The sequence below is a fragment of the Hydrogenophaga sp. RWCD_12 genome (genome assembly GCF_046604225.1).
In the GTDB taxonomy this organism is placed as follows: domain Bacteria; phylum Pseudomonadota; class Gammaproteobacteria; order Burkholderiales; family Burkholderiaceae_C; genus Hydrogenophaga.
The window spans coordinates 336286-427500 of the sequence record NZ_JBKIXC010000003.1; the positions used below are offsets into that span (position 1 = coordinate 336286).

The following is a 91215-nucleotide window of genomic DNA, read 5'->3' on the forward strand; positions in this document are numbered from 1 at the left end:
AAGGCTCGTGGCTATTCAACAATGGTGTCAATGCTGGAAAAGGCTGGGGCTCGGTAAGCCTCTCGCTCTCCAGCATTGCCTCAAGGATCGAGCGCCAGCGCGGACCGGCGCAGCCGGTCCGGGGGACACGAACGGAACAGAGCGCGCTGGCGCCCCGATCCCGCACACACACAGGCGCGAAAAATCAGGACAGCGTGACCCGAGCAAACTTCCGCTTGCCCACCTGCACGACATAAACCCCGGCGCCCAGCTTCAACCCCTTGTCGCTGACCACCGAAGAATCGATGCGCACACCGCCGCCGTCGATGAGCCGGTTACCTTCCCCGTTGGACGCCACCAGGCCGGCTGCGTTGAGCAGTGCAGCCACACCCATGGGCGCACCCGACAGCGAGACTTCGGGAATCTCATCCGGCACGCCGCCCTTGCTGCGGTTGATGAAATCCTGCTCTGCCGCATCGGCCGCGGCCACGCTGTGGAAACGTGCGGTGATCTCCTTGGCCAGCATCACCTTCGCGTCCTTCGGGTTGCGGCCGCCTTCGACTTCCTTCTTCAGCGCCTCGATCTCGGCCATCGACCTGAACGAAAGCAGCGTATACCAGCGCCACATCAGCGTGTCCGAAATCGACAGCACCTTGGCGAACATGGTGTTGGGCTCTTCGGCGATGCCGATGTAATTGTTCTTGGACTTGGACATCTTCTCGACGCCGTCCAGGCCTTCGAGCAGCGGCATGGTCAGGATGCACTGCGGCTCCTGGCCGTATTCCTGCTGCAGGTGGCGCCCCATCAGCAGGTTGAACTTCTGGTCCGTGCCACCCAGCTCCAGGTCGGCCTTGAGTGCCACCGAGTCGTAGCCCTGCATCAGCGGATACAGGAACTCGTGCACGCTGATCGGCGTGCCGGCTTTGAACCGGTCGTGGAAATCGTTGCGCTCCATCATGCGCGCCACCGTGTACTTGGCGGCCAGCTGGATCATGCCCATCGAGCCCAGCGGTAGCGACCACTCACTGTTGTACCGGATCTCGGTTTTCGCGGGGTCCAGCACCAGGCTGGCCTGCTTGTAGTAGGTCTCTGCGTTGGCCTTGATCTGTTCTGACGTCAGTGGCGGGCGGGTGGTGTTTCGGCCCGAAGGGTCGCCGATCAGGCTGGTGAAGTCGCCGATCAGGAAGATCACCTGGTGCCCCAGGTCCTGCAGCTGGCGCATCTTGTTGAGCACCACTGTGTGGCCGATGTGGATGTCCGGCGCGGTCGGATCCAGGCCCAGCTTGATCCGCAGAGGCACACCCGTCTGTTCCGATTTCGTGAGTTTCTTCACCCAGTCGTCTTGCGGAATCAACTCGTCGCAGCCCCGCAGCGTGACAGCCAGCGCCTCACGCACACCGTCCGTCGGAGACACACCTGAAACATCGGTATCGCTGTGATTCATAAGGGTTTTTTCAGAGGCGCCAGCCCCCGGTGGAGGCTATACTTTTGGGTTTGGTGAGCCCCGGATTCTAGTGGGCCGCCCTCCTGCCCACCAATGCAGGCGCTTGCAGGCGCCATCGCATCCAACGCCTCGCAGGCCCGGAATCCGATTTTGAAGTTTTCTTCCCGCCAGAACCCGCTGCCCACCCTGGCCCGGTCGTCCGGTCGCTCACTGCTCGAAAGCCTTTCCCGCCACCCGCGCCGTGTGATGGCGGGCGTGGGTGCGCTGCTGCTGGGCACCGGCGTGACCGCCTTCGGCATTGCCCCACTGGCACCTGATGCCTCCCTGCTGCCCGTGCAGCAGGTGGTGGAAGAGCTGTCGATCTCTCCGCTGACCGACGCCGGCATGCCCCTGAACACGGGCATGACCCTGTACCGCAGCGACACCATCCGCCGCGACGACACACCCCAGAGCCTGCTGCAACGCCTTGGCGTACGCGACTCCGAAGCGCAGGCGCTGATGCGCAACGACGCTGCCGTGCGCCAGCTGTTCGAAGGCCGCGCCGGCAAGCTGGTGACGGTCGAAGCCAACGCCGAGCAACAGCTGCTGAAGCTGTCAGCCCGCTGGCTGCCCGACGACGAACGCATGTTCCAGCGGCTCGTGATCGAACGCGGCGCCCAGGGCCTGCAATCGCGGATTGAGTCTGCAGAACTGACGGTCACGCCACGCCTGGCCAGCGGTGTCATCCGCTCCTCGCTGTTTGCCGCCACCGACGCAGCCGACCTGCCCGATGCCGTGGCCGTGCAGCTGGCCGAAATGTTCTCCGGCGACATCGATTTCCGCCGCGACCTGCGCGAAGGCGACCGTTTTGCCGTGGTGTACGAGAGCCTGGAAGCCGATGGCGAACCGATGCGTGCCGGTCGGGTGCTGAGCGCCGAGTTCGTCAACAACGGCCATGCACACCAGGCGGTGTGGTTCGAGGAGCCCGGACTCAAGGGCGCCTTCTACGGCTTCGACGGCTCCAGCTCGCGCAAGTCGTTCCTGGCCTCGCCGCTGGAGTTCTCCCGCGTGAGCAGCGGCTACGGCATGCGCTTCCATCCGATCTCCGGTCAACAGAAGGCCCACCTGGGTGTGGACTACGCTGCTCCGACTGGCACGCCGGTGCGCACCATCGGCGACGGCGTGGTCAGCTTTGCCGGCTGGCAAAACGGCTACGGCAACATCATCGAGATCCAGCACAAGGACAACCAGCTGACCAAGTTCGCCCACCTCAGCCGCATCGACGTCCGCACCGGACAGAAGGTGGCGCAAGGCGAATTCATTGGTGCTGTCGGCTCCACCGGCGCGTCGACCGGTCCGCACCTGCACTTTGAGTTCCGGGTCAAGGGCGAGCCGCTGGACCCGCTGGAAGTGGCCCGCCACAGCGAGAACATTCCGGTCAATCAGGCAGCCCGCGCCCGCTTCGATGCGGTGGCCAAGCTCATGCGCCAGCAGCTCGACGCCGCGGCCACCGTGCAGCAGGCCAAGGCGGAATAAGAACGGCTCACCCCCGTCGTCAAGCGGCCAACAAAAAAGGAGCGCCTCGCGCTCCTTTTTTCATTCCCGGATCGATGTCCTGATCAGACGCTGAAGCTCGAACCGCAACCACAGGTGGTGGAGGCGTTGGGGTTCTTGATCACGAACTGGGCACCTTCAAGGTCTTCCTTGTAGTCAATTTCGGCGCCGACCAAGTACTGGTAGCTCATCGCATCAATCAGCAGCGACACGCCGTTCTTGGTCATCTGTGTGTCGTCCTCATTGACGATCTCGTCGAAGGTGAAGCCGTACTGGAAACCGGAGCAGCCACCACCCTGCACGAATACGCGCAGCTTCAGGTCAGGGTTGCCCTCTTCGGCCACCAGTTCGGCCACCTTGGAGGCGGCGCTGTCGGTGAAGATCAGCGGGGCGGGCATTTCGGTCTGGATGTTCTCGGCAACGGCGCTCATGGTGTTCCTCGTTACGGCGGTTCGGTCAACGTGCGAGCCAACTCACACAGACAATTCCCGAATGCTATAGCAAATCAGTCGGGATTGTGCTCAGGCGTTGTTTGCCGCCAGTTTCAGTGTGGGTTTGTCTTCGGCACCGCCGGTCATGGGCTTGAGCTGGCCGGAGATGGTGGCGCCCTGGTGCATTTCGAGTGCCTTGTAGGACACGTCGCCTTCGATGCGCGCCTTGGGCTGCAACTCCAGCAGGTCGAACGCCAGCACCGGGCCCTTGACGGTGCCGTTGATGATCACGTGGTCGGCGTGGATCTGCCCGGTCACGCTGGCGGTCTCGCTGATCACCAGGATGCTCGACTGGTCTTCGCTGGCCCGGATGTCACCGACCACATCACCGTCCACGCGCAGGCCGTCGTGGAACACCACGTTGCCGTCGATGCGGGTGCCCTGGGCGATCAGGCTCTTGATGGGGGGCTGCTTTTTCTTGTTGAACATGGAGACTCCTGCAACGACGGCGGTCAGAGTTTGATGGTGTGCAGGACCTTCACGGCCCCACCCTGGATGATTTTGGCGGTCACGGTTTTTACCACGGCCTGCGCTGGCACGTCCACCAGTCCCTCCTGGCGAAGATAGCCCTTGATCAGCACTGGCTGGGGTGCTGGCGATTGCAGCGCGGTCCAGGGTTTGCCGTCGAGCGTTCCGGTGAAGCTGACCTCCAGCTGGCCCTTGAATTCGGGCGCGTTCTTCTCCGCCTGGATCATGAGCACCTGCCACTTCAGCTGTGTCTCACCGACCTTTTCAATCTGCAGGCCGCGGATGCTCAACGCGTCGCTGCCGGTGCCAGGAATCAGCCGCTCAAAGAACCCCAGGTCGGTGCGCAGCGTCTGGTTGTCGGTCTGCAACTGCTTGATCTGCAGCGACAGCTGTTCCTGCGCGGCCTTTTCCGCCGTGAGCAGGCTTTCGGAGGTATTGGCGATCGACTGCGCCCGTCCCAGGTCTGCGCGCAGCTGCTGCACTTCACTGCGCAAGGTTTCCAGTTCCTGCTTGGCGTTGCGGTCCAGGCCAGCAATGTCCTTGCCGAACTCAAACGCCCAGAGGGCCAGCGCTCCCGAAAAGCCCAGCACAACCGCGGCCAGCAACCAGCGAAGCGGCCAGGGTGTGTGGCTGCGGATCGCCATGCGCGGGGCGCTGACGGTCATTCTTCGGCGCAACAGGCGCAACCTCATCGGACAGTTCCTCTTCGCAAGTGAAGGCCCACAGAAAACAAAAACCGCCCCAAGACAAGCCTGAAGGCGGTTTTTGCGGCAGTGAACAGCGAATTAACGCTTGCTGAACTGCTTGGCGCGGCGTGCAGAACGCAGACCGACCTTCTTACGTTCGACTTCGCGGGCGTCACGGGTCACGTAACCGGCCTGCGACAGACCCGACTTCAGGGTCGCGTCGTAGTCGATCAGGGCGCGGGTGATGCCGTGGCGGACAGCGCCGGCCTGGCCGGATTCACCGCCGCCGTGCACGTTCACCTGGATGTCGAAGGTCTCGGCATGGTTCGTCAGCAGCAGGGGCTGCTTGGCGATCATGATGGAAGTCTCGCGGCCGAAGTAGGCTTGGATGTCCTTGCCATTGACCGTGATCTTGCCGGTGCCTTTTTTCAGAAACACGCGGGCGACGCTGGATTTGCGACGGCCGGTTCCATTGTTCCATTCACCAATCATCTCAAGGCTCCTTTAGATGTCCAGCACTTGCGGCTGTTGGGCGGTGTGCGGGTGCTCGGCGCCGCCGTACACCTTGAGCTTCTTGATCATGGCGTAGCCCAGAGGACCCTTGGGCAGCATGCCCTTGACGGCCTTCTCGAGCGCGCGGCCGGGGTGCTTGGCCTGCATGTCGCGGAAGTTGGTGGCATAGATGCCGCCCGGGTAACCCGAGTGACGGTAGTACACCTTGTCGGTGGACTTGGTACCGGTCACGCGAATCTTGGATGCGTTGATGATGACGATGAAGTCACCGGTATCGACGTGAGGCGTGTAGATGGCCTTGTGCTTGCCGCGCAGACGGAGGGCCACTTCACTGGCGACCCGTCCGAGAACCTTGTCGGTTGCGTCAATCACAAACCACTCGTGCTTCACGTCAGCGGGTTTGGCGCTGAACGTTTTGGTCATGAGTTTTCTCTTGCGAGTTGGTTTGGCGGGTCCTTTTCCACGGTCGGTTCTTCTCTGTCGGAAGACTCTTAGGTGGGTGTAGATGCTCCGCCGCGGGACCACAAAATCGCTGCGAAGCCCTCCATTGTACGAAATTCGGCCGTGGGCTGGCAAGTTTCCACCGGCCAGGGTGTTCGGGCGCTACCATCCCGGCATGTTCAGTTACCGCCACGCCTTCCACGCCGGCAACCATGCCGACGTGCTCAAGCACACCACCCTCATCGCGACGCTGCGCCACCTGATGCTCAAGGAGCCGTCGATCACGCTGGTCGACACCCACGCCGGTGCGGGCCTGTACCGGCTGGATGGCGACTACGCCGAAAAAGGCGGTGAAGCGGTCGACGGCATCGTCAAGCTCATGGGGGCACTGCGCCCGGCAACGGGCACCCCGCCCGCATCGACGCCGGCGCTGGACGACTACCTGGACCTGATCGCCGGCTTCAATCCCGACGGCAGCCTGCGGGTCTACCCCGGCTCGCCGTTCGTCATGCAGTCGCTGATGCGCACCGAATCGCGCGACCGGCTCAAGCTTTTCGAGCTTCACCCGACCGACAGCCGCACCCTGAGCGCCAACATCGCCCAGCTTGAAGCCGGGCGCCAGATCGCCGTCGCGCTGCAGGACGGTTTTGAAGGTCTCACGCCGCTCCTGCCCCCGCCGCCGTCGTCGACCGGGTCCAAGCGCGCCCTGGTGCTGATCGACCCGAGCTACGAGATCAAGAACGATTACGCCAAAGTGAGCGCCTGCATCCAAGAGTGCCTCAAGCGCTTCCCAACCGGCACGTACCTGGTCTGGTACCCGATCATCCCGCGCCCCGAGGCCCACGACCTGCCGCGCCGCCTCAAGACGATGTGCAACCAGGCCAAGAAGTCCTGGCTGCACGCCACGCTGAACATCGGTCAGAAAGACCTGGAGCCCGGCGAACGCCCTGGCCTCACCGCCAGCGGCATGTTCGTGGTCAATCCGCCGCACACGCTCAAGACGGAACTGCAGGCAGCCCTGCCAGTGATGCTGAAGGTGCTCGGACGCGGCAGAGGCAAGTCACAGACGCTGGAAACCGGCGGAGCCTGACCGCTCCGGCGCTCAGGGCCGGGTCAGCACCATGGTCCAGTAGCGGCCGTATCGGCTGCCCGGCCGCTCGACGCAGGCCACGCCAACCAGCCGAAACGCTGGGCCCATGATGTTGGCGCAATGGCCCGGGCTGGATAGCCAGTCCGCCATCACTTCCGCCACTGAAGACGGCCCGCCCGCGATGTTTTCGGCGGCAGCGCTCCAGCCCGCCCCGGCCGCATGCACCCGTTGCCCGACCTCACTGCCGTTGCTGCCGACGTGCGAGAAAAAGTTGCGTGTCGCCATGTCGCTCGAATGTTCCCGCGCGGCACCTTCCAGGACCGAGCTCCAGCCAAGCGGAGGCGCTGCGGCCATGAACGTCGCGCCGCACTGGCGAGGCTGTGCACGGGCGGCATTGACAGCCGTCAACAGCGCGGATGCCCCCAAGGCGTCGCAGGCCGCCGGAAGCGCAGCCCCCTGCGCGGCCGCCCAGGCCAGCAGCCACAGCGTACCGGAGAGGGCCAAGAAGCGCACCAGCCGCCGGCGCGCCCGAAAGGCGCCAATGAAATTCGCAGACATGCCCCGACTGTAGGGCGCAGTCCGCTCCTCGCGAGCGACCCCGTGCCCGCCCCGTAAAAACCCTGATGAGGGATTCCCGAATTAACCAACCGGTCGGTCGGTTAATTCCCTATACTGCGCATCCACCCGGCATAACCCGGTTTTGGAGACGCGCATGTACACCCAATCTTTTTCCGTCGCCGACGGAGACGCCAAGGGCGGCCCCAAGCCAGCCGCGAGACCGATCCGCGCTGAAGACGCCGCGCTGCAGACCCATTTCGACACCGTCATCGACGCCGACGGCAAGGTTGAGCCGCGCGACTGGATGCCCGAGGCCTACCGCAAGACGCTGGTGCGCCAGATCAGCCAGCACGCGCACAGCGAGATCGTCGGCATGCTGCCCGAGGGCAACTGGATCAGCCGCGCACCCAGCCTCAAGCGCAAGGCGATCCTGATCGCCAAGGTACAGGATGAAGGCGGCCACGGTCTCTACCTGTATTCCGCCGCCGAAACCCTGGGCACTAGCCGCGACCAGATGCTCGACGCGCTGCATGCGGGCAAGGCCAAGTACAGCTCGATCTTCAACTACCCGACCCTCAACTGGGCCGACGTTGGCGTGATCGGCTGGCTGGTGGACGGCGCGGCGATCATGAACCAGATCCCGCTGTGCCGCTGCTCGTACGGCCCCTATGCGCGCGCCATGATCCGCGTCTGCAAGGAAGAGAGCTTTCACCAGCGCCAGGGCTACGAAGCCTTACTGGTGATGATGCAGGGCACGGCCGAGCAGAAGGCCATGGTGCAGGACGCGGTGAACCGCTACTGGTGGAAGTGCCTGGCCATGTTCGGCCCGCCGGACGCCGACAGCCCCAACAGCATGCAGGGCATGCGCTGGGGCATCAAGCGCATCAGCAACAACGACCTGCGCCAGAAGTTCGTGGACGCCACCGTGCCGCAGGCCGAGGTGCTGGGCGTGACCCTGCCCGACCCCGACCTGAAGTGGAACGAGGCGCGCGGCCACTGGGACTACGGCCAGATCGACTGGGACGAGTTCTGGGCCACGGTGAACGGCAATGGGCCGATGAACAAGGAGCGCCTGGCCACCCGCGTCAAGGCGCACGAACAGGGCGCCTGGGTGCGCGAAGCCGCCCTCGCCCACGCCCGCAAGCAACAGCAACGTCAGCAGAAGGAGGCCGCATGAACGCGCCCGCATTGAAGGAATGGCCCCTGTGGGAAATCTTCGTCCGCAGCAAGCAGGGCCTGGAGCACAAGCACTGCGGCAGCCTGCATGCCAGCGACGCGCGCCATGCGCTGCAGATGGCGCGCGACGTCTACACGCGGCGCCAGGAAGGAGTGAGCATCTGGGTCGTGCCGTCGACCGCCATCACCGCCAGCGAACCCGACAGCAAGGACAGCTTCTTCGACCCGGCGGCCGACAAGGTCTACCGCCACCCGACCTTCTACGAGATCCCGGAGAAAGTGGGGCACATGTGATGGCCGCGCACGCTCCCGTCGACTACCTGCTGCACCTGGCCGACAATGCTCTGGTGCTGGGCCAGCGCAACGCCGAGTGGTGCGGGCATGGCCCCATCCTCGAAGAAGACCTGGCGCTGGCCAACAACAGCCTGGACCTCATCGGTCAGGCAAGGCTGCTCTACCAGCACGCCGCCGACCTGATCCACCGCGACAGCGCCCTTGAACAGCGCTTTGCGCATCTGCACGGTGCGCGGCAGAACGGCCGCATCACCGAGGACACCCTCGCCTACTTTCGCGACACCGCCGAGTTCCGCAACCACACCATCGCGGAGCTGCCGCACCACGGTCCGCTGGTGGGCTACGCGGTCAGCGAGCGCGACTATGCCGTGACGATCGCCCGCAACTTCCTGGTCAGCGCGCTGATGGTGCTGGTGTGGGACCGGCTGCAATCGTCGAGCGACGCCCAGCTGGCCGGCATCGCGGCCAAGTCGCTCAAGGAAGTGCGCTACCACTTGCAGCATGCCAGCGATTGGCTGGTGCGGTTCGGCGACGGCACCGAAGAATCGCACCGCCGCGCGCAGGCGGCCATCGACCACCTGCTGCCCTATTGCGAAGCCTTCTGGCAACCCGGCCTCGCCGAGCAGGCCGCCGCACGCGACGGCACCGGTGTGGACATCACTGCACTGCGCGACCACTGGAACGCACTGGTCAATGAAACCCTCGCGGACGCCACGCTCACGCGCCACGACCAGCCGCACGAAGGCTATGTGGCACAGGGCCATGTGGGCGTGCATTCCGAGCACCTGGGCTTCCTGCTCGCGGAGATGCAGAGCCTGGCCCGCGCGCATCCGACCGCCGTCTGGTGAACACCATGGGCCTGGCCACCGAGGCTTCGCTGCAGGCCGTCGCACAGGCGCTGGCGCACCTGGCCGACCCGGAGATTCCGGTGATCTCGCTGGCCGAGCTGGGCATCCTGCGTGAGATTCGCGAAGGCGCCGATGGCGTGCCCGAAGTGGTCATCACGCCGACCTACAGCGGCTGCCCCGCCATGGGCCAGATCGAGGACGACATCGTGTCCACCTTGCGCGACGCGGGCCTGCCGGGCCGCGTGGTCACGCAGCTGTCGCCGGCATGGACCACCGACTGGATGAGCGAGGCCGCGCGCGAGAAGCTGCGCGCCTATGGCATCGCGCCACCGCAATGTGGCAGCACCCGTGCGGCGCCATCGGGCGTGCTCCAGTTCAGCCGCCACGTGGCCCGCGCCGTGGACGTTCCCTGCCCGCAATGCGGCTCCACCAACACCACCGCGACCTCGCCGTTTGGCTCGACCGCCTGCAAGGCGCTCTACAAATGCCTGGACTGCCAGGAACCCTTCGACTACTTCAAACCCTACTGACGAAGCCATGAGCACCGCCGCCCCCCGCTTCCACGACCTCACCGTCTCGCGCGTCAGCCCCGAGGCGGCTGGCGCCGTCGCCATCTCCCTGTCGGTTCCCGAGCCGCTGCGCGAGGCCTTTGCCTTCGAGCCCGGCCAGTTCCTCACCCTGCGCGCCGACATCGGCGGCCAGGACGTGCGCCGCAGCTACTCGATCAGCAGCGCCCGCAGCCAGCTGGTGAAACACGGCGAGGTGACGCTGGGCATCCGGCCGGTCGAAGGCGGTGTGTTCTCCAACTGGGCCGCCACCGCGCTCAAGGCCGGCGACACCTTGCGCGCGATGCCGCCCGACGGCCGCTTCACCATCCACAAGCCGCGCGCGCTGCACCGCGTCGGTTTCGCGGCCGGCTCGGGCATCACGCCCATCCTGTCGATCATGACCAGCACGCTGGAAGAGTCGCCCGACGCCAAGTTCACCCTGGTCTACGGCAACCGCCGTATGGCCAGCGTGATGTTCAACGAGGCGCTGCAGGATCTGAAGGACCAGTACCCGGGCCGCCTCACACTGATCCACGTGCTCTCGCGCCAGGCGCAGGAAGTGCCGTTGCTCGAAGGCCGTATCGACGGCGACAAGGTGCGCGAAATCATCGGCGCGCTGCTGCCGGTGGGCAGCATGGACGAGGTCTTCGTCTGCGGCCCCGAGGCCATGATCGAGGCGACCGAAAAGGCCTTGCTGGACGCCGGCGTGCGACCGGACCGCGTGCACACCGAGCGCTTCACTTCGCCGACGCTCGATGCCCTGCCGGCCGATCAGCGCAAGTCCGCCGTGCTCGGCCACCCCGCCCTGCGCACCGACGGCGAGGTCGCGCTGACGGTGGTGGTGGACGGCAAGCCGCACCAGCTGCGCATGGGCAAGGACGAGAAGGTGCTCGACGTCGCGCTCAACGCCGGGCTGGACCTGCCCTGGTCGTGCAAGGGCGGCGTCTGCTGCACCTGCCGCGCCAAGGTGATGGAAGGCGCGGTGACCATGGACAAGAACTTCACGCTCGAGCCCTGGGAAACCGAGAAGGGCTTCGTGCTCTCCTGCCAGGCGCGGCCGACCACCAACACGCTGGTGGTCAGCTACGACGAGCGCTGAAAGGGCTCAGACCTTTCCCAGCGCCTGTTCCAGATCGGCGAGCAGGTCGTCAATGTGCTCGATGCCGACCGACAGGCGGACCATGTCGGTGCTCACGCCGGCCTTTTTCAGCTCTTCGGGGTTGAGCTGGCGGTGCGTGGTCGAGGCCGGATGGCAGGCAAGCGACTTGGCGTCGCCGATGTTCACCAGGCGGGTGAAGAGTTGCAGCGCGTCCTGGAAACGGGCGCCGGCGGCGATGGCGTCGTCCGCCTTCAGGCCGAAGCTGATGATCCCCGAGGCGCGGCCGCCCATGTACTGCTGCACCAGGCCATGGTCCTTGTGGTCGGGCAGGCCGGCGTAGTTGACCCAGCCCACCTTGGGGTGGTTCTTCAGCTGGGTCGCCACCTTGACCGCGTTCTCGCAGATGCGGTCCATGCGCAGCGCCAGCGTCTCGATGCCTTGCAGGATCTGGAAGGCGTTCATGGGCGAGAGCGCCGCACCCATGTTGCGCAGCGGCACCACGCGGGCGCGGGCGATGTAGGCGGCCGGGCCGAGGGCTTCGGTGTAGACCACGCCGTGGTAGCTCACGTCCGGCTCGTTCAGGCGCTTGAAGCGCGCCTTGTGTTCAGCCCACGGGAACTTGCCGGAATCGACGATGGCGCCGCCGATGGTGGTGCCGTGGCCACCAAGGTACTTGGTCAGTGAATGCACCACGATGTCGGCGCCATGCTCGAACGGGCGGCACAGGTAGGGACTGGGCACGGTGTTGTCGACGATCAGTGGCACCCCGGCGGCGTGGGCGACCTTGGCCAGTGCGCCGATGTCGGTCACGTTGCCCAGCGGGTTGCCCACCGACTCGCAATAGACCGCCTTGGTGCGATCGTCGATCAACGCAGCGAACGCCGCCGGGTCGCGCGGGTCGGCAAAGCGCACCGTGATGCCCTGCTGCGGAAAGGTGTGGGCGAACAGGTTGTAGGTGCCGCCGTAGAGAGTGGAGGCGGAGACGATGTTGTCGCCGGCTTCGGCGATGGTCTGGATCGCATAGGTGATCGCTGCCATGCCCGAGGCCACGGCCAGTGCGCCGATGCCGCCTTCGAGCGCCGCGATGCGGGCTTCGAGCACCCCGTTGGTGGGGTTCATGATGCGGCTGTAGATGTTGCCCGCGACCTTCAGGTCAAACAGGTCGGCGCCATGCTGCGTATCGTCGAACGCATAGGCCACCGTCTGGTAGATCGGGACTGCGACCGCCTTGGTGGTGGGGTCTGGCGTGTAGCCGCCATGCACGGCAATGGTTTCGAGTTTCATCGGTGTCTCCTGGTGGGATGGGGGCGGGAATCAACCCCCATTGTCGCCAACTCAGGAAACCCGACTTCGATCCTGCCGGATCACTCCCGCAACAGCTCCACCGTGGTCACCCCGCGGTTCTTCAGGCCCAGCGACGCGATGGCCGCCTGGCTCAGATCGATGATGCGCTGGTGCCGGTAAGGCCCGCGGTCGTTGATGCGCACCACGACTTCCTTGCCGGTTGCGACGGCGCGCACACGGACCTTGGTGCCGAACGGCAGGGTCTTGTGGGCGGCGGTCATGGCGTTCATGTCGTAGCGCTCGCCGCTGGCGGTGCGACGGCCATGGAACTTCCTGCCGTACCAGGACGCGACACCCCGGTCGACCAGACCATCGACCGCAGCCGACGAGGCTTCCCCAAACGACGCGGACGATGCATGGGTGTCGGACGGATTGTTGGGCACAGCTGCCGCTGGTTCGACAGGTTTCGCGGCCACTTCGCTGCGTGCCGCTGGTGCCGATGGCACAGCAACTGAGGCCTGCGTCGGCGCCGAGCGGGGAGCACTTGCGGGCGTGAGCGACGGTGCGGGTGCGGTGGCACAGGCGGCCAGGCCGGCCAGCAGCGCCATGCAGGCCAGGCGGCGTGCAATGTTGTTCATGGTCTGACTCCCTGATATGTCACCGATCGGACCTTACCCGAGCTGCAGCCGCTTCACGAGCTCCAGCGTCGCGGCGCTCTGGTTCATCGTGTAGAAGTGCAGCGCGGGCACACCGGCCTTGCGCAGTTGTTCACACAGGCTGGTGACCACGTCCAGGCCGAAGGCCTTGATGGACTCGATGTCATCGCCGTAGCCCTGCAGGCGCAGCCGCACCCAGCGCGGGATTTCGGCACCACAGGCGTCCGAGAAGCGCAGCAGCTGCGACGAACTGGTGATGGGCATGATGCCCGGCACCACCGGCACGTCGGCTCCCAGCTTGTGTGCGTCGTCCACGAAGCGGCTGTAGGCGTCGGCGCTGTAAAAGTACTGCGTGATGGCTGAGTCGGCGCCGGCCTTCACCTTGGTGGCATAGGCCTTCAGGTCGGCCTCGGGGGACCTGGCCTGCGGATGGACCTCGGGGTAGGCAGCCACTTCGATGTGGAAGTCGCGCCCGGTCTCTTCGCGGATGAAGGCCACCAGGTCGCTGGCGTAATGGAACTCGCCGCCCAGGCCATAGCCGCTGGGCAGGTCGCCGCGCAACGCCACCAGGCGCCGGACGCCCATGGCCTTGAGCATGGCCAGCTGCTCTCGCACGCTGGCCTTGGTGGCGCCGATGCACGAGAAGTGCGAGGCCGCCTGGACACCTTCGGCCAGGATTTCACCGACCGTGTCGAAGGTGCCCTGTTGCGTGGAACCGCCGGCACCATAGGTCACCGAGCAGAACTCGGGCTTGGCCGCGTAAAGCTTCTGGCGCACCACGCGCAGCTTCTCGGCGCCTTCGGGCGTCTTGGGCGGAAAGAACTCAAAACTCAGGGGCAGGCCCATACGAAGAACTCCCGGTTGCCATCACCGCCGGTGATGGCACTCTCAAAATAGTCCCGCAGCTGCAGGCCGTTGTCGGAGCAGGCCTGCGCGATGCGTTGTTGCACGAGCGCATAACTCGTGGTGTCTTTCACCAGACCGCCCTTGCCGATGTGCTCGGGCTGCAGTTCGAACTGCGGCTTGACCAGCATCAGCAGATGACCCGAAGGTTTCAGCAGCGGCACGATGGCCGGCCAGACCAGCGTCTGCGAGATGAACGACAGGTCGCCGACGATCAAGTCGAACGGCGCGGCGGCCACTTCGCCACCGGCTTCCTCCAGCTGCTGCGCCGTCAGCTCGCGTGCATTGCATTTTTCAATGCAGACCACGCGCGGATCGCTGCGCAGCTGCGGATGCAGCTGGCCCTGTCCCACGTCCACGCCCACGACCTTCATGGCGCCGCGCTGCAGAAGGCAGTCGGTAAAGCCACCGCTGCTCTGCCCCACATCGAGGCAGAGCAGGCCGGTCACGTCCAGGCCGCAACGCAGAAGCGCGCCGTCCAGCTTGAGACCGCCGCGCGAAACGAAGCGCGACTCGGCCGTGTCCTGCAGCTGCAGTTCCACTGTCACGCGCAACGCCTCACCGTTCTTGGCCACGGCTTTCCAGTCGCCCCCAGACAGACGCCAGCGCACCCCCGCAGCAATCAGCCGCTGGGCCTGCGAGCGCGACGCGGCCAACCCTCGCTCAACGAGCAACTGGTCAGCACGCATCGGTAATCAATACCGATACGTGTCGGGCTTGTACGGGCCGTTCTTCGGCACGCCGATGTAGGCGGCCTGCTCGTCGCTCAGCTCGGTCAGCATCGCGCCGACCTTCTTCAGGTGCAGGCGCGCGACCTTCTCGTCCAGGTGCTTGGGCAGCACGTAGACCTTGCCCACGTCGTAGCCTTCGGGATGGCAGAACAGCTCGATCTGCGCAATCGTCTGGTTGGCGAACGACGAAGACATCACGAAGCTCGGGTGGCCCGTGCCGCAGCCCAGGTTCACCAGCCGGCCCTTGGCCAGCAGGATGATCTTCTTGCCGTCCGGGAAGATCACGTGATCGACCTGGGGCTTGATCTCTTCCCACTTGCAATGGGCTTCCAGCTTGGCGACCTGGATCTCGTTGTCGAAGTGGCCGATATTGCAGACGATGGCCTGATCCTTCATGGCGGCCATGTGCTCGTACGTGATCACGTCGCGGTTGCCGGTGGTGGTCACGAAGATGTCGCACTTGTCGGCGGCGTATTCCATGGTCACGACCTTGTAGCCTTCCATGGCAGCCTGCAGGGCGTTGATGGGGTCGATCTCGGTCACCCACACCTGGGCGCTCAGGGCGCGCAGAGCCTGGGCGGAGCCCTTGCCCACGTCGCCGTAGCCGGCCACGCAGGCGACCTTGCCGGCAATCATCACGTCGGTGGCGCGCTTGATACCGTCCACCAGCGACTCGCGGCAGCCGTACAGGTTGTCGAACTTGGACTTGGTCACCGAGTCGTTGACGTTGATGGCACGGAACATCAGCGTGCCCTTGGCCGACATTTCCTTGAGGCGGTGCACGCCCGTGGTGGTCTCTTCGGTCACGCCCAGGATCTGGGCGCTCTTGCGGCTGTACCAGGTGTTGTCTTCGGCCAACTTGGCCTTGATCGCGGCGAACAGAATGCGCTCTTCGTCGCTGCCCGGATTGGCCAGCACGCTCTGGTCTTTCTCGGCCTGCTTGCCCAGGTGCATCAGCAGCGTGGCATCGCCGCCGTCGTCCAGGATCATGTTCGGACCTTCGCCCTCGGTGCCCTTGGCGCCGAAGTCGAAGATGCGGTGGGTGTAGTCCCAGTAGTCGACCAGGGTCTCGCCCTTGACGGCGAACACCGGCGTGCCGGCGGCAGCGATCGCGGCGGCAGCGTGGTCCTGCGTCGAGAAGATGTTGCAGGACGCCCAGCGCACCTGCGCACCGAGGGCTTGCAGGGTCTCGATCAGCACGGCTGTCTGGATGGTCATGTGCAGCGAGCCGGTGATGCGTGCGCCCTTCAGGGGCTGCTTGGCCGCGAACTCTTCGCGGATGGCCATCAGGCCGGGCATCTCGGTCTCGGCGATCTTGATCTCTTTGCGGCCCCAGTCGGCCAGACCGATGTCGGTGATGACGCAGTCGGCGTTGACGGCGTTGGGAATGCGTGCGTTCATGGTTCGCTCCATTGAAGGTTGAATGAACCACTCCACGGGCGACACGGGGGCAAAAAAAAGCCCATCGCACGGAAGTGGATGAGCGTCGTTGCATGGTTGTCCGAGCCTCACGCTCCGCGCCGACCGGTGGTCGGGGGTGCGCTGCAACGCTCCTCGGATGGCCGTGATTCTACCGCAGCCCCTGTTTTTGCGCATCTGCGAAACTGCGCAACCTTTATGCCTCACTTCACCCTTTCCGACTGGCCTCTGGCCGCGCGATTGACCATCCGCGGCGTGCTGACCGACATCGACGACACGCTGACCACCGACGGCGCGATCACGCCCGACGCTCTCGAAGCGCTGCGCGCGCTGCGCGCCGCGGGCCTGCCCGTGTTCGCCATCACCGGGCGCCCGGCGGGCTGGAGCGAACCCTTCGCATTGGACTGGCCGGTCCACGCCATCGTGGCCGAGAACGGCGCGGTGGCGCTCTGGCGCGGCGAGGACGGTGCACTGCAGAAGGCGTACCTGCAGGACGCGGCCACACGCCGCAAGAACTTCGCACAGCTGCAGGCGGTGGCGCAGCGCGTGCTGGCCGAACTGCCGCACGCCCGCCTGTCGCAGGACAGCCCCGGCCGCGAAACCGACATCGCCATCGACCACAGCGAATTCGCGGAGCTGGACGAACAGGACATCCACCGCGTGGTGCGGCTCATGCACGAGGGCGGGCTGAACGCCACCGTCAGCTCCATCCACATCAACGGCTGGATCGGTGACCATCACAAGCTGGCCGGCGCGCGCTGGATCGTGCGCGGACACCTGCAGCGCGATCTGGACGCGGAGCGCGAGCACTGGGTGTACGTCGGCGACTCGACCAACGATGCCACGATGTTCGGGCACTTCCCGCACAGCGTCGGCGTGGCCAATGTGGCGCGGTTCTGGGGCCAGCTGGCGCACAGACCACGCTACGTGACGCAGGGCGAGCGCGGCGCGGGTTTTGCCGAAGTCGCACACGCCGTGCTGGCAGCCCGCCAAACCGGAGCCCCCGCATGACCGGCCCGCTGCACCCGCCGCCGCCAACCGATGCCGCCCCACCACCGCCACCACCCGCGCTGGCGCGGCGTGGCCTCTGGGCCATTTTCGGCGCCACGTTCTTCGAGCTGGTGGGTTACTTCATGCTCATGCCGTTGCTGCTGTTGCGGCTCAAGGACGGTGGTGTCTCGACCTCGATGGCCGGCCTGTTCGCGGCGGTGGGCTGGGTGGGGGTGTTCGTCATCACACCGTTCGCCTCGGCCGTGACGCAGCGGCTCGGACGCAGGCCCACACTGTGGCTGTCGGCGGCGGTGCCGGTGGTGTCGACCACCGGCTTCCTGCTCACGGACGCGCTGCCGGTGTGGTTCGCCTGCGAGTTCATTGCGGGCGCAGCCTCGGGCCTGCGCTGGGTGCTGGCCGAGGCGGTGGTGGCCGAGTTCGCGCCACCGCTGCAGCGTGGCCGATTCGTGGGCCTGTTCGAAACCATGGTCGGCACCACCTTTGTCATCGGCCCGGCCCTGCTGGCCTTGGTCGGTCCGACCAACCCGATTGCGCTGTGGCTGGTGCTGGGCTTCCTGGTCCTTGGTCTGATCGGCAGCTTGTGGATTCCGCGCCTGCCGCCCGCGCACGACGCACACGAAGCCCGCGTGGGCCTGCACGGCGTGTGGCACGCCCTCCGCGCGCACCCGCTGATCATGACGGTGGGGTTTGTCGGCGGCTTCTTCGAGAGCGGGCTCACGTCGATCCTGCCGCTGTACGGGCTGGCGCTGGGCATGGGCGCCACGGCCGCTGCTCTGCTGGTGTCGGCCAGCGGCCTGGGCAGCGCACTGATGATGTTGCCCGCCGGCATGGCGGCCGACCGGCTGGCACAGCAGCCCCGGCGGGGCGGTGCTCACGGCGCACGGGTGGAGATCCTGCACGCCTGTGCGCTGATCACACTGCTGGCCACGCTGCTCATCCCGCTGGTGGCCGGTGCGCCCTGGCTGGCCGCCGCGCTGGCCTTCGTCTGGGGTGGCGCGGGCGGCAGCCTCTACACGCTTGCCATGATCGACATCGGCTCGCGCGAACAGGGCATCACCCTGGTCAACAGCACGGCGGTGCTGGTGCTGTCGTACACGCTGGGCGGGACGCTGGCACCGGCCCTGGGTGCAGCCATGCTGGACTGGGCGCCAGTGGTGGGCTTTCCCGCCTTGCTGCTGGCCGTGGCCGGTCCGGGCTGGTGGCTGCTGCGGCGCGAGCGGCGCGCGCTGCGCGTGGCACCCGGCAGCAAACCTTGATCCAGCGTCCGCCGGCTCAGCGGGTGCGCAGCGGGGCCTGGTAGAGCCAGACCGGTTTGCCCTGGACGGTCTCCAGCCGGACCGTGGGCTTGAGGCTCCGGGCCTCGAATTCCAGACTCACCAGCCAGGCACCGGGCCGCAGTTCGGCCGCGGCCTTCTCCACCGCGCGCGGCATGCTTTCCGGCCGCTGGAACAGGTAGACAAGGTCGCAGCCCGACCAGTCTGCCGCCCAGATGTCGGCCCGGCGCACCCTTGCGACATTGCCCCTCAGACGGCAGCGCAGCGCACACAGCATCGTCAGCGGCCAGCTCCATTCCCAGCCAAGGATCTGCGCCCGCGGGTACTGGCGGCGCAGCGCGATCAGTCCGGCGCCCAGGCCGCAGCCCGCGTCCACCACCACCGCTCCATCGGGCAGTGCCGCTTTCTCCGCCAATCCGTTCAGAGCTTCGGCGGGTGTGGGGAACAGCGGCGCGTCGCCCCAGCTGCCCAGCGGGTACAAGGCCAGCAGCAGGGCCAGCGGCAGCAGCCAGATCCAGCCGGGCACCGCGCCCGCCGCGCCACTGACCAGCAGCGACAGCGGGAACCCCGCCAGCATGAACAGCCGCCGCCACGGCGTGCGCCCGGTCCAGGCAGCCAGCCCCGCCGCCAGCAGCGCGACCACAAAAGCACCGGGTGCGCCAAGCCCGGCCACGCGCAGGCCGACGAACAGCGCCCAGGCAAACGCCCAGGTCAATAGGGCGGGGAGTGGCCAGATCAGCATGGCGCGATTGTCGCCGTCGCAAGAACGGGCTTCGGAAAGACAAAAGGCGCCCGAAGGCGCCTTTTTCACCGACCCGCGGGCGGACCGGGCTGTGACCGCGGCATCAGTCGATGCGCAGCACGACCAGCGTCTGGTTGAGCAGCTGGTAGCCGATCTCGCCGAAGGTCACCGGCCCGCGCAAGTCGCCGATGTTCTGGCCTTCGAGTTCGCCGAACAGGAAGTTCAGGATGCAGTTGCACGAGAAGTTCACACCGTCCGTGCGGTAGCCGGCCAGGCGTTCGCGGAAGCTGGCGCCGTAGTCGGCCACAGGCTTGGCGAAGTGATAGTCCACGCCGGTGAACACCGGGGCGTACAGCACCACCTTGCGGCCATCCGCGTCGACCGACTGGATGGATGCGTTGATGTGCGCACCACCGAAGTCGCCCACCAGCGGCAACTTGCCGTCGGCCAGACCCTTGGCCTGCACATAGTCGGCCAGGTTGGTCTTCTCGCCGTTGACCAGGCACTCACCCACTTCGAACGAGGTGTCGGTGAAGCGCAGCACGTCGCCATCGCCCGGTTCGAAGATGTTGACGATCTCGATGGAGGCCAGCTGGCTTTCGGGCAGGGCCACATGGGCCACGACCACGCCGTCTTCGAACTTCTCGCCGGTGGCGCCCAGGTAAACCTTGGGGGTCACTTTGCCGAGGTCAGAGAGATGGATGCCGGCGACCCAGCCCACGGTGGGCTTGAGGAAGGCGTCGGCATCGTTCACGGCTTCGGCGGCAAAGGTCTTGTGGGCAGCGCTGCCCGCAGGCACGATGGCCACGGTGAAGCCGTTGTCCGGCCCGTTGCCCACGATGGACTTGAGCTGGTCCGCACCATAGTGCGCGAGGGTGATCTGGCCCTGTGCGGGCAGCGGGCTCACGAACACCTGCCCGCTGGTGGACACCACGCCACCGGCCGTGTCCATGAAGTAGGGAATGGTGCCGGCGATCCATTGCCCCTTGGGCAGGGAATCCAGGGCGCTCTCCGGGCCAGCGAGCGACAGGTGGGCGCCGCCACGGATCAGTTCAGCCGTTTCGGCCAGTGTCATCAGACGGTTCATGTGCGGTGCCTCAGAGACGGTTGAGTTGGTCGATTTCGGTGGAGAGGATGCGCTCCCACTTGGTGAAGAAGGCCTGGATTTCCGAGGCTTTCTGGGGCGGCGCATCGGTGCTGCGCTCCAGGCGCTTGACCAGAAGCTGCAGGGCCAGGTTGGAGGTCTGGATGCGGGCCAGACCGCCGCCGGCCGCGCGCGACCAGCAAGGGTGTGTCGAAGTGGGAAGTGCCATGGGAGGACTCGGTTCGCGGTGAAGACAAGCGGGGGTATTTCCCCCACCACCTGCAAGGTCTAACGACCAAATCCTGGCGAACTTGAGCCGTTTCTGATGTGCCGTTCAGCGCCGCAGGCCTTGCAGACTGGCGTCACAGCCAATGCCAGCCGCGATCCAGCGCCGCGCAAGCCGACGCATCAGGGGGGCCGCCCAGGCCCAGCGCGGGCCGAGCACGCCGGCGGCATCGCTGATCGCGCCGCAGCGGTAGAGGCTTTGCGTTTCGTCCCAGCGCAGGGCGTCACAGGCTCCAAGGCTCTTGCGTGAAATCACCTGCCCCAGCGGGCAGGGTTCGGCCAGGCAGCACACCCCGCAGCCGTTGCAAGGCGTTCCCACGACAGGCTGAGGTGGCGCGGCCGGGTGGATGTGGATGACCTGGTCGGGCACCATCTTGTCTGGTCAGGACCGGGCCAGCACCGGCCCCAGCACCTTGCCCGTGTGCGTGCCCAGCCGCACCACGTCTTCCGGCGTCGCCGCCGCCACGATGCGGCCGCCGCCCGAGCCGCCTTCCGGCCCGAGGTCGATGATCCAGTCGGCCTCGGCCATCACGTCCAGATCGTGCTCGATCACGATCACGCTGTGGCCGCCGTCCACCAGGCGGTGCAGCACGCGGATGAGCTTTTCCACGTCGGCCATGTGCAGGCCCACCGTGGGTTCGTCCAGCACGTACAGCGTGTGCGGCGCCTTCTGCCCGCGGCGCCCGATCTCGTCGCGCACCTTGGAAAGTTCGGTCACCAGCTTGATGCGCTGCGCCTCGCCGCCCGACAGCGTCGGTGATGGCTGGCCCAGCGTGAGGTAGCCCAGGCCCACGTCCTTGAGCAACTGCAGCGGGTGGCTGATCGCGGGCATGGAGGCGAAGAACTCGACCGCTTCATCGGCCGCCATCTGCAGCACGTCGCCGATGTTCTTGCCCTTCCAGGTCACGGCCTGGGTCTCGGGGTTGAAGCGTGCGCCGTGGCAGACCTCGCAGGGCACCTTCACGTCGGGCAGGAAGCTCATCTCGATGGTGCGCATGCCCTGCCCTTCGCAGCCCGGGCAGCGGCCTTCGCCGGTGTTGAACGAAAAACGCCCCGGACCGTAGCCGCGCGCCTTGGCTTCCAGCGTGTCGGCGAATAGCTTGCGCACCGTGTCCCAGAAACCGATGTAGGTCGCCGGACAGCTGCGCGGCGTCTTGCCGATCGGCGTCTGATCGACTTCGAGCACACGATCCACCGTCTCGCTGCCCAGCAGCTTGCTGCAGCCGGTCCAGGCGGGGCGCACGCCCTCGTTGTCCCAGGCCTGGCGGCCGGCGAGAGTGCTGCGCTGGGTCACTGCAGCGGCCGCGTTGGTCAGCAGCACGTCGCGCGCCAGCGTGGATTTGCCCGAGCCCGACACACCGGTCACGACGACCAGCCGTCGCAGCGGTACGTCCACATCAATCTTCTGCAGGTTGTGCATCGCCGCGCCGCGCAGCTCCAGCCGCTCGGCCTCGGCGCTCACCGGCCGGCGCGGCTGCAAGGGGTGCTTCATCGCGTGCAGCAGGTAGCGGCCCGTGAGCGAGTCGGGGCTCGCCGACAGGTCGGCCACCGTGCCCTGCGCCACCACGCGGCCACCGCGCTTGCCCGCGCTGGGACCGATGTCGATGATGTGGTCGGCACGGCGGATGGTGTCCTCGTCGTGTTCGACCACCACCAGGGTGTTGCCCATGTCGCCCAGCTTGTGCAGCGCGTCGAGCAGGATCTGGTTGTCGCGCGGGTGCAGGCCGATGGTCGGCTCGTCGAGCACGTAGCAGACGCCTTGCAGGTTGGAACCCAGCTGCGCCGCCAGGCGGATGCGCTGTGCCTCACCACCGCTGAGCGTGGGCGCGCCGCGGTCCAGCGTGAGGTAGGAGAGCCCGACCTCTTCGAGGAAGGCCAGGCGGCTTTCAATTTCAGGCAGCAGGTCGCGCGCGATGTCGGCTTCACGATGGCTGAGGCCGCCGTCACTCATCATGGCCTGCACCCATTTGCGCACGTCGCTGACCGACAGCCGCGCGATCTCGGTGATGCCACGGCCGGCCTGCCCGGTCGCGGCCACGGCGCCGAACTTCACCGCCCTCGCCTGCGCGTTCAGGCGCGTGCCTTCACAGCTCGGGCAGGCCTCGTCGGTCAGGTCTTCCACCTCGGGCTCGGCAAAGCTCTGCTCGCGGCCCTTCTGGTCGTCGTCGCGCACCGAGTCGTCCAGCGCCTTGCGCTGTTCGCGCGAAAGCTTCACGCCCGTGCCCACGCAGTCGGGACACCAGCCGTGCTTGCTGTTGTAGGAGAACAGGCGCGGATCCAGTTCGGGATAGCTGGTGCCGCAGACCGGGCAGGCACGGGTGGTGGAGAACACCTCCATCTTGCCCATCCCCGCCGTGGGCCGGCCTTCGGCCAGCGCGGGGGCCAGACCATCCAGATCGGTCAGCAGGTGCAGCGTGCCCTTGCCCAACTCCAGCGCTTTGGTCAGCTGCGTGCGCAGCCAGGCTTCGTTGGCCGGGTCGACCACGCCATCGGCCACGGGCAGTTCGATGGTGTGTTCCTTGAAGCGGTCGATGCGCGGAAAACCGGTGGTTGGCAGGAACTCGCCGTCCACGCGCAGGTGGGTGTAGCCGCGCGGGCGCGCCCAGTCGGCCAGCTCGGTGTAGACACCCTTGCGGTTGACCACCAGCGGCGCCAGCAGGCCGATGTGGCGACCGCGGTAGCGCGTGAGGATGGCGGCGGCGATGCTCTCGGGGCTTTGCGGCATCACGGCCGCGCCGTCGTGCACGCAGTGCTGTGTGCCCAGCTTCACGTACAGCAGGCGCAGGAAGTGCCAGACCTCGGTGGTGGTGCCCACCGTGGACTTGCGGCCACCGCGCGAGAGGCGCTGTTCGATCGCCACCGTGGGCGGAATGCCGTAGACCGCGTCGACCTCGGGCCGGCCCGCGGGCTGAACGATGCTGCGCGCGTAGGCGTTGAGCGATTCGAGGTAGCGCCGCTGGCCTTCGTTGAACAGGATGTCGAACGCCAGCGTCGACTTGCCCGAACCGCTGACCCCGGAGATCACATTGAACTTGCCGCGCGGAATGTCCACGCTCAGGTTCTGCAGGTTGTGCTCCTTGGCGTTGACGATGCGGATCGCGTTGCTGTGGTTCCTGGCGCGGGCCGCGGCGGCGCGCTGTCGCTGCGGTTGTTTCAGATAGTCGACCAGGCGGCCTTCGTGCACCGCGTGCACCTCGCCCATGGACAGGGCGTACTCGCGCAGCGCCTTGGCGGTGTGGCTGGTCTTGTGTTCGCGCACTTCTTCGGGCGGACCTTCGGCCACCACCAGGCCGCCGCCCGCGCCGCCCTCGGGTCCGAGGTCGATCAGCCAGTCGGCGCTGCGGATCACATCCAGGTTGTGTTCGATCACGATCAGCGAGTGGCCGGCTTCGAGCAGCCGCCGCAGCGAGCGCATGAGCTTGGCGATGTCGTCGAAGTGCAGGCCGGTGGTCGGCTCGTCGAACAGGAACAGCGTGCCCTTGCGGGCCAGCGCCTGTCGGCTGGCTGCGCTGTTCTTGGCGGCCTCGGCCAGGAAGCCCGCGAGCTTGAGGCGCTGCGCCTCGCCGCCCGAGAGCGTGGGCACCGGCTGGCCCAGCTTCACGTACTCCAGCCCCACGTCCACGATGGGCTGCAGCACACGGATCACCTCGCGGTCGGCCTTGAACAGGTCGGCCGCTTCGCTCACGGTGAGCTCCAGCACATCGGCCACGTTGAGCATCCGCCCTCCGCGCTCGATGCGCACCTCCAGCACCTCGGGCCGGTAGCGCTTGCCGTCGCAGTCCGGGCAGCGCAGGTACACGTCGGAGAGGAACTGCATCTCGACGTGCTCGAAGCCCGAGCCGCCGCAGGTCGGGCAGCGCCCGTCGCCGCTGTTGAAGCTGAACTTGGCCGCGGTGTAGCTGCGCTGGCGCGACAGCGGCGCGTCGGCGAACAGGGCCCGGATCGCGTCCCAGGCGCCCACATAGCTCACCGGGTTGGAGCGCGCGGTCTTGCCGATCGGGGACTGGTCTACATAGACCACCTCGCTGAGGAAGTCCGCGCCCAGCAGACGGTCGTGCGCGCCGGGCGACTCGGTGGCCTTGCCGAAGTGGCGCAGCAACGCGGGTGCGAGCACGTCCTGGATCAGCGTGGACTTGCCCGAACCCGAGACGCCGGTGACCACGGTCAGGCGCTGCAACGGGAACTCGACAAAGACGTTCTGCAGGTTGTGCTCGCGCGCGCCCTCGAGGATCAGGCGCGGCGTGCTGTCGGTGACCATGCGCTTGAAGCCCATGCCCACGGTCTTGCGCGCGCCCAGGTAGGCGCCGGTCAGGGTGTCGGCGCTGCGGATGGCCTCAGGTGTGCCGTCGAACACGATCTGTCCGCCGCGCTCGCCCGGGCCGGGGCCCATGTCGATCAGGCGGTCGGCCGCGAGCATGACGGCCGGGTCGTGCTCCACCACCACCAGGGTGTTGCCGGCGTCGCGCAGGCGCAGCATGGCGTCGTTGATGCGCGCCATGTCGCGCGGGTGCAGGCCGATGCTGGGTTCGTCGAGCACGAAGAGCGTGTTGACCAGCGAGGTGCCGAGCGCGGTGGTGAGGTTGATGCGCTGGACTTCACCGCCGCTGAGGGTGCGGCTCTGGCGGTCCAGCGTGAGGTAGCCGATGCCGACTTCGCAGAGGTACCGCAGGCGTGTGTTGATCTCTTCGAACAGGAGCTTCAGGGCTTGCTGTTCGCCTGTGCCCTTGTTTGACTTGTTGGCGCTCGCTGCATCGGCAATTCGCGTGCTCGGATCCGGCGAGGCTGCGGGGCGGGCGGAGTGCCCGGGGAAGGAATCGGAGCGTGCGACTGACGCCCCCGGGCGCTCCGCCCGCCCCGCAGCCTCGCCAGCGAGCGAAGAAGCAGACACGGACAAAGCCATGCCCGAAGCCAGATCCTCGAAGAACCTCCGCAGATCCGACAAAGGCATCAGCATCAGATCGTGCAGGCAGAGACCAGGCAAGGCCTCCAGCTGCGCACGCGACCACTTCACCCCCCGAGGCAGATACCGCTTCGAAACAGGCAGCACCGCATCCGCCTGCACCTTCGACCCGATGCGCCACAGCAGACTGTCGCCCTTGAGCCGCGCCCCCGCACACACCGGACACTCCGTGTAGCTGCGGTACTTCGACAGCAGCACCCGGATGTGCATCTTGTAGGCCTTGCTCTCCAGGTACTCGAAGAACCGCGCCACCCCGTACCACTGCTTTCCCCACTGCCCCTCCTTGTAGGTCGGCGTACCGCCGATCACCCACTGCCGCTGCTCCGGCGTGAGCTTGTTCCAGGGTGTGTCGCGCGGAATGCCCGCACTTTCAGAGTGGCGCATCAGATCGTCCTGGCATTCCTTCCAGGCCGGGGTCTGGAACACCTTGATCGCGCCGTTGCGCAGCGTGAGCTTTTCGTCGGGAATCACCAGGCCGTAGTCGACACCGATCACCCGACCGAAACCGCGACAGCTCTCGCAGGCGCCCACCGCCGAATTGAAGGAGAACATCGACGGCGTCGGATCGGTGTAGCGGATGTCGCTCTCGGGGCAATGCAGCCCGGTAGAAAACCGCCAGATGTCGGGCTCGCCTTCGTCCTTGAGCGCGTAGACCATCAGCTTGCCGGCGCCACGCTTGAGACCAACCTCGATCGCCTCCATCACCCGCACGGATTCCGCGTTCGACAGGCGGAATCGGTCGGCGACCACATCGAGCAGCTTCACCGCCTCGATCACCGGCTTGGCCTTCTTGCCCTTGGCCGGCGCTTCTTCCTTCGCCTCGCGCTGCACGATGCGCTCGGCCTGCACCCGCGTGTAGCCGCTGGCCGACAACCACTGCTCGATCTCTTCGGGGGTGGTGCTGGCCGGCAGTTCGACCGGGAAGGTGACCACCAGCCTCGGATCACCCTGTTCCGCAGAACGCCGCTGCAGCTCCGCAAAGATCGACTCCGGCGAGTCGTGGCGCACCGGCAGTGCGGTCTCGCGGTCGAACAGGTGGGCGCCACGCGCGAACAGCAGCTTCAGGTGGTCGTTCAGCTCGGTCATCGTGCCGACCGTCGAGCGCGAGCTGCGCACCGGATTGGTCTGGTCGATGGCGATTGCGGGCGGCACGCCCTCCACCTTGTCGACCGCCGGCTTGTCCATGCGGTCCAGGAACTGGCGCGCATAGGCACTGAAGGTTTCGACGTAACGGCGCTGGCCCTCGGCGAACAGGGTGTCGAACACCAGACTCGACTTGCCCGAACCACTGGGGCCGGTCACCACCGTCAACTCGCCGGTGCGGATGTCCAGGTCGATGTTCTTGAGGTTGTGCTGGCGCGCGCCGCGGATGCGGATCGTGCCGGTGCCGGGAGCTTCCGCGGGCGCCTCGGAGGGAGAAACGGGTTCGTCGGCGGGGCGGAGATCGTCGGACATGCAGGCCTTCCTGGGTGGGAGGCAAACATTCTAGGAGGCTGGCAGTCGATCTGCCGGCGCCCTACGTCATTTCCACAAGTGACGCGGCGCCCGAGCCGGGGCAGACTGGAAAGCACGTTGGAGACTCGAGAAAGAACAACACCATGAAGACAGCTACTTCGCGCACGTCCGCGCTGGCACGGACCCTGGCCGGCCTGATTCTCGGCAGCACGCTCACCCTCCCCGCCTGGTCCCAGATCCTGGTCGGACAGACCGCCGGCATCACCGGGGCGGTGGCCTCCAGCGTCAAGGAGGCCACCGACGGCGCCAAGCTGTGGTTTGACGCGGTGAACGCCAAGGGCGGGATCAACGGGCAGAAGATCGAACTGCGCCAGCTTGACGACCAGTTCGACCCCAAGATCGCGGTCGAGAACGCCAGGAAGCTGATCGACCAGGGCGTCGTGTCCCTGTTCCTGACGCGCGGCACGCCCCACAACCAGGCCATCATGCCGCTGCTGGCCGAGCACAGGATCCCCCTGGTCGGCCCGTCGACCGGTGCGATGGTGCTGCACGACCCGGTCAACCCCTGGGTGTTCAACGTGCGCGCGCCATACCAGCGCGAGGGCGAACGCGCCATCCGCCACCTGAGCCTGATCGGCATCGAGCGCATCGCGATCGTGCAGGTGGACGACACCTTCGGGGCCGACGCCGTGGTCGGCGTACTCAAGGGCTTTGCCGCCGTGGGCCGGCAGCCGGTGGCGCACCTCAAGTACGACCGCGCCAAACCCGACTTCGCCCCGCTCATGCCCACGCTGAAGCAGGCCAACCCGCAGGCCGTGCTCTACATCGGCTCCGGCACGGCCGTGGTGGATGGCATGAAGGCGCTGCGGGCTGCCGGCTCGCGGGCGCAGCTGGTGACCCTGTCCAACAACGCTTCTGCCGGCTTCATCAAGGGTCTGGGCGAGATCGCGCGCGGCACCATCGTGGCGCAGGTGCTGCCCTACGAACGGTCGTTCTCCGCGCCCATCGTCAAGGAAGCGCTCGCGCTGGCCAGTGCCAAAGGCCAGGAGGGTGTGACGCCCGCCATGCTGGAGGGATTCGTCAGTGCCAAGGTGCTGGTCGAAGGGCTGCGCCGTGCGGGCAAGGACCCGACCCGGGAGAAGCTGCGCGCGGCCCTGGAAGGCATCGGCAAGCTCGATCTGGGCGGGCTGGAACTGAGCTACAGCCCGGCCGACCACTCCGGCCTGGACTTCGCCGACCTGTCCATCATCGACGCCGACGGCAAGTTCCGAAGATAAGGAAGGAGCCCCCACGCTCCACCGCTGCGCGGGTCACTGCCCCCGAGGGGGCTGATCCGGCTTGGGGCGGCCCGGCGCCGGATCGGAATCCCCCACGCGCCGCCGCTGCGCCTGGTCAGGCCAGGAAGCCGAGGTTCTTGACGCTGAAGTTCGCGAGGTTGGGCAGGATGGTGCCCAGCTGCGGGTCGCTGGCGCCGAACCAGCGCAGCAGCGTGGCGGCGTACTGGTCGACGCTGGTGCTGGGCAGCCAGCGACCCTGCAGCTCCCAGGATTCCACGCCGACGTCGCTGGGACCGCCGAGCACCAGATCGGGGTAGGTACCGTAGACCGTCCCGCCGTTGACCGCGCCGCCCATCACCAGATGGTGGTTGCCCCAGGCGTGGTCGGTGCCCGAACTGCTGTTGGGCGCGAAGGTACGGCCGAAGTCGCTCTGGGTGAACAGGGTGACGTTGTTCGACAGACCGATCGCCGCCATGGCGTTGTAGAAGCAGGCCATGGCGTCCGCGAGCTCCTGAAGCAGGCGGGTGTGACCACCCGTCAGGCTGTCGGCGGCGATCTGTTCGTTGTGGGTGTCGAAGCCGCCCTGCTGTGCAAAGAACAGCTGCTTGTCACCCTGCACCGTGGTGCGCCCCTCCACCAGTTTGGCCACCTGATAGAGCTGCTCGCCAAGATGGGAGGTGATGTTGCCGTTGGCGTCGATCAGCGGCGCGAATGCGGTGTCGATCGCGGTCGGCGAGGCCGTGCTCGGCTCTACCTTGACGATGGCTCCCAGGCGGGCCGACATGTCAAAGGCCGTGCGCTGCTGCTGCGCATAGGCGCCGAGCATCAGGTTGCTGCTGCCAAGGTTGGCGCTCTGGTACAGCGCTTCGAGCGCCGCCTTGCGTGCGACCGTGGACGCCCCTGTGCCGGACAGGTTCTCCACCCCGAAGGTACCCCCGGGCCCGGGCAGCACCAGCGGCGTGCCCAGCGCGGACAGGCCGAAGTGCCCGTTGCCGCCGACCGAGATCACCGGATTGACGGTGGCCATGGCGTCGGTGGCCCGGCCACCCCAGCCGGTGCGCTCCAGCGAACGGGCGCTCGACGACTCCCACTCGATCTGCTGGTCGGAGTGCGAGAACAGGTTGTCCGGAATGCGCTGGTCCGTGTCGGGCAGCGCGCGGTACTCGGCCTTGGTCAGCGGACCAAACAGCGGACCGACGTTGACCACCGGCGCGATCTTCTGGGCCGTGCAGATCGGCGCGAGCGACGCCATCGCCGGATGCAGGCCGAGGTCGGTGCCCGTCAGCGGAACCAGGCTGCTCTGCGGCAGCGCCAGCGCCTGCCGCACACCGGCGTACTGGTTGTAGCGCGTGGTGTCGGTGGGCACCACCATGTTCTGGCCGTCGTTGCCGCCGTAGAGGAACACGCACACCAGCGCGCGGTAGGTATTGGCCTGGGCCTGGGCCGGGTTCTGCAGCAGGGCCGACAGGGTGCCGGCGCCAAAGGCCCCGGCGACCGAGGCGCCACCCCACTTGAGCCAGCGGCGGCGGTCCAGCATCAGCGCATCGATGGAATGAAGCGGTTTCATGGTCTTCTCTCAGCGTGTCATCTGGAACTGCGGCGAGGCAAACACCAGGAAGGCGGCCTGCCGGGCCCGGTTGGTGCGGCCGTCGGCGGTGTTCGAGGGATAGGCGTTGACCGCGTTGATCACGGCCGTGCGGGAAGTGGCGGGCAGGATCTCTCCCAGCGCCAGCAGCGAAAGGCGGTCGACCAGGGTTGCGGCGTTGGTGGTGGACGCAAAAGCGCTGAGGTTGACCTTGGTGCCCACCGCGTTGGGCACATCCGAACTGGCGCCGGAACCGTCCCAGAAGATCAGGTAGTTCAGGTAGTTCATCCGGTTGAGCGCGGTGTTGGCGTTGTGGATGCCAAATGCCGGTCCGACCAGGGGCGGCGTGGTCCCTGCCACGGGGTAATCGGGCGGATAGAAGTTGAACACCGAGGGCGGGCGGAACACATGTTCACGCATCTCTTCACCCCACCACCAGCCCAGCGCCTCGCCGTCGGTGCGGCCGTTGAGGGCGCGCAGCACGGCGGTGAACAGCTGGATCGGTTCGCGCAGCCGGCCGGCGGTGTTGGTGGGCGTCGAACGCGCCTCGGTGTCGAGCAGCACCGCCGCCACCGTGGCCGCGAGATCGCCCTTGACGCCGGAACCGAAGGTGGTGTAACGGCCGGTGTTGAACGCGGTGACCACACGCTGCACATAGGCCGGACTCGGGTTGCTGGTCACGAGTTGCTGGATCAGGTGGCGGCTCACGAACGGCGCCACGTTCTGGTGCGCCATGATGCTGGTGAGGACCTTTTCCAGCGCCACGTCCGCCGTGTTTCCATTGGCCAGCGTCACACCCGACAGCAGTGTGCGGGGCTGGGTATTGTGGAAGCCGGCCTTCAACACCATGTCGCCGTCGTAGAACTGGCAGTTGGAACCGGAGGGATAGCAGCCCCACGGCGTGGCGCCGCCGGCCGGATAGGTCCAGCCGGTCAGTGCAAAGGCGTATTCGCGCACCCGTGCGTTGTCGTAGGTGGGCGTGCAGGTGCCGCCCTGCAGCGAACCGTCTGCGTTGAGCAGGCAGGTGCCGAGCGAGAACAGCTGCAGCAGCTCGCGGGCGAAGTTCTCGTTGGGGGCGGCCTTGTCGTTGTTGACGTGGTCCAGGTAGTCGCCCATCACTGGCGAGAGGATCACCTTCTTCAGGACATCGCGGTAGTTGCCAAACGCGTTGTCCAGCAGCATGTTGTTGTAGTTGCGCAGGCCGTAGGTACCGCTGACCTCATAGTTGGAGATCACCAGCATCTGCTGCAGGGCCAGCCCCACGCGCAGGCGCAGCTGGTCCGGGCTGTGCACCGCGTTGCGGTAGAAGTCCCACACCAGCGGGGTCGACGACGACCAGTCGCGCCAGCAGGTGGGGCCCTTGTTGTCGCAGAAATCGACGGTCTTGCTGGTGTGCTTGTGCACGGCGTTGGTACCGCCGCTGGTGTAGCGCGACTTGGGCAGCGCCACCGTGGTCACCACGTCGGCCGCGCCGGGCACGCGCTTGACGGCCTGGCGCTGCAGGTTCATCTGCCCGGCGATCCAGAGCGCGGCGCCTTCCTGCCGGATCTGGGCGATCAGGGCTTCGTTCGGACCGAAGGTCGCCTGGTTGGCCAGGCGCACGGCGTCGAGCTGCGTGGTCGTTGCCTTGGGCTCTGCACCGATGTCGATGCCGATCTTGTTGAGCGCGCCATCGATGGCGCCCACCAGGCCCGACCACAGGGAAGTGGACTCGCCGTCCGCACCGCCCTGCGCATCATCCCCCGCGGCCGCCGAGCGCGACTGCGGGCTGCCGGATGCCGACGTACTGTCGCCGCCACCGCCGCCGCAGGCCGCCAGCGCGGCCATCAGGGCCAGCGCGAGCAGGCGCCAGATCAGCACACGGGAAGCGCCGGAGCGCCCCTTCCTGAGGTGGGTTGAAGTCGGATCCATGGGGCGCGAATGTACGTCGCGCTGTCTGTTCGGTACACCACTGTTGTTACACAACAGCAGGCTGTTACAGGTCGCAACAACCCCGTCGGGAACTTCCTCCGCCCATGCCGCCGTTGAGGCGGCGATGCCTGCCGTCCGGCAGGTCAGCCCTTGACGATCAGCACCGGCAGCTTGGTGTGCGTCAGCACCTTCTGGGCCACGCTGCCCAGCACCAGCGCCGACACGCCCTGGCGGCCGTGCGAGGCCATGACGATCAGGTCGCAGCCTTCGGCATTGGCGGTTTCGATCACGCCTTCATAGACCACGTTGCGCTCGATCGTGTCGCCGGCGAACGGCACGCCTTCGGCGGCGCAGACCTTGCCCAGCGCATCGAGCGCCTGACCCGCCACGCTGCGCGATTCGGCCAGATAGGCCTGCAGCCCGGCGGCCGAGGCATCACCGATGCCGATGTAGGGGAAGGGATCGATGACATAGACGCCGATCACTTCCGCGCCATGGCTTTTGGCCATCTGTGCAGCGGTGGTGGCGGCGTTGAGCGACAGCGCGGAGCCGTCGGTGGGAACGAGGATCTTCTTGAACATGTTGGGTCTCCTTGTGGGTGAGCGCATTGCCGGTCGCAGGCGGCACCGGAGCGGTACCGATCAACCGGACTGCATGGTATGCCGCCCCGCACCGCAGCGCCCTGCGGAAGATCAAGAAGCCTTCGGGTTCAGGCCTTGCGCTGCACGCCAACCGGCAGGGTCTTCACCGAGTCCCATGCCGCGCCCGCAAACCAGGCCGCGCCATCGAGACTCTCGCGCAGCATCGGCAGCGCGTCCAGGCCCCAGAACACACGCCCGTCCGCGACCATGGACGGCACGCCGAACAGTCCCAGCGCCAGCGCTTCGTCGGTGTGGCGGCGCAGCTGGGCCTTGACCTCGTCGCCGTCGGGCGCGAACCAGGGTTTCTGGCGTTCACGCATGTGGTCCTGCAGTCGCTCCTGCAACGCCGCCAGCCGCGCCGGCTCCAGCGGATCGCCACCACCGTGCCAGACGTGGTGGAACAGCGCCTCGGTCACGTAGCGGTTGGTCTGTCCGGGCGCATCGGCGGTCGAGGTCGCCAGACCCAGCCGCAGCAGCGCCAGCGGGTTGAACGGGTGCGCCGCGGGCAGCTCCAGCCGCACGCCGTGGTGCTGCGCCATCCAGAGCACCTGCCGGTAGGTCCAGTCGCGCTTGGAGGGAATCTCGGCCGGCCCCAGTTGTCCGTGCGCCTTGAGCAGCGCCGCGAACAGCACCGGCTTGTAGCGCACCACCACGCTCAGCCCGGCCAGCGCCTGCGGCAGGCACTCGAACGCCAGATGGGCGTAGGGCGAAATCGGGTCGTAGAAAAAATCGATCTCGTGCAAGGTGCTGGACATGCGGGGAGTCTGCGCTGGGAATCAGAAGTTGCCGATCCGGACCTGGTGTTCTTCGATGCGGTCCCAGATCACCAGCCGCTGCGCATCGCCCATGCGGCTCCAGCCAGCGATCTCTTCCACCGTGCGGAAGCAGCCCTTGCACTGCTTGGTCTCGTCGTCCATCTTGCACACCGAGATGCAGGGCGAAGGCACGTCCTTGTCGGCGGGATGGCGGGTGCGCGCGTCTTCGAGGTTGTTGAAGACCTTGGGGCGCGGCGGCGGCGGTGCCTCGCGGCGGCCAAACAGTTTCTTGAAGATCATGAATTCAGACAGAAGGGGGAACAGTGACGTCGTGCACCGGAGCGCCGGTCAGGCGCCGGAGGTCGTCGGGACTCAAACGGAACACGCCGTGCGGATGGCCGGCCGCGGCCCAGATCACGTCGAAGCGGAACAGCTTCTCGTCGATCAAAGTGACCGGGGACGACGCGTGCGCCAGCGGCGACACGCCGCCGATCGAAAAACCGGTCTTGTCTTTCACGAAGTCGGCGTCGGCGCGGCCCAGCTTGCCGCCTTCGGCGCAGACAATGGCCTGCACCTTTTTCTCGTCGACGCGCAGGTCGCCCGAGGTGACGACCAGCACGGCGACGTCGTCGGTCTTGCGGCGGAAGATGATGCTCTTGGCGATCTGGCCCAGGGCCACGCCCAGCGCGTCGGCGGCCTGCTGCGCAGTGCGCGCCGCGTCGTCGAGCATGACCGGCGCGTGCGGGTGTCCCAGGCCGGCCAGCGCGGCGGTCACGCGCGCCACGCCAGGCGGCAGGTCAACGGTGTTCGAGGCGTTTTCGCTCATGGGCCGCAATGGTACCGACCCCGCCTGACAGGCGCATCCGGAGGGGCTTCAGGCGCCACGCCGCACCAGCAGCAGGCTGGTGCCCATCAGCATCAGCACGCCACCGAATACGCGGTTCTGCGCACGGCGCGCCTTCGGCGTGGCCAGCCAGCGCTGCGCGCGCGAAGCCAGGAAGGCGTAGCCGTGCATCACGATCAGATCGACACCCACCGAGGTCATGAGCAGGATCAGCAGCTGCAGCCACAGCGGTTTGAGCGGATCGATGAACTGCGGCAGCACCGCCACCATGAACACGATGCCCTTGGGATTGGTCACGTTGGTCATGAAGCCGGTCAGCACGCGCTCGCGCACGGTCGGCAGGCCGGCGTGTTTCACCAGCGAGTCACCTGCGGCAGACGCCTTCGCGTCGACCGGCGCCCGCCACTGTTTCACCCCCAGGTACAGCAGGTAGGCCGCACCCACCACCTTCACCACGGTGAACGCCGCCGCCGAGGCCAGCAGCAGCGCGCCGACCCCGACGCCCGCGATCAGCAGGATGACCGACAGCCCCAGCTGCAGGCCGACGATGGTCGCGCTGGTCTGGCGCACGCCATAGGCCAGGCCGTGGCTCATCGACAGCACCGCGCCCGAACCCGGCGAAATTGCGATGACCCAGGAGGCGGCAAAAAAGGCCAGCCAGACGTTCCATTCCATGGTGGTGTGCAGAGAAGATTTCAGAAGACCCGGGATCATGCCTCGGGCAGGAGCGGCGTGCGGCCCATTTCCGCTTTACCGGGCGCCCACACGACTTTACCCGGCGTACAGGGTTTTCCCTGAATCAGAGGTCTACATTGGGTCCACCGACGGTCGGCACCACATCCGGCCCGATGGCCCGTCCATTCCTCACCCTCAAGGAGCTCCGCCATGAAGACCTACCTCTCGATTCTCGCCATTACCGCCGCCGCGTTCGCCGCCCAGGTGCAGGCCGCCGACACCGATCCGCTGGCCACGGCCGCGCAGTCCGCCCTGACCACCCAGCTGGGCGCCAAGGCCAAGGACATGACGGTCACCGTGTCGCAAGGCGTGGCCGAACTGCACGGTTTCGCGCAGCAGCCGCGCGATGTGGAACTGGCCCGCTATGTGGTCAGCCAGGTGCCCGGCGTGACCACGGCCCACAGCTCGGGCGTGCACACCTGGACCACCACCAACAGCGACCATTGATCGCCGTCGGCGCCAGGCCGCTCAGGCGCTGGCGCGTTTGGTCAGCAGCGCGCGCGCCACGCGCGAGCCGCTGGGCCGGCCGAGCTGCTCGCTGATGTACTGGCCGGCGTCGACCAGCTTGTCCAGGTCGATGCCGGTCGCGATGCCCATGCCGTGCAGCAGGAAGACCAAGTCTTCCGTCGCCACATTGCCGGTCGCGCCCTTGGCGTAGGGGCAGCCCCCCAGGCCCGAGACCGACGACTGGAAGTTCCACACCCCCATCTGCAGCGCGGCCAGTGTGTTCGACAGCGCCTGGCCGTAGGTATCGTGGAAGTGGCCCGACACCTGGTCGATGCCGAAGTGTTTGAGCGTCGCCTCGAACGCTGCCTGCACCTTGCGCGGCGTGCCCACGCCGATGGTGTCGGCCACGTCGACGCGCTCCACGCCGATGCCCATCATCAGTCCCGCGAGGTAATCGACGCGCGAGGGCGCGATGTCGCCTTCGTAGGGACAGCCCACGGTGCAGCTCATCGCGCCCCGCACCGCGATGCCGGCTGCCTTGGCCGCTGCGACCACGGGCGCGAAACGCTCGATGCTCTCGGCGATCGAGCAGTTGATGTTCTTCTGGCTGAATGCCTCGCTGGCCGCGCCGAACACCACGATCTCGTCCGGCCGGTCCAGCACCGCCGCTTCATAGCCCTTGAGGTTGGGCGTCAGCACCGAGTGACGCACGCCCGGTGCGCGGGTGATGCCGCTCATGACCTCATGGTTGTCGGCCATCTGCGGCACCCACTTCGGACTCACATAGGACGTGACCTCGATCTCGGTCAGACCCGCGGCCTGCAGGCGGTGTACCAGCTCGATCTTGACCGCTGCTGGCACAGGCTGCTTCTCGTTCTGCAGGCCGTCGCGCGGGCCGACATCGATGAGCTGGACGCGGGAAGGAATGGACATGGACAACTCTCTCAAAGGTCGGAGGTACGGGGCTTGCGCCCGCGGCGCAGCCAGCGCCAGGCCCGCAGCAGCAGCCAGAACAGGGGCAGACCAATCGCCAGCACCGGCAGCAGCGCCGCCAGGGCAGTGATGATGCCGGCGACGCTGTGCGACATCACCTGGCCCGCGTCGCGCAACGCGTTGCCGATCGGGTTGGCGGCGCCGCCGTCGACCAGGCTGACCTCGGGCCGGAAGTTGACATTGACCGCCTGGCGCTGCGTTTCCTGCATCAGTATCTTGAGCTGGGTCGCGTAGCTGTCGAGCTCGGCCTGCGTCTGCGACAGGGTGCGCTGGATCTCCAGCACGTCGGCAAGCTTGCGGTTGCCGGTGTTGTCCTTGAGCAGGGCGCGCAGGCTGTCGCGGAACTCGGTGCGGTTCCGGATGTGCGCCTCGACGTCGATCACCTGCGCGGTCTTGTCTTCGCTGCCGGTGTTGTGGGCCGCCACGCGCCCCTGCCCTTCGACCGTGCCCAGCAGGGCGGCCAGGTCCTTGGGCGCCACGCGCATCTGCAGCTCGGCGCCGCCGGGCTGGTCGCGCAGTTCGCGCCGCAGCGACGAGTTCAGCACCTCGCAATCGAGCCTGGCGCACTGCTCGCCCACGGCTTTCCAGGCAGCTTCGATGCGGTCTGCGGCGAGCACCACGTCGATGTCGTGGCGCACGGCAATGTGCTTCTGCACCGCACCATCCTGCGGATTGCCGCCGGCCGCCTCAGGGGCTGGCGCACCCGGCGCCATGGCCATCGGCGCCGGCGCAGCGCCCATCTTCGCCGTCACGGCCGCATCGCCCGCCACCATGGCCTCGCGCTGCGGTGACACCGACTCTCCGCAGGCGGCGATCAGCAAGGCCAGCGACAGCGCCGCCGCACACCGCCAGCGGGGCATCGAAAGAACAGAAACACGGATCATGGATGGGGCTCCCTGCGAACGCGGATGGTCAGCGCCCTAGTATCCGCGCACCGGATCGACCACCCCGGCCACCGGTTGCCCAGCCTCCAGCGCGCGGATCTTGCAGGCGATCTGCGCGATGCTCTCGTCGCGCAGGGTGCGCGCCGAGGTGTGCGGCGTCACGGTGATCTTCGGGTGCGTCCAGAACGCATGCCCGGCCGGCAGCGGCTCCGTGCGGAATACGTCCAGCGTCGCACCCGCCATCTGGCCACTCTCCAGCAGCGCCAGCAGGTCGTCTTCGACCAGGTGCGCGCCGCGCGCCACATTGACCAGATAGCCGCCGGGCTTCAGGGCGCCCAAGGTCTTGCGGTTGAGGATGTCCTGCGTCTCGGGCGTGAGCGGCAGCAGATTCACCAGCACGCGGCAGTTCGACAGGAAAGTGTCGAACCCCGTCTCGCCGCTGTAGGTCACCACGCCCTCGACGGCCTTGGGCGAACGGCTCCAGCCGTGCACCGGAAACTCGAACACCCGCAGCGCCTTCGCCACGCGCTCGCCCAGCACGCCCAGCCCCATCACGCCGACGGGGAAGTCCTTGCGCTCGCGCGGCTTGCGGTACGACCACTTGCCCGCTTTCACGTCGCCTTCGTAACCGTCGAACTCGCGGAAGTGGCGGATGACGGCATGGCACACGTACTCGGCCATCTGCACCGACATGCCCGCGTCGTCCAGCCGCACCACCTTCACACCGGGCGGCAGGCGCAGCTTCAGCAGCGCGTCGACACCGGCGCCGATGTTGAACAGCCCCTTGAGCGCCTGCTGCTCGTCCAGAAACTGTTGCGGCGGCGCCCAGACCACCGCATGGTCGGCCTGCGGCGCGCCGGGTTGCCAGACTTCTACGGTGGCCTCCGGAAACGCGGTTCGCAGGCCTTGCAGCCAGGGTTCGGCCTTGGTGTCGGTGCAGCAGAAAGTGATGTTCATGCGGTCTGAATCTTCAGCAGCTCCGCGCCTTCGGTCACCTGGTCGCCGGGCGCGAACAGCAGCTCGGCCACGGTGCCGTCGGCCGGCGCGGCGATGGTGTGTTCCATCTTCATGGCTTCCATCACCGCCAGCGGCTGGCCCTTCTTGACGGCGTCGCCGGCCTTGACTGCGAAGCTCACCACCTTGCCCGGCATCGGTGCGGTCAGGCGCCCGCCTTCGGCCGCGGTCTCGCCCGCGTGGGCCAACGCATCCAGCTCGGTGATCACGGTCGCGCCGAGGTCACAGAACACATGCACCAGTTCGTCGCGCTGCCAGGTCTGCACCGTCTGGCGCTGGCCGTTGAATTGCAGGTCGACCAGCGTGCCGCTGTCGGCCGGCAGGGCCTTGAACATCAGCGCGGCGCTGGTGTCGCCGACCTTCAACTGCAGCGCGCCATCGTGCAGGTAGGTGAGCTGCGCGGTCAGGGCCTCGCCCTGGTATTCGAAGTCGAAGCGGCGCTGCGTCAGGCCATAGGGACGCCAGCCGTCGGTGCGCGAGAACGGATCGGCGCCCTCGCCGGCCTTTTCGTGCACCAGCGTTTGCGCCACGGCGGCGGCCACAGCCAGATCGCGCCCCACCTTGTCCTGCTTGAACAGCACGGCGGCTTCGCGCGGAATCAGCGCGGTGTCCAGCTTGGCGGTCGAGAAGGCGTCGCTGCGCACCACATGGCGCAGGAACTGCACATTGGTCGCCAGACCCACGATGCGCGTGGCGGCCAGCGCCGCCTCCATCTTCGCCAGCGCCTCGGCGCGCGTGGCGCCGTGCACGATCAGCTTGGCGACCATCGAGTCGTAGAACGGGCTGATCGCGTCGCCTTCGCGAACGCCGTCGTCGAAACGCACGCCGCCGCGTTCAAAGGCCACATGCGCCGGCTTGCGGTACACGTCCAGGCGGCCGGTCGCGGGCAGGAACTGGTTGTCCGGGTTCTCGGCGCAGATGCGGGCCTCGATCGCGTGGCCGTGGATCTTCAGATCCTCCTGCTGCAGCGGCAGCTTTTCGCCGGACGCGACGCGCAGCTGCCACTCCACCAGATCGAGGCCGGTGATGGCCTCGGTCACCGGGTGCTCCACCTGCAGGCGCGTATTCATCTCCATGAAATAGAAACGCATCTGCTCGGGGTGTTCGTAGCCGCCCGGCTGCTCGACGATGAATTCCACCGTGCCGGCGCCGACGTAGTTCACGGCCTTGGCCGCCGCAACCGCCGCCTCGCCCATCAGCGTGCGCAGGTCAGGAGTCATGCCCGGCGCAGGCGCTTCTTCCAGCACCTTCTGGTGGCGGCGCTGCACCGAGCAGTCTCGCTCGAACAGGTAGACACAGTTGCCGTGCGTGTCGCCGAACACCTGGATCTCGATGTGGCGCGGGCGCTGCACGTACTTCTCGATCAGCACCGCGTCGCTGCCGAAGCTGTTGCGCGCCTCGCGCTGGCAGCTCGCCAGCGCTGCAGCGAAGTCCTCGGACTTGTCGACCGCGCGCATGCCCTTGCCGCCGCCGCCCGCGCTGGCCTTGATCAGCACCGGGTAGCCGATGCGGTCGGCCTCGCGTTGCAGCAACGCCGGGTCCTGGTCTTCGCCGTGGTAACCGGGCACCAGCGGCACGCTGGCCTGCTCCATCAGGCGCTTGGACTCGGCCTTCAGACCCATGGCCTGGATCGCCGACGAAGGCGGGCCGATGAAGACCAGACCGGCCTTGGCACAGGCATCGGCGAAGGCCTCGTTCTCGCTCAGGAAACCGTAGCCGGGGTGGATCGCCTGTGCGCCCGTGGCCTTGGCGGCGTCGATGATGCGCTCCCACTGCAGGTAGCTCTCCTTGGGCGCGCTGCCGCCGATGTGTACCGCCTCGTCGCAGGCCGCCACGTGCTTGGCGCTGGCGTCGGCGTCGGAGTACACGGCCACGGTGCGCACGCCCAGGCGGCGGGCGGAAGCGGCGACGCGGCAGGCGATTTCACCGCGGTTGGCGATCAGGATCTTGGAGAACATAGCGGTTTCCTAGGCAGGGGCAGATTCAGGAGAGAACAGGGCGCGCAAGCGGCGGAACGCCGCGCGCAGGAACTTGAACAGCATCCAGGTGACGATCCACATCAGCACCAGGACGATCACCAGCAACACACCGAACACCAGCGGATGGTTGGTCGCCAGCCAGACGGTGCCGACCACCAGGCCGTCTTCGACCAGGCTCATGGCGATGTTGGAGAACGGTTCGGGCGAGGTGTTGATCGCGGCGCGCGTCGTGGTCTTGGCGGCCTGGCTGCTGGCGGCCAGCGTGCCGCCCATCAGCGCGGCGACCACCGCCATGGTCGCGTTGTCGGCACCGAACACACCGGCCGCGAGCGCCGCGCCGGCGGGGATGCGGACCACGCTGTTGACGATGTCCCACAGCGAATCGAGACCCGGGATCTTGTCGGCGAAGAACTCGACGAACAGCAGCGAGCCGCTGACCGCCAGCACCGCCGGGTGCTGCAGCATCTGCAGGCCTTCGGGCAGCGGAATCCAGCCCGCCAGACCGGCCGAGCCGACGAGGAAGACCACGGCGTAGAGCCGGAAGCCACTGGCCCAGCCGAGCGCGGCGGCCAGCGCGAGCAGGCTGGTCATGTCCAGGTGGCTGGCGGCCGCACCAACGCCCTCGGCCATCTTGCCGCCGATCTGCGTGCCGGCATCGACCGCCTGCTGACCGGCCTGGGCACCGAAGCCCTTGAGCCACTCGACGAAAGTTGTCCAGATCGCGTCCATGCCTTGTCCTCCTGAAGGGAAAAGACCAGATTACCCCGCCAGCCAGGCGGGTTTGCGTTTCTGCAGAAACGAAGCCACGCCTTCGCGACCTTCGTCACTCGCGCGTATCTCGGCGATGCCTTCGACCGTCGCCGCGACCAGTGCCGCGTCGATCTCGCGCTCCGCCACGTCCTGCACCAGCTTCTTGCAGGCCTTCACCGCTGCCGGGCTGGCGTTCGACAACGCCTGCGCCAGTTCGTTCACCTTGGCCTCGAGCGCGTCGGCGTCCACGAGTTCGTGCACGAAGCCGATGCGGTGCGCCTCTTCCGCAGAGAACCGCTCGGCCGTGAGGAAGTACCGGTGCGCGGCGCGGGTGCCCATCGCGCGGATCACATAGGGGCTGATGGTCGCGGGAATCAGGCCCAGCTTCACCTCGGAGAGGCAATAGGCCGCACTGCGCACGCTGACCGCGATGTCGCAGGCCGCGACCAGCCCCATGCCGCCGGCGTACACATCGCCCTGCACGGCGGCGATGGTCGGCTTGGGGCATGCGTAGATGGCCTGGAGCATCGCCGCGAGCTGGCCTGCATCGGCGAGGTTTTCGTCGCGCGTGTAGTCGGCCATGCGGCGCATCCAGTTCAGGTCGGCGCCGGCGCAGAAGGCCGGGCCCTCGGCCGCCAGCACCACCGCGCGCACATCGGTGCGCTGGCCCACCGCGTCGAACGCGGCCTTGAGCTGCTGGATCACCTCGTCGTTGAAGGCATTGCGCACCTCGGGACGGGTGAGCGTGATGCGGGCGACGAAGCCGGTGGTATCGATGCGAAGAGCGTTGTTGTTCATGGAAGTTGTTCCACCACGTCGTGGTTCACCGCGTACAGGCGGCAGGTCTGCCCGGTGCGCTGGCACAGGCCCAGTGCCCGGCCTTCCGCCCAGTCACCGCTGTACACGCCAAAAGCGCCCTGATCGCCCACCGCGAACGCGCGGGGCAATGCCGCGGTGAGAAAACGCTGCGCGTAGGCCTGCCGAAGGGTGTCATTGGCAGGCAAGGGATCGAACTTGCCCAGGTCAGCATCCGGCACCGGGCGGTAGCGCACCGGAACGTGCGCACGGCCCACGCCCAGCCCGGCCAGAAAAGGCTCCATCAGCGGTACCCAGCGGTTCATGTCGATGAACACCCCACCGTGCCCGTCGCTGCCCACCGCCGGCAGCGCATGGAATTCGGCCCGACCGCCACCCTGCTCCCATGCCTGCCGCCAGCGCTGCGGCCATTCGGCGCCGTTGTACAGATCGTTCTGCCAGTAGAGCCACAGGGTCGGCGCCTGGGAGTTGACCGCCGGTCCGTCCCACTGCTGGCCAAAGCGCTCCGGGCTGCAAGGCTGGCCGGGCCGCTGCACCGGGTTCCCGCCCGATCCGGCACCGAAGTTGACACCACCCAGCAGCCCTTCGGGCTTGAGCCGCACGGTGGCCAGGGTCGTGTTGCCACCCATGGAGGCGCCCATCACCACCCAGCGACCGGCATCGACGAAGGCCAGGTGCTGCCGGGCGTACGCCACCGTCGCCAGCACCTGGTCGGCCGCCGCCTGTGCCGCCGGCGCGTGGTCCTTGCGTTCGCAGGGACCGCTGTCTTCCGGGTCGAACGGCCCATACGTATCGCCGTAGCCCAGCCGCGTCGGCGCCATGACCACCAGGCCCTTGTGCACCAGATAGCGCGCCAGGTGCTCCGGACGCGAGCGCCCTTGCGTGGACCGGTCGAGCGTCCGGCCATGGTTGAACACCACCAGCGGAAACGGGCCGTCACCCGCCGGGCGGTACACCGTCACCGGAATCGCCTGCGTCTGCTCCCGGCCCCAGCGGTCCTTCACTGTGACGGTCACGCGCTCGATGCGCTCCTGCAGGTCGACGGCCAGCGGAATGCGGTCCGAGGGCGCCCGCGCGGTGGCCGAAGGCTCCGTCTGCGCGCTGGCCAGCCCGGCCAGCGTCGCCACGATCACCACCAGAGCGCGGGCGGTCTTCACGCGCGGGCCTCTTCCTGCAACAGGTACACCATGTCCAGTTCCGGACAGGGTTGGCCGAGCGCGGTGAGCGCGGCCGTGACCTGGCCACGGTGGTGGGTGCCGTGGTTGAACACGTGCGCCAGCGTGGCGGCGAACGGCAGGCGCATCGCCTGGCCGCGCATGTTGGTGTAGTTCAGCTCGCCGTCGAAGCGCTCGGCCGGCCAGGACTCGATCAGCGGCAGCCAGTTGGCCGCGCCGCCCTTGAGCGCCTGGCCCAGACGGTCGCGGTCGGGCTCGACCTCGGCGTTCAACTCCACCTTGGGCGACACGCCTTTGGCAAAGCGTGGGTACCAGAGCATGTGCTCGCCGACCAGCAGGTGATTCAGCGTGCCGTGGATGCTTTGGAAGAACAGGCCCGTGTCCTTGCGGTAGTCGGCCTCGGGCAGGGCGGCGACCGCGTCGATCAGGCGGCGCGTCGCCCAGACGTTGTAGCGGGCCAGGGTGAGGAAGTGGGTGTGCGGGTTCATCGGCAAAGCCTCAGCGGTTGGTCCAGACCACGTCGTTGTCCAGCGCGTAGAACCGGCAGGGCGCGCCCCAGCGTTCGCAGACCGTCAGCGCCTTGGCCGCGGCCCAGTCGCCCGTGGCCCAGCCCATCGCGCCGCGGTCGCTGATCGCGAAGGCCTTCGGCGGCCGGGCCTGCACATAGCGGCGGTAGTGGTCGTTCTTGACCGCGGGGCTGAGCATGGGCACGCGGTTGAGGTCGTTGATCGCGGCGTAGCCGCTGGCGGGCGGACGGGGCGGCAGGCCCGGACGGCGGAACCCCAGTTCGTTGAGGAACGCCTCGGCCTGCGGAATCCAGCGGTCACGGTTTTCGTTGATGCCGAAGTGCCCCTCTTTGCCCGACGGCGGGTACATGTGGAACTCGCCGCGGCCGCCGCCCCGGTTCCAGGCGCGGAACCAAGCGTGCGGATGCTCCGCGCCCCAGAACTGGTCGTTCTCCCAGTACAGCCAGAGCGTGGGCGCCTCGGCGCGGGCCGCCAGCTGCTCCCAGTGCGCCGCGAGCTGCTCGGGCCGGCAGGGACGGCGCGCCATGCGGGCCGGGTCGCCGCCGATGCCGCCCGACAGGTTGATCACGCCCACCAGTCCTTCCGGGGCCTTGGCCGCGGTGGCCAGGCTGCCCAGGCCACCGGCCGAGCCGCCCATCACGATCCAGCGCGAGGTGTCCACATAGGGCAGCTGGCGCGCATGGGCCACCGTGGCCAGCGTCTGCTCGGCCATGGCTTCGTGCATGGGCTCCAGGCGGCGGTCCTTGCACTCGCCCGCGAACTCGGGGTCGAAGCTGCCGAAGGTGTCGGCGTAGCCCACGCGCGTCGGCGCCATGACCACAAAACCCTTGCGCACCAGCCAGCGCGCCATCGTCTCGGGGCGCGAACGACCCTGCGCCGGGCGGAAGTCACGGGTCTGGCGTCCATGGTTGAACACCGCCAGCGGGAACGGCCCGTCGCCGGCTGGCCGGTAGACGGTCACCGGGATCTGCTTCGTCTCGGCGCGACCGCTCAGGTCCTTCACCGTCACGGTGATCCACTGCAGTTCTTCGTGCAGGTCGGTCGCCAGCGGGGGCTCCTTGGCGACCGTCCAGCGCTCGGTCGAGGGTGCGGGAGCGACCGGCGACTGCGCCCACGCCACCGCAGACGCCCCCCACAGCGCACCGATCCACAACAGGGAAGAAAGCCGGCGCCTCATCGCGCACCCCACACCACGTCGTCGTCCACCGCGTACAGGCGGCAGCGCTGGCCGTTGCGTTCGCAGGCACCGATCGCGCGGCCCATGGCCCAGTCGCCGCCGGCCCAGCCCCAGGCACCGCGCTCGCTGATCGCGAAGGCGCGCGGCTTGCTGGCCTGCAGGAAGCGCTTGTACTGGGCCTCCTTGTTGGCAGCGGAAACGAACGGGATCTTCTCCAGTTCGTCGATGGCGGCAAAGCCGCTGGCAGCCGGTCGTTGCGGCAGGCCGCTCGTCGTGAAGCCAAGCCTGGCGAGGAAGGCCTCGGCCAGCGGCGCCCAGTGGTCCATGTCCTGGTTGAAGCCTGCGTGTCCGTCCTTGCCCACCGGGGACAGCTGGTGGAACTCGACCTGCCCGCCGCCCTTGGTCCAGGCCTGGCTCCAGTCCTTCGGGTTCTCGGTGCCCCAGTACAGGTCGTTTTCCCAGTAGAGCCACAGCATCGGCGCCTTCGCGCTGGTGGCGAGCTTGCCCCAGTACTGGCCGACCACATGCGGGCTGCAGGGCTTGCCGGGGTTGCGCTCCGGGTCGCCGCCGCTGCCGCCCGCGAAGTTGATGCCCCCGACCAGGCCGGGCGGGTTGGCCGCCACCGTCGCGACCGTGGTCTGGCCGCCCAGCGACTGCCCCATCACCACCCAGCGCGAGGCGTCGACATACGGCAGCGTGCGCGCCAGTTCGACCGCGGCGAGCACCTGATCGACCGGCGCCTGGTGCATGGCTTCCATGCGGCGGTCGTTGCAGTTGCCGCTGAACTCGGGGTCGAAGTCACCGAAGTTGTCGGCGTAGCCCACCCGCGTCGGCGCCATCACCACGAAGCCCTTCTTCACCAGCCAGCGTGCCTGCTGCTCGGGCCGCGAGCGGCCCTGCATGGCGCGCTTGTCGGTGGTCGCGCGGCCGTGGTTGAACACCACCAGCGGGTGCTTTGCGTCGTCGGCGGGCCGGTAGATGGTGACGGGAATCTCCCTGGTCTCGGCGCGGCCGTACATGTCCTTGACCGTGACGCGCACCTTCTGAAGTTCTTCGCGCAGGTCGACGGCCGGCGGCCGCTCGGCGGCGGCCGACCAGGCGGTGGCCGTCGTGGTTTCCTGCGCGAACGCAGAACCCCCGGCCGCGGCCAGACACAGGACAAGACTCAGAAGACGCTGCATGCGCAGACTCCTACATGCGGAACAGGCCGAACTTGGTGTCCGGGATCGGCGCGTTCAGCGAGGCGCTCAATCCCAGGGCCAGCACGCGCCGCGTGTCGGCCGGGTCGATGACGCCATCGTCCCACAGCCGCGCGGTCGCGTAATAGGGGTGGCCCTGCACCTCGTACTGCTCCTTGATCGGCGCCTTGAACGCGGCTTCTTCTTCCGCACTCCAGCTGCCGCCCTTGGCCTCGATGCCGTCGCGCCGGACGGTCGCCAGCACACTCGCGGCCTGCTCACCGCCCATCACGGAAATGCGCGCGTTCGGCCACATCCAGAGGAAGCGGGGCGAGTAGGCGCGGCCGCACATGCCGTAGTTGCCGGCGCCGAAGCTGCCGCCGATGATCACGGTGAACTTCGGCACCGCGGCGGTCGCCACGGCCGTCACCATCTTGGCGCCGTTGCGGGCGATGCCTTCGTTTTCGTACTTGCGGCCGACCATGAAGCCGGTGATGTTCTGCAGGAAGACCAGCGGCGTCTTGCGCTGGCAGCAGAGTTCGATGAAGTGCGCGCCCTTGAGCGCCGACTCGCTGAACAGGATGCCGTTGTTGGCGATGATGCCGACCGGCATGCCCTCGATGCGCGCAAAGCCGCAGACCAGGGTGGTGCCGAAGCGCGACTTGAACTCGTCGAACTCCGAGCCATCGACGATGCGGGCGATGATCTCGCGCACGTCGAACGGCTTGCGCGTGTCGGTCGGGATCACGCCGTACAGCTCCTCGGCCGGGTAGCGCGGCGCCACCGGGTCGATGGTGGTAATGGGCGGGACCTTGCGGGCGTTGAGGTTCTTCACCGCCTGGCGCGCCAGCGCGATGGCGTGCAGGTCGTTCTGCGCCAGGTGGTCGGCCACGCCGGAAAGGCGCGTGTGCACGTCCCCACCGCCCAGGTCTTCGGCGCTCACCACCTCGCCGGTCGCGGCCTTCACCAGTGGCGGGCCGCCCAGGAAGATGGTGCCCTGGTTCTTGACGATGATGGTCTCGTCGCTCATGGCCGGCACATAGGCGCCACCCGCCGTGCACGAGCCCATGACCACGGCGATCTGCGCGATGCCCTGCGCGCTCATGTTGGCCTGGTTGAAGAAGATGCGGCCGAAGTGGTCGCGGTCGGGAAAGACCTCGTCCTGGTTCGGCAGGTTGGCGCCGCCCGAGTCCACCAGGTAGATGCAGGGTAGCTGGTTCTGCTGCGCCACTTCCTGCGCGCGCAGATGCTTCTTCACGGTCAGCGGGTAGTAGGTGCCGCCCTTCACCGTCGCGTCGTTGCAGACGATCATGCAGTCCACGCCGCTGACGCGGCCGATGCCGGCGATGACACCGGCGCAGGGTGCGCTGTCGCTGCCGTCGCGGTCCGGGTACATGCCCATCGCGGCCAGCGGACTCAGCTCCAGGAAGGGCGTGCCCGGGTCCAGCAGCATCTGCACCCGGTCGCGCGGCAGCAGCTTGCCGCGTGCGGTGTGTTTGGCGCGCGCTGCGTCGCCACCGCCGAGCGTGGCCTTCTGGATCTGCGCCTTCAGGTCGTCGACGACGGCGCGCATGGCGGCGGCGTTGGCCTGGAAATCGGCGGAGCGGGCGTTGAGTTTGGTGTCGAGTGCGGGCATGTGGTTCTCTCGGTCAGGCGGTCTTCGCTTCGGCCAGCCCCAGCTGGTCCTTCATGGCTTCGCGGATTTTGAACTTCTGGATCTTGCCGGTCACCGTCATCGGGAAGGCCTCGACGAAGCGGATGTAGCGCGGCACCTTGTAGTGCGCGATCTGGCCTTTGCAGAAGGCACGCACGGTCTCTTCGTCCAGCGTCTGGCCGGGCTTGACGATGACCCAGGCGCACAGCTCCTCGCCGTACTTCTGGTCGGGCAGGCCGACCACCTGCACGTCCTGCACCTGCGGCATGCGGTAGAGGAATTCCTCGATCTCGCGCGGGTAGATGTTCTCGCCGCCACGGATCACCATGTCCTTGATGCGGCCGACGATGTTGACGTAGCCCTCGTCGTCCATGGTCGCGAGGTCGCCGGTGTGCATCCAGCCGTCGGCGTCGATGGCTTCGCGCGTCTTCGCGTCGTCGCCCCAGTAGCCGTGCATCACCGAATAGCCCTTGGTGCAGAACTCGCCGCGTTCGCCGCGCGGCACGGTGGCGCCGGTCTCGGGGTTCACGATCTTCACTTGCAGGTGCGGCTGCACCAGGCCCACGGTCGACACCCGCTTGTCCAGCGGCGTGTCGGTGCTGCTCTGGCAGCTCACCGGGCTGGTCTCGGTCATGCCGTAGGCGATCGTCACCTCTCCCATGTGCATGTCGGCCTGCACCCGTTTCATCACCTCCACCGGACACGGCGAGCCGGCCATGATGCCGGTGCGCAGCGTGTGCAGGTCGAACTCCTTGAAACGCGGGTGGTCCAGCTCGGCGATGAACATGGTCGGCACGCCGTGCAGGCCGGTGCAGCGTTCGGCCTGCACCGCCTGCAGCACGGCCAGCGGGTCGAAGGCGTCGCTGGGGTAGACGACGGTGCTGCCGTGCGTGAAACAGGCCAGGTTGCCCAGCACCATGCCGAAGCAGTGGTACAGCGGCACGGGGATGCACAGCCGGTCGTCCGGCGTGAGCCGCATGCACTCGCCGATGAAGAAGCCGTTGTTCAGGATGTTGCGGTGGGTCAGCGTCGCGCCCTTGGGGAAACCGGTCGTGCCGCTGGTGAACTGGATGTTGATCGGGTCGTTGGGCGACAGGCCCGCCGCCGCCTGTGCCACGCGCGGGTCGCCGGTCTTGCCGGACGCCAGCAGGGCGGAGAAGCGCATCATCCCCGGCTCTTCGGCGCCCTCGCCCGCCACGTCGATCCAGGCCACGGTGCGCAGCCCGGGCAGGCGCGCGGCCTGCAGCGCACCGGGCGCGGCGGTCGCCAGCTCGGGCGCCAGCTCGCGCAACATGCCCAGGTAGTCGCTGGTCTTGAAGGTCGCCATCGACACCAGCGCCTTGCAGCCGACCTTGTTGAGCGCGTATTCCAGCTCGGCCGTGCGGTAGGCCGGGTTGATGTTCACCAGCACCAGCCCGACCTTGGCGGTCGCCAGCTGCATCAGCACCCACTCCACGTTGTTGTGCGACCAGATCCCGATGCGGTCGCCCGGCTGCAGGCCCAGGCCCAGCAGCGCGCTCGCCAGCCGGTCGACCTCGGCCGCCAGCGCGGCGTAGCTGTAACGTCGCCCCTGGTGCACGCTCACCAGCGCCTCGCGCTGCGGATGGCGCGCGGCCATCGCGTCGAAAAACGCGCCGATCGTCTGCTCGATCAGGGGCACGTCGGTGCGGCCGGCGGCCTGGCTCAGCGCCACGTTGCGGTTGTCGTCCATGGGTTTGTCTCCTCTGGCGTCGGGGCGGAATTCGGGCCCCAGCATAGCCCGTCGCCCCGGTTTCCGGTCTGGCAGACAGGTCACAAATCGTGCCATCCGTGGCAGACTCGGGCCATGTCCCGCACCCGCCCAGATTCAGCGGCCTCCCGCCCGCTCGTGGCCGCCACGCCGATGGCGTTCGTCAAGGCAATCGTGCGCGCCTTCGAGCTGCGAGGCCTGTCGCCCCGGGCGGCGCTCGACGCCGCACAAATCGCGCCAGCCGACCTGGGCCGCAGCGGTGCCCGCATCACCGCGCTGCAGATGGAGTGGCTCTCGGCCGCCGCGATGCAGGCGCTCGACGACGAAGGCCTGGGCTGGTTCGACCGCCCCCTGCCCTGGGGCAGCTACGGCATGCTGGCCCGCGCCTCGCTCTCGGCCCCGACGCTGGGCGTCGCGCTCAAGCGCTGGTGCCGCCACCACGGCTTGCTCACGCGCGACATCACCCTCGCCGTGGTCACGCAGGGCGACGAGGCCCGCATCACCCTCACCGAACACCGCCCGCCCGGCGGCCCGGACGGCGGCGACGCGCTGCGCGAGTTCTGTTTCGTCTCGGTGCTGCGCAACATCCACGGCCTGGCCTGCTGGTTCGTCGACTCGCGCATCCCGCTGCTGGGCGCCAGCTTTCCGTTCGCCGCGCCGCCGCACGCCGACGCCTTCCGCGTGCTGTTCGACGGCCCGACCCGCTTCGGGGCCGACGAAGCGTCGATCCGCTTCGACGCGCGCTATCTCGCCCTGCCGATCAAGCGCGACGAAGCCGCGATGAACCAGATGCTGCAGCGCGCGCTGCCGATCCAGGTGCGCCCCTACCGCCGCGACCGCCTGCTGGTGCAGCGCGTGCGGCAGGTGCTGAGCAACCAGCCGCAGGACGCCCACAACGCCGATGACCTCGCCGCCCTGCTGCACATCTCGGCGCGCACCCTGCACCGGCAGCTGAAAGAAGAAGGCGCCACGCTGCAGGCGCTGAAAGACGAAGTGCGGCGCGAGCGCGCGATGTCGCTGCTGCAGCGCACCACCAAACCCATCAAGCAGATCGCCGAAGCCGCGGGTTTTCAGAACGAGAAGAGCTTCATCCGCGCGTTCCGCGGCTGGACCGGGCTGGCGCCGGGAGAATGGCGCGAACGCGGCTGACCAGGCACGCGGCTCCTGCTTGGCAGACGTTGGGGTCACCATGGCCCTGCGCATCTCGCCCAGCACCGCCGTCCTGCTGCCAGCCCTGTCTTCGCCGGCCATTGAAATCCGAGCTTCGTCGCCACCAAGGACGAGCGAAGCCTCGGAAAACATGGATACATCGTTGATTTTTCAGGGATTTTCAGCAGGCCAATGCTGCAATGCCTGCGATCGCCAATGCGAGTTGTCGGCTGACAAGCCGCCACCCACAATGCCGCCATGTCGCCACTCAACACCTTGACTTTCCGACACCGTTTGCCCGCACTGCTGGTCATCGGACTGCTGTCCATCCCCTGGCTGCCGGCAAAGGCCGATACGCAACCAGCTCCCGTCGGTGCACAGCCAGCGCCATCGGTGTGGGCGGCTGCGCTGGACGCCATCGATGCCGACGGGCTCAACGTCCACTCGGTGCTGATTCAGCGCGGCAGCGACATCGTCGCCGAGCGCTACCGCGAAGGCTCGGATCGCGGGCTGTACAGCCTCTGGTCATCGCCAAAGCGCTTTGGGCCCGACGACCTGCACGACATGCGCTCCATCAGCAAGAGCGTGATCGGGCTGTTGTACGGCATCCTCCTGGAGCGAGGAACGGTGCCAAGCCTGGAGACCCCCGTCGCCTCGCTGTATGCCCAGCACTCCGAACTCAATCAGCCGCCAAAGAACGCGATTCAGATTCGTCACCTGCTGACCATGAGTGCCGGACTGGCATGGAATGAACCCTCGCCCGTACGGCGTACCCGAGACGACGACCAGACGTCCCTGGTCTGGACCGGCGACATCTGCGCAACGGTGTTCGGGCACGAGGTGCAAGCGCGGCCCGGTGAAACCTTCGTCTACAGCGGCGGACTCACATCGGTGCTCGCCGACATCATGGAGCGATCCACCGGCCGCCCCCTGACCGAACTGGTCGACCAGGAACTGTTTCAGCCCCTGGGCATTCGCGGTTGGACCTGGACCCGCGATCTGCGCAGCCGACCAATCGCCTACGCCGGCCTTCGACTGCTTCCACGCGACCTGCTCAAAATCGGGGTGCTGGTCCTTCAAGGTGGTCGGTGGCAGGGGCGGCAACTCGTGCCGGCAGCTTGGGTGAAGGCAGCCACCTCCCCCCAGCTCGCGGCGAGCCCGGACCTGGGCTATGGCTACCAGTGGTGGACCAGCGAGCAGACGGTGGGCAGCCACAAGCTACCCGTGATCCAGGCCATCGGCAATGGCGGCCAACGGCTGTATGTGGTGCCCGAGCTCGACATGGTGGTGGCGATGACGGCCGGCGACTACGGCACACCCGACATCCTGACCGCCGAGAACCGGGTCTTTTCGCTGCTGTTGACCGCCGCGACCCAGGAGCTTCAGCGAGCGACCACTTCGAGATAGGCGTAAACCAGCCGGACCGCCTCGTCTTCGAGCGTCTGTTCCACGCCGGACACCTCGTCTGCGCTTTCGGTCAGGGAGCGCGCAATACCGAGAACGGCGCGAGAGATCACGAACAACTGCGCCTCGGTCAGCGAACGCACCGCCATCGGACCTTGGGGGTGTGAGGCGATGGTCGCGACCTGTGCGCTGACCTGTTCTGCGTCGTCGCCCGACAGACCAGCGCCGAAATACGCGCTCAGCAGCGTTCTGCGCAGTACTGCTTCGTGGCGATGGCGCAGGAACAGCACGCGAACGATGCTGCGCACCGGATCCGCCCCTTGCTCAACAGCGCTCTGGAGAGCGTCCACCACCGCTTTCCGATCCTCTTGAAACAGCCGGCGCGCCAACGCAATCAGGATGCTCTGCTTGTTGGGAAAGTAGCCGTAGAGCGAGCCGATGCTCACGCCCGCGCGCTCGGCAATGCGGTTGGTGGTCAAGCCCGCGACACCCTGCCGCTGCAGAAGCAGCATCGCGGCCTCCAGAATCACGGCGACCGTCTCGCGCGCCCGAACCTGCCGGGGGCTGCGCCGCGTGAGGGGCTTGCTGGTCTTGCGCTGTGCTGTCATCGGCTGCATTCTGAACAACTTCATCACCCAAACCAGTTGAGCGGCCCATTTCATTCCCCCCTGTTGCCGGGGGAGTGGCGCGAACGCGGCAGACCCGCAATCGCCCACGGCGCGCCACAATGGGTGAAATCACACTCCTGGAGGTTCCCGATGGCGTTCATCAAGTGGATCGTGTTCGCGCTGCTGGCGCTGGCCGTCGCGGCCGTGGTCGCCGGGCAGCTGGGCCTGCTGAGCGGGCGCATGCCCGACGACCTCGGCGCCAAGGACGGCCGGCTCAAGCCGCCGTCGGACACCGAAAACAGCGTCAGCAGCCAAGCCGGGCTCTACCCCGACCACCCGATGCGCGGCTACGCCGAGATCGCGCCGCTGGCCCTCAGCGGCAACGGCCCCGCCACCATCGCCAAGGCCTCGAAGCTGCTGCAGGCGATGCCGGGCGTGAAGATCATCCAGGACAAGGGCGACGGCTACCTGTACGCCCAGTGCACCACGCGCTGGATGAAGTTCGTCGACGACCTCGAACTCTGGTACGACCCGTCCCGCAAGGTGGTGCAGGTGCGCTCGGCCTCGCGCGTGGGGCGCAAGGACTTCGGGGTCAACCGGCAGCGGGTGGAGACGCTGCGGGCGGGGTTGGGGAAGGTGGGGTGAGGGGGGCAACCCGATACGGCCGGGTGCGCCGATCTCAAACATGACCCGTCAGGTTTGCGGATTTTGTTATCCGTGTCCGTGCATCCAGTTGGATGCGGTACAGGATTGATTTCAAAGAGCTTTTGGAGGTGCCATGCGACTTTGCTTAACGACTCCCAAGGGGGTTATCCGCCGTTTTGCGGGATATATCTAAGTTAGGCCGCACAAATGACCGTCCCCGCACTGCGCATCGAAGTCAATGGCGAACTGATTGCGGTCGCCGGCGCTGAAGAGCTGTCTCTACTCACCGGAACCGTAGGGTTCGGCGCTGGCAAAGGTCAGACTCTCAACGCATCGGAGGTCATGTTTAGCGTCATGGGGTTGGCAGTCAACTGCCCGCAGCCTCGGCAACTGACCTGGGGCAAGAGCGTCAAGCTAAAGACTGGAGACCGGGTTACGTTTCAGTTCGTCGAGGTTGAGAACCCCTCTCCTCCAGATCAAACACTTCGCAGCCCAAGTTCAGCAGAGCTTGCTGCCGAAGCAGCCCGTGACAACAAGAAGCCCGCCAGGCGTCCAAAGTGACATCCAGGGTGCGCACACTGACCGAAACTCACGTTGTCTTCTGTCCGGCGCGGCCTAACCCCTCGGTCAAGTGGAGCGCCAACGGCAGGCCACCAAGCCCGGGCCGGTGGTACGCGGTACATTTTCAACGGCCCGGGCTTGGCGTCCTGCCGTCGTCGCCCGCTTACCTCGAACGTTGACGGCAAGGGAGAAGACAGTGGCAGCACCTGGAGGACCTGATGAAGAGACTTGGAAGCGTATGAGTCCACGCGCACGCAGGCTTTACTGGATCGTCGTCGCTGCGATCTTTTCCTTAATCGGCTATGGATGGATTCGAGTTTGGATGAACTAGTGATAGTGCAACCGTCGGGCATGCGGTCTAACAGGTCCACCGAACGGACCCGCAATGGCAAGCAACGCTTCTGCCATTCTTCGGAGCGGAGCACGCCGTTGCGGTCCGCTCACGTCCAAAGTTAGACCTCATGAACATCGCGCGCGCGACCCTGTTTTCTGCGCTGGCGCTTATCGCAGGCACGGACGTGTGGCTATCAACTTTGCGTTGCGCCAGCAGCCCGGCCATAGACTGGTTGCGTCTCGGTTTTGGACTCTCTATGCAGCTGGGGGTGCTTGCCGGCTGCTTCCTATTCGTGCGATGGCAACATGAGCTCTCTCGCGGCGTCGCTTGGAGGCTCTCAGTCGGCCTGCTCATTGCTGCAGCCTTTACGTTTGTTCTGGTGCGCGAGCCTTTGTTGCTAAGCGACACGATGGCTGACAAGTTCTATTCTTCGGGCAGCTACAAGTGCCCGGGAGTACCAGGGTTTTGGAGGCGGGGCACATGAGGTCTAACTCATTCGTTAGGCGCCTTGCCGTGACGCTGCGACTTATTCAAAGGGCCTCGATGACAACTGCAATCGCGATCACCGCGATTTGCCTTGCTGGATGCTGGGAAATGTCAATACTCACGCCGCCATCTGCTGTTCCTGAGTCTGTGCCAGTTCCCATTGTTGAAGGTGGCGCGCTTGCGCCAATTCTTCTGGTACTACCAGAGTGCAAATTCATGATCCCTGAGATTGGGTTTCCTAGATCGGAGCTAGTGTCTCCAGACCTTGTCCGGCTCCTTGGTGCTGACGTTAGCGCGGGAAAGGCGGGCGTGCCGCTGCGGCTCATCGTCGACTTCTATCGAGAAGTTGGCGATGGTCAGTTCGTCCTCTGGAGAAAGACTGACCGCACAACGGAAAACATAGGATCCTGGGGGAACGATAAAGTCGCGAGGGTTTTTCAAGGTGCTACGCTGCCCCGCGGGAGGTACCGGGTGCAGGCAACGCTAGTTGCCGGGAACTCCGAAATGGCCAAGCTGAACCCGCGGTTCTACCTCTGGTCAACGTTCGAGAAATGGCCAACCTCCGAGAACTGCAAGGCGCCGGCATATGGCGAGACGGGCACCTAACTCTTTCAATCGAGCAGACCTCCACCGGGTTGGCACTTGGCCCGCGCACTTTCCAGTGTCATCATGCGCTGCGCGGGCCAAGCACCAACCCGGTGGGGTCCGCTAAGCTCAAACGTTACCCAAAAATGGATGCACTCTTTGAACTGTTTGCGCCATTTGCCGGACATTGGCGTGCGGCAATTGCCACCTTGTCTGCGTTTTTGTCGCTGCAGTGTCGGCATTCCTCTTTGCATCTTTTACCGGCAGCCATGGCATCGGCTTGGTCTTGCTAGGCCTGGGTGTCGGCATGCTGTGGGAGTCCAAAGCACTGCCACGCCAGGGCACCCAAGGAGACAGGTCCGATGTTCAGCAATCGTGAACAGCCGGCGAACTGGTCATTGCGCTGGACGGCCGTCGGCCGTCGGTGATCTCAGACGTTAGACCTCCTATGGGTCGTGGTCATTTTGTGGTTGCGATAGCGGTGTCTACTGCTGTCGCATTTCTGTTTCTGTTTCTTGCTGCATTTGGAAGCACCAAGTACCCAGAGGACCTTGGCGGTGGCGCGAAAGGGCTACTCATTCAGCTGCCGCTTTTCGCGGGTGCAAGTCTTGGGTTCGATCGCACAGGAGCCCTCATCCTTGCCTTCATCTGGTACTTTGCAATTGCCTTTGGCTGCGTCGCTTGGTACATGCTGCGACGAGAGCCTGACTCTGGAAACTCAAAGCGATGACAGCGATGTCTTCGAACAGGTTGTCCGCCGCGGACACGCTCCTGCGCTGCGCCACAAGGCTCATGGCCGAAAGCGGATTCGGCACGGGAAGAGCCGGACACCTGGCAACTACCGCCCAGCCGGTGCAGGAATCCCCCGCCCTTCCACATTCGGCGCCGTCACAGGCCTTGCATCGACCGGCGCATTGACCGGCTGCACCGCAGGAGCCACCGCAGGCCGAACGATCGGCGCAGCCGCCCCCGCCGGCGCTTCATGCAATCCCAGCTGCGTCACCAGACTGCGCACCGCCGCATCGATCTGCACCTTCAGCGACTCCCTGGCCGCCGCCGCGTTGCTGTCGTTCAGCCGCGGCCCGCGCAGCAGGGCCGGGGCGGGCACGCGCTGGGCGGTGGCGACGGTGGCTTCACCGAGCACGGCGCCGAAGGTGCTGGGCACCAGCAGGTCGGCGCGCAGCGAGACGTGCGCGGCCGATTGCGAGTCGAGCGCGAGGAAGCTGCGCTGCGCGATGCCCAGACCGGCGAAGCCTTCCTGCGTGCCCCAAATCGAGTCGCCCGACATGGCGCCCGAGATCAGCAGCACGTGATCGGTCGGGGTCTTGAGTTCCTTCAGTTCCTTGAGCGCTTCTTCGCGGCGGGTCGCGGTGATCGTGGCGCGCTGCACGCTGGAGAAGCGGCCCGAGGCCTTGAGCTGTTCGACGGTCGCGGCTTCGAGCTGCGCCTTGAAGCCCCAGTCGGGCACGAAGGCTTCGCCCTGCTCGTTGTTGAACACGGTGGTGCCGCGCCAGGTCAGGCGCAGCGTGGTGCCCAGGGTGCTGATGACGGTGATGGACTTGCCGGTGAGGCGGCTTTGCACCGTCGGTTTGTCCACGGTGGCGCAGCCGGTCAGGCCAAGGCCGGCCCCGAGTGTGGCGAGCGGCAGCGCGGCGGTGTGGATCAGGAGGTGGCGGCGGGAGAGTTGGGCGTGGGGCATGCCCGCTTTTTACCGCAAGGCGCCGAGGTGGTCGGCCAGGTCGCCCATGTGGTGCATCACGCGCGCCACCGGCAGGCCTTCAAACGCACGGCCGTCGCCGTGCTGGCAGTAGCCCCAGACGGTCGCCCCGGCCGCGAGGCCGGCCTGCACGCCGGTCGCGGTGTCTTCGACCACCAGGCAGCGCGCGGGGTCGACGCCCAGGTGCGCAGCAGCGGCGAGGTAGACGTCGGGGTGCGGCTTGGAGCGCGGCAGGTCGTGGCCGCTGAAGATGCGGTCTTCGAAGTACGGCGCCATGCCGGCCATGCCGATCTGCATCACGACCTTGGGCCGGTCGGCGCCCGAAGCGCAGGCAATGCGTCCGGCGGTGTGGCTGTGCGCGGCGACCACCGCGTCGAGCGCACCCGCCACAGCCTGCAGCTCGGCAATCAGCCGCTGGTTGCGCCGCTCATAGAAGGCGCGCATCCAGTCTTCGGTCAGCGGCTGACCGGTCTCCAGCTCGATGCGCGCGCGTTCGTCGCGCACCGCCTTGCCGATGAAGATGCGTTCGCACTCGGCCTGCGTGAGCGGCCAGCCGGCCTCGTTGAGCATCTGGCGCAACACGCCGTTGGTGATCGGCTCGCTGTCCACCAGCACGCCGTCGCAATCGAACAGAACCGCGTCGAATTTCATGGCCCCGATTGGACCACGGGCGGCGGCGCTCCCGAACCGGTTCAGCAGCGGCCGGCGGCCTTCAGCAGGGCGTTGCACTGACCGCCTGCGGCCGGGGCGGCGGGCGCAGCGGCGGCGCCGGACTTGGCGAACGGCGTGCAGATGGCGTCGGAGTGCGGCGTCTGGCCAAAGGTCATGGCGCGCTGGAAGCCGGTGGCCGAATACAGGTAGCACTTGAAGACCGCGCCGTCCTTGGCTTTCACGGTGTAGTTGATGCGGCCGCCGCTTTCTTCGCTGCGGTCGGAAATGGTGAAGGTGCCGACCTCGCGACCGATGGCCAGCGAGGTGCGCTGGTCGATGCCGCCCTGGTCGATGGTGGCGGCGCAGCCGCCGAGCGTGAGCAGAAGGACCGTGGTCAGGGAAAGGTGTCGAAGCGGGCGGGTGTTCATGGCGTCGTCGCGAAGGTCTGCGGTGGGGGCGGATTCTGTGCGCGAACCCGGCGCCGGAGAACCCTACCGAAGGAGGGGTTGGCACCTCCTGAAAAGCGGGTCGCGGGCGGTACGATGTTTGTCGCCCACCACCGCGCCATGACCAGCCCAGCCCCCTACGCCATCGTGCTCGACGACCACCCGCTGGTCGGCCGCGGCATGGCGCAATACCTGCAGTCGATCGCACCGCAGATGCAGGTGTCGGTGGCGACGCAGTGGTCCGAGGTGCTGCAGTTGCGCAGCGAGAAGGGAGTCCCGGCGATGCTGGTGGCCGATGTGTGGCTGGCACATGGCAACTGCCTGCCGTTTCTGGAGCAATGGGTGCGCGAATGCCCCGACTCACCCTGGATCGCGGTCAGCGGTGACGACGACCCGGCGATCGCGCGGCGCGTGCGCGCAGCAGGCGCCAAGGGCTTTGTGCACAAGCAGGCCTCGCCCGAACAGTTCGGCGCGGCGCTGCGCGCAGTCATGGGCGGCGGGCAATGGTTCGACCCGGCGCTCACACCCCCGCCCGCCGCGCCTGCTCCCAAGGCCTGGGCAGTGTCGCCGCAGGAGCTGGGCCTGACGCCGCGGCAGGGCGACATCCTGCGGCTGATCCTGCGAGGCCTGCCCAACAAGCGCATCGCGACCGAACTGGGCATCACCGAGAGCACGGTGAAGGAACATGTGACCGGCATCCTGGAGCGGCTGGGTGTGCGCAACCGGGTCGAGGCGATCACTGCGCTGCGCGGCCGGCGCGTGGAGCTGCCGTGATCCGCCCCACCGCTCTGGCGCTGGCCGTCGCGCTGGCGCTGCTGGCGGGCCAGCCCGCGCAGGCGCAGCAGCAGGAGTTGCAGGCACTGGACACGCTGCAGACGCTGGCGCTGCAGGACAGCGGCCGCGCGCTGCGCGCGTTGCGGGCGCAGGCAGCGGCGTTCGAGGCTTCGCCGTCGGTCGAGGTGCAACGCACCTACCTGAGCCTGCTGGTTGGCCTCGCGTCGGACACCGGGCAGACGGCACAGGCCGACGAGGCGGCCAGGCGCCTGATGGCGCTGGCGCAGGAGCGGCGCGACGACGTGGCCCTGGTGCTCGCCACCGGTTCGGTCGTCCACCGCATGGCGGCCAGTGGCGACACCGGCGGGGCGCTGGAAAAGCTCCGCCAGATGGAGCCGGTGGCGCTGCGCAGCGGCAGCGCGGAGGCGCTGTGGGTCTACCACCTGATGCTGGGCAGCCTGCAGAACAACACCGGCCAGTTCGAGCCGGCGCTGGCCAACATCCTCAAGAGCATGGACCACGCCCGCGCCCGCCCGAAGCAGGCGCAGGCTTCGCTGCTGCGCTCGCGGGTACAGCTGGCGCTGGTCTACATGGCGATGAAGAACGGCGCGCAGGCGCTGCAGGCGATCGCCTCCGCCGACGCGTTCGCCCAGACCCTGGGCGCCACCCAGGCCCGCGGCACCCTGCAGCTCAACCGGGGCAATGTCGAATCGGGCATGGGTCACCAGGACCGGGCGCTTGAGGCCTACCGGTCGGCGCTTCAGATCGCGGGCGGTTCGGGGCTGGTGGCGCTGCAGGCGGCGGCGCTGAACAACATGGGCGACATCCACCTGCTGCGCAAGGAGTACGCCCAGGCCGAACCGCTAATGCGCCAGGCCCGCGCGAAGTACCAGGAGGCCGGCGACCTCGGCGGCGCGGCGCTGGCGCAGGCCAACCGCGGCTTCTCGCTCATGGGACAGGGCCAGGTCGATGCGGGCGTGACCGAGGTGCGGGCGGCGCTGGCGTTCCTGCAAGGCGCGGGCGCGAAGACGATGCAAGAGACGCTGCTCGACGAGCTCTCGCGCATGTACGCCCAGGCCGGCCGCTACCGCGAGGCGGTCGAGACGACCCGCGAGCAGCAGGTGCTGTCGAAGGAACTGTTCCGCGTCGAGCGCGAGCAGGCGGTGGCCACGCTGCAGAGCCAGTTCGACGCGGTGCAGCGCCAGCGGCAGATCGAACAGCTGGCGCAGGAGAACCGCGTCCAGGACGCCGAGCTGCGCACCCGGCGCATGCAGCAGATCGCGCTCGCGGCGGGTGCGGCGTTGTTGCTGCTGGGCGGTGGCGTCGTGTTCGCGCTCTACCGGCGCACGCGCCGGGCCAACCGCGAGCTGCAGGACGCCAAGCGTGTGGCCGAAGAGGCGCTGCAGGAAAAGAACCTGTTCCTCGCGACCGCCAGCCACGACCTGCGCCAGCCGGTGCACGCGATGTCGCTGATGGTCGAGGCGATCGGCCTGCGCAACCAGAACCAGGCCCTCACGCCGCTGCTGGCGGACCTCAAGAGCAGCATGAACGCGATGAGCCAGCTGTTCAACGCGCTGCTGGACCTGTCGAAGCTCGAGGCCGGGCAGACGCCCTCGCGCGCCGTGCCGGTCGCGCTGCAGCCGGTCATGGGCGAGGTGGTCCGCCTGTTCCGCGAGCAGGCGACGCTGGCCGGCCTGACGCTGCGGCTGCGGCTGCCCCGTCGCGGCGCGGCCGTGGTGGCCGACCCGGTGCTTTTGCGGCAGGCGCTGGTGAACCTGACGCACAACGCGATCCGCTACACACCGCCCCAGGGCGAGATTTTGCTGGGTGTGCGGCGGCGCGGTGCTGACTGGCTGATCGAGGTCTGGGACACCGGCATCGGCATCGCCGCCGACGAAGAGCCGCAGGTGTTCAGCCCGTATTTCCGCAGCGAGCACGCCTGGCGCATGGACAGCGCGGGGCACGGGCTGGGGCTGGCGGTGGTGGCACGCTGCGCGCGGCTGATGGGCGCGACGCATGGCTTCCAGTCGCGGCAGGGCCAGGGCTCACGCTTCTGGCTGCGGCTGCCGGCGCTGGAGCTGCCCGACGCAAGCCCCTCGCCACACGGCTCAATGGGCACATCGGTCGCGGACGCAGCGGCGCATCCGGTTGGCCGCTGCCTGGTGGTCGACGACGACCCGGCCGTGCTGACCGCGTGGTCGGCGCTGCTGGAGAGCTGGGGGGTGCAGGTCTGCTGCGTGGCCTCGGGCGCCAAGGCGCAGGAAGCCCTGGACCAGGGCTTCCTGCCGGACGCGATCCTGTGCGACCAGCGGCTGCGTTCCGGCGAGAGCGGCTTCGCCCTGCTGCGCGCGCTGCTGGAGCGTTGCCCGGGCGCCAGCGGCGCGATGGTCAGCGGCGAGTTCGACTCGCCCGAGCTGCACGACGCCGAGGCCGAGGGCTACCTGGTGCTGCGCAAGCCGGTCGACGCCGGCGATCTGCACGCGGTGCTCTCGGCCTGGCTGCCGATGGCTCAGAGGCCGTCGGGCGTGGAGCAGCCGCCCAGCGGCGGGCAGACGTAGTTGCCCTTGTAGTAGATCGAATAGGTGGTCGCCGAGGCGCCGAAGTTCATCGGGCCAAACCAGTAGTAGCCCTTGGCGCCTTCCACGTTGAGCGCGGCCACCACGGTCGCCATGCTGTCGGCGCTGTTGAGCACCGCGGTCTTGTAGCTGAACACGGCGTACTTGCTGCCGTCCTTGGCGTAGAGGTCGTAGCTCGTGCCGCCGACCATGATGGGGCCCTTGAACGCGTAGCCCTCGGCGCCCTGCGTGTTGGCCTGGGTCTCGAAGGCCGAGGCGGTCGTGGCGGATGCCACCATGCGGTAGGTGAACGGGCCGGGGCGCTGGCTGCTCTTTTCGAACAGCAGGCTGGTGGTGGTGCTGTAGATCACCGGACCGAGATAGCGGAAGCCCAGCGCGCCTTGCTGGTTGAGCAGGGTCAGGTAGGCGGCCTGGGTCGTGGGCGCCTCCACGGCGGCGTAGCTCATGTTGCCGCTGCCGGGCGTGGGCTTGACGTGGCGCGCCGAGGCCTGCAGCCCGTTGCCCGAGAAGAACACGTCGCCCTGGTAGCCATAGCCCAGGTTGCCCTGGACGTTCAGCGCAGAGACCTTGCTGCCGGCGTTGGTCACGGCCGTGCTCAGGATCTTGGTCTGGTAGGTGCGCGGGCTGGCCTGGTCGCTGAAGTAGATCGCGCCCTGCTGGCTCACGTTGCTGAAGAAGTAGTCGGTGACGTAGGTGTAGCCTGCGGCGCCTTCGTTGGTCGTCTGCGTGATGGCCGCGGCCTGTGTGGTCGGCGCGGCCAGGCCCTTGTAGATCTTGCCGGGCGCATTTTCGGCAGGGCCGATCAGCACGTAGTAGGCGATGCCTTCGTACTTGTAGTCGGGCAGGTTGGCCTTGATGCTGTCGGCTTCGGCGCTGCTGGCGGTGAAGAAGTGCACGCCCTTGCTCAGGATGTAGAAGCGGAACAGCGGCTTGAGCATGTTCTCGCCCGCGACCTTGCTCGCGAAGTAGGCCGGGCCTTCGTAGGTGTACTGCGGCAGGTTGGCGATGATGCTGTTCTTCTCGTCTTCGCTGATGGTGTAGAAGTGCACGCCGGCCGTGCGGTTGTAGAAGCGGTAGACCGGGCTGAGCGCGGTGTTGGCGGCACTGCTGGCATAGAACGCCGGGCCTTCGTACTGCAGCACCGGCAGGGTGGCGATGATGCGGTCGCGCTCTTCCACGCTGGCGGTGTAGAAGTGGGTGCCGGTCGCGGTGTTGAAGAAACGGAACACGGCCACGCGCGTGTCGGCCGCGGCCGCAGCGACCTTGGGCGTCCGGCCGGTGGTCGAACGGCTCACCGAAGCGGTGTCCTCGCCGTTGGCGGCCCGCTGCAGTTCGGCGGCATTCAAACGGGCGCCTTCGGCCATCACGGCCTGCTCGGTGAGCGTCACCGCCGCAGCCCGAGTCTCCGCTTCCCCGGTCACGCCGGACGACGAACCGCCCCCGCATCCGGCCAGCGCCAGAACCAGCCCTGCCACCACTCCACCACGCACCAGCCACTGGCGCACGCGCACGAACGACATGGACACTCCCCATGAAAAACAATCAAGGGGCGCAGTGTAGAAGCTGGTCGAGACACGGAACACCCGACGAAGGTCGGGTGCCTCCCCTGCTCAGTGCATGTCGCCGTCGACGTAGAACCAGCGCCCGCCCTCGCGCACGAAGCGGCTGGTCTCGTGCAGGCGCACACCGCGACCCTGAAAGCGCGAGCGCGCGACGAATTCGACCTCGGCATGGTCGGCGTCGATCGCGCGATGCGCCTTCACCTCCAGCCCCAGCCACTTCTGCCCCGGCTCCAGCGTGAGCTCGGCCGGGCGCGTGCTGGCGTGCCAGCTCGCTTGCAGGTAGCCGGCCCGGTCGAGCACGAAGGCGCTGTAGCGCGAGCGCATCAGGCTCTCGGCATCGGGCGCCGGGATGTCGTGGTCGAGGTAGCGGCCGCAGCAATCGGCGTAGGCGAGCGCCTTGCCGCGCGCATCGCGCCGGCCGCAGGGGCAGGCTCCGGTCGGCGCCACGCTCATGGGTCTGCCCTCCGTGCTGCGCACTGCGGGGCTGAGCGCCTTGGGAGCGGCCCGGCGACGCTCATCCGCGCGCGGCCTTGCTGGCGGCCTTGTGGGCTTCGAGGGTTTCAACCGGCGCCCCGGCCTTGGCCCAGGCGCCGAAGCCGCCGTCGATGTGGGCGACGTTGGTCATGCCCATGTCCTGCAGGGCCTTGGTCGCCAGCGCGCTGCGCCAGCCCGCGCCGCAGAACAGCACGAACTCCTTGCTCTCGTCGCCGAAAACCGGTTTGTAGTACGGCGACTCCGGGTCGACCCAGAACTCCAGCATGCCGCGCGGCGCGTGCACGCAGCCGGGCACCGTGCCTTCGCGTTCGAGCTCGCGCGGGTCGCGGATGTCGACCACCTGCAGCGTGGCGTCGCTGCCCAGGCGCGCGCGGACCTGCTCGACGCTGTAGGTGGTGATCTGGGCGGTGGCTTCGTCGACGAGGGCGCGAAAACCTTTGGTGATGGGCATGGGTGTGTCTCCTCAGGGCTGCAAAAGGGTCATCGTAGCGCGCGGCCACGGCCGGCGTTCAAGCTGCTAATGTGCGCGACGAAAGGAATGCCTCATGACCGATCTGTCCACCTTCGCCATCACCCACAAGTGGCCCGCCGCCCACCCCGAGCGCCTGCAGCTCTACAGCCTGCCCACGCCCAACGGTGTGAAGGTGTCGATCCTGCTGGAAGAGCTGGGCATACCGTACGAAGTGCACCGTGTGGCCTTCGACACCAACGACCAGCTTTCGCCCGAGTTCCTCTCGCTCAACCCGAACAACAAGATCCCCGCCATCCTCGACCCCAACGGCCCCGGCGGTCAGCCGCTGGCGCTATGGGAGTCGGGCGCGATCCTGATCTACCTGGCCGAGAAGACGGGCCAGTTCCTGCCCGCCGACCCGGCGCAACGCTATGAGACTATCCAGTGGCTGATGTTCCAGATGGGCGGTGTTGGTCCGATGTTTGGCCAGCTCGGCTTCTTCCACAAATTCGCGGGCAAGGAGATCGAGGACAAGCGCCCGCTGGGCCGCTACGCCGCCGAGACCAAGCGCCTGCTCGGCGTGCTGAACCAGCGCCTGGCGGGTCGTGCCTGGATCATGGGCGAGGACTACACCATCGCCGACATCGCCATCTTCCCGTGGGTGCGCAACCTCGTGGGCTTCTACGGCGCCGGAGACCTCGTGGGCTTCAGCGACTACCCGGAAGTGGAGCGCGTGCTGCAGGCGTTCCTGGCCCGGCCGGCGGTGGCCAAAGGCCTGACGATTCCGCCTGCGCCGAACTGACCATTCAGCGCGCTCACAGAGCGCGCTGAATGATGATCTTCTGCACGTCGCTCGTGCCTTCGTAGATCTGGCAGACGCGCACGTCGCGCCAGATGCGCTCGACCGGGAAGTCGTTCACATAGCCATAACCGCCCAGCGTCTGGATCGCCGCCGAGCAAATCTGTTCGGCGGTCTCGCTGGCGAACAGCTTGGCCATCGCGGCCTCTTTCAGGCAGGGCCGGACCGCGTCGCGCAACGCGGCAGCGTGCCAGATCAGTTGCCGCGCGGCTTCGAGCTTCGTCGCGCATTCGGCCAGCCGGAAACCCACGGCCTGGTGGTTGAAGATGGCGGTGCCGAAACTCTGCCGGTCCTTGGCATAGGCGATCGCCACGTCGAGCGCGCTGCGCGCCATGCCCACGCTCTGCGCCGCGATGCCGATGCGTCCGCCTTCGAGCGCAGAGAGCGCAATCTTGTAGCCCTCGCCTTCCTGGCCGATCAGGTTCTCGGCCGGGATGCGGCAGTTGTCGAAGTTGATCTGCGCGGTGTCGCTGCTGTGCTGGCCGACCTTGTCTTCCAGCCGCGCGACCTGCCAGCCCGGGTTGTCGGTGGGCACCATGAAGGCGCTCATGCCCTTCTTGCCCGCGCCTTTGTCGGTCACGGCGATCACCACCGCGGCCTGGCCGTTCTTGCCGCTGGTGATGAACTGCTTGACGCCGTTGATGACGTATTCGTCGCCCTCGCGCACTGCCGTGGTCCGCAGGCCGGAGGCGTCCGAGCCCACGTGCGGCTCGGTGAGGCAGAAGGCGCCCAGGATGTCGCCGCGCGCCGCGGGCACCAGCCACTGCTGCTGCTGCGCCGGCGTGCCGTACTTCATCAGGATGGCGTTGTAGGGGCAGTTGGTGACGCTGATGGCGGTGCTGGTGCCACCGTCGCCGGCCGCGATTTCTTCGAGCACGAGCGCGAGCGTCAGGTAGTCCAGCCCCGCGCCGCCCAGTTCTTCGGGCACGCAGATGCCGTAAGCGCCCAGCTCGGCCAGCCCCTGGTGTACGTCTTTCGGAAAGTGGTGATCCTTGTCCCACTTCGCGGCGTGCGGCCACAGCTGTTCCTGCGCAAAGCTGCGCACGGCGTCGCGGATCATTTCCTGGTCTTGGGTCAGCAGCATGTCTTGTCTCTTCGGGGGTTGTGTGGATCGGTCACCAGGTCGTTGCGCGGCGGCCGTCGTGGTGGATGAGGCGGCCGTTGTCGTCGGGGTTCAGATGCGCCAGCACATCGCGCAGTCCTCGCACGCTGGCTTCGGCGGTCAGCGGCGCGGCGCCGCCGCCCATGTCGGTCTGCACCCAGCCCGGGTCCAGCGTCACCAGGGTCGCCCTGGGATAGTTGAAGCGCGCGCTGCTCACGGCCATGTTCAGCGCCGCCTTGCTCACGCGGTAGAGCCAGCTGTTGCTGCCCGGTACCGCGCCGATCTGGCTCATGGCCGACGACATGGCGCCGAACACGCCGCCGGCCTCCTCGACCATCGGCATGACCTGCGGCAGCACCTGCATCAGGCCCAGCACATTGGTGTGCATCAGGGCGTCGAAAGCCTGCTGCGTCGGCGGCGAGGTGGCATTGCCCCGGTCAATCACGCCGGCCACATACAGCGCGACATCGATCTTCTCGCCATCGAGCTGCCACGACACGCCGCTCGCGCTCAGCGGGTCGGCCACGTCCAGCCGCATCGGCTCGGCGCCCAGGTCCCGCAGGCGCTCCAGCCCCGCGTCGTCGCGCGCGGTCGCGATCACGCGATCACCCGCCGCGCGGTACTGCCGCACGAACTCCAGGCCGATGCCGCGCGAGGCGCCGATGACGAGAACAGCACTCATGGCATTTTCAGAGGGGTGTTAGATCAGCTCAATCGCCATCGCCGTGGCTTCACCGCCGCCGATGCACAGCGTGGCGACGCCCTTCTTCTTGCCATGCGCCTGCAGCGCGTGCAACAGCGTCACCAGGATGCGGGCGCCCGAGGCGCCGATGGGGTGGCCCAGTGCGCAGGCACCGCCGTTGACGTTCACCTTCTCGTGGGGAATGCTCAGCTCGGTCATCAGCGCCATCGGAACGACCGCGAAGGCCTCGTTGATTTCCCACAGGTCCACGTCGCCCACGGCCCAGCCGGTCTTGGCCAGCAGCTTCTGCGTGGCGCCCACGGGTGCGGTGGCGAACCAGTTGGGTTCCTGCGCGTGCGTGGCGTGGCCGACGATGGTGGCCAGGGGCTTGAGGCCCTGCGCCTTCGCGGTCGAGGCGCGCATCAGCACCAGCGCGGCGGCACCGTCGTTGATCGACGAGGACGAAGCGGCGGTGATGGTGCCGTCTTTCTTGAACGCGGGCTTGAGCGAGGTGACCTTGTCCAGCTTGACCTTGCCCGGGCCTTCGTCCACCGACACCACGCGCTCGCCGCTGCGGTCCTTGACCGTCACGGGCGCGATTTCCTTGGCGAAGGCGCCGCTTTCGGTCGCGGCCTTGGCGCGCGTCACCGAAGCGATGGCGAAGGCGTCCTGCTGCTCGCGGGTGAAGCTGTACTTGGCGGCGCAGTCTTCGCCGAAGGTGCCCATCGAGCGGCCGGCTTCGTAGGCATCTTCGAGGCCGTCGAGCATCATGTGGTCGTAGATCTTGTCGTGGCCCATGCGGTAACCGCCGCGGCCCTTGAGCATCAGATAGGGCGCGTTGGTCATGCTCTCCATGCCGCCCGAGACCATCACGGTCGCGCTGCCGGCCAGCAGCATGTCGTGCGCCAGCATCGTGGCCTTCATGCCCGAGCCGCACATCTTGGACAGCGTCACCGCGCCGGCCGACAGCGGCAGCCCACCCTTGAGCGCGGCCTGGCGCGCGGGTGCCTGGCCCTGGCCGGCCATCAGGCAGTTGCCGAACAGCACTTCATCTACCAGCGACTTGTCCACGCCCGAGCGCTCGACGGCGGCCTTGATCGCGACCCCGCCCAGGTCGTGGGCGGACAGCGCAGCGAAGTCGCTCTGAAACGAACCCATGGGGGTGCGGGCGGCGCCGACGATGACGATGGGATCGGTGGTGTTGCTCATGTTCAGGTCTCCAAAATAAAAGGGAACAGTCAATCGAGAAGTTCTTTGTGCGCCTGCGCGCGGAAGCGCCGGGCACGCTCGTAGGGAAACACGTCGTACACATGCCCATCGGCGATGCGCTTCTGGTGCGCCTGCCAGAAGGCGGCGTCCAGCAGATCGGCGTGGTGTTTCATGAAGTCTTCCCGCACCAGCGGATTGCCCAGCAGGAAGGGCCCGAAGGTTTCGGGGAACACGTCTTTCGGGCCGACCGAATACCAGATCTCGCCCGACATCTCCTCTTCCTCATCGCGGGGCGCAGGCACGCGGCGGAAGTTGCAGTCGGTGATGTATTCGATCTCGTCGTAGTCGTAGAACACGACCTTGCCGTGGCGGGTGATGCCGAAGTTCTTCCAGAGCATGTCGCCCGGGAAGATGTTGGCCGCGACCAGATCCTTGATGGCGTTGCCGTACTCGACCACGGCCTTCGTGATCTGTTCGCGCGCGCGCTGGAGCGGGGTGTCGTCCACGCCCTCGGCCTGCAGGGTGTCGAAGGCTTCCTGCAGGTAGATGTTGAGCGGGATCATTCGCCGCTCGATGTAGCAGTGCTTGAGGATGACCTCGGTCGTGCCGTCGCCGTCGCGGTCGCTGATCTCCATCTGGCTGGGGGCGAACTTCTGGATCTCCGCGATCAGTTCGTCGGTAAAGCGGTCGCGCGGAAAGCCCACCTCGGAGAACTCCAGCGTGTCCGCCATGCGGCCCACCCGGTCGTGCTGCTTCACCAGCAGGTATTTGCCGCGGATCTGCTCGCGCGTCGTGTCCTTCTGCGGCGGGTAGTAGTCCTTGATGACCTTGAACACGAAGGGAAAGCTCGGCAGGTCGAACACCAGCATCACCATGCCCTTGATGCCGGGCGCAATGCGGAATCTGTCGGTGCTGTGGCGCATGTGCGCCAGGAAGTCGCGGTAGAACAGGGTCTTGCCCTGCTTGGCCAGGCCGAGTGCGTTGTAGAACTCGGCGCGCGGCTTGCGCGGCATCAGGCTGCGCAGAAACTGCACGTACGCGCTGGGCACCTCCATGTCGACCATGAAGTAGGCGCGGGCGAAGCTGAACAGCATCAGCAGGTCGTCTTCGCCGAACAGCGCGGCGTCGATTACGAGGCGGCCGTTTTCGTTGTGCAGGATCGGCAGCGCGAACGGCACTTCCTGGAAGCCGTTGATGATCTTGCCGACCACGTAGGCACCCTTATTCCGGTAGAACAGCCCCGAGAGCGCCTGGATCTGGAAGTTGGCGCGCAGACGGTGGTGATCGAAGCGCTGGCGCATGGCTTCGAGGATCAGACCGGCATCGCGCCCGAGATCGTCGAAGGGCACACGCAGGTCGAAGTCCTCGACCATGCGCCGCACCTCGTGGCGCATGGTGTCGTGTGTCGGGTAGTAGCTGCGGTAGGTCGGCAGCGCCCCGCGCGCGTTGTCTTCGATGTACTCGGTCGACACGGCCGGCCGCACGAAGATGAAGTCGTTCTGGAAGTACGCGCGCTGCAGGATCTTGGTGGTGACCGAGTTGAAGAAGGTCTCGGCCAGCTCGGGCTGGTGGTGGTTCACCAGCAGGCCGATGTAGTGCAGCTTGACCTGCTCCCAGACCTCCATCGGCTGCGCGTCGGCCCTGAACTCCTTGACCAGCCGCTTGACGCACTCATGGACCCGCAGGTCATAGAACTCGATGCGCTCGCGCTGGGCGCGCTGCTGGCCCGGCCAGTCGCGCGTCTCGAACCGGTGCTTGGCGCGCGCGGACTCGGCGCGGAACAGGCGGTAGTGGCGGTTGAACCCGTCCATCATCGCCTTGGCGACGTCGTAGGCCACGGTCGAGTCCAGACGCTGGGGAAACATGGCCGGTCGATACCTCAGGTCTCGGCGCGCGGGTAGCGCTTGAGCGCATTGCGGAACTGCGGCATGACTTCTTCCGGGCGGCTGATGCTCAACCCGAGGTCTTTCACCAGGCCGTCCTTGAGGCCATAGCACCAGCCGTGCACCGACACCTTCTGGCCGCGCGCCCAGGCGTCCTGCAGCACGTTGGTCAGCGCCACGTTGCCCACCTGCTCGATCACGTTCATTTCGCACAGCACGTCTTCCTGCACCGCCACGGGCAGGTGGTCCAGGCGCTTGCGGTGGCGCATCTTCACGTCGTGCACATGGCGCAGCCAGTTGTCGGCCAGGCCGACGCGCGCGCCGCGCAGCGTGGCCAGCACGCCACCGCAACCGTAGTGACCGACGACCAGGATGTGCTCGACCTTGAGGTACTCGACCGCGAACTGGATCACCGACAGCGCATTCAGGTCGGAGTGCACCACCACGTTGGCCACGTTGCGGTGCACGAAGACTTCACCCGGCTCCAGCCCGGTGATCTGGTTGGCCGGCACCCGGCTGTCGGAACAGCCGATCCACAGGTACTTGGGGTTCTGCTGCTGGGCCAGCTGGCTGAAATAGCCTGGCCGGTCGCGCTCGGTCTCGGCGGCCCAGCGGCGGTTGTTCTCGATCAGGGTCTGGATGGATGTGCTCATGCGGCGATGTTACCTAGGCGACACGCGCAGCGGCGGAGCGTGGGGGCCACATTCAGCACGTTTCCGCGAACAGCTCGCGGCCGATCAGCATGCGGCGGATTTCGCTGGTGCCGGCACCGATCTCGTACAGCTTGGCGTCGCGCCACAGGCGGCCCAGCGGGTACTCGTTGATGTAGCCGTTGCCGCCGTAGATCTGCACGCCCTCGCCCGCCATCCAGGTTGCCTTCTCGGCAGTCCAGAGGATCACCGAGGCGCAGTCCTTGCGCACCTGGCGCACGTGGTCGGTACCCAGCAGATCGAGGTTCTTGGCCACGGTGTAGGCGAAGCTGCGCGCGGCCTGCAGCACGGTGTACATGTCGGCGACCTTGCCCTGGATCAGCTGGAACTCGCCGATGCTCTGGCCGAACTGCTTGCGGTCGTGGATGTACGGGATCACGTTGTCCATGACCGACTGCATGATGCCCAGCGGCCCGCCGGTGAGCACGGCGCGCTCATAGTCCAGGCCCGACATCAGCACCTTCGCACCCATGTTCAGGCCACCCAGGATGTTCTCGGCCGGCACTTCGACGTCCTGGAACACCAGTTCGCCGGTGTGGCTGCCGCGCATGCCCAGCTTGTCGAGCTTCTGGGCGATCGAGAAGCCCTTCATGCCCTTTTCGATCAGGAAGGCGGTGACACCGCGCGCGCCCATCTCGGGCTCGCTCTTGGCATAGACCACCAGGGTGTCGGCATCCGGGCCGTTGGTGATCCACATCTTGTTGCCGTTGAGCAGGTAGTAGCCGCCCTTGTCCTCGGCCTTCAGCTTCATGCTGATCACGTCGGAGCCGGCGCCCGGTTCGCTCATGGCCAGCGCGCCCACGTGTTCGCCGCTGATGAGCTTGGGCAGGTACTTGGCCTTCTGCGCGTCGGTGCCGTTGCGGTTGATCTGGTTCACACACAGGTTGCTGTGCGCGCCGTAGCTCAGGCCCACCGAGGCGCTGGCGCGGCTGATTTCTTCCATCGCGACCATGTGCGCGAGGTAGCCCATGTTGGCGCCGCCGTACTGCTCGGGCACAGTGATGCCCAGCACGCCCAGTTCGCCCATCTTGCGCCAGCAGTCCATCGGGAACTGGTCGGTGCGGTCGATCTCGGCTGCGCGTGGTGCGATCTCGGCCTGTGCAAAGTCGCGCACCGCATCACGCAGGGCGTCGATGTCTTCACCGAGCTGGAAATTGAGGCCGGGCAGGTTGGTCATGTTGTGTCTCCGTTGGGCGTTGGGCGTTGGGCGTTGGGCGTTGAATGTTCAATAGGTCTTGGGCACCGGCACCAGGGTCTGCTGCATCACGGCGCAGTCCGAGCGTTTGCCGTCGGCCGCCACGTGCACCACCTCCGCGGTGGTCACGATGATGCGTTTGCCGGCCTTGGTCACGCGACCAGTGGCGTGCAGTTCGCCGCCCTGGAAGGCCGCGAGGAAGTTGATCTTGTATTCGACGGTCGTGACTTCCATGCCCTCGGGCGCCACCGTCAGTGCCGCGTAGCCCCCCGCGATGTCGGCCAGTGCGCCCATGGCACCGCCGTGAAAGCCGCCTTGCTGTTGCGTCACGCGGTCGGAATACGGGAGAGCCAACGCGACCTCGCCGGACGCCACGGCCAGCAGGCGCACACCGAGCGCCTGCATCATCCCCTGGCGGTCCAGGCTGGTCTGCACGCGCTGGCGCAGGGCGTCGTGGTCGGTGGACTGGGTCATGGATCTGATTTACGTTTACGTAAACGTCAATTATGACCGACGCCGATCCGATGCGGCAAGTGCGGATCAACCCGCAGACCGTTGCCGCCGCGTTCGGCGGCGAAAAAGGATCAGCGTGAGAGGAACAGCGCGGCAAGCCCCAGAGCGGCGGGCACGGCCTGGATGAACAGGATCTTGCGGGTGGCGGTCGCGGCGCCGTAGAGGCCGGCGACCAGGATGCAGGCAAGGAAAAACACCTTCACGCCAAAACCTTCAGCGCCCAGCCAGAGCCCCCAGAACAGGCCGGCCGCGAGAAAGCCGTTGTACAGCCCCTGGTTGGCGGCCAGCGCCTTGCTGGCGGCGGAAAACTCGGGCGTGAGGTTGAAGGCCTTGCGGCCCTTGGGGGTGTCCCAGAGAAACATTTCCAGCACGAGGATGTAGACGTGCAGGACGGCCAGCAGGGCCACGATGGCGGTTGCGACAAGAGCCATGGTCGAAGGTGGAAAGAGCAAAAGGGACCCGCAGTCTAGACCTTGCCGGACTTTTCCACCTTGGCCAGTAGCGCCCTGGCCTCCTTCTCGTGCACCTTGACCTCGTCGAGGTTGGCCACTAGGTCGGCCAGCTGCTCTTCCAGCTGCCGCTTGTGGTCGGCCAGCACGGTGAGGAACTTGCGCAGCTGCGGCCCGGTGTCGCGCGGGCTGTCATACATGTCGATGATGTCCTTGGCCTCGGTCAGCGACAGGCCCAGGCGCTTGGCGCGCAGCGTGAGCTTCAGCCGCGTGCGGTCGCGCGAGCTGTAGACACGGTTGCGGCCCCCCGGCCCCTCGCGCTGCGGCTGGATCAGCCCCATGTCCTCGTAGAAGCGGATGGCGCGCGTGGTCAGGTCGAACTCGCGCGCGAGATCGCTGATGGAATAGGTCGGGTTGGTCGCCATGGTCTTGGAGGGGGTGTCGGCTTTCGGACAGCCGCGGCCGGGATCGCTCCCTAGAATGCATCGCAGCCTGACGTTTACGTCAACGTCAGTTTAACGGAACGCCCTTCGAGAAACGGCCCATGACCTCTGCCACCAAAGACCAGCTCGAAGCCCGGCTTCACTACCCGCAGGGAGATGCCCTGCCCGAGCCCGGCCGCACGCTGGTGGTCGCGCCCGGCGTGAAGTGGATCCGCATGGCGCTGCCGTTTGCGCTGGACCACATCAACCTCTGGCTGCTGCGCGACACGCTGGACGGTCGCGAAGGCTGGACGGTGGTGGACACCTGCATTGCGCGCGACGAAGCGAAGGCGCAGTGGGAAGAGATCTTTGCAAACGAGCTCGAAGGCTTGCCGGTCCTGCGCCTGGTGGTCACACACATGCACCCCGACCACATCGGCCTGGCGCAGTGGCTGTGCGAGCGCTGGAGCACACCCGACCACGATTGCAGGCTCTGGATCAGCGGGACGGACTACCACATGGCCCGCATCGGCTCGCGCAGCACCACCGGCTTCGGTGGCGACGGCGCGGCCGCGTTTTTCCGCGCGCACGGCCTGCTCGATCCGGCCTCGCTGGAGAAGATCCGTGCCCGCGCGGGCTACTACCCCGGCCTGGTGCCGGGCGTGCCGAGCCAGTACCGGCGGCTGATGGACGGGCAGGTGGTGGACATCGGTGGCCACGGCTGGCGCTGCATCGCGGGCTACGGCCACGCACCCGAACACATGGCGCTGCACTGCGATGCGCTCGGTTTGCTGATCAGCGGCGACATGGTGCTGCCACGCATCAGCACCAACGTCAGCGTGTACGACGTGGAACCCGAGAGCGATCCGCTGTCGCAGTTCCTCGACTCGCTGGAGCGCTACCTGCCGCTGCCGCCCGACACACTGGTGCTGCCCTCACACGGCAAGCCCTTCACCGGCCTGCACGAACGCATCAAGCAGCTGCAGGAACACCACGACGACCGGCTGGCCGAGGTGCTGGAAGCCTGCGCCCAGCGACCGCACAGCGCCTGGGAAATGATCCCGGTGCTGTTCCACCGCCCGCTGGACCTGCACCAGAGCACCTTCGCGATGGGCGAGTCGGTGGCCCACCTGCACCGGCTTTGGTTCCAGGGCAAGCTGCGGCGCACACAGGATGTCGACGGGGTCTGGCGCTTCAGCGCGGTCTAGCCGGCGTTTCACCGCCGGGCCGCCCCAAAGTGAAACGCGCTCCCTCTGGGTGCACCGACCCGCGCAGCGGCGGAGCGCGGGGGCCTTACGACAACGCCACGCGCTTGAGCGCTTTGCGCCGCTGCAGGTGGTCGGGCATCACGCTGGCGACCACGTCCCAGAACTGCGGACTGTGGTCCATGTGGCGCAGGTGGCTCAGTTCGTGCACGACCACGTAGTCGATCATCTCGGGCTTGAGGTGCACCAGGCGCCAGTTCAGGCGAATCGTGCCGTCGGCGCTCGCGCTGCCCCAGCGTGTGCCGGCGCTGGACAGCCGCAGCTTCGTGTACGTCACGCCGAGCTGAGGCGCAAACCTGTCCAGGCTCTCGGTGAACAGCTGCTGCGCCTGCCGCATCAGCCAGGCCTGCGCCGCGTCGCGGATCTGCCCCTCGCCCGCGTTGTTCGCCAGCCCCAGCCACAAGGTCGCCGGGCGTTCCCCGTCGGCCGGCTCCAGCACCGCGCCGACCTGCTTGAACCCGTGGGCCGGGTCCAGCCGCAGGCAGACGCGCTGCCCCAGGAAGTCGAATTCGGCCCCATCGGCCCAGACCGTGCGGGACCGCTCCAGTGCGCCGGCCCGCTCACGCGCATCGCGCAGCTTGTCGAGCACCCAGCCCGACTTCTCGTGCAGATAGGCCTCGACCTCGCCCACGGGCGTCCAGCGCGGCGCGCGCACGCTCAGGCCCTCCGGGCTGACCGACAGCCCGATGGTGCGGCGCTTGCCGCGCGCGAATTCGTAGGCCACTTCGTACCCGGCCAGGCGCACGCGCCGGTTGGCGCGCGGGTGGTGCCAGGTGCCGGGCTGGAACACTGCCGTCATCGACTCGGCCGGCGGCCCGTCGACGCGCGGCGCCGCAGGCGCCGGTGGCTTCGCCACCGGGTCGGACCCGGTCAGAAAATCAAGCGCCAGCTGGACGAAGCGCTGCATGGATCGACTCAGGCCTTGGTGTAGGCGTCCGGGTCGAGCCGGTGCATCTCGCCTTCGATCCAGTCCTCGACCTCTTTCATCAGCTCGTCGGCGTCGCGGCCGGCACTGGGAATCGGCTTGCCGATCGAGAACTCGACCGTACCCGGCTTCTTCACGAAGGCCTTGCGCGGCCAGCACTTGGCCGAGGTCACGGCGATCGGGATCACCGGGGCTCCGGTGCGGATCGCCAGCCGCGTGCCGCCGGTCTTGTAGACGCCCTTCTCGCCGCGCGCGATGCGCGTGCCTTCGGGGAACATGATGACCCAGGTGCCCTGGTCGAGTAGGCGCTGGCCCTGCTGCACCACCTTGACGAAGGCGCGTGCGCCGTCGGCGCGGTCGATGTGGATCATGTCCATGCGGCCCATGGCCCAGCCGAAGAACGGCACCCGCAGCAGTTCCTTCTTGAACACGAAGGCCAGCGGGTGCGGCATCAGCGCCGCCATGCTGAAGGTCTCCCACAGCGACTGGTGCTTGACCAGCAGCACCGCCGGTGCGGTCGTCCCGACCGGCAGGTTCTCGTAGCCGATCACCTTGTTGCGGATGCCCAGGATCACGGTACCGCCGTCGACCGCCAGCTTGAGCCAGCGTGCGCACATCCAGTAGACCTTCGTGCTGTTGAGAAAGGGCGCGGCGATCACCACCGCCAGCGCCCAGGGCACGACGGTCACCGCCATGAACAGCATGTGAAGCACCGCGCGCAGGAAATTGATCAGATACATGGGGAAGGTGTCAGGTGGTGGGCTCGGGCTGCGCCAGCAGCCAGTCGGCAAAAGCGGCAAGGTCCTGGTGCAGGAGGCAGCCCGGCGGCAGACCGGTGACCTCGGCTCCGGCGGCATCACCGGCGCCGACCACACTGCGCAGGTGCTCGGACTTGCCGGTCAGCAGCAGGTGCGTCGGGCAGCCGGCGGCGGCGCCCGCCTGCACGTGGCGCAAGGCATTGCCCACGGCGGGCACGTCCTCCAGAGGAAGACCGAAACGATCACCCACCTGTTCGAACAGGCCCGGCTCCGGCTTGCGGCAATGGCAGGCGTCTTCGGGCGCGTGCGGACAGAAAAAGATCGCCTCGACCCGCCCGCCGACCGCCGCCAACGCGCGGTGCAACTTGGCGTGGATCGCGTTGAGCGAGGCCATGTCGAACAGGCCGCGGCCGATGCCCGACTGGTTGGTCGCCAGCACCACGCGCCAGCCGCCGTGGTTCAACCGAGCCACGGCTTCGAGCGCGCCGGGCAGCGCCTCCCACTCGTCGGCCGAGGCCACATAGTCGTCGCGACTGCGGTTGAGCGTGCCGTCGCGGTCGAGGATCAGCAGTTTCATGCGGGCTTCCTTCTGGTGTCCGTGACGGAGTGTGCGCCGATCAAGCCGCGAGGCGCGACAGGTCGGCTACGCGGTTCATGGCCTCGTGCAGCGACTTCAGCAGCCCCAGGCGGTTGGCCTTGAGCGCGGCGTCTTCCGCATTGACCATCACGCCGTCGAAGAAGGCGTCCACCGGCGTGCGCAGCGCAGCCAACGTCTGCAGGCTGGCGGTGTGGTCGCCGGCATCGAACTTCGCATTGGCGGCGGGCACGGTGGCCTGCATCGCGGCGTAGAGGTCCTTCTCGGCAGCCTCGACAAACAGCGCCGGATTGACCGCAGCGCCCTCGCCTTCGGACTTCTTGAGGATGTTGCCGATGCGCTTGTTGGCCGCGGCCAAGGCAGGCGCTTCTGGCAACGCGGCGAAGGCACGCACGGCCTGCAGGCGCAGGGCCACGTCGGCCAGTCGCTGCGGGCGCAGGGCCAGCACGGCGTCCACTTCCTGCGCACTCGCGCCCTGCTCGCGCAGGCCACCGGCGAGGCGGTCGTAGATGAAATCGGCCAGCGCAGGCGTCGCATCGGTGATCTTGTCGCCAAAGGCCGGAACGGCAGCCGACAGCAGCGCGGTCAGTTCGAGCGGCAGATCCTTCTCGACCAGCATGCGGATCACACCCAGCGCATGGCGGCGCAGCGCGAACGGGTCCTTGTCGCCGGTCGGCAGGTTGCCGATGCCGAACATGCCAACCAGGGTCTCCAGCTTGTCGGCCAGCGCCACCACCACACCGGTCTGGGTGCGCGGCAGTTCGTCGCCCGCGAAGCGCGGCTTGTAGTGGTCTTCGATCGCGAAGGCGATGTCTTCGGAGAGGCCGTCGTGGCGCGCGTAGTAGCCGCCCATGATGCCCTGCAGCTCGGGGAACTCGCCCACCATGTCGGTCAGCAGGTCGGTCTTGGCCAGGCGCGCGGCGGTGTCGGCGCTCTTCGCGAGCACGTCGCCACCGAGTTGCTGGCCGATGGACTTGGCGATCGCGCGCACGCGCTCGACGCGTTCGCCCTGCGTGCCCAGCTTGTTGTGATAAACCACCTTGCCCAGGCCTTCGACGCGGCTCTCCAGAGTCTTCTTGCGGTCCTGGTCGAAGAAGAACTTGGCATCGGCCAGGCGCGGGCGCACCACACGCTCGTTGCCGCCGATCACCGCGCTCGCATCGGCCGGGCTGATGTTGCTGACCACGAGAAACTGGTGGGTCAGCTTGCCCTGTGCGTCCAGCAGCGGGAAGTACTTCTGGTTGGCCTTCATTGTGAGAATCAGGCATTCCTGCGGCACGTCGAGGAACTGTTTTTCGAACGCGCAGATGAGCACGTTGGGCCGCTCGACCAGTGCGGTCACTTCGTCCAGCAACGCGTCGTCCTCGATGGGCTTGCAGCCACCGCCAATCTTCGCCGCCGCGGCGGCCAGCTGGCGCACGATCTCGGCCTTGCGGTCGGCGAACGAGGCGATCACCGCACCGTCCTTGGCCAGCGTGGCGGCGTACGCATCAGCGTCGGCCAGTAGCACCGGGTCCACACCCGCTTCGAAACGGTGGCCATGCGTGGCATTGCCAGCCTTCAGGCCGAGCGCCTTCACCGGCACCACGTCGGCGCCATGCAGCGCGACCAGGCCGTGCGCCGGGCGCACGAAGTTCACGCTGGTCCAGCCGGGCAGTTCGCAGTCGGTTTCCAGCTGGTAGCTCATGACCTTCGGGATCGGCAGCTTGGCGATCGCTTCATCGAGCGCCTTCTGCAGGCCGGCGTCCAGATCGACGCCAGGCTGCACGCTGTCGAAGAACAGGGCTTCGGCCTTGCCGTCCATGGCGCGCTTGAGACTGGCCACGGCAGACGCCGTGTTGCCCGCGTCAACGCCCAGCCCGGCCAGGCGCTTGAGCAGCGCGGGCGTGGGCGCGCCGCTGGCGTCCAGACCGACGCTGACGGGCATGAGCTTCTGCGACACAGCCTTGTCGGCGGCGCGCGCGGCCACGGCGGTCACATGCGCGGCCAGGCGGCGCGGCGAGGCAAAGGGAGTCACCACCACATCGGCGGCGGCCAGGCCCTGGGCCTTGAGCTGGTCAGCCAGCACACCGGCAAAGGCATCACCCAGCTTCCTGAGCGCCTTGGGCGGCAGCTCTTCCACAAACAGTTCGACGAGGAGGTTCTTCGTTGTCATTCTTGTTGCTCCGGCTCAGGCGGCTTTCTTCTCGATCTGCGTCACCCACTCGCGCGGCGCCATGGGGAAGCCCAGACGCTCTCGGCTCTCGTAGTAGCTCTGGGCGACGGCGCGCGCGAGGTTCCGGATGCGGCCGATGTAGGCGGCGCGCTCGGTCACGGAGATCGCACCGCGCGCGTCCAGCAGGTTGAAGCTGTGCGCGGCCTTGAGCACCTGCTCGTAGGCGGGCAGGGCCAGTTGCTGCTCGATCAGGTGCTTGGCCTGTTTCTCGTGCGCACCGAAGGCGGTGAACAGGAAGTCGGCGTCACTGTGCTCGAAGTTGTAGGTGGATTGCTCGACCTCGTTCTGGTGATAGACGTCGCCATAGCTCATGGTCTCGGTCCACTTCAGGTTGTAGACGTTGTCCACGCCCTGCAGGTACATGGCCAGGCGCTCCAGGCCGTAGGTGATTTCGCCGGTGGCGGGTTTGCAGTCGATGCCGCCGACCTGCTGGAAGTAGGTGAACTGCGTCACTTCCATGCCGTTGAGCCAGACCTCCCAACCCAGGCCCCAGGCGCCCAGCGTCGGGTTTTCCCAGTCGTCTTCGACAAAGCGGATGTCGTTCTTCTTCAGGTCGAAGCCCAGGGCTTCGAGCGAGCCCAGGTACAGCTCCAGGATGTTGGCCGGTGCGGGCTTGAGCACCACCTGGTACTGGTAGTAGTGCTGCAGGCGGTTGGGGTTCTCGCCGTAGCGGCCGTCCTTGGGGCGGCGGCTGGGCTGCACATAGGCGGCCTTCCATGGCTCGGGGCCGAGCGCGCGCAGGAAGGTGGCGGTGTGGCTGGTGCCGGCGCCGACCTCCATGTCGTAGGGCTGGAGCAGGGCGCAGCCTTGCTTGTCCCAGTAGGACTGCAGGGTCAGGATGATTTGCTGGAAGGTCAACATGGTCGGTTGCCGGCGGTGGATCCGCTGGCCGGAATGCAGGGTGTGGTGGCGCGGCAACCGCCTCTCGGGCAGTCCGCGCAAAACCTTGGATTTTACGGGCCGGGGCGGGTTTCGCCGCCCGTGCGCCGGGTCGGCCGGCGCTGCTGGGTCCGGCGCACCAGCAAGGCCAGCGCCACCACGGCCAGACAGCCCAGCCAGACCGGCCCCTGGCCCCAGCGCGAAGCCCAGACGGCGTAGGGCGTGAGCCCCGTGCGGCCCTGCACCGAGGCTTCCAGCCGGTGGCGGATCAGGCGCGGCAGACGGTGGGTCACCACGCCCTGGTGGTCGATGGCCGCCGTGGCGCCGGTGTTGGTGGCGCGCAGCATCGGCCGCCCCAGTTCCAGCGCGCGCAGGCGGGAGATCTGCAGGTGCTGGTCGATGGCCACCGTGTCACCGAACCAGCCGATGTTGCTCAGATTGACCATCACGGTCGGCGCCGTGGCCGGATCGCGGAAGGATGCGGCCAGTTCTTCGCCGAACAGATCCTCGTAACAGATGTTGGGCGCCACGCGCTGCCCGGCCCAGTTCCAGCCCGGTTGCACCAGATCGCCGCGGGCGAAGTCGCCCAGGGGAATGTGCATCAGGTCGGTAAACCAGCGGAAGGTCGGCGGGATGAACTCGCCAAATGGCACCAGGTGCTGCTTGCTGTAGCGGTAGAAGCGTGCGCCCGGAAAACCACCGTCGCGCCCCTGCAGCATGGCGGGGGCAATGCCCCAGGCCGAGTTGGTGTAGCCCGACTCCATCGAGCCCAGCGGGATGCCGACCATCACCCCGAGGCCGGGTGACTGCGGTGTCGCGGACGACGCGCCGATGACATCGAAGAACGGCTCCCAGAAGTCCGACGACAGCTGCTGCGGCAGCACCGGCACCGCCGTTTCGGGTGCCACGACCAGATCCGGCCCTGCCCCGGCCCGTCGCGCACGCGCGGCTTCGGCAATCTGGGCCGGGTACCAGGACAACGCCGTGGCGACCCCGGTGCCGGTCTCGAACTTCTCGTTCTGCGGGATGTTGCCCTGCAACAGCCAGACCTTCAGCGACCCGGCGTCGGCCGTGCCCCGCAGGGCCAAGTCGCGCCAGCGTTCGCCCAGCAGCACACTGGCCAGCAGCGCCAGCGCCACCAGACCAGCCAGTGCGTTGCCCCACGACGCGGCCGTTCCAGCGCCCGCCGCCTGGCTTCGAGGCCCCGGCAGCACGGGAAACAGACGCCCATGCACCAACGACCAGGCCGCCGGCACCGCGAGGGCAAACGCAAAGGCCAGCAGCGCCGACAGCGCGCCCAGACCGTACACGCCCACCCAGGGTGCCCAGACAGCCATCAGTTCGACCTGTGCGTAACCGCCGGCGCCCCAGGGCAGTCCGGTCAGCCAGCGTCCGCGCACCAGTTCGGCCAGCGTCCACAGCGCGGCAAACATCAGCGCCTGCAGCCAGCGCGCGCGCGGCGCCCAGGCACACAGCACCACCGATGCCACCGCGTAGAACAGGGCCAGCCCACCGGCCAGCGCCGCCACGGCCAGCACCGCCATCCAGGCCGCCAGGCCGCCATACGTGTGCATCGACACAAACAGCCACCACAGGCTGCCCGCCATCCACACGGTGGCGAACACCCAGCCGCGCCAGAACGCCTGCCCGACGCGGTGCACATGCCGCAGCGCGAACACCAGGAGGCTCAGGGAAACGATCTGCAGCCAGCCGCTGGGCTCACCGGGCATCAGCCCCGGCGGGTGCCAGGACTTCAGCGGCCAAGCCAGCGCCGCCGCCTGCAGGGCGCCACCGAACACGCAGACCAGAAACCAGAAAACACCGCTGCCGCGCGCACGCCGGCCCGGCGGCAGGCCGGACAACGGGGACAGGCTGGAATGGGGGTGAAGATTGCCGAACAGGTTGCGCATGGGGCGTGGCGCAGCAGATGTGCGCTCAGGCGCCCGTGGGCAACGGCATGACCTTGAACCACTTGACCGCGCCGCCCTTGGTGTGCAGCACGACAAAACGCAGGCCGTCGATTTCGTGGACTTCGCCGCGCTTGGGCACGTGGCCCATGGTGTGGGCAATCAGGCCGCCGATGGTGTCGAAGCCGTCTTCAGGCAGCTGGATGCCGAACTGTTCGTTGATGCGTTCGATGGCCGTGTCGCCGCTGACGCGCCAGGTGCCGTCGGCCAGCGAAAAGATGTCGCCATCGTCTTCGGCCACGTCGAATTCGTCCTCGATCTCGCCGACGATTTCTTCCAGCACGTCCTCGATGGTGATGAGGCCGGCCACGCGGCCAAACTCGTCGATCACGATCGCCAGGTGGTTGCGGTTGCCGCGGAATTCGCGCAGCAGGTCGTTCAGGCCCTTGCTCTCGGGCACGAAGGTGGCCGGGCGCAGCAGCGCGCGGATGTTCAGCTCTGGCGCCCGCTGCAGCTTGAGCAGGTCTTTCGCCAGCAGGATGCCGATGATGTTCTCGCGCTCGCCTTCGTAGACCGGGAAACGCGAGTGGGCCGTGTCGATGACAAGGTGCAGCAGCTCGTCGAAGGGCGCGTCGATGTCGAGCACATCCATGCGCGGCGCCGCCACCATCACGTCGCCGGCAGACATGTCGGCGATGCGGATCACGCCCTCGAGCATGACGCGCGACTCGGCGTTGATGATGTCGTTGTCCTCGGCCTCGGCGAGCGTCTCGATCAGCTCGTCCTTGGAGTCAGGTCCGGGGTGAATGAATTCCGCAAGCTTCTGCAGGAATCCACGTTTGTCTTCATGCCGCAGGCTGCGCTGCGGCCCCGTACTGGGAGGGTGGTCGGCCACTGGAGGAAAAGGGAGTTGAAACAGCGGCAAAGGATACCGCAAGCGCTTCACAGGAGCCACCCGCGTTGCCGGCGCCCCCGCCGCGCGGAGCCATCACTTCATGGCGTCGCGGGACTTGCGCACGCCCTGGCGGATTTCCTGCAACAGGTCCAGCGCGCTCCAGAACTGCTTGACCTGGGCTTTGAAGTGGTAGTCGGTGAGGGCGATCTGCTCATTCAGCAGCTCGGTCACGCGCGAATCGAAGTCGGCGGGCGGCAGGCGAAGATGGGCCTCGCTCTCGGGACCATCGCGCTCGATCACCGCCCCGGCCTTGCGCGCGATGCGCAGCATGGCGGTGTTTTCCGACAGCGCGTGGATGAACAGCAGGTGCACGCCTTCGTTGCGGGCGTGCATCACGGCGCGCTCGAACAACCGGCTGCCGTAGCCCCGCCCGCGGGCCGATTTCGATACCGACACGCCGAACTCGGCGCAGCTGGTGCAGTTCGGATCGACCGAGAACGCCAGGTGCGCCATCGAGACCAGCTCGAGCTTGCGGTTGAAGACGCCAAAGAGTTCGTCGCGTTCGAAGTTGAGCTGATCGACATAGCGACCGATCTGTTCGTCGTTGGCGGCATAGCCAAAACGCAGGTAGCGGTCGTGTGCGTCCAGGGCCAGCAGATGGGCCAGGATGCGCGGCGCGTGCGCACGTCCCATGCTGCGGATCGGCACCACGGCACCGACCTGCGAATGCTGCGGGTCGCCGGCGGGGGCCGGACGCGCTGGCGCGGAGATGGCGGTGGTTTCGGAGGACATGGCGCAAAATATAAGGGTTTTCCCTATATCGACAAGGTCCTGCCTCCCTAAACCCGTACAAACCCGATGAACGGGTGCCATATCTCCGGTTCTGGCCCGGCAGGCGTTGCTGCAATGCAGCAAAAACGATAGCAAGTCACACCGGCAGGGCGGTGGTGCTCTTGACGCGGTCCATCACGAAACTGGTCTTGCAGTCTTGCACCGAGGGGTGGCGCAGCAGCACATCCATCATGAAGCGCGAGTAGGCGGCCATGTCGGCCACCACCAGGCGCAGCAGGAAGTCCATCTCGCCCGTCAGCGCCGCGCACTCCACCACTTCCGGCCAACCCAGCACACTGGCCCGGAATTCGTCCATCGGGTTGCGCTTGGCGGCGCCGCTGTGTTTCTCCAGCCGCACATTCACCCAGGCCGTCAGCCCCAGCCCCACGGCCTCGGGTTTGACCAGCGCGACATAGCGGGCGATCACGCCCGACTCTTCCAGCCGCTTGACCCGCCGCAGCACAGCGCTGGGCGAGAGACCCACGGCGTCGGCGATCTGGTCGTAGGTAGCGCGACCATCCGCCTGCAGGCTGCGCAGAATGTGGCGATCCAGCTTGTCGAGTGCTTCCATGCCCTACATTTTGCATTTTTCCTGCATACATCTGCAAGGAGGCGCCCCAAAACGCAGCAAACGTGACATGCTGCGCCGATACAGTGGCGCTTCACCCACCCAACAAGGAGACAGCCCATGAATGCCAGCCTGCCTGCGTCCACGACCGACGCCCTCACCACCTGGGACAACCCCATGGGTACCGACGGTTTCGAGTTCATCGAATACGCCGCACCGGATCCGGCCGCCATGGGCGCGCTGTTTGAGCGCATGGGCTTCAAGGCCATCGCCCGCCACCGCCACAAGAACGTCACCCTGTACCGCCAGGGCGGCATCAACTTCATCATCAACGCCGAGCCCGACAGCTTCGCGCAGCGCTTCGCCCGCCTGCACGGCCCCAGCGTCTGCGCAATTGCTTTCCGCGTGCAGGACGCCAAGGCGGCCTATGAGCGCGCCATCTCCCTGGGTGCCTGGGGCTACGCCAACGCTGCCGGCCCGGGCGAACTGAACATCCCGGCCATCAAGGGCATCGGCGACTCGATCATCTACTTCATCGACCGCTGGCGCGGCAAGAACGGCGCCCAGGAAGGCAAGATCGGCAACATCGGCTTCTACGACGTCGACTTCTACCCGCTGCCCGGCGCCGAGCTGAACCCCGCCGGCCACGGCCTGACGGTCATCGACCACCTGACGCACAACGTGCACCGCGGCCGCATGGCCGAGTGGGCCGGTTTCTACGAGCGGATTTTCAACTTCCGCGAAGTGCGCTACTTCGATCTGGAAGGCCAGCAGACCGGCATCAAGAGCAAAGCGATGACTAGCCCCTGCGGCAAGATCCGCATCCCGATCAACGAGGAAGGCAACGACAAGCCGGGCCAGATCCAGGAGTACCTGGACCGTTACCACGGCGAAGGCATCCAGCACATCGCGCTGGCCTCGACCAACCTCTATGACACGGTGGATGCGCTGCAGCTCGAAGGCCTGAAGTTGCTCAATACCAGCGAGACCTACTACGAGCTGCTGCCCAAGCGCATCCCGGACCACGGCGAAGACATCGCAGCGCTGAAGGCACGCAACATCCTCGTCGACGGCGCGCCGGGCGAGCTGCTGCTGCAGATCTTCAGTGAGAACCAGCTCGGTCCGATCTTCTTCGAGTTCATCCAGCGCAAAGGCAACCTCGGCTTCGGCGAAGGCAACTTCAAGGCGCTGTTTGAAACGATGGAGCTCGACCAGATGCGCCGCGGAGTGATCTGAAGCCCGGCGACTGATCGTTTTCAGGTTTCGCGTGCCACCAGTTCGAGTGTGCCTTCGAGCACCTCGTCCACAAACGCCAGCGCCACGTGCGGCCAGCCCGGCACGTGGCGGTTGTCGGCGCCCGGCAGGGTCGCGGTCGAGGCCGGGAACACGATGTTGTCGGCGTTGGAATACCAGCAGGTGAAGCCTGCGTAGCTGCCTTGCGACCAGCGCTGCGCCTCGCGCTGACGCAGGTCCTGCAGCCAGCGGCTGTCCAGCCGCATCTGCCGCCCGTTGGGCACGTGGCTGAACTGGCCCAGCCAGGTTCCCTGGTGCGGCGTCCCGATGGTGACGATGTGGGCCACGCGCTCATCGGCGTCGGGCGTGGCCACCCGCCAGGCCCGAGCGGCCAGTCCGCCCATGCTGTGACACACCAGGATCGGCGGGCGGCCAGTCAGCTGGTGCGCCCTGCGCACGGCATCGTCGATCAGCGGGAGGTAGTCGTCGATCGAGCCGAAGACCGGCTCCAGATTTACCGACGTGTACGGCACGCCGCGCGCGGTCAGTGTGCGCATCCAGGGCAGCCAGAGCCCGCGGTTGCACACAAATCCATGCACCAGTACCACAGCCCTGCGGCCTGGGGCCGCCGCCACGTCTTCGTCGGGCCATGCCCGCCAGAGAAACGGTTGCCGCCAGGAGAACACTTGCGGTGCGGTCCTGACCTCCTGCCACCAGGCGCGCAGCATCGTCAGGACGCCGGCCCTCGGCGTCGGGTCCAGCCGGTTGACCCGCGCCACCGCCAGAAATTCCCAGGCCAGCACGAATGCGTAGCCAAAACCCAGCACCAGCAATCCCGCCAGGACTTGGGTCCAGGGCCGGCCCCAGCTCCAGAACACCCAGATGCCGAGCGCCAGCAAGGTGGCCAAGGCCACGCCCTGCTGCAGCCGCGCCAGACGAGACGACCGGTGCACGACCGGCCGATGGGAATGTGGTGTCGAAGGCATGAAGCGACTATCGCATGCGGGGATCGCCCGACACACGGCTTGCCTAGGGATCCCAGCCTAGGAGCCATACGTGCGGGATCGATAGACTGGCACCACCATGAACGATCCCTTGCACGCTGCGGACAGGATCCGGGCCCAACTGTCCACCGTGAGTGCCTTGCGCGTACAGGCTGCTGGCGACGGTCTGGGCGCGGCGGTGTCGGCAGTCAAGCATTGGCAAGGCCTGCGCTTTCGCGCGACCTATACCGACGTTCTGGCCCATCCCGTTCAGGGGTCTGCAGCCCGGTTCTTCCTGGACGAGCTTTATGGCGACCACGACTTCGCCGAACGCGACGCCCAGTTCGGACGCATCGCCGGCGCGCTCGAACGCCTGTTCCCCGAAGCCGTGGCCGAACTGGCGGTTGATCTGGCGGAGATGCACGCGCTGACCGAGTCACTGGACCACACCATGGCCTCGCACTGGCTCGCGATCGGGGACAGCGAGCCCAACACCCGGCGCTATGCCCGCGCCTGGCGCCTGACAGGGCGGCGCGACGCCCGAATGCGGCAACTCGCCGTGGTGCAGCACATGGGCGCTGAACTGCAACGGTTGACCCGCAGCAAATCCCTGCTGATGGCGCTGAAGATGATGCGGCGCCCCGCGCAAGCGGCAGGTCTTGCCGCCCTGCAGCAGTTCCTCGAACGTGGTTTCGCGGCCTTTGGTGGGCTGGGCGATGCACGCCCTTTCCTCGCGACCATCACGCAGCGGGAGCAACGTTGGATCAATGTTCTCTTCGACGATGACCTCCCAACCTGCTGCGCTGCGCTGGACGCTGAGCTTTGCGCGACACGGCCCTAGGGCTGCCCCTGAGCGTGGGTGCGATTGCCACGGTCAGAATGGGTGGATGGACCTTGCTACCCCGGAAACCAACACCCTCCGCCCCTGGCTGGCGCACTATCCTGAAGGCGTTCCCCACAACGTCGACCCATCCCAGTTCCGCTCTCTGACCGCGCTGATCGAGGAGTCGCTCAAGCGCCACGCCGACCGTCCGGTCAGCGTCTGCATGGAGCGCTGGATGACCTACGGCGAACTCGACGAATACAGCGCTGCGCTGGGTGCCTGGCTTCAGGCGCGTGGCTTGCCTGCCGGAGCCCGCGTGGCGGTGATGCTGCCCAACATTCCGCAGTTTCTGGTCACGATGACCGCGATATTGCGCGCTGGCTACACGGTGGTGAATGTGAATCCGCTGTACACGGCGCGCGAGCTTGAGCATCAGCTCAAGGATTCGGGAGCGGAAGCGATCGTGATCCTGGAGAACTTCGCCGCGACACTGGAAGAAGTCATCGACCACACGCAGGTGCGGCACGTGGTGGTGGCCAGCATGGGCGACCTGCTGGGCTTCTGGTACGGCCGGTGGATCAGCTTTGCCGTGCGCCATCTGGCGAAGATGGTGCCTCCGTTCCGCCTGCCGATGAGCGGGGCTGTTGGTCCGCGCACGATCGTCGGCTTCCGGCAGGCCCTGTCCGAAGGCAGTTCCCTGCCGTTGCGTCCTTGCGCGTCAGACCATGACAGCATTGCCTTCCTGCAATACACGGGCGGCACCACGGGGCTCTCCAAGGGCGCCGTGCTGACCCACCGCAATGTCATTGCTGGCACCTTGCAGGCCGAGGCCTGGTTCCGCCCGGCGCTCGGCAAGATCGGTGATGTGCGCAATATCAACGGCATCGCGGCCTTGCCGCTGTATCACATCTTCGCGCTGACACTGTCGTTGCTCGCGATCCGCTGGGGAGCCCACATGACGCTGGTTCCCAATCCTCGCGACATACCAGGCTTCGTGGAGACGCTCAAAAAGCGGCCTTTCCATCTTCTGCCGGCAGTGAACACGCTTTTCAATGCCCTGCTGCAGAACCCGCAGTTCCGGCAACTCGACTTTTCTTCACTGCTGATGTCGCAGGCTGGCGGCATGGCGGCCTCCGAGGGAACGGCCCGGCAATGGCTCTCCGTCACCGGCTGCGCCATGATCGAAGGCTGGGGGATGAGCGAAACCTGCGCAATCGGCACCAACAATCCCGTGGTGAATCGCGAGTTCAGCGGCACCATCGGCCTGCCCTTGCCAGGGATCGACGTTGCCATCAAGGACGACGAAGGCAACAGCCTCCCGGTGGGCGCCTCCGGGGAAATCTGCATCCGCGGCCCCAACGTCATGCGCGGCTATTACCGGCAGGAGGCCGAGAACGAAGGCGCATTCACCCGGGACGGATTTCTTCGCACCGGCGACGTCGGCATCATGGATGAGCGTGGCTACACGCGCATCGTCGATCGAAAGAAGGACATGATCCTGGTCTCGGGTTTCAACGTCTTCCCGAGCGAACTGGAGAACGTGATCTCGCTCTGCCCCGGGGTGCTGGAGTGCGCCGCCATTGGTGTCGCTGACACCAAGCAGGGCGAGGCTGTGAAGGTCTTCGTCGTGCGCAGCGATCCGACCTTGCGCGAGGAGGACGTCGCGCGCTTCTGTCACGACAACCTCACAGGCTACAAGCGCCCGAAGTACATCGAGTTCCGTGACGAGCTCCCCAAGAGCAATGTCGGCAAGATCTTGCGGCGCGCACTGCGCCCGGTGAACTGAGACCGCCCGAATGGCCAACAATGGGGTCGCTGAACGCCTCTCCCGTCTTGGTGTGACGGTTCTGGAGAGAGGATGGCTGTCCTCCAACAACATCCTCATCGAAGCTAGCAACGGCCCCACCACATTGATCGACTCGGGCTACAGCAGCCATGCGCAACAGACACTGGACCTTGTCGGCAGTGCGCTGCATGGCCGCCCTCTGGACCTGCTGCTGAATACCCATTTGCACAGCGACCACTGCGGGGGAAATGCTGCGCTCCAGGAGTGCTATCCATCGCTCAGGACATACATCCCACCCGGGCAGGCGGCGGCCGTTGCAAGCTGGGACATGGCTGCCCTCAGTTACACCGCGACCGGCCAGGAATGTCCGCGCTTTTCGGTCGATGGCCTGCTGGCGCCCGGAGAAAAACTGCTGCTAGGAGATCGCATCTGGACCGTTCATGGCGCCAAAGGGCATGATCCTCACGCCATCGTCCTCTATCAGCAAGAGGAACGCATCCTGATTTCTGCCGATGCGCTCTGGCAAAACGGCTTCGGTGTGGTCTTTCCTGAGCTCGAAGGTGAGTCTGCATTTCACGAAGTTGCAGAAACACTAGACCTGATCGAATCACTGTCTCCAGAAGTCGTCATACCAGGACACGGGCCTGTGTTCCACGACGTAGCAGAAGCCATGGTTCGTGCACGGAGCCGACTGGCGAAATTTCGGGAATCACCGTCGCAACACCTGAGGCACGCTCAAAAAGTACTGATCAAGTTCCGACTGCTTGAATGGCAACAAATCACCAGGTCAGCGCTTCTGGACTGGGTTTTGCAGACCCCATATCTGAGACAGGCCATTCCACCAGCGGCCGACATTGCGGGAACGGCATGGCTGGATCAACTGCTGATGGAGTTGGAACGTTCCAACGCACTGACCCTCGACGGCGAAACCGTATTCAATCGCTGAGAAACATACCGTTCTAATCGCAAAGGCGGTGCACTCATGAATTGCAAATATCGTTTGCGCAAAAGACAAAACCCCCAAGTACGAAGTACTTGGGGGTTTTGACGGCTTCAATAGAAGCCTGACGATGACCTACTTTCACACGGGAACCCGCACTATCATCGGCGCAAAGGCGTTTCACTGTCCTGTTCGGGATGGGAAGGAGTGGTACCACCTTGCTATGGTCGTCAGGCATAACTTGTTGCCTGGCTGAACGATTGTTCAACCGGGCGAATTCATAGAGTTTCGAATCAGCTTGTATTTTGATTGCTGCCAACGTTGGCATAAGACATTTGCACGAACTGTGAGTTCGTCAAAGTTATAGGGTCAAGCCTCACGGGCAATTAGTATCGGTTAGCTTAACGCATTGCTGCGCTTCCACACCCGACCTATCAACGTCGTGGTCTTCAACGACCCTTTAGGGGGCTCAAGGCCCCGGCAGATCTCATCTTGGAACGAGTTTCCCGCTTAGATGCTTTCAGCGGTTATCTCTTCCGCACTTAGCTACCCGGCAATGCCACTGGCGTGACAACCGGTACACCAGAGGTGCGTCCACTCCGGTCCTCTCGTACTAGGAGCAGGCTTCCTCAAATCTGCAGCGCCCACGGAAGATAGGGACCAAACTGTCTCACGACGTTTTAAACCCAGCTCACGTACCTCTTTAAATGGCGAACAGCCATACCCTTGGGACCGGCTACAGCCCCAGGATGAGATGAGCCGACATCGAGGTGCCAAACACCGCCGTCGATATGAACTCTTGGGCGGTATCAGCCTGTTATCCCCAGAGTACCTTTTATCCGTTGAGCGATGGCCCTTCCATACAGAACCACCGGATCACTATGTCCTGCTTTCGCATCTGCTCGACTTGTCAGTCTCGCAGTTAAGCACGCTTATGCCATTGCACTATTAGCACGATGTCCGACCGTACCTAGCGTACCTTCGAACTCCTCCGTTACACTTTGGGAGGAGACCGCCCCAGTCAAACTGCCTACCATGCACTGTCCCCGATCCAGATAATGGACCTAGGTTAGAACCTCAAACACACCAGGGTGGTATTTCAACGTTGGCTCCACAAGATCTAGCGACCCTGCTTCAAAGCCTCCCACCTATCCTACACAGATCTGTTCAAAATTCAATACAAAGCTACAGTAAAGGTTCATGGGGTCTTTCCGTCTTTCCGCGGGGAGATTGCATCATCACAAACATTTCAACTTCGCTGAGTCTCAGGAGGAGACAGTGTGGCCATCGTTACGCCATTCGTGCAGGTCGGAACTTACCCGACAAGGAATTTCGCTACCTTAGGACCGTTATAGTTACGGCCGCCGTTTACTGGGACTTCGATCAAGAGCTTGCACCCCATCAATTAATCTTCCAGCACCGGGCAGGCGTCACACCCTATACGTCCACTTTCGTGTTTGCAGAGTGCTGTGTTTTTAATAAACAGTCGCAGCCACCTATTTTTTGCAACCCATTCGTGCTCAGATGTTCTCATCACACTACAAGGGCACACCTTCTTCCGAAGTTACGGTGTCAATTTGCCGAGTTCCTTCTCCTGAGTTCTCTCAAGCGCCTTAGAATACTCATCTCGCGCACCAGTGTCGGTTTGCGGTACGGTCAATTACAAGCTGAAGCTTAGTGGCTTTTCCTGGGACCTCGTTCAGTTACTTCGCGAGCAAGCTCGCTCGATCAACAGCCTCGGTATATGACACGCGGATTTGCCTACGTGTCGCCTACATCTGTCTAAACCGGCACTTCCAACCGCCGGATAACCTATTAAGATCCGTCCCCACATCGCACTTGTAATCGGTACAGGAATATTGACCTGTTTCCCATCAGCTACGCATCTCTGCCTCGCCTTAGGGGCCGACTCACCCTACGCCGATGAACGTTGCGTAGGAAACCTTGCGCTTACGGCGAGGGGGCTTTTCACCCCCTTTAACGCTACTCATGTCAGCATTCGCACTTCTGATACCTCCAGCATCCTTTACAAGACACCTTCACAGGCTTACAGAACGCTCTCCTACCACTTGCAATAAATTGCAAATCCGCAGCTTCGGTA

Annotated in this window: 87 protein-coding genes, 2 rRNA genes and 1 riboswitch (2 of these 90 cut by a window edge); of the genes, 25 read left to right on the forward strand and 64 right to left on the reverse strand. The window is 66.6% G+C overall.

Annotated features, from left to right (window positions below; translation table 11 throughout):
* Positions 1-57 carry the final stretch of an ankyrin repeat domain-containing protein gene (locus tag ACLIJ1_RS13515; protein ID WP_411366058.1) on the forward strand. The gene continues 633 nt to the left of window position 1, outside the view, so only the last 57 of its 690 coding nucleotides appear in the window; its start codon lies beyond the left edge, outside the window; the stop codon is at positions 55-57.
* Positions 58-184: 127 nt separating this feature from the next.
* Here ACLIJ1_RS13515 and tyrS read toward each other — a convergent pair whose 3' ends face one another.
* Positions 185-1423, reverse strand: coding sequence for a tyrosine--tRNA ligase (gene tyrS, locus ACLIJ1_RS13520; RefSeq protein WP_411366059.1), 1239 nt, complete (start codon positions 1421-1423; stop codon positions 185-187).
* Between the two features lie 150 nt (positions 1424-1573).
* On the opposite strand from tyrS, the gene ACLIJ1_RS13525 reads away from it, so the two are divergent.
* On the forward strand, positions 1574-2938 hold the full coding sequence (locus ACLIJ1_RS13525; protein WP_411366060.1) for a peptidoglycan DD-metalloendopeptidase family protein: 1365 nt from the start codon (positions 1574-1576) through the stop codon (positions 2936-2938).
* Between the two features lie 83 nt (positions 2939-3021).
* Here the strand turns inward: ACLIJ1_RS13525 and erpA are convergent, their stop codons facing one another.
* From erpA to rplM, 5 genes are all read right to left on the reverse strand, one after another.
* The gene (gene erpA, locus ACLIJ1_RS13530; RefSeq protein ID WP_411366061.1) at positions 3022-3387 is read right to left on the reverse strand and encodes an iron-sulfur cluster insertion protein ErpA; all 366 of its coding nucleotides are present in this window, start codon (positions 3385-3387) and stop codon (positions 3022-3024) included.
* A gap of 90 nt (positions 3388-3477) precedes the next feature.
* Positions 3478-3876 carry a bactofilin family protein gene (locus ACLIJ1_RS13535; protein WP_411366062.1) on the reverse strand — a complete coding sequence of 133 codons (399 nt, stop codon included), beginning with the start codon at positions 3874-3876 and terminating at the stop codon, positions 3478-3480.
* A 23-nt stretch (positions 3877-3899) separates the two neighbouring features.
* Positions 3900-4607 (reverse strand): DUF6776 family protein, encoded by a 708-nt coding sequence (locus tag ACLIJ1_RS13540; protein ID WP_411366063.1) that lies wholly within the window; start codon positions 4605-4607, stop codon positions 3900-3902.
* 93 nt (positions 4608-4700) lie between these two features.
* A complete protein-coding gene (gene rpsI, locus ACLIJ1_RS13545) occupies positions 4701-5093 on the reverse strand; it encodes a 30S ribosomal protein S9 (RefSeq protein ID WP_411366064.1) in 393 nt (130 codons plus the stop codon).
* 12 nt (positions 5094-5105) lie between these two features.
* Positions 5106-5537 carry a 50S ribosomal protein L13 gene (rplM, locus tag ACLIJ1_RS13550; RefSeq protein WP_411366065.1) on the reverse strand — a complete coding sequence of 144 codons (432 nt, stop codon included), beginning with the start codon at positions 5535-5537 and terminating at the stop codon, positions 5106-5108.
* A 193-nt stretch (positions 5538-5730) separates the two neighbouring features.
* Here rplM and ACLIJ1_RS13555 point away from each other — a divergent pair, with 193 nt between their 5' ends.
* Entirely contained in the window at positions 5731-6645 is a 915-nt protein-coding gene (locus ACLIJ1_RS13555; protein ID WP_411366066.1) for a 23S rRNA (adenine(2030)-N(6))-methyltransferase RlmJ, read from the forward strand.
* 12 nt (positions 6646-6657) lie between these two features.
* On the opposite strand, the gene ACLIJ1_RS13560 is transcribed toward ACLIJ1_RS13555, so the two are convergent.
* Positions 6658-7203, reverse strand: coding sequence for a CAP domain-containing protein (locus tag ACLIJ1_RS13560; protein ID WP_411366067.1), 546 nt, complete (start codon positions 7201-7203; stop codon positions 6658-6660).
* A 154-nt stretch (positions 7204-7357) separates the two neighbouring features.
* On the opposite strand from ACLIJ1_RS13560, the gene paaA reads away from it, so the two are divergent.
* Genes paaA through ACLIJ1_RS13585 form a run of 5 tightly spaced genes read left to right on the forward strand, consistent with a single transcriptional unit; the run spans position 7358 to position 11168 of the window.
* Entirely contained in the window at positions 7358-8380 is a 1023-nt protein-coding gene (gene paaA / locus ACLIJ1_RS13565; RefSeq protein ID WP_411366068.1) for a 1,2-phenylacetyl-CoA epoxidase subunit PaaA, read from the forward strand.
* A complete protein-coding gene (gene paaB / locus ACLIJ1_RS13570; protein WP_411366069.1) occupies positions 8377-8673 on the forward strand; it encodes a 1,2-phenylacetyl-CoA epoxidase subunit PaaB in 297 nt (98 codons plus the stop codon). The genes paaA and paaB overlap by 4 nt, the downstream gene beginning before the upstream one ends.
* Positions 8673-9521, forward strand: a complete 849-nt coding sequence (gene paaC / locus ACLIJ1_RS13575; RefSeq protein ID WP_411366070.1) for a 1,2-phenylacetyl-CoA epoxidase subunit PaaC — start codon at positions 8673-8675, stop codon at positions 9519-9521. The genes paaB and paaC overlap by 1 nt, the downstream gene beginning before the upstream one ends.
* Before the next feature lie 5 nt (positions 9522-9526).
* Positions 9527-10051 (forward strand): 1,2-phenylacetyl-CoA epoxidase subunit PaaD, encoded by a 525-nt coding sequence (gene paaD / locus ACLIJ1_RS13580; RefSeq protein WP_411366071.1) that lies wholly within the window; start codon positions 9527-9529, stop codon positions 10049-10051.
* Between the two features lie 7 nt (positions 10052-10058).
* Positions 10059-11168 carry a 2Fe-2S iron-sulfur cluster-binding protein gene (locus tag ACLIJ1_RS13585; RefSeq protein ID WP_411366072.1) on the forward strand — a complete coding sequence of 370 codons (1110 nt, stop codon included), beginning with the start codon at positions 10059-10061 and terminating at the stop codon, positions 11166-11168.
* Between the two features lie 6 nt (positions 11169-11174).
* On the opposite strand, the gene ACLIJ1_RS13590 is transcribed toward ACLIJ1_RS13585, so the two are convergent.
* The 5 genes from ACLIJ1_RS13590 to ahcY all read right to left on the reverse strand — a co-directional run bounded on the left by ACLIJ1_RS13590 (position 11175) and on the right by ahcY (position 16143).
* The gene (locus ACLIJ1_RS13590; protein WP_411366073.1) at positions 11175-12452 is read right to left on the reverse strand and encodes an O-acetylhomoserine aminocarboxypropyltransferase/cysteine synthase family protein; all 1278 of its coding nucleotides are present in this window, start codon (positions 12450-12452) and stop codon (positions 11175-11177) included.
* A gap of 80 nt (positions 12453-12532) precedes the next feature.
* A complete protein-coding gene (locus tag ACLIJ1_RS13595; protein ID WP_411366074.1) occupies positions 12533-13090 on the reverse strand; it encodes a septal ring lytic transglycosylase RlpA family protein in 558 nt (185 codons plus the stop codon).
* A 33-nt stretch (positions 13091-13123) separates the two neighbouring features.
* On the reverse strand, positions 13124-13954 hold the full coding sequence (gene metF / locus ACLIJ1_RS13600; protein ID WP_411366075.1) for a methylenetetrahydrofolate reductase [NAD(P)H]: 831 nt from the start codon (positions 13952-13954) through the stop codon (positions 13124-13126).
* Entirely contained in the window at positions 13939-14700 is a 762-nt protein-coding gene (locus ACLIJ1_RS13605; RefSeq protein ID WP_411366076.1) for a TlyA family RNA methyltransferase, read from the reverse strand. The genes metF and ACLIJ1_RS13605 overlap by 16 nt, the downstream gene beginning before the upstream one ends.
* A 6-nt stretch (positions 14701-14706) precedes the next feature.
* On the reverse strand, positions 14707-16143 hold the full coding sequence (gene ahcY, locus ACLIJ1_RS13610) for an adenosylhomocysteinase (protein ID WP_411366077.1): 1437 nt from the start codon (positions 16141-16143) through the stop codon (positions 14707-14709).
* Positions 16144-16216: 73 nt separating this feature from the next.
* Positions 16217-16304: riboswitch (S-adenosyl-L-homocysteine riboswitch) on the reverse strand.
* Between the two features lie 55 nt (positions 16305-16359).
* Between ahcY and ACLIJ1_RS13615 the strand changes: the two genes are divergently transcribed.
* Positions 16360-17172, forward strand: coding sequence for an HAD family hydrolase (locus tag ACLIJ1_RS13615; RefSeq protein ID WP_411366078.1), 813 nt, complete (start codon positions 16360-16362; stop codon positions 17170-17172).
* Complete coding sequence (locus tag ACLIJ1_RS13620) at positions 17169-18428, forward strand: MFS transporter (protein WP_411366079.1); 1260 nt, start codon at positions 17169-17171, stop codon at positions 18426-18428. The genes ACLIJ1_RS13615 and ACLIJ1_RS13620 overlap by 4 nt, the downstream gene beginning before the upstream one ends.
* Positions 18429-18444: 16 nt before the next feature.
* On the opposite strand, the gene ACLIJ1_RS13625 is transcribed toward ACLIJ1_RS13620, so the two are convergent.
* From ACLIJ1_RS13625 to uvrA, 5 genes are all read right to left on the reverse strand, one after another.
* Positions 18445-19188: a class I SAM-dependent methyltransferase gene (locus ACLIJ1_RS13625; protein WP_411366080.1), complete on the reverse strand. Its 744-nt coding sequence runs from the start codon at positions 19186-19188 to the stop codon at positions 18445-18447.
* Positions 19189-19291: 103 nt separating this feature from the next.
* Positions 19292-20275, reverse strand: coding sequence for a DUF6976 family protein (locus tag ACLIJ1_RS13630; protein ID WP_411366081.1), 984 nt, complete (start codon positions 20273-20275; stop codon positions 19292-19294).
* Positions 20276-20285: 10 nt separating this feature from the next.
* Positions 20286-20501 carry a hypothetical protein gene (locus ACLIJ1_RS13635; protein ID WP_411366082.1) on the reverse strand — a complete coding sequence of 72 codons (216 nt, stop codon included), beginning with the start codon at positions 20499-20501 and terminating at the stop codon, positions 20286-20288.
* A 105-nt stretch (positions 20502-20606) separates the two neighbouring features.
* The gene (locus ACLIJ1_RS13640) at positions 20607-20930 is read right to left on the reverse strand and encodes a hypothetical protein (protein WP_411366083.1); all 324 of its coding nucleotides are present in this window, start codon (positions 20928-20930) and stop codon (positions 20607-20609) included.
* A gap of 9 nt (positions 20931-20939) precedes the next feature.
* On the reverse strand, positions 20940-26972 hold the full coding sequence (uvrA, locus tag ACLIJ1_RS13645; protein ID WP_411366084.1) for an excinuclease ABC subunit UvrA: 6033 nt from the start codon (positions 26970-26972) through the stop codon (positions 20940-20942).
* A gap of 143 nt (positions 26973-27115) precedes the next feature.
* Here uvrA and ACLIJ1_RS13650 point away from each other — a divergent pair, with 143 nt between their 5' ends.
* Positions 27116-28249, forward strand: a complete 1134-nt coding sequence (locus ACLIJ1_RS13650) for an ABC transporter substrate-binding protein (RefSeq protein WP_411366085.1) — start codon at positions 27116-27118, stop codon at positions 28247-28249.
* A 115-nt stretch (positions 28250-28364) separates the two neighbouring features.
* On the opposite strand, the gene ACLIJ1_RS13655 is transcribed toward ACLIJ1_RS13650, so the two are convergent.
* The 7 genes from ACLIJ1_RS13655 to ACLIJ1_RS13685 form a co-directional block, all read right to left on the reverse strand.
* Positions 28365-29816 (reverse strand): DUF1501 domain-containing protein, encoded by a 1452-nt coding sequence (locus ACLIJ1_RS13655; RefSeq protein ID WP_411366086.1) that lies wholly within the window; start codon positions 29814-29816, stop codon positions 28365-28367.
* Positions 29817-29825: 9 nt separating this feature from the next.
* Entirely contained in the window at positions 29826-31745 is a 1920-nt protein-coding gene (locus ACLIJ1_RS13660; RefSeq protein ID WP_411366087.1) for a DUF1800 domain-containing protein, read from the reverse strand.
* A 143-nt stretch (positions 31746-31888) separates the two neighbouring features.
* Positions 31889-32326, reverse strand: a complete 438-nt coding sequence (locus tag ACLIJ1_RS13665) for a universal stress protein (RefSeq protein ID WP_411366088.1) — start codon at positions 32324-32326, stop codon at positions 31889-31891.
* 128 nt (positions 32327-32454) lie between these two features.
* The gene (locus ACLIJ1_RS13670) at positions 32455-33129 is read right to left on the reverse strand and encodes a 2-hydroxychromene-2-carboxylate isomerase (RefSeq protein ID WP_411366403.1); all 675 of its coding nucleotides are present in this window, start codon (positions 33127-33129) and stop codon (positions 32455-32457) included.
* A gap of 33 nt (positions 33130-33162) precedes the next feature.
* Entirely contained in the window at positions 33163-33441 is a 279-nt protein-coding gene (locus ACLIJ1_RS13675) for a DUF1289 domain-containing protein (protein WP_411366089.1), read from the reverse strand.
* Positions 33442-33445: 4 nt separating this feature from the next.
* Positions 33446-33967 carry a YbaK/EbsC family protein gene (locus tag ACLIJ1_RS13680; protein WP_411366090.1) on the reverse strand — a complete coding sequence of 174 codons (522 nt, stop codon included), beginning with the start codon at positions 33965-33967 and terminating at the stop codon, positions 33446-33448.
* Positions 33968-34015: 48 nt separating this feature from the next.
* Positions 34016-34660, reverse strand: coding sequence for a LysE family transporter (locus ACLIJ1_RS13685; RefSeq protein ID WP_411366091.1), 645 nt, complete (start codon positions 34658-34660; stop codon positions 34016-34018).
* A gap of 210 nt (positions 34661-34870) precedes the next feature.
* Between ACLIJ1_RS13685 and ACLIJ1_RS13690 the strand changes: the two genes are divergently transcribed.
* Complete coding sequence (locus tag ACLIJ1_RS13690) at positions 34871-35167, forward strand: BON domain-containing protein (protein WP_411366092.1); 297 nt, start codon at positions 34871-34873, stop codon at positions 35165-35167.
* Positions 35168-35188: 21 nt separating this feature from the next.
* Here the strand turns inward: ACLIJ1_RS13690 and ACLIJ1_RS13695 are convergent, their stop codons facing one another.
* From ACLIJ1_RS13695 to ACLIJ1_RS13750, 12 genes are read right to left on the reverse strand one after another with little or no spacing between them, the layout of a single operon-like run.
* A complete protein-coding gene (locus tag ACLIJ1_RS13695) occupies positions 35189-36100 on the reverse strand; it encodes a hydroxymethylglutaryl-CoA lyase (RefSeq protein ID WP_411366093.1) in 912 nt (303 codons plus the stop codon).
* Positions 36101-36111: 11 nt separating this feature from the next.
* The gene (locus tag ACLIJ1_RS13700; RefSeq protein ID WP_411366094.1) at positions 36112-37044 is read right to left on the reverse strand and encodes a DUF4349 domain-containing protein; all 933 of its coding nucleotides are present in this window, start codon (positions 37042-37044) and stop codon (positions 36112-36114) included.
* 36 nt (positions 37045-37080) lie between these two features.
* On the reverse strand, positions 37081-38001 hold the full coding sequence (locus ACLIJ1_RS13705) for a 2-hydroxyacid dehydrogenase (RefSeq protein ID WP_411366095.1): 921 nt from the start codon (positions 37999-38001) through the stop codon (positions 37081-37083).
* Complete coding sequence (locus ACLIJ1_RS13710; protein ID WP_411366096.1) at positions 37998-40016, reverse strand: biotin carboxylase N-terminal domain-containing protein; 2019 nt, start codon at positions 40014-40016, stop codon at positions 37998-38000. The genes ACLIJ1_RS13705 and ACLIJ1_RS13710 overlap by 4 nt, the downstream gene beginning before the upstream one ends.
* Before the next feature lie 9 nt (positions 40017-40025).
* The gene (locus tag ACLIJ1_RS13715) at positions 40026-40766 is read right to left on the reverse strand and encodes a DUF4126 domain-containing protein (RefSeq protein ID WP_411366097.1); all 741 of its coding nucleotides are present in this window, start codon (positions 40764-40766) and stop codon (positions 40026-40028) included.
* A 30-nt stretch (positions 40767-40796) separates the two neighbouring features.
* Positions 40797-41585, reverse strand: coding sequence for an enoyl-CoA hydratase/isomerase family protein (locus tag ACLIJ1_RS13720; RefSeq protein WP_411366098.1), 789 nt, complete (start codon positions 41583-41585; stop codon positions 40797-40799).
* Positions 41582-42760, reverse strand: coding sequence for a dienelactone hydrolase family protein (locus ACLIJ1_RS13725; protein ID WP_411366099.1), 1179 nt, complete (start codon positions 42758-42760; stop codon positions 41582-41584). Before ACLIJ1_RS13725 ends, ACLIJ1_RS13720 begins: the two co-directional genes overlap by 4 nt.
* Positions 42757-43266, reverse strand: coding sequence for a DinB family protein (locus ACLIJ1_RS13730; RefSeq protein WP_411366100.1), 510 nt, complete (start codon positions 43264-43266; stop codon positions 42757-42759). Before ACLIJ1_RS13730 ends, ACLIJ1_RS13725 begins: the two co-directional genes overlap by 4 nt.
* Positions 43267-43276: 10 nt before the next feature.
* A complete protein-coding gene (locus tag ACLIJ1_RS13735; RefSeq protein WP_411366101.1) occupies positions 43277-44482 on the reverse strand; it encodes a dienelactone hydrolase family protein in 1206 nt (401 codons plus the stop codon).
* The gene (locus tag ACLIJ1_RS13740) at positions 44479-45663 is read right to left on the reverse strand and encodes a dienelactone hydrolase family protein (RefSeq protein WP_411366102.1); all 1185 of its coding nucleotides are present in this window, start codon (positions 45661-45663) and stop codon (positions 44479-44481) included. Before ACLIJ1_RS13740 ends, ACLIJ1_RS13735 begins: the two co-directional genes overlap by 4 nt.
* A 10-nt stretch (positions 45664-45673) precedes the next feature.
* The gene (locus ACLIJ1_RS13745; RefSeq protein ID WP_411366103.1) at positions 45674-47296 is read right to left on the reverse strand and encodes a carboxyl transferase domain-containing protein; all 1623 of its coding nucleotides are present in this window, start codon (positions 47294-47296) and stop codon (positions 45674-45676) included.
* A 13-nt stretch (positions 47297-47309) separates the two neighbouring features.
* Positions 47310-49025: an AMP-binding protein gene (locus tag ACLIJ1_RS13750; RefSeq protein ID WP_411366104.1), complete on the reverse strand. Its 1716-nt coding sequence runs from the start codon at positions 49023-49025 to the stop codon at positions 47310-47312.
* 114 nt (positions 49026-49139) lie between these two features.
* Here ACLIJ1_RS13750 and ACLIJ1_RS13755 point away from each other — a divergent pair, with 114 nt between their 5' ends.
* Positions 49140-50192 carry an AraC family transcriptional regulator gene (locus tag ACLIJ1_RS13755; protein ID WP_411366105.1) on the forward strand — a complete coding sequence of 351 codons (1053 nt, stop codon included), beginning with the start codon at positions 49140-49142 and terminating at the stop codon, positions 50190-50192.
* 258 nt (positions 50193-50450) lie between these two features.
* Positions 50451-51599 carry a serine hydrolase domain-containing protein gene (locus ACLIJ1_RS13760; protein WP_411366106.1) on the forward strand — a complete coding sequence of 383 codons (1149 nt, stop codon included), beginning with the start codon at positions 50451-50453 and terminating at the stop codon, positions 51597-51599.
* On the opposite strand, the gene ACLIJ1_RS13765 is transcribed toward ACLIJ1_RS13760, so the two are convergent.
* Complete coding sequence (locus ACLIJ1_RS13765) at positions 51575-52204, reverse strand: TetR/AcrR family transcriptional regulator (RefSeq protein ID WP_411366107.1); 630 nt, start codon at positions 52202-52204, stop codon at positions 51575-51577. The genes ACLIJ1_RS13760 and ACLIJ1_RS13765 overlap by 25 nt on opposite strands.
* A 150-nt stretch (positions 52205-52354) precedes the next feature.
* Between ACLIJ1_RS13765 and ACLIJ1_RS13770 the strand changes: the two genes are divergently transcribed.
* From ACLIJ1_RS13770 to ACLIJ1_RS13780, 3 genes are all read left to right on the forward strand, one after another.
* Entirely contained in the window at positions 52355-52849 is a 495-nt protein-coding gene (locus tag ACLIJ1_RS13770) for a DUF1499 domain-containing protein (RefSeq protein WP_411366108.1), read from the forward strand.
* A 207-nt stretch (positions 52850-53056) separates the two neighbouring features.
* A complete protein-coding gene (locus ACLIJ1_RS13775) occupies positions 53057-53410 on the forward strand; it encodes a hypothetical protein (RefSeq protein WP_411366109.1) in 354 nt (117 codons plus the stop codon).
* Positions 53411-54287: 877 nt separating this feature from the next.
* Positions 54288-54836 (forward strand): hypothetical protein, encoded by a 549-nt coding sequence (locus tag ACLIJ1_RS13780; protein ID WP_411366110.1) that lies wholly within the window; start codon positions 54288-54290, stop codon positions 54834-54836.
* Between the two features lie 817 nt (positions 54837-55653).
* On the opposite strand, the gene ACLIJ1_RS13785 is transcribed toward ACLIJ1_RS13780, so the two are convergent.
* The 3 genes from ACLIJ1_RS13785 to ACLIJ1_RS13795 are packed head-to-tail and all read right to left on the reverse strand — an operon-like array spanning position 55654 to position 57611.
* The gene (locus ACLIJ1_RS13785; RefSeq protein ID WP_411366111.1) at positions 55654-56514 is read right to left on the reverse strand and encodes a hypothetical protein; all 861 of its coding nucleotides are present in this window, start codon (positions 56512-56514) and stop codon (positions 55654-55656) included.
* A 9-nt stretch (positions 56515-56523) separates the two neighbouring features.
* Positions 56524-57183: an HAD family hydrolase gene (locus ACLIJ1_RS13790; protein WP_411366112.1), complete on the reverse strand. Its 660-nt coding sequence runs from the start codon at positions 57181-57183 to the stop codon at positions 56524-56526.
* Between the two features lie 41 nt (positions 57184-57224).
* Complete coding sequence (locus ACLIJ1_RS13795; RefSeq protein WP_411366113.1) at positions 57225-57611, reverse strand: hypothetical protein; 387 nt, start codon at positions 57609-57611, stop codon at positions 57225-57227.
* A gap of 138 nt (positions 57612-57749) precedes the next feature.
* On the opposite strand from ACLIJ1_RS13795, the gene ACLIJ1_RS13800 reads away from it, so the two are divergent.
* A complete protein-coding gene (locus ACLIJ1_RS13800; RefSeq protein WP_411366114.1) occupies positions 57750-58403 on the forward strand; it encodes a LuxR C-terminal-related transcriptional regulator in 654 nt (217 codons plus the stop codon).
* Positions 58400-60961, forward strand: coding sequence for an ATP-binding protein (locus tag ACLIJ1_RS13805; RefSeq protein WP_411366115.1), 2562 nt, complete (start codon positions 58400-58402; stop codon positions 60959-60961). The genes ACLIJ1_RS13800 and ACLIJ1_RS13805 overlap by 4 nt, the downstream gene beginning before the upstream one ends.
* Here the strand turns inward: ACLIJ1_RS13805 and ACLIJ1_RS13810 are convergent.
* The 3 genes from ACLIJ1_RS13810 to ACLIJ1_RS13820 all read right to left on the reverse strand — a co-directional run bounded on the left by ACLIJ1_RS13810 (position 60913) and on the right by ACLIJ1_RS13820 (position 63487).
* Positions 60913-62499, reverse strand: a complete 1587-nt coding sequence (locus ACLIJ1_RS13810; RefSeq protein WP_411366116.1) for a hypothetical protein — start codon at positions 62497-62499, stop codon at positions 60913-60915. The genes ACLIJ1_RS13805 and ACLIJ1_RS13810 overlap by 49 nt on opposite strands.
* Before the next feature lie 90 nt (positions 62500-62589).
* A complete protein-coding gene (locus tag ACLIJ1_RS13815; RefSeq protein WP_411366117.1) occupies positions 62590-62994 on the reverse strand; it encodes a YchJ family protein in 405 nt (134 codons plus the stop codon).
* Between the two features lie 61 nt (positions 62995-63055).
* Positions 63056-63487, reverse strand: coding sequence for a rhodanese-like domain-containing protein (locus tag ACLIJ1_RS13820; protein ID WP_411366118.1), 432 nt, complete (start codon positions 63485-63487; stop codon positions 63056-63058).
* Between the two features lie 94 nt (positions 63488-63581).
* Between ACLIJ1_RS13820 and ACLIJ1_RS13825 the strand changes: the two genes are divergently transcribed.
* Complete coding sequence (locus ACLIJ1_RS13825) at positions 63582-64289, forward strand: glutathione S-transferase N-terminal domain-containing protein (protein ID WP_411366119.1); 708 nt, start codon at positions 63582-63584, stop codon at positions 64287-64289.
* A 13-nt stretch (positions 64290-64302) separates the two neighbouring features.
* On the opposite strand, the gene ACLIJ1_RS13830 is transcribed toward ACLIJ1_RS13825, so the two are convergent.
* The 9 genes from ACLIJ1_RS13830 to ACLIJ1_RS13870 form a co-directional block, all read right to left on the reverse strand.
* Positions 64303-65430: an acyl-CoA dehydrogenase family protein gene (locus ACLIJ1_RS13830; RefSeq protein ID WP_411366120.1), complete on the reverse strand. Its 1128-nt coding sequence runs from the start codon at positions 65428-65430 to the stop codon at positions 64303-64305.
* Positions 65431-65461: 31 nt separating this feature from the next.
* Positions 65462-66130 carry an SDR family oxidoreductase gene (locus ACLIJ1_RS13835; RefSeq protein WP_411366121.1) on the reverse strand — a complete coding sequence of 223 codons (669 nt, stop codon included), beginning with the start codon at positions 66128-66130 and terminating at the stop codon, positions 65462-65464.
* Positions 66131-66148: 18 nt separating this feature from the next.
* On the reverse strand, positions 66149-67339 hold the full coding sequence (locus ACLIJ1_RS13840; protein WP_411366122.1) for an acetyl-CoA C-acyltransferase: 1191 nt from the start codon (positions 67337-67339) through the stop codon (positions 66149-66151).
* Positions 67340-67368: 29 nt separating this feature from the next.
* A complete protein-coding gene (gene aceK, locus ACLIJ1_RS13845) occupies positions 67369-69204 on the reverse strand; it encodes a bifunctional isocitrate dehydrogenase kinase/phosphatase (RefSeq protein ID WP_411366123.1) in 1836 nt (611 codons plus the stop codon).
* Between the two features lie 14 nt (positions 69205-69218).
* Positions 69219-69875: a carbonate dehydratase gene (can, locus tag ACLIJ1_RS13850; protein ID WP_411366124.1), complete on the reverse strand. Its 657-nt coding sequence runs from the start codon at positions 69873-69875 to the stop codon at positions 69219-69221.
* Between the two features lie 52 nt (positions 69876-69927).
* Complete coding sequence (locus tag ACLIJ1_RS13855; RefSeq protein ID WP_411366125.1) at positions 69928-71109, reverse strand: isovaleryl-CoA dehydrogenase; 1182 nt, start codon at positions 71107-71109, stop codon at positions 69928-69930.
* Between the two features lie 48 nt (positions 71110-71157).
* Complete coding sequence (locus tag ACLIJ1_RS13860) at positions 71158-71601, reverse strand: PaaI family thioesterase (RefSeq protein ID WP_411366126.1); 444 nt, start codon at positions 71599-71601, stop codon at positions 71158-71160.
* A gap of 110 nt (positions 71602-71711) precedes the next feature.
* Positions 71712-72071, reverse strand: coding sequence for a DUF1304 domain-containing protein (locus ACLIJ1_RS13865; RefSeq protein ID WP_411366127.1), 360 nt, complete (start codon positions 72069-72071; stop codon positions 71712-71714).
* A 35-nt stretch (positions 72072-72106) separates the two neighbouring features.
* Positions 72107-72514 (reverse strand): MerR family transcriptional regulator, encoded by a 408-nt coding sequence (locus ACLIJ1_RS13870; protein ID WP_411366128.1) that lies wholly within the window; start codon positions 72512-72514, stop codon positions 72107-72109.
* Between the two features lie 119 nt (positions 72515-72633).
* Between ACLIJ1_RS13870 and ACLIJ1_RS13875 the strand changes: the two genes are divergently transcribed.
* Positions 72634-73719 (forward strand): MBL fold metallo-hydrolase, encoded by a 1086-nt coding sequence (locus tag ACLIJ1_RS13875; RefSeq protein WP_411366129.1) that lies wholly within the window; start codon positions 72634-72636, stop codon positions 73717-73719.
* Positions 73720-73804: 85 nt separating this feature from the next.
* Here the strand turns inward: ACLIJ1_RS13875 and ACLIJ1_RS13880 are convergent, their stop codons facing one another.
* The 9 genes from ACLIJ1_RS13880 to ACLIJ1_RS13920 form a co-directional block, all read right to left on the reverse strand.
* A complete protein-coding gene (locus ACLIJ1_RS13880; RefSeq protein ID WP_411366130.1) occupies positions 73805-74683 on the reverse strand; it encodes a M48 family metallopeptidase in 879 nt (292 codons plus the stop codon).
* Between the two features lie 8 nt (positions 74684-74691).
* Positions 74692-75441 (reverse strand): lysophospholipid acyltransferase family protein, encoded by a 750-nt coding sequence (locus tag ACLIJ1_RS13885; protein ID WP_411366131.1) that lies wholly within the window; start codon positions 75439-75441, stop codon positions 74692-74694.
* A gap of 10 nt (positions 75442-75451) precedes the next feature.
* On the reverse strand, positions 75452-76036 hold the full coding sequence (gene gmhB, locus ACLIJ1_RS13890; RefSeq protein ID WP_411366132.1) for a D-glycero-beta-D-manno-heptose 1,7-bisphosphate 7-phosphatase: 585 nt from the start codon (positions 76034-76036) through the stop codon (positions 75452-75454).
* A 40-nt stretch (positions 76037-76076) separates the two neighbouring features.
* The gene (gene glyS / locus ACLIJ1_RS13895; RefSeq protein WP_411366133.1) at positions 76077-78209 is read right to left on the reverse strand and encodes a glycine--tRNA ligase subunit beta; all 2133 of its coding nucleotides are present in this window, start codon (positions 78207-78209) and stop codon (positions 76077-76079) included.
* A 15-nt stretch (positions 78210-78224) separates the two neighbouring features.
* Positions 78225-79130, reverse strand: coding sequence for a glycine--tRNA ligase subunit alpha (gene glyQ / locus ACLIJ1_RS13900; RefSeq protein WP_411366134.1), 906 nt, complete (start codon positions 79128-79130; stop codon positions 78225-78227).
* A 92-nt stretch (positions 79131-79222) separates the two neighbouring features.
* The gene (gene lnt, locus ACLIJ1_RS13905; protein WP_411366135.1) at positions 79223-81058 is read right to left on the reverse strand and encodes an apolipoprotein N-acyltransferase; all 1836 of its coding nucleotides are present in this window, start codon (positions 81056-81058) and stop codon (positions 79223-79225) included.
* Positions 81059-81083: 25 nt separating this feature from the next.
* Entirely contained in the window at positions 81084-81950 is an 867-nt protein-coding gene (locus tag ACLIJ1_RS13910; RefSeq protein ID WP_411366136.1) for an HlyC/CorC family transporter, read from the reverse strand.
* A gap of 93 nt (positions 81951-82043) precedes the next feature.
* Positions 82044-82742, reverse strand: coding sequence for a GNAT family N-acetyltransferase (locus ACLIJ1_RS13915; protein WP_411366137.1), 699 nt, complete (start codon positions 82740-82742; stop codon positions 82044-82046).
* A gap of 136 nt (positions 82743-82878) precedes the next feature.
* Positions 82879-83352, reverse strand: coding sequence for an Lrp/AsnC family transcriptional regulator (locus ACLIJ1_RS13920; protein WP_411366138.1), 474 nt, complete (start codon positions 83350-83352; stop codon positions 82879-82881).
* 117 nt (positions 83353-83469) lie between these two features.
* Between ACLIJ1_RS13920 and hppD the strand changes: the two genes are divergently transcribed.
* A complete protein-coding gene (gene hppD / locus ACLIJ1_RS13925) occupies positions 83470-84585 on the forward strand; it encodes a 4-hydroxyphenylpyruvate dioxygenase (RefSeq protein WP_411366139.1) in 1116 nt (371 codons plus the stop codon).
* 20 nt (positions 84586-84605) lie between these two features.
* Here the strand turns inward: hppD and ACLIJ1_RS13930 are convergent, their stop codons facing one another.
* A complete protein-coding gene (locus ACLIJ1_RS13930; protein WP_411366140.1) occupies positions 84606-85535 on the reverse strand; it encodes an esterase/lipase family protein in 930 nt (309 codons plus the stop codon).
* A gap of 130 nt (positions 85536-85665) precedes the next feature.
* Between ACLIJ1_RS13930 and ACLIJ1_RS13935 the strand changes: the two genes are divergently transcribed.
* The 3 genes from ACLIJ1_RS13935 to ACLIJ1_RS13945 are packed head-to-tail and all read left to right on the forward strand — an operon-like array spanning position 85666 to position 89120.
* On the forward strand, positions 85666-86406 hold the full coding sequence (locus ACLIJ1_RS13935; protein ID WP_411366141.1) for an FFLEELY motif protein: 741 nt from the start codon (positions 85666-85668) through the stop codon (positions 86404-86406).
* Positions 86407-86452: 46 nt separating this feature from the next.
* Positions 86453-88174, forward strand: a complete 1722-nt coding sequence (locus ACLIJ1_RS13940; protein ID WP_411366404.1) for an AMP-binding protein — start codon at positions 86453-86455, stop codon at positions 88172-88174.
* 10 nt (positions 88175-88184) lie between these two features.
* Positions 88185-89120 (forward strand): MBL fold metallo-hydrolase, encoded by a 936-nt coding sequence (locus ACLIJ1_RS13945; RefSeq protein ID WP_411366142.1) that lies wholly within the window; start codon positions 88185-88187, stop codon positions 89118-89120.
* 116 nt (positions 89121-89236) lie between these two features.
* Here ACLIJ1_RS13945 and rrf read toward each other — a convergent pair.
* Both rrf and ACLIJ1_RS13955 read right to left on the reverse strand, forming a co-directional pair.
* Positions 89237-89349 (reverse strand): 5S ribosomal RNA (gene rrf, locus ACLIJ1_RS13950).
* Positions 89350-89479: 130 nt separating this feature from the next.
* Positions 89480-91215, reverse strand: a 23S ribosomal RNA gene (locus ACLIJ1_RS13955); it runs 1141 nt beyond the window's last position.

Coding starts and splice junctions, on each gene's coding strand:
- ACLIJ1_RS13745 (WP_411366103.1), bottom strand. CDS start 47,296: ATGCCCGCACTCGACACCAAACTCAACGCCCGCTCCGCCGATTTCCAG.
- metF (WP_411366075.1), bottom strand. CDS start 13,954: ATGGGCCTGCCCCTGAGTTTTGAGTTCTTTCCGCCCAAGACGCCCGAA.
- ACLIJ1_RS13720 (WP_411366098.1), bottom strand. CDS start 41,585: ATGAACAACAACGCTCTTCGCATCGATACCACCGGCTTCGTCGCCCGC.
- ACLIJ1_RS13830 (WP_411366120.1), bottom strand. CDS start 65,430: ATGCTGCTGACCCAAGACCAGGAAATGATCCGCGACGCCGTGCGCAGC.
- ahcY (WP_411366077.1), bottom strand. CDS start 16,143: ATGAACGCACGCATTCCCAACGCCGTCAACGCCGACTGCGTCATCACC.
- ACLIJ1_RS13625 (WP_411366080.1), bottom strand. CDS start 19,188: ATGCTGATCTGGCCACTCCCCGCCCTATTGACCTGGGCGTTTGCCTGG.
- ACLIJ1_RS13680 (WP_411366090.1), bottom strand. CDS start 33,967: ATGAGCGAAAACGCCTCGAACACCGTTGACCTGCCGCCTGGCGTGGCG.
- erpA (WP_411366061.1), bottom strand. CDS start 3,387: ATGAGCGCCGTTGCCGAGAACATCCAGACCGAAATGCCCGCCCCGCTG.
- glyS (WP_411366133.1), bottom strand. CDS start 78,209: ATGACAACGAAGAACCTCCTCGTCGAACTGTTTGTGGAAGAGCTGCCG.
- ACLIJ1_RS13740 (WP_411366102.1), bottom strand. CDS start 45,663: ATGCAGCGTCTTCTGAGTCTTGTCCTGTGTCTGGCCGCGGCCGGGGGT.
- paaA (WP_411366068.1), top strand. CDS start 7,358: ATGTACACCCAATCTTTTTCCGTCGCCGACGGAGACGCCAAGGGCGGC.
- ACLIJ1_RS13840 (WP_411366122.1), bottom strand. CDS start 67,339: ATGAGCAACACCACCGATCCCATCGTCATCGTCGGCGCCGCCCGCACC.
- ACLIJ1_RS13535 (WP_411366062.1), bottom strand. CDS start 3,876: ATGTTCAACAAGAAAAAGCAGCCCCCCATCAAGAGCCTGATCGCCCAG.
- tyrS (WP_411366059.1), bottom strand. CDS start 1,423: ATGAATCACAGCGATACCGATGTTTCAGGTGTGTCTCCGACGGACGGT.
- ACLIJ1_RS13945 (WP_411366142.1), top strand. CDS start 88,185: ATGGCCAACAATGGGGTCGCTGAACGCCTCTCCCGTCTTGGTGTGACG.
- ACLIJ1_RS13630 (WP_411366081.1), bottom strand. CDS start 20,275: ATGAACCGTCTGATGACACTGGCCGAAACGGCTGAACTGATCCGTGGC.
- ACLIJ1_RS13540 (WP_411366063.1), bottom strand. CDS start 4,607: ATGAGGTTGCGCCTGTTGCGCCGAAGAATGACCGTCAGCGCCCCGCGC.
- uvrA (WP_411366084.1), bottom strand. CDS start 26,972: ATGTCCGACGATCTCCGCCCCGCCGACGAACCCGTTTCTCCCTCCGAG.
- ACLIJ1_RS13935 (WP_411366141.1), top strand. CDS start 85,666: ATGAACGATCCCTTGCACGCTGCGGACAGGATCCGGGCCCAACTGTCC.
- ACLIJ1_RS13620 (WP_411366079.1), top strand. CDS start 17,169: ATGACCGGCCCGCTGCACCCGCCGCCGCCAACCGATGCCGCCCCACCA.
- paaB (WP_411366069.1), top strand. CDS start 8,377: ATGAACGCGCCCGCATTGAAGGAATGGCCCCTGTGGGAAATCTTCGTC.
- ACLIJ1_RS13875 (WP_411366129.1), top strand. CDS start 72,634: ATGACCTCTGCCACCAAAGACCAGCTCGAAGCCCGGCTTCACTACCCG.
- ACLIJ1_RS13665 (WP_411366088.1), bottom strand. CDS start 32,326: ATGTTCAAGAAGATCCTCGTTCCCACCGACGGCTCCGCGCTGTCGCTC.
- ACLIJ1_RS13695 (WP_411366093.1), bottom strand. CDS start 36,100: ATGTCCATTCCTTCCCGCGTCCAGCTCATCGATGTCGGCCCGCGCGAC.
- ACLIJ1_RS13700 (WP_411366094.1), bottom strand. CDS start 37,044: ATGATCCGTGTTTCTGTTCTTTCGATGCCCCGCTGGCGGTGTGCGGCG.
- ACLIJ1_RS13555 (WP_411366066.1), top strand. CDS start 5,731: ATGTTCAGTTACCGCCACGCCTTCCACGCCGGCAACCATGCCGACGTG.
- ACLIJ1_RS13750 (WP_411366104.1), bottom strand. CDS start 49,025: ATGGACGACAACCGCAACGTGGCGCTGAGCCAGGCCGCCGGCCGCACC.
- ACLIJ1_RS13660 (WP_411366087.1), bottom strand. CDS start 31,745: ATGGATCCGACTTCAACCCACCTCAGGAAGGGGCGCTCCGGCGCTTCC.
- ACLIJ1_RS13865 (WP_411366127.1), bottom strand. CDS start 72,071: ATGGCTCTTGTCGCAACCGCCATCGTGGCCCTGCTGGCCGTCCTGCAC.
- ACLIJ1_RS13675 (WP_411366089.1), bottom strand. CDS start 33,441: ATGATCTTCAAGAAACTGTTTGGCCGCCGCGAGGCACCGCCGCCGCCG.
- ACLIJ1_RS13735 (WP_411366101.1), bottom strand. CDS start 44,482: ATGAGGCGCCGGCTTTCTTCCCTGTTGTGGATCGGTGCGCTGTGGGGG.
- ACLIJ1_RS13715 (WP_411366097.1), bottom strand. CDS start 40,766: ATGGACGCGATCTGGACAACTTTCGTCGAGTGGCTCAAGGGCTTCGGT.
- ACLIJ1_RS13775 (WP_411366109.1), top strand. CDS start 53,057: ATGACCGTCCCCGCACTGCGCATCGAAGTCAATGGCGAACTGATTGCG.
- gmhB (WP_411366132.1), bottom strand. CDS start 76,036: ATGAAACTGCTGATCCTCGACCGCGACGGCACGCTCAACCGCAGTCGC.
- ACLIJ1_RS13705 (WP_411366095.1), bottom strand. CDS start 38,001: ATGAACATCACTTTCTGCTGCACCGACACCAAGGCCGAACCCTGGCTG.
- ACLIJ1_RS13855 (WP_411366125.1), bottom strand. CDS start 71,109: ATGACCAACCTGCCCGGCCTCAATTTCCAGCTCGGTGAAGACATCGAC.
- paaD (WP_411366071.1), top strand. CDS start 9,527: ATGGGCCTGGCCACCGAGGCTTCGCTGCAGGCCGTCGCACAGGCGCTG.
- ACLIJ1_RS13870 (WP_411366128.1), bottom strand. CDS start 72,514: ATGGCGACCAACCCGACCTATTCCATCAGCGATCTCGCGCGCGAGTTC.
- ACLIJ1_RS13640 (WP_411366083.1), bottom strand. CDS start 20,930: ATGGTGCCCGACCAGGTCATCCACATCCACCCGGCCGCGCCACCTCAG.
- ACLIJ1_RS13880 (WP_411366130.1), bottom strand. CDS start 74,683: ATGCAGCGCTTCGTCCAGCTGGCGCTTGATTTTCTGACCGGGTCCGAC.
- glyQ (WP_411366134.1), bottom strand. CDS start 79,130: ATGTTGACCTTCCAGCAAATCATCCTGACCCTGCAGTCCTACTGGGAC.
- ACLIJ1_RS13595 (WP_411366074.1), bottom strand. CDS start 13,090: ATGAACAACATTGCACGCCGCCTGGCCTGCATGGCGCTGCTGGCCGGC.
- ACLIJ1_RS13710 (WP_411366096.1), bottom strand. CDS start 40,016: ATGTTCTCCAAGATCCTGATCGCCAACCGCGGTGAAATCGCCTGCCGC.
- ACLIJ1_RS13765 (WP_411366107.1), bottom strand. CDS start 52,204: ATGACAGCACAGCGCAAGACCAGCAAGCCCCTCACGCGGCGCAGCCCC.
- ACLIJ1_RS13800 (WP_411366114.1), top strand. CDS start 57,750: ATGACCAGCCCAGCCCCCTACGCCATCGTGCTCGACGACCACCCGCTG.
- hppD (WP_411366139.1), top strand. CDS start 83,470: ATGAATGCCAGCCTGCCTGCGTCCACGACCGACGCCCTCACCACCTGG.
- ACLIJ1_RS13785 (WP_411366111.1), bottom strand. CDS start 56,514: ATGCCCCACGCCCAACTCTCCCGCCGCCACCTCCTGATCCACACCGCC.
- ACLIJ1_RS13820 (WP_411366118.1), bottom strand. CDS start 63,487: ATGCCCATCACCAAAGGTTTTCGCGCCCTCGTCGACGAAGCCACCGCC.
- ACLIJ1_RS13915 (WP_411366137.1), bottom strand. CDS start 82,742: ATGTCCTCCGAAACCACCGCCATCTCCGCGCCAGCGCGTCCGGCCCCC.
- rplM (WP_411366065.1), bottom strand. CDS start 5,537: ATGACCAAAACGTTCAGCGCCAAACCCGCTGACGTGAAGCACGAGTGG.
- ACLIJ1_RS13605 (WP_411366076.1), bottom strand. CDS start 14,700: ATGCGTGCTGACCAGTTGCTCGTTGAGCGAGGGTTGGCCGCGTCGCGC.
- ACLIJ1_RS13685 (WP_411366091.1), bottom strand. CDS start 34,660: ATGGAATGGAACGTCTGGCTGGCCTTTTTTGCCGCCTCCTGGGTCATC.
- ACLIJ1_RS13920 (WP_411366138.1), bottom strand. CDS start 83,352: ATGGAAGCACTCGACAAGCTGGATCGCCACATTCTGCGCAGCCTGCAG.
- can (WP_411366124.1), bottom strand. CDS start 69,875: ATGAGCACATCCATCCAGACCCTGATCGAGAACAACCGCCGCTGGGCC.
- ACLIJ1_RS13835 (WP_411366121.1), bottom strand. CDS start 66,130: ATGAGTGCTGTTCTCGTCATCGGCGCCTCGCGCGGCATCGGCCTGGAG.
- ACLIJ1_RS13585 (WP_411366072.1), top strand. CDS start 10,059: ATGAGCACCGCCGCCCCCCGCTTCCACGACCTCACCGTCTCGCGCGTC.
- ACLIJ1_RS13770 (WP_411366108.1), top strand. CDS start 52,355: ATGGCGTTCATCAAGTGGATCGTGTTCGCGCTGCTGGCGCTGGCCGTC.
- paaC (WP_411366070.1), top strand. CDS start 8,673: ATGGCCGCGCACGCTCCCGTCGACTACCTGCTGCACCTGGCCGACAAT.
- ACLIJ1_RS13690 (WP_411366092.1), top strand. CDS start 34,871: ATGAAGACCTACCTCTCGATTCTCGCCATTACCGCCGCCGCGTTCGCC.
- ACLIJ1_RS13810 (WP_411366116.1), bottom strand. CDS start 62,499: ATGTCGTTCGTGCGCGTGCGCCAGTGGCTGGTGCGTGGTGGAGTGGTG.
- ACLIJ1_RS13825 (WP_411366119.1), top strand. CDS start 63,582: ATGACCGATCTGTCCACCTTCGCCATCACCCACAAGTGGCCCGCCGCC.
- ACLIJ1_RS13815 (WP_411366117.1), bottom strand. CDS start 62,994: ATGAGCGTGGCGCCGACCGGAGCCTGCCCCTGCGGCCGGCGCGATGCG.
- ACLIJ1_RS13615 (WP_411366078.1), top strand. CDS start 16,360: ATGCCTCACTTCACCCTTTCCGACTGGCCTCTGGCCGCGCGATTGACC.
- ACLIJ1_RS13755 (WP_411366105.1), top strand. CDS start 49,140: ATGTCCCGCACCCGCCCAGATTCAGCGGCCTCCCGCCCGCTCGTGGCC.
- ACLIJ1_RS13885 (WP_411366131.1), bottom strand. CDS start 75,441: ATGTATCTGATCAATTTCCTGCGCGCGGTGCTTCACATGCTGTTCATG.
- rpsI (WP_411366064.1), bottom strand. CDS start 5,093: ATGATTGGTGAATGGAACAATGGAACCGGCCGTCGCAAATCCAGCGTC.
- ACLIJ1_RS13635 (WP_411366082.1), bottom strand. CDS start 20,501: ATGGCACTTCCCACTTCGACACACCCTTGCTGGTCGCGCGCGGCCGGC.
- ACLIJ1_RS13730 (WP_411366100.1), bottom strand. CDS start 43,266: ATGAACCCGCACACCCACTTCCTCACCCTGGCCCGCTACAACGTCTGG.
- lnt (WP_411366135.1), bottom strand. CDS start 81,058: ATGCGCAACCTGTTCGGCAATCTTCACCCCCATTCCAGCCTGTCCCCG.
- ACLIJ1_RS13560 (WP_411366067.1), bottom strand. CDS start 7,203: ATGTCTGCGAATTTCATTGGCGCCTTTCGGGCGCGCCGGCGGCTGGTG.
- ACLIJ1_RS13760 (WP_411366106.1), top strand. CDS start 50,451: ATGTCGCCACTCAACACCTTGACTTTCCGACACCGTTTGCCCGCACTG.
- ACLIJ1_RS13790 (WP_411366112.1), bottom strand. CDS start 57,183: ATGAAATTCGACGCGGTTCTGTTCGATTGCGACGGCGTGCTGGTGGAC.
- ACLIJ1_RS13780 (WP_411366110.1), top strand. CDS start 54,288: ATGACAACTGCAATCGCGATCACCGCGATTTGCCTTGCTGGATGCTGG.
- ACLIJ1_RS13650 (WP_411366085.1), top strand. CDS start 27,116: ATGAAGACAGCTACTTCGCGCACGTCCGCGCTGGCACGGACCCTGGCC.
- ACLIJ1_RS13590 (WP_411366073.1), bottom strand. CDS start 12,452: ATGAAACTCGAAACCATTGCCGTGCATGGCGGCTACACGCCAGACCCC.
- ACLIJ1_RS13795 (WP_411366113.1), bottom strand. CDS start 57,611: ATGAACACCCGCCCGCTTCGACACCTTTCCCTGACCACGGTCCTTCTG.
- ACLIJ1_RS13655 (WP_411366086.1), bottom strand. CDS start 29,816: ATGAAACCGCTTCATTCCATCGATGCGCTGATGCTGGACCGCCGCCGC.
- ACLIJ1_RS13860 (WP_411366126.1), bottom strand. CDS start 71,601: ATGACCCAGTCCACCGACCACGACGCCCTGCGCCAGCGCGTGCAGACC.
- aceK (WP_411366123.1), bottom strand. CDS start 69,204: ATGTTTCCCCAGCGTCTGGACTCGACCGTGGCCTACGACGTCGCCAAG.
- ACLIJ1_RS13940 (WP_411366404.1), top strand. CDS start 86,453: ATGGACCTTGCTACCCCGGAAACCAACACCCTCCGCCCCTGGCTGGCG.